Here is a 115,343-nt window from a genome sequence, read left to right as displayed (position 1 = left end):
GCACGATGGAGCAGATGTACACCTCGCTGTCGAAATTGGCTGCGCTACCACAGGAAACTGAGGTCTTTTGCGCCCATGAATACACAGCAAGTAACGTCGCCTTTGCATTGGCGGTGGAGCCGGATAATGCGCAACTACACAAATATCGCGATGAGGTGAATCGGCTACGAGCACAAAACCAGCCCACCCTCCCCACCACAATTGGTCGTGAAAAGTGGATCAACCCTTTTTTACGCACCGATCAGCCTAGCGTAATGCGCTCGGTCGCAAATCGGACTTCACAAACCGACCCACTCGCCATTTTTACTGCATTACGTGAGTGGAAGAACGAATTTTAACGATTTGCTGCTTGTCACCTCGTTATTGTGACAAGTATTATCACCAGCCAAAAACAAAAAGGGCTGTGAAATGCGAGTACAACACAGCTGGGTATTAGCACTTCTGTTAGCAGGTTGTCAGCTTACCCAGCCGACAGAGACTGGAGAAGCCGTTACTCCAGACACCAATCAACCAACATCAACACATCCAATCAAGCCTCAGACTGAAGTGGTGAAGCCTGTGGCTAAACCGCATCCTAAAGTGACGCCACAAACTCAGCAGGATGTGTGGCAGCGGATTGCTATGCAATTAGAGTTGCCCATTCCAGAGCACAAAAGTGTCGATTACTACCGAACTTGGTATTTAAAGCACCCCAATCATCTAAAAACCGTATCGAAACGCGCCGAACCGTTTCTCTATCTGATCACTGAAAAAATCGAGCAGCGTGGATTGCCGCTCGAACTGGCACTACTGCCTGTGGTCGAGAGCTCTTTCGATGCCTTTGCCTATTCTCACGGTAGTGCTGCGGGCTTGTGGCAGTTTGTGCCAGGCACCGGCGAGATGTACGGTTTGAAGCAGAATTTCTGGTACGACGGCCGACGTGATGTTGCCGCAGCAACCGATGCTGCGCTCGATTATCTCACCTATCTGAACAAGCGTTTTGACGGTAATTGGAACCACGCAATTGCCGCGTATAACAGTGGTGGTGGTCGCGTCTCTAGCGCTATCCGCAAAAACAAAAAACTGGGTAAGCCAACCGACTTCTTCTCACTGGATTTGCCAAGAGAGACCAGTGGCTACGTGCCAAAACTGCTCGCGCTGGCTGACATCGTCGCCAATCAGCAGCACTACGGCATCGAGATTCCAGCCATCGCCAACCGCCAAGTGGTCGAGCTGGTTGATCCAAAAGAGCAGCTTGATCTGGCCATTGCCGCCAACTACGCTGGCATCTCAGTAAAACAATTGCAAAGCTTAAACCCAGCGTACAATCAATGGGCAACAGCGCCAGACGGACCGCATCAACTGTTATTACCTGTCGACAGCGTAACTAAGTTCAATCAAGCCGCAGATGCGAACCGTGGTAAAGGCATGAAAGTGGTGCGCTACAAGGTCAAATCAGGGGATACGTTAAGCGTACTGGCCAGCAAGTACAACACCACCAGCAAAGTGATTCGTCGCGCCAACAATCTCAAGAGCAATACCATCCGAGTGGGTCAGCATTTGATGATTCCGACCTCGACCAAGGATGATCAAGCGTACACACTGAGCGCGACTAATCGCCTAGCGAAAACGCAAGCCACAGCGCGCGGTAAATATAAATTGACTCATACTGTTGCCTCTGGGGACAGTTTGTGGTCCATCGCGCGCGCCAACAAAGTCTCGCATCAATCGCTAGCTAAATGGAACGGTATGGGTCCAAGAGATACCTTACGAGTCGGCCAAAAACTGGTGATTTGGAAGAACAGTTCCGATGGCGCCATTATCCGCACCGTGTTTTACAACGTGCGCAGCGGTGACACCATCAGCGGTATTGCCAATAAATTTAAAGTTAAATCCAAAGACATAGTGAAATGGAATGACCTAAGCAAACAGAAGTATCTCAAGCCTGGTCAAAAGTTAAAGCTGTATGTCGATGTCACTAAGGTAAGTGTATGACCCCTTCCAGTAACCCCCTCGTTATGCTCGTCGATATTTTTCGTTCGCCGAGCGCTTGTTTCTTAGCGCTTTATCAACGCGGCGCTTGGGGTTGGCAGCCCTACATCTTTTTAATTTTGTCCCCCTTTTTGTTTTGGGGTGCCTACTTTGACATGGTCAACTTTGACTGGCTCAAACAAACGCTCGAAGGCCAACTGGCGGTCACCAACCCAGCCCAACTAGAGCTGCTCGATGCCGATACGCTGATGGCAAGTGAAATCATCAGTGACATTGCGGGACGCACCTTAACTATCTTGATGCTGGCGTTTTGGTTCAACCTGGCCACCAAACCAAGTCAGCATCAGCACGGCTTTTGGAAGTGGTTTGCCGCCAGTGCGGTGATTACCTTCCCGGCAATTGTTGGCGATCTGGCGAGTTATGTCAGTGTGCTGCTCAAGCATGGTCAAGTGTTGGTTTATGCAGCGGATCTTAATAGCCTCAATGGTTTGCTCAAGTTGCCACTGACTAACCCTTGGTCTCAGTTTGCCAGCTCATTCCCACTGTTGCTGCCATGGTACATTGTTCTCGGCTACGCGGCTGTCGGTACTTGGACTGAGTTCGAGCGCGGCCAAGCCTTGGTGATATCTGCGCTACCTTGGGTGGCCTATTACCTTATTTGGGCTGTGTATATCGTTATTGCGTAGCGAGACGAAAAGAGACCAACAATGGATTATGATCAGAGGCGTCGGTGTTCGGCGCCTCTGCTGTTTTTAGGGTCAAACCGCGATAAAAGACATGATCGAGCGCTAAGCCAGTGATAAATTGGGTGCGTAAATCCGGCTGATAGGCCACTTCATTGAGTTCAAGCTGCGCGAGCACCTGTTGCATCACAGCCAAACGTTCTTCGCTCCAACTATTAAAATCGCCAGCGACAATAATCGGACCTTGATGTTGTTGCAGTTCATTCACCAGCACGCCCAACTGACGACGATACTCTGTCGTTCCATAGGTAAAGTTGACCGCATGTATGTTGACCACCGCCAGTTGCTGTCCATTAGAAAGCGGATACAAAGCATACAGTGCTGATTTAGGCAGCCTCAGCCACGGCTCAAGCTCGGTATAGGCGCACGCTTTACTCGGTGAGTCATAAGAGAGATTGAGAACCCCTGCTGAGGTTTGGAAGGCTTTAAACGCATCCACTTGGCTAGCAAACCATTGCCGCTCAGCGATCCAATCGATGAGCTCTGGTGTCATACTGGCTTCTTGCAATAACACCAACTGTTTTCCCTCAGTCAGGCTGTCTAAGCTCGATTGCCAGTTTGATTTGTTCTGCTTATAGATGTTCCACACCAGCACACTCAGCAAACCGTTGTCATCGAGTACCTTGGCGTTGCTGTTTTCGAAACAGTGCAACGACAAATTAATGCCTTGCGATGAAATAGAGTGAATTTGCGACTGATTCGGTAAGGTGAACACCGTTTGATAGCCGACCCAAGTCGCTAAGCTCAACACGAAAACAGAAGCAATAAGTCGCAATTTTTTCATAAGCGGATAAAAGTAAAAAAGAGCCATAGGGCTCTTTTTCGGATGTTTGAATTAGATGGCGTCTTCGTCTTCTTCGCCAGTACGAATACGAACGATACGCTCAACATCAGTGATAAAGATTTTGCCATCACCAATCTTACCTGTTTGCGCCGTTTCGATAATAGTATCGACACATTGATCGGCTACGTCATCGGTGACCACAATTTCCAATTTCACTTTTGGCAAGAAATCGACCATGTACTCCGCACCACGATACAGCTCTGTGTGCCCTTTTTGGCGACCAAATCCCTTGACTTCAGACACTGTCATACCGGTAATGCCGACCTCGGCCAAAGCTTCACGAACGTCATCTAACTTGAACGGTTTAATAATGGCTTCGATCTTTTTCATGTTCTTCCCTTAAACTATGGTTATTGTTGCTATTATTCCACGAACATCCGGCAATAAAAAGCCCGAGCATCACGGCTCGGGCTGATTTCTAATCGGGGCTTATTTCAAGCTAGCGTAGTAAGCTGCTAGATTGGCAATGTCAGCATCACTGAGCATTGCTGCTTGAGCTTGCATGACCGCAGCCAAACCACCGTTGCGCTGTTTCGCTTTATAAGCATTGAGTGAAGAGACCAAGTACTGCTCGTTTTGGCCTTTGAGGTGTGGGTAACCAGGGATAACCGCCATCCCATCAGCGCCATGACAGGCAGCACAGACCGCGGCTTTGGCTTTACCCGCTTCGATGTCACCCGCTGCGAATGCTTGACCACTGATTAAACCTAAACCGATTACCATTCCAATAGCGATTTTCTTCATTGCTCTTCCTTATAATTCCATGATAGTTGTACGTTTTTATCTATATAGTTTTACACAATCTGTTGCAGCTTGTCCCAGACAAGTTCACAATCTTGACCGGTAAACTGGCGATCGATAAACAAATCACCCACGGCAACCACCTGCTCTCCGCACAGGATTATAGGCGTTCTACGTCTAAGCCAGCTTGGAATACCATATTCTTGGAATAATTTTTTTAGTTTGCGACTATGAACACGCTCAGCCGGATGGGCCGACAGCCCTTGCGGCTCAAACGTCACCCTCAACTCAGCTTGGCTTAGCGCTGCTAGTGACAACTGACCACTCGCCATTGGCCGAAGATGGATCGTGCCTAGCCCATCAGGCAGCAATAAAGGAGAATCAAGCGTCAAGCTCTGTTGCCATGTTTGTAGCGATTGCCATTGGCGCACTAAGTACAGTCGCCCTTGGAAACGGCGAACCTGAGCCTGCTCAAGTTGCAGTTGTGGATTGGCATCAGCCTGTGCCAGCGCAACCTGTTGCCAAATCAGCTTGAGCTGCTCACGCGAAGGCATGCGCACAGATAGATGCTCCAGCCACATTCTGAGCAGCCTCATCCTCACTTTTTCGCTGACTTTAATTAACGTCTCTATATCCAAACTCAGATCACTGCTCAATGCCTGTGCAAACGGCTCTGCCAACAACTCATCAAGTAGTGATTCCTGCTCGTAACAGAGTTGCGCCGTTCTTAACGAAGCTTGTTGGATATGCGGCCAACGCTTGGCAAGTTGTGGCACGATATGATGGCGAAGAAAATTACGATCAAAACGTGGATCTTGATTACTCTCATCTTCGTTCCACTCAAGGTTTTGCTGCTGCGCGTATTGTTCAATATCGTCTCGCGTCACTGACAACAGCGGCCGAACCAGTTGTCCGTGGCCAAACGGCATCGCTAACGCCATCGACGACAACCCTTTAGGCCCACTGCCGCGCTTTAACGCCAGTAGTAATGTCTCTAACTGATCATCCGCATGATGCCCAGTCAGCAACAAATCATTGTTGTGAATATAGGGGCGCAATATCGCATAACGCAGTTGCCGAGCACGCTCTTCTAAACTCTGTCCATCTTGCTCCACTTGCACGTGTTCAATCATCAAGGGCACATTGAGTGATTGACACCAGTCTCTACAACGTTGCGCCCACAGGTCAGCGTTAGCACTTAAGCCATGATGAACATGCACAGCAATACAATCTACCTCTCGACTTCGCGCGAAGTTGACCATCAACTCCAACAATACCCGTGAGTCCATACCACCACTGAGCCCGAGAACCAGTCGTCCTTCAGTGGTTAAGTGCTGTTCGATAACGGTGTTAAAAGTGACTTGTAAACTCATAGTGCTTTTTGCTCTGGAACATTGAGCCTAGTGTATCATCGGCAATAAAAAAGGCTGAACTTAAGTTCAGCCTTTACCTAATTCATTGATCACTTATCAGCAGTATCCGTAGTTCATCAAACGTTGATAACGGCGATCCAATAACGTGTCATTATCAAACGCTTCCAGCTCTTCAAGCTGACGAACTAAGGTCGCTTTCATGTTGGCCGCCATTTGGCGATGATCGCGATGCGCACCACCTAGTGGCTCTTCGATGATTTCGTCAATCAGTTCTAGCTCTTTAAGGCGTGGGGCAATCAAACCCATCGCTTCCGCCGCTTGCGGTGCTTTGTCTGAATCGCGCCATAGAATAGAAGCACAGCCTTCTGGTGAGATCACCGAGTAAGTAGAGTACTGCAACATATTCACATAATCGCCAACACCGATAGCTAGAGCACCACCTGAGCCGCCTTCACCAACCACGTTACAAATTACAGGAACCGTCAGACCAGCCATCACTTTTAAGTTAGTCGCGATAGCCTCTGACTGACCGCGCTCTTCCGCACCAACACCTGGGTAAGCGCCAGCCGTATCAATAAAAGTAATGATTGGCATGTTGAAGCGCTCCGCCATTTGCATCAGACGCAAGGCTTTACGGTAACCTTCTGGTTTTGGCATCCCAAAGTTACGTTTCACTTTTTCTTTGGTTTCACGGCCTTTTTGATGACCAATCACCATAACTGGACGGCCATCAAGACGCGCCATACCGCCAACAATCGCTTTGTCATCCGCGTAGTGACGATCACCCGCCAGCTCATCAAACTCAGTGAAAACATGTTCGATGTAATCTAATGTGTAAGGACGTAATGGATGACGAGCAAGTTGGGCCGTTTCCCAAGCACCAAGATCGCTGAAGGTTTTCTTTTTAAGCTCTAAACTTTTCTTCTCTAACTGTTCGATCTCTTTCTCAAGATCAACACCTGAGTCACCACCATGACGAGAGACATCACGTAGTGCTTCAATTTTTGCTTCCAGCTCAGCGATTGGTTTTTCAAATTCTAAAAAATTCAGGCTCATCTATAGATCCTTTATTATTTGGCAGCGAACCACCAAACTTAGTTAAATTCGAGTTCTACTTGGCCTTTCCCAAGCAGTTGTTTTAAATCATCTAATAAAGCGTCACTCGGCGTCACACGCCATTCTGTACCTAACGTTAATCTCGCTCGGGCATCTGAGCGTTGGTAGTATACATGGACAGGGACGCTCCCCGCCCGATGAGGCTCTAGGATTTGACTAAAGCGCTCAAAAAATCGGTCATTGATTTGCGATTGTTCGATGGAAACGGATAAACCACGCGCGTACTTTTCACGCGCACTACCGAGATCCATAACCTCGCGCGCCGACATTTTAAGACCACCATTGAAATCATCAAAGCTGACCTGTCCTGAAACCACTAAAATTTTGTCTTTTTCTAGCAATTCAGCGTATCTATCCAGCGCATCGGAGAATAACATCACTTCCATACGACCACTACGGTCGTCTAAAGTCATGATACCAATTCGAGTGCCGCGCTTGGTCGTCATCACTCGAGCAGCGATAACTAACCCCGCTACCGTCACACTTTGATCGCGGCGAGTCGGTGTGGCGTCTTTTAGTCGACAACTGGTGTACTTACCAAGTTCCTTCAGGTAGGCATTTATTGGGTGACCGGTTAAATAAAGGCCAAGTGTGTCACGTTCTCCCTCTAGCCACACTTTCTCTGGCCATGGTTCCACCTTAGTGTACTTGTGTTCGACTTCTTCAGGAGCTTCAGTTAACACGCCAAACAGATCGGTTTGACCAAACGCTTCTGCTTGATGGTGTTGACTGGCAGCCTTAACCGCATCATTCAGCGAAGCCATCATTGCCGCGCGGTGAGGCCCAAGGCGATCCAGCGCTCCAGCCAGAATCAATTTTTCAATGACCCGTTTGTTGACCTTTTTCAAGTCTAAACGCGCACAGAAATCGAACAAATCTTTAAAGTGGCCGCCCTTATTGCGCGCTTCGAGTATCGCTTCAATGGGCCCTTCACCCACCCCTTTAATCGCGCCAATACCGTAGACAATTGCCCCTTCTTCATTGACGTTAAAACGATACAGACCCGCGTTAATGTCTGGCGGCAGCACTTTGAGCTTCATGCGTAGGCACTCGTCCACCAGCCCAACCACCTTTTCGGTGTTATCCATATCAGCGGTCATAACCGCAGCCATAAACTCAGCAGGATAGTGCGTTTTCAGCCACAACGTCTGGTAGGAAACCAGCGCATAGGCAGCGGAGTGCGATTTGTTAAAGCCATAGCCTGCGAACTTCTCCACCAAGTCGAAGATCTTCATCGCCAGCTCGCCATCGACGCCATTGTTTTCTGCGCCCTCTTTGAACACAGCGCGCTGTTTGGCCATCTCTTCTGGCTTTTTCTTACCCATAGCACGGCGCAGCATGTCAGCGCCGCCCAAGGTATAACCGGCCAAAATCTGGGCGATCTGCATCACCTGCTCTTGGTACAAGATGATGCCATAAGTCGGTTCAAGCGTTTCTTTAAGCGACTCATGCTGCCAGGTTTCATCAGGATATGAAATCGCTTCTCTGCCGTGCTTACGGTCGATGAAGTTATCTACCATGCCCGATTGCAATGGTCCCGGGCGGAATAGCGCCACCAAAGCGATAATGTCTTCAAAACAGTCTGGTTGTAGGCGCTTAATCAGCTCTTTCATCCCGCGTGATTCAAGCTGGAATACCGCGGTCGTTTCTGAGTTTTGTAGTAGATTGAAAGAAGCTTGATCTTCGAGTGGAATCGACTCAATTCGAACCGGCTCTTTGCCTTCTTTTTCAAGCCTCGGGTTAATTAATCCCAACGCCCAATCTATGATGGTTAAGGTTCGAAGTCCTAAGAAGTCAAACTTCACCAACCCAGCGGTTTCTACATCGTTCTTATCAAACTGAGTGACCGGAAAGTGCCCTTCTGCATCGGCATAGATAGGCGCAAAATCGGTAATGGTGGTTGGCGAGATCACCACCCCTCCCGCGTGCTTACCCGCATTACGTGTACACCCTTCAAGGATGCGACACATATCAATCAGCTCTTTGATCTCTTCGTCGTTTTCATACAGCTCGACCAAAGCGGGTTCGGCTTTAAACGCTTTTTCCAGCGTCATTCCAGGATCCGGTGGGACCAGCTTGGAAATACGGTCGACAAAGCCGAAACCATGTCCTAGTACACGCCCTACATCGCGAATAACCGCCTTAGCCGCCATCGTACCGAAGGTGATGATTTGCGAAACCGCATCGCGGCCATACATTTCTGCCACGTGATCGATCACCTGGTCACGTTTATCCATACAGAAATCGACATCGAAGTCGGGCATGGAAACACGTTCCGGGTTGAGGAATCGTTCGAAAAGCAAATCGTATTCAAGCGGATCGAGGTCTGTGATTTTCAGTGCGTACGCCACCAGCGAACCGGCACCAGAACCACGTCCTGGACCCACCGGAATGCCGTTATCTTTTGACCACTGGATAAACTCCATAACGATCAAGAAATAACCTGGGAATCCCATGTTATTGATCACTTCTAGCTCGACCTCTAGTCGCTCATCGTACTCTGGTCGGCGCTCTGCGCGCACCTTAGGATCAGGGAAAAGAAACTCTAGGCGCTCTTCTAACCCTTCCTTGGATTTCATAACCAAATACTCGGTCTCTTCCATCCCTTCGGTAGGGAAAGCAGGCAGGAAATATTCGCCCAAGCGTACCGTGACGTTACAACGCTTAGCAATTTCCACACTGTTTTGTAGCGCTTCCGGAATGTCGGCGAACAGCTCGCACATCTCTTCTTCACTGCGTAGATATTGCTGAGGACTGTAGTTTTTAGGTCGGCGAGGATCTTCTAGTGTATAGCCATCATGAATCGCGACTCGAATTTCGTGAGCATCAAACAGCGACTCTTCTAAGATCACCACCTCATTGGTGGCGACCACAGGTAAATCAGCTTGCTCAGCCAGTTCCAAGGCAAAATGGAGATAGGTTTCTTCATCCGCACGACCGGTGCGGGTAAGCTCGAGATAAAAACGGTCTTGAAAATGAGTGCGATAAAACGCCACACACTCATCGACAATCTTCTGGTTTCCTTTGAGCAGTGCCCGGCCAATTTCACCATTCTTGCCGCCGGAAAGAATAATCACACCTTCAGACAGCTCAACTAACCACTCTTTGTCGATCACTGGCTGGTGCTGTATATGCCCCCGAAGGTAGGCTTTGGAAATCAACAAAGTCAGATTCTTATAGCCAACATTGTTAGCGGCAAGCACGGTTAGCTTGGTCAACTCATCACCAAACTCGGCCGATTGCATCACAAAGTCAGCGCCGATGATGGGCTTAACACCGCAGCTATGTGCCGTTCCGTAAAATTTCACCAAACCACATAAGTTGGTAAAGTCAGTCAATGCAACGGCGGGCATGCCCAATTCAGCCACTTTCTTAACCAAAGGCGGCACTTTGGAAAGGCCGTCAACCATGGAGAAGTCACTATGAACTCGAAGGTGGATAAACTTAGGATCTGACATGAAAAGTTCCGTAAATCGTGCTTAATCGGAAAGAAAGTGAAAGTATTTTACGTGATATGGCTATGGAGATATACCCTAATTAGTTGGCATCTCCCCATCCCCTTTTTCCAAGCCTAACGCGCGTTTTACCGGCTTAAAACTCTTGCGATGCTCAGCGATCACCCCATGCTGTTCAATCGCTGCGAAGTGCGCTTTAGTCGGATAGCCCTTGTGCTGAGCAAAACCAAATTCAGGATGCAGCTTGTCGAGCGCTTCCATCTCTTGATCGCGCACAACCTTGGCGATGATCGAGGCGGCACTAATTTCGGCAACACGCAGGTCGCCTTTCACCACCGCTTGAGCATCCATAGCTAACTCGGGGCAACGGTTGCCATCAATCAAAGCCAAATCAGGCTGAATGGCTAATCCAGCGATGGCTCTTTGCATCGCGACCATAGTCGCTTGCAAGATATTCAGCTCGTCGATTTCCTGTGGCGTACAGCGGCCCACCGACCATGCTAACGCCTTTTGTTTGATCTCAGGCAGCAGCGCTAGGCGTTTTTTCTCTGACAGCTTCTTAGAGTCGTTAAGCCCTTCGATTGGGTTATTCGGGTCGAGAATAACAGCAGCCGTCACGACATCACCAACCAAAGGTCCGCGACCGACCTCATCCACACCGGCAATACATTGATAGCCAACAGGGTACTCAAAAGGCGCTAATTCTTGCTTAGTCATTGTGATTCTCTTTACCAATTAACTTCAGGACCGCTTGCGCAGATTGCACATCCGCATCTTTACGAATCAACTGATGCATTGCGGTAAAACGCTCAATCAAAGCGTGATTGTCTTGGGTTAACATCTCTTCGACAGCGGGAACCAAGAACTCTGGTTCACACTCATCAAGCAACAGCTCTTTCACTAACAGTTCGTCGGCCAAGATATTGGGCAGAGAAACGTACTTAGTGATCGCCAGCTTTTGCACTAGCCAGCCGGTCAGTCGGTTCACTTTGTAGCCCACCACCATAGGACGCTTGAGTAACATGCACTCTAACGCGACCGTACCTGACGCGAGCAACACGGCATCCGAGGCAGTAATGACATTGCGCGCCGTATCTTGGACAATGACAAAATCGAGCTCTGGCGCTTCAGCTTGCCAAATCTCCTCGAATTGCTGGCGGCGTTTTTCATTCACTGCTGCAACAACAAAACCGATATCTGGGTATTTTTGTCTGATTTGACGACAAGTTTGGATAAAGGGTTTGGCAATTAGCCCCACTTCTCCACCACGACTTCCAGGTAAAACCGCGAGCCATTTTTTATCTGGCGCTAAGTTGAGCTCTGCTCTTGCTGGTGCTTGTTCGGGTTTCAGTGGAATCGCATCCGCCAAGGTATGGCCGACAAACTCACACGCGACGTTATATTTGTCGTAGAACGCTTTCTCAAACGGTAGAAAAGCCAAAACCAGATCGGTTGCCGCATCAATTTTGAAGATACGTTTGGGACGCCATGCCCATACTGATGGGCTCACGTAGTGAACCGTTTTTATTCCAGACTGTTTTAGGTCAAGCTCGAGGCGTAGGTTAAAATCTGGCGCATCAATACCGACAAACACATCCGGTGGGTTGTCTTTGAAATAGCGCACCAATTCAGCTTTCACTTTTAACAGCCGCGGTAAACGACCAAGCACCTCGACCAGGCCCATCACCGCCAACTCTTCCATATCGAACAGCGATTCACACCCTAGAGCCTGCATTTTGGGCCCTCCGATACCAACAAATTCAGCATCAGGGTACTGTGCTTTGATTGCGCGGATAAAACCTTCACCGAGCGTATCACCTGACAATTCGCCAGCCACAATTCCAATTCTTAGCGGTTTTGCCATTGTTCGATTACCTATTGATGGATTGCTATAAAACGCAAAAAAGACCGCAGCCAAATAGCGACGATCTTTTGTTATTTACGTGAGCGTGCAATTAGCGAATAACGCCACGCTCTGAGGTTTCCACAAACTCAATAAAGTGTTTGATTGACGGCCAGTCTTTCGCCATCTCTTCCAGCGCGAGTTTCGCTTCTGCCTGAGTTTTGCCTGCACGGTAAAACTCTTTGTACGCATTACGTAGTGCGCGAAGTTCTGCTTTTTCAAAACCATTACGCTGCAAACCGACCAGGTTCAAACCAAATGGTGTTGCGTGGTTACCTTGCGCCAATACGTAGGGAGGAACATCTTTGACCACCGCAGAGCAGCCACCAATGTAACTGTACGCACCCACTTTACAAAATGGATGAATGGCAGACAGCGCCATGACGCCCGCGTAATCTTCAACCGTTACATGGCCACCTAAAATGGCATTGTTGCCGACATGCGTGTGGTTACCCACGATGACGTCATGGGCGATATGTGCATTGACACACAACAGGTTGTCATTACCAATCACAGTCGTGGCTTTGTCTTGTGTTGTGCCACGGTGAATTTGAACCGCTTCGCGAATCACATTGCGATCACCAATCACCACGGTGGTTGCTTCGCCACCGTACTTCTTGTCTTGGTTCTCTTCACCAATCACCGCATGAGGAAATATGCGGTTCTCTTTACCAATGGTGGTGTGGCCCTTGATAACAACGTGAGACATGACCTCGGTGCCCTCACCAATCTCAATCGTGCCTGAGATATAAGTGAAAGGACCAACAGTCACATTCGCTGCTATGGTTACGTCTCCTTCAATGACAGCTGAAGGATGGATCTGAGCTGTTTCATGAATCATATTAAAACTCTCGGCGAGCACACTTAAGCTCGGCTGAACATACAACTTCACCGTCTACTTTTGCTGTGCCTTTGAATGCAGCAATGCCACGGCGCTCTTTGATAAATTCTACTTCAATCACCAGTTGGTCACCAGGCACAACCGGCTTGCGGAATTTTGCCCCATCCACACTAGCAAAATAGTAAAGCTCGTTCTCTGACGGAGCACCAAACGATTTGAACGCCAGCAGACCCGTCGCCTGAGCCATGGCTTCAAGGATAAGTACGCCTGGGAAAACAGGAAGTTGAGGGAAATGACCGGTAAACTGAGGCTCATTGACTGAAACGTTTTTAATCGCTGTTAGATATTTTTCTTCTTGAAAATCGATGACACGATCAATCAGCAAAAACGGGTAGCGATGAGGCAGCAGTTCCTGAATTTCAGTGATGTTCATCGTTTTATTTTCAGTAGTCAAAGTCATATTCCTATGTTGGATGCTAATTTCTATCTGACGGGCATTATAGATGAAAAAGACCCGCAATACGCGAGCCTTTTTTTACTTCCATTAGAACTAGGCGTCTTCTCGGTGCTCTAGCTGCTTTTCTACAGCTTTCAAACGCTTGTTCATCTCATCAATGCGATGAACGCGAGCCGCTGTCTTACGCCACTCTTTATTGGGTTGCAGAGGAATACCTGAAGAGTACATCCCTTTTTCATCAATACCGCGCATCACCATTCCCATTCCGGTAATGGTGACACCATCGGCAATTTCGATGTGACCGTTAATCACACTGCCACCGCCAATGATACAGTACTTACCAATGGTAGTACTGCCGGCGACAATGGTACCACCAGCCATAGCGGTACCATATCCGATGTGTACGTTGTGCGCGATTTGGATCTGATTATCGAGAATCACATTATCCTCGATAACTGTATCGTCAAGCGCACCTCGGTCGATGGTAGTACAAGCACCGATTTCGACTCGGTTACCAATACGAACCGAGCCAAGCTGAGGAATTTTCACCCACTCGCCCTTTTCGTTCGCGTAACCAAAACCATCAGAACCAATAACGGTATTCGCTTGTACCAAACAATCTGAACCCAGTTGTACTTCGTGGTAGATACTAACGTTTGACCATAATTTGGTGTTAGTACCCAGCTTGGCATTTTTACCGACAAAACAGCCAGCGCCAATCACCACGCTATCAGCCAGCTCCGCCCCTGATTCAATCACAGCATTTGCACCAATCGAAACATTACTACCCAGTTTCGCATCTTGCGCAACCACCGCGGAAGGCGCAATGTCGCTGGAAGGCGCAGGAGTGGTATCTAAAGCTTGCGCGACTTTGGCAAACGCGACATATGGGTCATCGACAACAAGAACGTTGCCACTCGCTTGGTCGCGTTGCGCTTGTTTGACCATAACCACGGTCGCTTGGCACTGTGCCAAATGCTTGGCATATTTGGGATTAGACAAAAAGGTGACATGACCTGATTGTGCTTTATCCATCGGTGCAACCATGGTGACTGTCGCTGACTCGTCCCCATGTAGCACACCTCCGGTAATGGTCGCCAGTTCGGCTAACGAAAGTGTAGTCATAAAGATTTAGTTCAGTTCGTCAATAACTTGCTCAGAAATGTTGAATTCTGGCTTACCGTATTGCATGGTTTGGATGTCGACAATGATGTCATAACCTTCTTTCTCGGCCACTTTTTTCACTGCCTCTTGAATCGCTTTAAACAGCTTTTGTTTCTCTTCTGCTTCACGACGTTTCTGCGCAGTATCAAAAGACTTGGCTTTGATTTCGAACTCATTCTTAAGCTGACCAATCTCAATACGTAGTTTTTCTACTTCTTCAGATGTCATCAACTCGCCATCACGCTGAAGTTTTTCAAACTTGGTTTTGGCTTTGGCATCTATCGCCTTCAACTCATCCGCTTTATCTTTAAAGTCTTCTTGCATTTTTTGTTGAATGACTTCACGTTGAGGAAGCTCTTGAAACACTTGCGCCGTGTTAATGTAACCAATTTTCTGAGCCGCCTCTGCTGCATTCACAAACAAAGAAGAGGTCATAAGTGCAAGACTCAGGCTGGCCGCTTTAAATGTTTTATTCACAATAATTTCCTCTAGTTAGAAGGTGTTTCCGATAGTGAAAGTGAAGAATTCTTCATCATCACCCTCGTAAGATTTGATTGGTTTAGCGATCGAGAATACCAGTGGTCCCATCGGAGACATCCATTGCAATGCTGCACCGAAAGAGGAACGGTAGTTCATCGGATCCGAGTAGTCCATATAGTATCGCTGGCCTTTGTATTTCGGATCATACACAAACTCGGTATCCCAAACGCTCGCCGCATCAACAAACACGCTGGTACGAATTTGGTTTCTTGCCTCATCAGAAGCAAACGGTGTTGGGACAATAAGTTCTAAACTCGCCAACGCCACCGCATTACCGCCAACAGAGTCATCTGTTGCCGAAACACAACGTGAGGTATTACAAGTATCTGGGTTACCATTGGTGGTATAAACCGCTTTCGGGCCGACCCTATTTGAACCAAATCCTCGCAGTGTGGTAAAACCACCAGCGTAGTAGTTTTCATAGAATGGGAACAAGTTGTCGTTGCCATCCGTTTTACCATAGCCATTACCGTAACCTAAGCGACCACGCATGAGTAGGGTAAATTCATGTTTCTTAGTCAGTGGCACGTACTGCCTAGCATCGTACTGTATCTTGAAGTACTGGGCATCTGAGCCAGGTACCGTCGCTTTGGCGAACGCATTTTGATAGTTACCTGCGGTAGGGAAATAACCTCGATTGAGGTTGTTTCGCGTCCATGAAACGTTAACATCAAAATCGTTGGTTAAAATGTCCCCTTCTGGCTGACCAATACTCTGGGCAAAACGTTGAGCTTGATCGTAAGAAGGCACATTACCGATCTTGTTGTGTGTATAGCCAAAACCAAAATCAAAACGGTTTAACTCATCAAACGGGAAACCCCAGGTTAAGCTCGCACCGTAACTTTGGTTGGTATAGTCAACAATACCCGCTTCAGACGCTTCAAACTCGTTGTAGTAGATCTTACCACCGAGACTGACTCCATCGAGGTTCCAGTATGGGTCACGGTAATCTAGGCTCACGTTTTTCTGGTATTTATTCGTCATCGCACTAATACCAACGCGATTGCCACTTCCGGCAAAGTTATCTTGTTGCAGACCGACCTGGAAGCTCACCCCAGACTCAGTACCGTAGCCTACACCAAAGTTAACACTGCCCGAGTTAGCTTCTTTGACGTTATAGACTAAATCGACTTGGTCGTCACTGCCTGGTACACGCACCGTTTGTACATCGACGGTTTCAAAGAAGCCAAGACGGTTCAGACGATCTTTACCCGTTTCGATCGATCTAGAGTTTAACCAACTGCCTTCCATCTGACGCATTTCACGGCGCAACACTTCGTCTTTAGTCGAGTTGTTACCGACAAAGCGAATATCACGGACATAGATGCGATTGCCCGCTTCTACGTTCACGACCAGTGATACCGATTGGTTTTCATCGTCGAATTCAGGAATGGTACGAACTTGAGGATAAGCATAGCCTGCTTCACCAAGCAAGCTCTTAACCTGTTCTTCTAAACTGGTCACGGCTGAGCCGTTATAAGTTTCACCTGGGATAAAAGTAACCAGATCTTGAAAGTCTCTTTCTCTACCCAGGAGCTCACCGCGGAATTTCACGTCTTCTACAGTGTAAGGTAACCCTTCGTCCAGACCGAGCGTAATGTAAACGCCTTTCTTATCCGGCGAAATAGCGACTTGGGTAGAGTCGATACGGAATTTGAGGTAACCACGGTCAAGATAGTAAGACTTGAGCGCCTCGATATCACCGGCTAGTACCTGTTTTTGATACTTATCGTCAGACAGGAAGTTCCACCACGCCACATCAACGTTGAGGTCAAAACGACTAAGCAGCTCTTCATCGGAGTATTGTTTGTTTCCAATGAAGTTAATTTGTTTGATTTTAGCCGACACACCTTCTGTAAAGACAAACTTCAAGTCACTTCGGTTACGCGGCAAGGGTGTCACAACCGCTTTTACCGTCGCATTGTACTTACCTACGCTGTAGTAGAAGTCTTCAAGCCCCTTTTCAATGGTCGATAAGGTGGTTCTGTCGAGCGCATCACCGACACGAATCCCTGAGGCATCAAGGTTTTGTTGCAATTGTTCTTCTTTGATCGCCTTATTGCCTGAAAAAGAGATGCTAGCAATGGTTGGACGCTCTTTGACCTGCACCATCAATACATTGTTGTCGCGTAACACTTTAATGTCTTCGAAGTTACCCGTCGCGTAAAGCGCACGAATAATCTCAGCCACATCTTGGCCGTCAACAGTATCACCGATACGAACGGGCATTTTCAGCAAAGCTGCACCCAATGCTACGCGCTGTAAACCTTCTACTTGAATGTCTTGAACTACAAAGTTCTCGGCACCGTTTGCACTGACACTGGTCGCCAACAAAGATGCAAACAGAATATTTTTCATCGCCATATGTGTTTTAGTTATTCCTTACTTCAACCTATGCCCTGTTACAAGCGAGCAAAGTCATTGAAAATTGCCACAATCATTAATGAGAAGATAATTGCTCCGCCCAGACGGTAGCCCACTTCCTGAAACTTCTCTGGTACAGGACGCTTGATGATGGCTTCGATGGCAAAAAACAACAGATGCCCACCGTCTAACATTGGCAAAGGGACTAGGTTAATAATCCCTAAATTAACGCTAATCAGGGCGAGAAAACCTAAGAAGTACACCAAGCCATAATCGGCTGTTGTTCCCGCGCCCTTTGCGATCGATATCGGTCCGCTGAGGTTATTTAAACCTACATCGCCAACAATCAATTTCTTGAGCATGCTGATGGTGAGGTTGATCACCTGACCAGTTTTTTCAATTGCCTTACCGACTGATTCAATTACACCATATTGCAAATCGAAGCGATAATTTTCTGGCCATTCTGCGACTTCGGGAGCGATTCCTGCAAAACCAACCACGCGATCGCCGGATAAGGTTCGACTCTCCGGTATCAAGGTGAGCTCTACCTTGGCACCGTCTCGCTCTACGTTAAGTGCAAGTGGTTGGTTAGGACTTTGCTGAATCTTATCCACCACCTGCTGCCAGTTTGTTATCTCAACCCCATCGATATCCAGTAATAGATCGCCGACTTGCAAGCCAGCCTTATCTCCGGCCCCTTGCTGCGAGACGCTAGTAATACGTGCGATGATATCAGGTGTGTAAGGCATGAACCCGAGCGCTGCCATAGCAGACTCTTTCTCTGGGTCAAAGTTCCAATTGGTTAAATCCAGTCGCTTGGTTTCTTCAACGCCAACCTCACCTGCTGGAGCGACGGTTAAAGTCAACTGACTGTCGCCAATATGAGAAATCAGCCCCATGTTCACCGACTCCCAATCCGCAGTTTTGACGCCAGAAACCGCCTTTAGTTCCATGCCGGACTCTAGACCGGCTTCTGCTGCGATAGAATAAGGGGTCACTTGACCCACCACCGGCTTAACCGCAGGCACACCAATCAGGAATACCAGCCAATAGGCGAAGATGGCAAATAGGAAGTTAAATATAGGACCTGCGGCAACAATGGCAGTGCGCTTCCATAGCGGCTTAGTATCAAAAGCAAAGCGGCGATCTTGTTCTGCGACCTCGTCGACGCGAGAGTCGAGCATTTTGACATAACCGCCAAGTGGGATGATCGACAGGCTGTATTCGGTACCATCTTTTGCGACTCGGCTCCAAATCGATTTACCAAATCCAATCGAAAATTTCTCGACTTTGACGCCGCAGCGACGTGCAACCCAGAAGTGACCAAACTCGTGCACAGCAACCAAAATGCCCAGCGCAACGATGAATGAGACAAAGTTCCAAATAATACCGCTCATAACTGACGCTCACTTACTCTATCGACCGCTAACTCTCTCGCCATTCTATCGAGCTCGAGTATGCTTTCCAAGTCATGACAGGAAGACGAGCTATGACTAGCACAAAGCTGTTCGGTCACGATTTGATTGACCACGGCGATGTCGGTAAAACGGAGCCGACGCTTGAGAAATGCTTCCACTGCCACTTCGTTGGCTGCATTGAGCGCTGTAGTCGCATGTTGACCTTCATAGCACGCGTCAATCGCGAGCTTCAAGCACGGATAACGTTGGTAATCTGGTTGCAAGAAGCTGAGCTCGCCCACTTGAGTAAAATCAAGCGGCGCTACACCCGCAGAGACGCGCTGTGGGTATGATAGGGTGAGCGCAATCGGCGTCGCCATGTCAGGTTCTCCCATTTGGGCCAGTACAGAACCATCTTTATACTGAACCATAGAGTGAATAACCGATTGTGGATGGATTAACACTTTCAACTGCTCACGACGGGTATTGAACAGCCATTTCGCTTCTATATATTCCAATCCTTTGTTCATCATGGTTGCCGAGTCAACCGAGATCTTTGGCCCCATAGACCAGTTTGGATGTGCAATGGCCTGCTCTGGCGTGACGCTACTGAGCGTTTCAATATCGCTATAACGGAAAGGACCGCCTGAGCCTGTAAGCAGCAGGTGCGAAATGCCGTGACTTGCCAAATCGCATCGACCCAGTTGGGTCTGTACATCACTAGGCAGGCATTGAAAAATTGCATTGTGCTCGCTATCCACCGGCAATAGCTCAGCGCCATAGCGTTCAACAGCATCAATAAACAGTTGCCCAGACATAACCAAGGCTTCTTTATTGGCAAGCAGTACCCGTTTACCGGCTTTGACAGCCGCCATCGTGGGCAACAAACCTGCCGCACCGACGATCGCCGCCATAACCGTATCGACTTCATCCATCGAGGAGACGTCGCACATTGCGTCGACGCCAAAACGTACTTGAGTTGCCAGCTCCAATTCTGAGAGCTGCAACTGCAATTGCTTAGCGGCACCTTCATCCGCCATCACGGCAAACTTAGGCTGCCATTTCAGACACAGCTCGCGCATTTTCGCGACATTACGCCCAGCAGCCAAGGCAACCACTGAAAACTGCTCAGGATTTTGTTCAAGTACCTTAAACGTGCTCGCTCCAATTGAGCCTGTTGCACCGAGAATCGTTAACTTACGCATAGCAAGAAACCAAAGTATGGTAAGGGCAAGCTTAAGCTTGCCTTAAAATATGAAGTATAGGAAGGCAAAAACAGGGAAAGCCGCGGTTAGGCTGTCGATGCGGTCTAGCACACCACCATGGCCGGGAATAATGTTACTGCTATCTTTGATGCCAGCCACTCGCTTAAACATGCTTTCAACTAAATCACCCAACACAGAAATCACTACGGTTGCGAGGGTTATCACCACCATGGCCCAGTAACTACTAAACTGAATATCAAACCACTGAGCAGTCACCCAGCCGATGACTAGCGCTGTGATCATACCGCCGACCAAACCTTCGATGGTTTTGTTTGGGCTAACATGAGGCGCCATTTTATGCTTGCCTAGGCTCTTACCTGCAAAGTACGCACCGCTGTCAGCTGCCCATACGATCAGGCAGACATAAAGCACCAGTCTCGCTCCGTGATAAGCATCGTTGTCGATACCTTCTGCTCGTAGCAAGATGACACTCCAGAAGAATGGCAGTAGCGTTAGAATGCCAAAACCATGACGCAGCCATTGCGACGATTGCCATAGTGAGGACGATTTAGGATAAGTGATCGCTAGGCCACTGGCCGCAAGCCACCATAGACATCCGATCGCTAAAACAATCAAGTGTGGCTGCTGAACCTGATTCAAACTAAATGCATCGAAAGGGACCAACCAAAGGCTTGCGGCACCTACAGCTACAGTAGGAATCAGCGCTAGGAGACGTGATGAGGCACTAACAAATTGAGTCCATTCCCAGAAACCAATCATAGTTACCGCCGCAATCGCCACAATAAATAGCGGCAGCGATAACTTGAAGATGCCTACAATCACCAAAGGGGCAAGGATAAGCGCGGTTATAATTCGTTGTTTCAAACTTAGATCCTTTATTCGCTTTCCATCAATGCCTTGATTTGTTCACCGGTGCAACCGAAACGTCGCTCTCGATTAACAAACCAAGTCACTGCTTCGATTAAGCTGTTTTCATCGAACTCTGGCCAATAGACCGGTGTAAAATACAGCTCGGCGTAAGCCATTTGCCACAGCATAAAGTTACTGATGCGGCATTCGCCGCTGGTTCGAATCATCAAATCAACTTCAGGTAAATCTGCCATTGTTAGGTGCTGAGTGATCAGATCTTCAGTGATCTCATCCGGTTGCAGTTCACCTGCGGCAACCTTAGCTGAAATTGCTTTTGTCGCCTGCATGATATCCCACTTACCACCATAGTTGGCGGCAATATTAATGACCATGCCGTCATTGGCTGCGGTTAACGCTTCTGCTTGCGCGATCTTGCTCTGTAAGCGCTCATTGAATCGAGAAGTGTCACCAATAACTCTTAGGCGTAAGTTGTTCTTATGCAGCTTTTTCACTTCGGTTGACAGTACTGAAATAAACAGCTCCATCAGTACCCCAACCTCCTCTTCTGGTCGGCGCCAGTTCTCGCTACTAAAGGCAAACAGTGTAATAGCTTTAACACCTAACTTGGCCGAGGTTGAGATAGCTTTGCGCACCGCAGCAACACCGTTTCTGTGACCAAAAACGCGAGGTTTTCCTTGGGCTTTAGCCCAACGGCCGTTGCCATCCATAATGATTGCAATGTGTTGCGGGAGTAGTTCAGGAGAGAGTTGTGAATTTTGCATAAGACGTTGATTGATAATCAGCAGGGGACAGAGAGTAGCATAAAAAAGCGCTGTACTGCGAGCACAGCGCTTTTAAAGCGATACGTTTATGGATAAATCAGACTTCCATCAACTCTTTTTCTTTCGCTGCCAATGCTTCGTCCACTTTCTTAACGGCTGCATCGGTTAGCTTTTGAATCTCGTCTTGTGCTTTACGATCTTCGTCTTCAGAAATTTCTTTGTCTTTCAACAGTGCTTTCAGTTCACCGTTAGCATCACGACGAATGTTACGGATCGCAACACGACCACCTTCTGCTTCACCACGAACGATTTTAACCAGGTCTTTACGACGCTCTTCCGTTAGCGGAGGAAGTGGAACGCGAATAATGGTGCCCGCTGACATTGGGTTTAGACCCAGATCAGACATCATGATCGCTTTTTCAACTTTTTGCGTCAGTTCTTTATCAAATACAGTGATCGCTAGAGTACGAGCATCTTCTGCTACCACGTTAGCCACCTGGTTTAGGGGGGTTGGCGCGCCGTAGTATTCTACATTGATACCAGAAAGTAGGCTTGGGTGCGCACGACCAGTACGTACTTTAGAAAGGTTGTTCTTTAGCGCTTCAACGCTTTTGTCCATGCGCTCTTGAGCGTCTTTTTTGATTTCGTTAATCACAATATCACCTTAATGTGTAAATCTTTCTTGAAGAAAGCCTAACCTGGAGTCTTCAAAAGGCAATACCGCAACATAAATCAACTATGCTGCGGCGATTGGAATTACTCTGCGTCGCTGATTAGCGTGCCTTCTGCTTCACCCATTACCACGCGACGAAGTGCGCCTGGTTTATTCATGTTGAATACGCGGATTGGCATTTTGTGGTCACGAGCCAAGGTAAATGCTGCCAAATCCATCACTTTCAGCTCTTTTTCAAGAACCGCGTTGAATGTGAGCTTATCATACAGCTCTGCGTCTGGGTTTGCTACCGGGTCAGCCGTAAATACACCATCTACTTTGGTCGCTTTTAGAACCACATCCGCTTCGATTTCAATTCCGCGCAAACACGCAGCAGAATCAGTAGTAAAGAATGGGTTACCAGTACCAGCGGAGAAAATAACCACACGACCTTGACGAAGTTCACGAATAGCATCGGCCCAATTGTAGTCGTCACACACACCTTTCAACGGAATCGCAGACATCACGCGAGCGTTAACATAAGCACGGTGCAGTGCATCACGCATCGCTAGGCCGTTCATTACTGTTGCTAGCATACCCATATGGTCGCCGACTACGCGGTTCATGCCCGCTTCCGCAAGACCTGCACCACGGAATAAGTTACCACCACCGATAACCACACCCACTTGAACGCCGAGTTCAACCAACTCTTTTACTTCTTGGGCCATACGATCAAGAACCGCAGGATCAATGCCGAAACCATCTTCGCCTTGAAGAGCTTCACCACTCAGTTTTAACAGGATACGTTGATACGCTGGTTTAGGGTTCGTAGTCATGGAGTTTACCTTCCAAAAGAGAGTTGTTGATTAACAGTCATGGATAGAGGGGAAAGAATTAAGTTTCTAGTTTCTAGTTGCTAGAGAAGAAATCCCCTCTAGGTACTAGGCACTAGGCACTAACATCTAGTCACTTTCACCCCTATTCATCACGGCTAAACGATTACTCGTTAGTCGTAAAAAGACCGCAGCCTTGGCTACGGTCTAAATAGTATGCGAGTCGCTAAGGATTAACCTTTTTGAGCAGCAGCAACTTCTTCAGCGAAGCTCATTTCTTCTGCTTTCTCGATACCTTCACCTACTTCTAGGCGAACGAAAGTAGCAACTGAAGCGCCTTTTTCTTTCAGCATTTCGCCTACAGTTTTCTTAGGCTCCATGATGAATGCTTGACCTGTTAGAGAGATTTCGCCAGTGAATTTCTTCATACGGCCAACAACCATCTTCTCTGCGATCTCAGCAGGCTTGCCTTCGTTCATAGCGATTTCTACTTGAACTTCTTTCTCTTTAGCAACTACGTCAGCTGGTACGTCTTCTGGGTTAACGTACTCTGGCTTAGAAGCAGCAACGTGCATTGCAACGTGCTTAAGAGTTTCTGCATCGCCTTCACCAGCAACAACAACACCGATTTTCTCACCGTGACGGTAAGAAGCTAGAGCTGCGCCTTCAACGTATTGAACGCGACGGATGTTGATGTTTTCGCCGATTTTCGCTACTAGAGCTACACGAGTTTCTTCGAACTTAGCTTGTAGTTCTTCAACAGAAGCTTTAGAAGCTAGAGCGTCAGCTGCAACTTCTTCAGCAAATGCAGTGAAGTTACCATCTTTAGCAACGAAGTCAGTTTGGCAGTTAACTTCAAGAAGAACAGCTACACCGTTTTCTTCTTTAATGATGATCGCGCCTTCAGCCGCTACGTTACCTGCTTTCTTAGCAGCTTTTGCAGCACCTGATTTACGCATGTTTTCGATTGCTAGTTCGATGTCAGCGTTTGCTTCAACAAGCGCTTTCTTACATTCCATCATGCCTGCGCCAGTACGTTCGCGCAGTTCTTTAACTAGAGCAGCAGTAACAGCCATTCTCTATTCCTCAGTTGATTCTGGATTTGGTAAAAAACAGGGGCCTATATGTTCGGCCCCTATTGCTAACTATAACTCAGTTTATGTGACAACCTGTGGCACATCTAACTAAGTGTGACTTGGAGCCGCTATTATTCAGCTTCTACGAAACCGTCTTTTTCAGCAACTGCCGCTACGTCTTTGTTACGACCTTCAGTTACTGCAGATGCAGCAGCGTTTAGGTACAGTTGAACAGCACGGATAGCGTCGTCGTTACCTGGGATGATGTAGTCTACGCCGTCTGGGTTAGAGTTAGTATCTACCACAGCGTATACTGGAATACCTAGGTTGTTAGCTTCTTTAATCGCAATGTGTTCGTGATCAGCGTCGATTACGAATAGAGCGTCTGGTAGGCCGCCCATATCTTTGATACCACCAAGAGACTTCTCTAGCTTCTCCATTTCACGAGTACGCATTAGAGCTTCTTTCTTAGTTAGTTTGTCAAAAGTACCGTCTTGAGCTTGAGCTTCAAGATCTTTTAGACGCTTGATTGACTGACGAACAGTTTTGTAGTTTGTAAGCATACCGCCTAACCAGCGGTTGTTTACGTAGTACTGGTTGCTTGCGATAGCAGCTTCTTTAACAGCTTCAGATGCAGCGCGCTTAGTACCTACGAATAGAACTTTACCTTTTTTCTCGCCAACTTTAGCTAGGTCAGCTAGCGCTTCGTTGAACATAGGTACAGTTTTTTCTAGGTTGATGATGTGAACGCGGTTACGAGCACCAAAGATGAATGGCTTCATTTTTGGGTTCCAGTAACGAGTTTGGTGACCGAAGTGAACACCAGCTTTCAGCATATCGCGCATTGATACAGTTGCCATTTTAAAATCCTCTATGGGGTTAGGCCTCCACATTCCCCATAACTCCGACTAGGCTTCTGCCCAGCACCCCGGAATATGTGTCGGAATGTGTGTGATTTAAAGATAAAAGTTAGTCGGTCGTAGTCAGCTTCGCCAGTCCAGATTACACTCAACTAGAGAGAACAGACCACAATTCCGGCGCGCTTTATACCATATTTTGACCGAGTATGGCTAGTAAAAAAACCATCAGCCGTTGGGTTTTGCACCTAAATCGTTGACTCGCGTATAAACCAACGAGAGGAAGAATAATTCTCATTATGTGCTGTTCCTGTTAGAATGCGCCCAATCGTGCCTAGGGGCACAATAGAGTTAAGTAGAGAAAGCCGATGTCAATCAAGATAAAAACTGCTGAAGAAATTGAACGTATGCGTCTTGCGGGGGCGCTCGCCGCTGAAATCCTAGAAATGATCGAACCTCATATCAAAGAGGGCGTGACCACCGATGAGCTCAATCAGATTTGTCATGATTATGGGATTGAAAAAGGTGCCTACTCAGCGCCGCTCGATTACCATGGTTTTCCTAAATCAATCTGTACTTCGATCAACCATATCGTCTGTCACGGCATTCCTGCTTCCCAAGATGAAGTGGGTAGCAATGGTCAAGTGAAGCCAGCGGTACTTAAAAACGGTGACATTATCAACGTCGATATCACAGTGATTATCCCAAATGAAGAAGGGGCCGATCTCAGCGTTCGACCAGAGGGCTACCACGGTGATACCTCGAAAATGTTCTTGGTCGGTGATGTTTCTCCAGCAGACAAACGCTTGTGTATGGTGACTCAAGAAGCGCTATACGTGGGCATGCGTCAAGTGAAACCGGGTGCCACTGTCGGCGACATCGGTACTGCGATCGAGAAGTACATCAAAACCAATAACAAGAACAATCCACGAAATAAGTTCTCTATCGTAAAAGACTTCTGTGGTCACGGCATTGGCAATGAGTTCCATGAAGAGCCGCAAATCGTCCACTACAAAAACAATGACCGCCGAGTGTTGAAAGAAGGCATGTGTTTCACCATCGAACCTATGATTAACGAAGGTAAGTTTGGCGTTACCGTTGACGCTGAAGACGACTGGACGGTCTACACCGGTGATGGCAAAAAGTCAGCGCAGTATGAGCACACCGTGTTGGTGACCAAAACGGGTTGCGAGGTGTTAACCCTTCGCAGTGATGACACCATTCCACGCCACATGAACAACGCCTAACTATTTTTCCTATCCTCGCTCCGGCGGGGATATTTTTTATCTGCCCTATCGAGCCTAAGCAAAATTCGCGCAAAACCTGTTTAACGGTTTAGCTTACTCAATCTCTTTGGTAGATTAGTCCGAACTAGGACTATTTTGCATGGATTCGCTGTATGCCCTTTCAATCACCGCTAACCTTCTCAGAACAACAGATCGACATCAACGAGCTCAAAAGCCAACTCGAGACCTTCGCTGACTATCAAAAGCGAGAGTTTTTATCTCATCACCCAGTCACCGACCTGGTCCTCGGTAGAGCTGAGTATATTGATCTGTTGCTCAATCGCCTATGGCAACATTTTGGCTTCGCTGCCCTACCGAATATCAGCTTAGTGGCTGTTGGTGGTTATGGCCGTGGCGAACTTCACCCTTTGTCTGATATCGACATTTTGGTGGTGTCGCGTAAATCTCTGCCAGATTCACTCAAAGGCAAAGTGAGTGAGTTCATCACCTTACTTTGGGATTTGCGCCTAGAAGTAGGCCACGCGGTACGCAGTGTTGAAGAGTGCGCAGCGATAGGTAAGGACGACCTCACCGTAGCGACTAACCTGCAAGAAGCTCGCCTACTGTGTGGTTGTGAAGATACCTTCCACCAACTGAAAATGGTGATTCATTCAGAATCGTTCTGGCCTAGTGAAGTGTTTTACAAAGCCAAGGTTCAAGAGCAGCGCAGTCGCCATGCTCGCTATCACGACACCACCTATAACCTAGAGCCCGACATCAAGTCGACCCCAGGCGGACTGCGAGATATCCATACTTTAAGCTGGGTTGCTCGCCGTCATTTCGGCGCCACCTCGCTACTTGAAATGAGCCATTACGGTTTTTTAACCGATGCGGAGTATCGAGAGCTGGTAGAGTGTCAGGACTTTTTGTGGCGAGTTCGGTTTGCTCTGCATATCGAGCTAAAACGTTACGACAACCGTCTAACTTTTGCCCATCAAGCTCAAGTAGCCGAGAACTTAGGTTACAGCGGTGAAGGCAACCGTGGCGTTGAAATGATGATGAAAGAGTTTTACCGCACTCTACGCCGAGTCGCCGAGCTGAACAAAATGCTGCTCAAGCTGTTTGACCAAGCCATTTTAGACAACGGCATTGAGGCGGAACCGGAAATCTTGAGCGATGATTTCTTACGTCGAGGTCATCTGATTGAAGCGCGAAAACCCGCGCTGTTTCAAGCTCGCCCAGAAACAATTTTGGATATGTTTCTGCATATTGCCAACGACTCCAGCATTGAGGGGGTCGCACCTCCTACGATGCGCCAACTGCGCACCGCCAGACGTCGACTCAATAAATTTTTGCACACCATTCCTGCTGCGCGAGAGAAGTTTCTCGATCTGTGCCGCCACCCAAATGCCTTGCATAAAGCATTTAGTCTGATGCACAAACTGGGCGTTCTGGCCGCTTACTTGCCTCAATGGAGTCAGATTGTCGGCCAGATGCAGTTCGATCTGTTCCACGTTTACACGGTCGACGAACACAGCGTGCGACTGCTCAAACACATCAACACCTTTAGTTACGCCAAAAATCACGAAAAGCATCCTATCTGCTGTGAAGTCTACCCTCGCCTACAGAAGAAAGAGCTACTGATCATTGCGGCAATTTTCCATGATATCGGTAAAGGTCGTGGTGGAGATCACTCAGTGATTGGCGAAGGTGAAGCGTACGATTTTTGTATCGAGCACGGTCTTTCAAAGCCAGAAGCCAAACTGGTCGCGTGGCTAGTTCGCCATCACTTATTAATGTCGGTAACCGCCCAACGACGCGATATCTATGATCCAGAAGTGATTACCGAATTTGCCAAGCAGGTTCGTGATGAAGAGTACCTTGAGTACCTAGTTTGCCTGACCGTTGCAGATATCTGTGCGACCAACCCTGAACTGTGGAACAGTTGGAAGCGAACGCTATTGGCCGAGCTGTACTACTCTACCCAGCGCGCGCTGCGTCGTGGACTCGAGAACCCGGTCGATGTCCGTGACCGTATTCGCCACAATCAGCAGTTGGCCTCTGCACAGCTGCGTAAGGAAGGCTTTAATGCTCGTGAAATTGAAGTCTTGTGGCAAAGGTTTAAGGCCGATTACTTCTTGCGCCACACCCATAAACAGATTGCGTGGCACTGCAGCAATTTACTGCGCCATCAAGATCACTCTCAGCCCTTAGTGCTGATTTCCAAAAAAGCCACTCGTGGCGGCACCGAAGTTTTTGTCTACAGCAAAGATCAACATGCTCTGTTTGCAACAGTGGTGGCCGAGCTTGATAGGCGCAACCTAAACGTCCACGACGCCCAAGTCATGACCAGCAAAGACGGCTATGTGTTAGATACCTTTATGGTTCTTGACCAAAATGGCGAAGTTATCGACGAGAGTCGCCACAAAGCGGTAATTAAGCACCTGGTTCACGTACTTGAAGATGGTCGTCCAACAAAAATCAAAACACGACGCATCCCACGCAACTTGCAGCACTTCAAAGTAAAAACTCAAGTCGACTTCCTGCCGACTAAGAGTAAAAAGCGCACTCTAGTTGAATTTGTTGCACTTGATACACCGGGATTGCTGGCAACCGTTGGTGCCACCTTTGCCGACCTCAACCTTCACCTTCACGCAGCGAAAATCACCACCATTGGTGAAAGGGCGGAAGACTTGTTTATTGTCACCAGTCACAATGGCGGTAAATTGAGTGATGAAGAGCAGGTAGAACTGCGCGATAAGATCATAAAAAACGTTGCAGAACTAGCACCTTAAGCGATCAAGAGCACAAGTTATAAACTTGGCCGAAAAAGCGCTGTCTACCACGATCATAGGCTGCTACATTATAGGTGATTGGTCATTCTCAGAGCAGACTTTCTGAGAGTATTACAACAACACAATAGAGGTAGCCTATGTATCCACACCTCACAGGTTTAGGTATTCATGATCCTAAACAAATTGAGCGCTATTCACTCCGCCAAGAAGCGCACAAGGATGTGTTAAAGATCTATTTTCACAAACAAAAAGGGGAATTGTTTGCGAAAAGCGTGAAGTTTAAATACCCACGACAAACAAAAAACGTTCTGGTCGACAGTGGCAGTCACCAGTACAAAGAAGTCACAGAAATCAACCGCAACCTGACTCTGGTCATCGACGAACTCAACCAACTGACCAAACCGCATCAACCATCAGAAACGGATATCAAACAGAAAGTTCTGTCCGATTTACGTCATCTAGAAAAAGTCGTTTCGAGTAAAATTGCTGAGATTGAAGCAGATTTAGAGAAGCTGAAATAGAAGCGAGAAGCGAGAAGCGAGAAGCGAGAAGCGAGAAGCGAGAAGCGAGAAGCGAGAAGCGAGAAGCGAGAAGCGAGAAGCGAGAAGCGAGAAGCGAGAAGCGAGAAGCGAGAAGCGAGAAGCGAGAAGCGAGAAGCGAGAAGCGAGAAAATCTTGTTAGGCTTGACGGTATACGTCAAGCCTTTTCTTTTTAATTCAAATAATTAAACTTAAACACAAGCCAGTACTGCTGGCAACTTTCGACGCACTCATCACAAGCATCTCTCGAAGGACGAAGTCCGTTCTCGGAGCGAAGCATGCTAGATTCTCGCAGGGCGAAGCCCGGTCTCGAAGCAAAGCGCTCTAGGAACTAGCAACTTTATTTAAACAAGCCAACCTGCGTACTTACCCACTAAATAAAGCGCAACGCCTGCCATCACACCGGCAACGATGTCATCGACCATAATGCCTAAACCACCATGGACACGCTTATCCAGCCAGCCTATTGGCCAAGGTTTTACCATGTCGAAGAAACGAAACAAGACAAACCCAGTGAGTAGCCATTTCCAGTCAAATGCAGATAAGTTGAATAGCGGCACCACTAACATGGTAATCCAAAAGCCAGCGAACTCATCCCAGACAATAGAGCCATGATCATGAACACCCATATCGTCTGAGGTGACCTGACAAATCTTGATGCCAACCACACAAGAGAGAACCACGGCGACAATATAGAGTGGTAGCGGCAGTTGCACCAGCAGCAGATAAAAGGGTATCGCCGCTAAGGTACCCATAGTGCCAGGAATCACCGGCGATAAACCGCTGCCAAAGCCTGTCGCCAATAAGTGCCAAGGATTTTTTAAACAGAGAAGTGAAAGAGGATTTGTCATAGCTGGTTGTGTCTTATTTGAAATGATCGTAGCCGCTTAGATGCCAGTCGACGGGTTGGCCGCTATTATGCAACTCAAAAGTACCTTGAGGGCGAATTTGCCCGATACATGTGATCTTAGCGCCACAATGCGCGAGTGCACTCTCAATCGAGCCTTTATTTTGCTCCGGTACCGTAAAGAAAAGCTCATACTCTTCACCACTGGTAAGTGCATACTGCTGCGCAGCCACTGTACTGCCGACAAACTGAATAAGTTCATTAGAAACAGGAAGCTGGGCAACGTCAAGGCTGGCTCCCACCTTAGAGCGCTGCAAAATATGCTGAATGTCCGAAATCAGACCGTCAGAGATATCGATGGCCGAGCTGGCCAGATTCAGCAACGCTTGGCCAACCAGTACTCGTGGTGTAGCTAGGTAGTGACGCTGCTCCAGCAGCTCAGCAAAGGGCTTAGTGCGCAAGTCGTTATCGAGTATAACGTCCAGACCAGCCTTACTGTCACCCAGCTCTCCGCTGACATAGACCCAATCTCCAATGTTAGCCCCGTCTCGGCGCAGCGCTTTATCTGCATCAACCAATCCCTGAACGGTTAAGGTAATACAGAGCGGTCCTTTGGTGGTATCGCCACCAATCAATTGGACGCCATAGTAATCCGCCAGTTCAAAAAATGCGCGGCAGAATGGGGCGAGCCAGGCTTCATCCGGCTCTGGCATCGTCAATGCAAGGGAGACCCAGCTCGGAGTCGCCCCCATCGCTGCAAGGTCACTAATGTTAGAGGCCAACGCTTTGTGCGCAACCCAAGCAGGGTTTGCATCGGCAAGAAAGTGAGTCCCTGCCACTAAGGTATCGGTGCTGATCGCCACAGAAAGGTTTTCTGGCACCTTAACCAAGGCACAATCATCACCCGCAGCGAGAATCACGTCTTTTCGCTGCTTCTGACGGTTTACAAAATACTTTTCAATCAGATTAAATTCACCCGACATACGATGACCATTAAACTTTTGAATGTTTGGACATAAAAAAGGTCAGCATATGCTGACCTTTTTGTAATCAAAATCGATTATTTCTTACGTACATGCGGTGCTGCTTTATCTAGCACACCGTTGACGAACTTATGACTATCTTCTGCAGCGAACACTTTTGCAAGCTCAATCGCTTCGTTGATAACCACTTTGTAAGGGACATCTTCACGACGCGTCATTTCATACATAGCAAGACGAAGCAGTGCCAGCTCCATCATGTCCAAATCTTGCATTGGACGTGCGGTGTATGGACGAATCTTACTGTCTAGTTCTGTGTGACTTAGCACAACACCTGTTAGTAGGTCACGGAAGTATGCAACATCTGTGTCTGGCGCAGAAAGTGCTGGCTCTTGAGCATGATGCTCTTCTTCATCATACTTGCCACCTGATAAAAATTGCTCTTCAATCGTAGCAACATTTTCTTTAGTAATTTGCCAAGAGTAGATCGCTTGCAAAGCGAATCGACGTGCATTACGACGTGCGGCTGGTTTCACACTGGCCCCCATTAGGAATCGATTTCTGAAAGAACGTTAATCATTTCAAGTGCGCTCAGTGCAGCCTCTGCACCTTTATTACCAGCCTTGGTTCCTGCGCGCTCAATAGCTTGATCAATAGTATCAACGGTCAATACACCGAATGCGACTGGAAGGCTAAACTCCAGAGACACTTGTGCCAGACCTTTATTACATTCACTACAAACATAGTCAAAATGCGGTGTACCGCCGCGGATGACTGTACCAAGCGATACGATGGCATCGAATTTTCCAGTTTTTGCAACACGTTGCGCCACTAGAGGTAATTCTACTGCACCTGGGCAGCGAACCACTGTGATGTTATCTTCGCTTACTTGGCCATGGCGTTTTAAAGTATCGATTGCACCAGACAATAGACTTTCGTTAATAAAACTGTTGAAACGAGAAATAACGATAGCAATTTTTGCGTTTGGCGCTGGGAAGCCACCCTCGATCACTTTCATAAGCCTTCCTTTAACTATGTTCATCAAGTGAGAATCGCCGGATTCTAGCACAAATCTGTGAGCAATATCTAATGGAAATTTAGCATTGCCCCGCGGTTCCGGGCAGATTGAAAACAAAGAGAGCAAATGATCAAACATTTGCCCTCTTAAACCTAAGCCACCTGTTAGTGATTACTCACACACGTATTCCACCACGTTGAGACCAAAGCCTCCTAATGCATGATATTTCTTACTTGCCGAAGAGAGTAGACGCATATCATGGACACCAAGGTCGGCGAGAATCTGCGATCCGACACCAACACGACGAGATGTGCCTTGCTTTTTCGCCAATGTTGGCGCGTCGCCTTTATCCTGAGCCTCAAACATCTTGACACGATGAATCAATAAGTCTGTCGACTCTTCATTACCTAGGATAACCAACACGCCACCATCACGACCAATACGCTGCATCGCTTTGTCTAAAGTCCAGCTACGCTCAGCATTACGGTCACTGTGCAATAAGTCGGTAAAGGTGTCTTGCAGGTGAACACGAACCAGTGGCGCTTGATCGGTGAGATCGCCTTTGCATAGCGCATAATGAATTTGATTATCGATCACGTCACGATAGGTGACTAAATCGAACTCGCCAAATTCCGTAGGCAGTTTGCACTGCGCCACTCGCTCAATCGTGGTTTCGGTGTTATTGCGATATTCGATAAGGTCGGCGATTGTGCCTAATTTAACGCCATGTTTTTCGGCGAAAATTTCCAAATCTGGACGACGAGCCATAGTGCCATCGTCGTTAAGAATTTCGACTATCACACCCGCTGGCTCACAGCCAGCAAGACGTGCCAAGTCGCAGCCCGCTTCAGTATGACCTGCTCGAGTCAACACTCCACCCTCTTGAGCCGCCAAAGGAAAAATGTGCCCAGGCTGAACCAAGTCAGCCGCTTTGGCATCTTTGGCGACAGCAGCTTGAACCGTGCGAGCGCGATCGGCCGCTGAGATCCCTGTCGTGACACCTTCTGCTGCCTCAATCGACACCGTAAAGTTGGTGGTGTACTGGGCATTATTGTCTTGCACCATTGGCGGCAAACCCAAACGCTCACAACGTTCTTTAGTCATGGTTAAGCAAATCAACCCGCGGCCATGAGTCGCCATAAAGTTAATGGCTTCGGGCGTCACATGCTCAGCCGCCATAATTAAGTCACCCTCGTTTTCACGGTCTTCATCATCCATCAGGATAACCATTTTTCCCAGGCGAATATCTTCAATAATCTCTTGTGGCGTACTAATTGGCATCTTGTTATTCCTTCATTGGCTTCTAGCGGCGAATAAATTTGTCGGAGCGGAAATTGGCTTAAGCAAATCCGTTTTGTTGTAAAAATTCCATCGTAATACGAGATTCCGCAGGCTGCTGCTGACTATTAAGTAACTGTTCCATGTAGCGCGCCATAACGTCAACTTCAAGATTCACTTTACGTCCAACGTTAAAATCCGCGATGGTGGTTTCTTCGCCCGTATGTGGAACTATGGTGAGTTTAAATGCATTTTTGCGTAGAGCATTGACGGTAAGGCTAATCCCATCAACCGTAATCGAGCCTTTTTCTGCCACGTATTTGCTGATCTCAGCAGGCATCGCGACCCAAAATTCAATCGCACGTCCAACCATGTTGCGCTCAACAATTTCACCCACACCGTCAACGTGACCAGACACAATGTGCCCACCAAATCGGGTAGTAGGTAACATCGCTTTCTCTAGGTTCAGTTTGTCGCCAGCTTGATAATGAGCAAAGCCGGTTTTGTTTAATGTTTCGAGTGAGAGATCGGCGCTGTAACTGGTTTGAGTGAAGTCAACCACGGTCAAACAGACGCCGTTGGTGGCAATACTGTCGCCCAATTTTACGTCAGACATATCGAGCTTGCCCACCTCAACGGTAACGCTAATATCCTCTCCTTTCGGAGTAATCGCAGTGAGCGTGCCCACTGCTTCTATAATACCTGTAAACATGGTTATTTATCTTTATAGCTAACGCTGGCAGTGATACGAATATCGCTGCCAACTTGTCTAACATCTTTGATATCAAGGTCGATGATATCCGTCATCGATTCAAGGCCCAATGCACCAAATAGCCCTCGACCGTCGCTGCCCATAATTTTAGGGGCTAAATAGAGCACGATCTCATCGACCAATCGCTCTTTGATTAAACTTGACGCCAAGGTGGCCCCAGCTTCCACCCATAGGTGGTTGATATTGTGCTCACGAGTTAACTCAGAGAAAGTGGCGGTTAAATCGATCGTTTTTTGCCCATCGTGCAGTTGAACGTCACCACCAGCAGCAACGACGAGACGCTCTCCGGCAGTTTGAAATAGCTTGAGCTCAGGGGTTAGCAAGCCTTGTCTGTCGAGGATAACTCGAATCGGTTGACGAAGTTGCGACTCTGGGTAGTGAGCTTGTACAGATTCAGGCAGCTCTTGCCAACGGACATTGAGCGAAGCATTGTCGTCGATCACCGTTTTACTGGTGGAGAGTATGGCACCACTTTGCGCGCGGAACTTTTGCACATCTTGGCGAGCTTGAGGACCGGTAATCCATTGGCTTTGACCATTCGCGAGCGCCGTTTGTCCATCCAGACTGGCTGCCATTTTTAGTTGCACAAACGGCATTCCCGTTTGCATGCGCTTGATAAAGGCCGGGTTGAGATTGACGGCGTCTTGCTCCAACAATCCGACTTCAACGTCAATTCCGGCATCACGCAGCATTTGAATGCCACGCCCTGCCACTTGCGGATTTGGGTCTTGCATGGCGCAAATCACTTTTGCCACTTTGGCTTTGATCAGGCCTTCGGCGCAAGGCGGCGTGCGTCCATAATGCGAACACGGCTCTAGGGTGACATAGGCCGTTGCGCCAACGGATTTTTCTCCCGCCATCCGTAGCGCATGCACTTCAGCATGAGGCTCGCCAGCTCGGTAATGAAAACCTTCGCCAACAATCTCCCCTGCTTTAACGATCACGCAGCCGACATTTGGGTTAGGAGGCGTGGTATAAACGCCGCGCTTAGCCAGGCTAATTGCACGCGACATAATCTGATAATCTGTAGCGGTAAAAGCAGTCATGGTCGGGTCCAACTAATCTTCGAGCCTTGCGATCTCTTCGCCAAACTCACGGATGTCTTCGAAGCTCCGATACACAGAGGCAAAACGAATGTAGGCGACTTTATCTAGCTCCTTGAGCTGATCCATCACTAAGTTACCGATCATTTCACTCGGTACTTCTCGTTCTCCGGTGGCACGCAGTTGTGACTTAATCATACTGATGGCGACATCCACAGCATCCGCACTGACGGGACGTTTTTCCAGCGCTCTCTGTAGACCGCCAACCATTTTATCTTCATTGAACGGCTCACGGTTGCCGTTGGATTTTATGACTCGCGGCATCACCAGCTCAGCGGTTTCAAATGTCGTGAAGCGCTCACTACACGCAAGACATTGACGTCGACGACGCACTTGATGACCATCGGCAACCAAGCGCGAATCAATGACTTTAGTGTCGTTCTCAGAACAAAAAGGACAATGCATATCACCTCCAAAACTATGCTCACAGTGTACCGGAATATGCAAAGCTAAGAAAAGCAAAAGGGGCCAGTTAGCCCCTTTTTCAATCGATGTGTGGTGAGATTTGTTAACTACGCGGCAAGTAGTTGGCTTTGCCGACCCACTTGTAGCTGGTCAATTCCTCTAACCCCATAGGCCCTCGAGCGTGAAGCTTTTGGGTTGAGACCGCCACCTCTGCCCCCAGACCAAACTGAGCGCCATCGGTAAAACGAGTGGATGCGTTCACGTAGACTGCCGCCGAACCCACCGAGTTGATGAAACGCTCTGAGTTTTCCAAGCTATTGGTCATGATCGCATCTGAGTGGCTTGCGTTATGTACCCGCATATGGTCAATCGCTTCATTGATGTCTGCGACCACTTTGACCCCAAGCGTATAGCTAAGCCACTCCGTGTCGAAGTCTCCTTCCGCTGCGTCGCGCAACTGTTTCGCCTCGCCAAGCAGTGCTTTCGCTTTTGGCTCGGCAACCAATGCCACTATGTCACTCAGACGAGTGGCGAGCATAGGCAAGAACTCAGCGGCGACGTTTTGATGAACTAACAAGGTATCCAGCGAGTTACACGCTGATGGGCGCTGTACTTTAGCGTTTTCAACCACCTCAAGAGACTTCTTCAGGTCTGCGCTCTCATCGACAAAGATATGGCTGATACCAAAACCACCAATGATGACGGGAATGGTACTGTTTTCTTTACACATCTTGTGTAGACCCGCACCGCCACGAGGAATAATCATATCCACGTAATCGTCCAGTTTTAACAACTGAGAAACCAGCTCACGATCTGGCTTTTCAATGTACTGCACCGATGCTGCAGGAAGCTTAGCTTTGGCCAATGCCGATTGGATAACCTTGACTAACTCCATGTTAGAGAAAAAGGTTTCTTTACCGCCGCGTAAAATGCTGGCATTGCCCGTTTTTAAACATAGCGCAGCAATGTCGATGGTGACATTCGGACGAGCTTCATAGATCACCCCGACCACACCGAGCGGCACGCGGCGACGAGAGAGCGACATGCCGTTTTCTAGCACTTTGCTGTCGATTTCACTCCCAACAGGATCGTTAAGACCAATCACGTTGCGCACGTCGTTGGCGATAGCGGTCAAGCGCTCTTCATTCAACAGCAAACGATCGAGTAACGCTTCACTCAAGCCAGCCTCTCGGCCAAGCGCAATATCTTTACTATTCGCCTGTAAAATGGTGGCAGCATTGGCTTGTAGTTCATCGGCAATGATGGCCAAAGCTTGATTCTTTTGAGCCGTTGAAGCTGTCGCGAGTTGGAAAGCCGCCTCTTTGGCCGCTTTTCCCATAGAAATGAGTTCCATACCTGTTGTCCTTTATTCCTGAATTACGACCATGTCATCACGGTGAAGAACTTCATTACCGTAGTCATAACCTAATATACCGATGATATCTTTGCTGTGTTTACCGACAATTTTCGCCATATCCTGACTGGAGTAACTGGCGATGCCACGGGCGACCAGCTTGCCTTTCTTGTCGGTCACGCGTACCACATCACCACGGGCAAACTCGCCACCAACATGGATTAAGCCTTTGGCGAGCAAGCTACTGCCTGTGCCGACAACCGCATTCACCGCACCATCATCAATCATGATATCGCCCGAGGCACTTGGTCCGGCTAAAATCCAACGTTTGCGGTTTTCCAATGCTTCTTCACATGGCAAAAAACGCGTACCTTGTGGATTGTCACCCAAGGAGTCAAACACCACATTCGGCGCACTGCCGGCGGCGATAATGACTTCAATCCCCGCGCGGCGAGCGATGTCAGCCGCCTGAAGCTTGGTGGCCATTCCACCGGTGCCCAAGGTCGTGCCACTCCCGCCTGCAATTTTGCGTAGAGTGTCGTCGATGGTTTTTACTTCTTTGATCAACTCAGCATTAGGATCTTTGCGTGGGTCTGCGGTGAACAGCCCTTTTTGATCGGTCAGTAGCAGTAATTTGTCTGCGCCACATAAAATCCCAACCAAAGCAGAGAGATTGTCGTTATCCCCGACTTTTATTTCACTGGTCGCCACCGCGTCATTTTCATTGACCACAGGGATAATGTCGTTTTCAACCAGAGCATTGATGGTGTCACGTGCATTAAGGAAGCGTTCGCGATCTTCAAGATCGGCGCGCGTGAGTAGCATCTGGCCAATTTTTAATCCATAGATGGCAAACAGCGACTCCCAGGTTTGGATCAATTGACTTTGTCCGACGGCGGCCAACAGTTGTTTACTCGCCATAGAATTGGGCAATGCGGGATAGCCTAGGTGCTCACGCCCAGCGGCAATAGCGCCAGACGAAACCATCACCACAGAGTGGCCTTGCTTTTTCAGTTCTGCACACTGACGAACCAACTCAACCATATGAGCTCGGTCTAACGCCAAGGTGCCACCAGTCAGAACACTGGTACCTAGTTTTACGACCACGGTCTGAGACTGTGGTGCTTTTCCGCTTTCTTGATTCATTGCCTTTCTACTATGAAAAATAAAACCATCGCCCTAATCACTGGTAACGCCCATCAAGGCGCAAGATTGATTAGACCTGATGTTTTAGCAATCAACTGTCGATTTAACAAGTAGAAAAGGCGCTAAAAAGCGCCTTTTTGGGGAATCACTGCGATAAGTAAGGAAAATCAGACGAATTCAACCGATTCTTTATGCATAACTACGGCGATCTCAAACTCATTTTGCAAAGTGTCGACGAGTTTTTGATGAAACGCTTCTTGAGTTCGGGTGACATCGGCTACAGACTTTTTCGGTAACGCCTTGCCTTGCCACTCACCAGTAATATCGTACAGCCCTGAGCGATAGCGCGCTTCGAATCCCGCTTCGTTTGCCACTAACTCCAGCCACCAGCCCCAAAATTCGCGTTGTTCTGGTGATTTTTTATCGTTGACGCACACCGACAAGCAATCGAACAGGTAGTAGCCGTCTTTGCTTTGCGACTCCCTTAAATAAGGGCCTATCGCTCTAAGGGTAGACAGCAAGCGGTAATGAGTTGGACTCTTGATCTGCTCAGACATAATGAATCTCCATATTCATTGACTTATTTTTATCTATACGTACCTAGGACTAGATAGTTTGGGTAACACTAAAAATAAGTGTTATCTAAATTAGCAGAAATGTCATCTAATTAGCTCGTCCTCCAACCACTTTATCGCTAAATCGAGGGATTGCTCATACCCTTGTGTAATTGTTTTAGCACTGATTTTCTTCGCTTTGCCGTAGTCGCTGTAGGTCGCGACCAGTTGATTGTCGCTGAGAGGAGAAACCGGATCGTTTTCAAGGCTCATGGCTAAAATAGGCACACGGGTTTTGCGCCCTGATAAAATCCCTTGCACCTTTAAAGACCAAGCCATTAACTGACCTGCCAGACTGTTGATATCCACCGCGGTTTTCCCCAAGCGCGACGCCAGAACATCAAGGTACATCTTAGGCATCTGTTTGAGCTTATCGGGAGAGGAAAGCACATCATGAATAGGCGCCCCCAAAGAGACACAAGCTTTGATTTTTTCTTGCGCCATAAATGAGAGTCGCACCATCGCATTGCCGCCAAAGCGAAAACCGATCAGGCCAACCTTGTGATGGTCAACCCAAGGGATGTGATACAGTTCATCCAACACCACCTGGTGCAGCACCGAGGTATCTTCGGTCAAATTCCAGTGAGTATTGTGACCTATCGACGGCATATCCACGGTTAGCATGGCGATGTCTCGCTTGGCTAAGTGATCGCGAAACAGGCTCCATAGGTCGGTTTGCAAACTATCCAACCCTGCCGTGACCATCACCACAGGTTGTGGTTTGTCGGTTTTGGTTAGGTGCAAATGAGCCACGATTTGCTTGTTTTGATATGGAATTTCCAGTCGCTTTATCGTATAGCGGGTCTTCTTAGCCGCCTCGGAGTAAGCGGTACTGGCCAACACCTGAGCTTGAATAGCCAGATTGTCGTTTTTTAAGTGCGGGTATCCAGCAATACTGAAACAGAGTGAAGCATTAAACAGCTCATCGGCGGCCTGCTCACCTTTAAATTCCGCACTGCGCTTTTGATGCAGCATTCCCAGCTTGGTCCACTCATAAGTCCAATTACCGCTGTGATACCCCATCACTGTATCTAACCATTCATCGTGGGTACGAGAGTGCTTGGAAGCGGCGATTTTTGCTAATACAGATTCAATCTCGATAGGATCAAGCCCTTGCCACGCCCATTGTAGCCTGCGTAAGTTGCGATACCACTTATAGCCGTCTTGTTGCTGTTTTTGCTCCAAAAAAGTCTGGCTAGATGGCATGTATTGCGTTAATGCTGAGGTCTCTTTCGCTTGTTTGTGCTTAGCAAATAGAGTTTCAGAGAGATTTTTACTGACTTCCTCGGACATGAATTCGACCTAGTTAGTGGTTTTGATAAATAGTAATAAAAAAAATGACCCAATAAAGGGTCATTTATCAAGAAATTGTCGCGATTGGCGAATTTCATTACTTTTGCTTACGGTTGATAGGCTCTACATACTGAATAGACATATCCCATGGCTGCTCAATCCAAGTCTCTTGAGCGATGTCGACCACGTAATCATCAAGTAATTCTGCACCTGATGGCTTGGCACATACCGCGATAAGTTTCGCTTTCGGGTACAGCTCGCGAAGTTTACGTGCTGTATCACCACTGTCGACCAAATCTTCTACGATCAAGTACCCTTCACCATCACCTTCTGGCGCTTTTAGCACGCTCATATCACGTTGATGGTCGTGGTCGTAGCTAGAAATACAGATGGTATCAACGTAACGAATGCCTAACTCACGCGCTAGGATCGCACCCGGTACCAGACCGCCACGGCTCACTGCCCAAATCCCTTTCCATTGCTCAGCTGGCATCTGCTTTTCAGCCAGTTCACGGCAGTATGAATGCATTTGGTCCCAAGTGATGATGAATTTTTTACTCATTGTAATAACCTAATAATTTTAAAAGTCTGCATCCCCAAAAACGCTGGTACACCACCAGCGACTGCCTTGCGCCAATGAGGGGAAAAGCTACGCAAACGATTATTTTAACGCAGCTACCGCGCAATACCAATGCTCAATATTGCTGTTAGAAAAAAATCGCCATTGCCGTCACACGACAATGGCGATAATACTGGATTGTATTTGTAATCAACTTGGTAATTAAGCGACTAAGTATTTGATAATAAATACAGCCGAAAGCACCCAAACACTGATAGACACATCGCGACCTTTACCACTCAGCAATTTGATCGCAGCGTAAGAAATAAAGCCAAGCGCGATGCCTTCCGCGATAGAGTACGTCAATGGCATCAGCAGACACGTCACTACAACTGGTGCCGCTTCGGTTAGATCGCGCCAATCGATGCTCACTAAGCCAGACATCATTAGAATCGCAACATAGAACAATGCGCCTGCTGTTGCGTAAGCTGGAATCATGCCTGCCAGCGGAGAGAAGAACAGCGCCAATAGGAACATGACACCAACAACGACGGCTGTCAGACCCGTGCGGCCACCAGCAGCAACACCCGCTGTTGATTCAACGTATGATGTGGTGCTTGATGTACCTAGTGCAGCACCAATAGAAGTTGCTGTGGAGTCGGCTAGTAGTGCTTTGCTCAAACGCGGCAACTTGCCATCTTCTTTGATCAAACCTGCTTTAGTACCTACACCGACCAAAGTGCCTGCAGTGTCAAATAGGTCGACAAATAGGAAAGCGAATACAACCGAAATCATACCGACTTCAAACACCGCTGCAATATCCATTTCCATCAGGGTTGGCGCTATGCTTGGTGGTGTCGACATAATACCGCCCCACTGCACATCGCCCACTATCAGACCCAAAGCAGTAATGATCAAGATAGCGATCATCACCGCACCGCGAACGCCACGATACACTAGACCAACGGTCAGGAAGAAACCCAGTGCTGCAAGTGCCGGCTTAAGGCTGGTGATATCGCCCAAACCCACTAGAGTCGCTGGGTTATCAACAACAATACCTGAGTTTTGTAGACCGATGAATGCGAGGAATAGACCGATACCTGCAGAGATACCCGTGCGCAAAGCCATTGGAATAGAGTTGATGATCCATTCACGTACTTTGAACACACTCAAGGCCATGAAGATGATACCTGAGACAAACACTGCCCCTAGCGCCACCTGCCATGAGTGCCCCATGCCCAACACCACACCATAGGTGAAGAAGGCGTTGAGTCCCATACCCGGAGCGAGTGCAATCGGATAGTTGGCAACAAAGCCCATGATAAAACAGCCAATTGCCGCTGCCAGACAGGTAGCAACGAACACTGCACCTTTATCCATACCTGCATCAGCGAGCATCGCTGGGTTGACAAAGATGATGTAAGCCATCGTCAGGAAGGTTGTCAGTCCTGCGATGATCTCAGTCCTTACGGTCGTGCCGTTTTCGCTGAGTTTGAACAGTTTTTCGAACATAATCGAATCCTAAAGGGTAAAAAGTAAACGGTTGCGTAATCGATTGGCCCGAATTATAAAGTCATCAAATTGTAAATTCCAGATAGAATTATGACTCTAATCAATATTTCTGTTTATAACTGAACAATTCAAACAAGATTCAATGTGATCGAAATCTTTTTTTCGCTTATTTTTCATTGAGTAATGAGCTATCTCGCTCTGTCATTCAAAAGCGTGTTTTTTATGCTATGTCGTAAACTTTCAAGCCAGAGCTGGCTAAGTGAGCTGAGTTCGATAAGGAGATATGTGCATATTATTCATGCATCTGAGCTAAAGCGTCGAAAAGCCGTAGAAGAAATAAGGATTTGCTTGCGAGATAAAAAAACGCCACTCAATTTGAGTGGCGGTTGAATCATGTCAGCAATAACTGCTGTAAAAAAATTCCAATAATAGGGGGTGAACAAACTGTTCGAGAGTCAAGCTTGTGGTTAGTAACCGAAGCTTGTTGGGTAAGTAAAGCTACCGGTATAAACAGAGCTGTTTAGCCAGAACGCTGCACTTGGTAAACCTTTCATAACTATCACCTTCTAAATCAATTAAACACATTAAGACTATTGATTTCTCAGTTCCATGGAGGCGACAAATCGGACTCATCCTTTGAGCATTTTCTCTTCGCTTTCGAAGTTGGTACTAATATACCTCAAAGAAATTTAATTACAACAATTAAAGTGATTAAAGTCACATAATTTTTATTAAATGATCTAGATCATGCTCTTGCTGTAATTAAATTACATAAATATCAATTCAGATTTTGGCAAAATTACATTGATTCGCCCTAAACGCAGCTAATCGTAATCAGATTTGATTGTTTGTTATGTGACAATGGCGATACAAATACTCAAGCTAGCTACTACACCCAGCCTGTCGGTAGTGCTATTCTTTGGCTCTCTACTCAATAGTCCATTTCTAGTTTTTTGTGCTAGATTTACACACATCTATCGCAATATGATCTGGCATTATTTCTTTTAAGGAGTCATCCGTGTCTGAATTCCATTCTGAAATCAGTAGCTTATCACCAGCTCCCCTTTGGCAATTTTTTGATAAGATCTGCTCTATTCCACACCCTTCGAAGCATGAAGAAACATTAGCTCAATACATCGTCAACTGGGCTTCAGAACAAGGGCTTGATGTACGCCGCGATCCGACTGGCAACGTATTCATTAAAAAACCAGCCACACCAGGAATGGAAAATAAGAAAGGGGTAGTTCTTCAGGCGCACATCGACATGGTGCCGCAAAAAAATGAAGACACCGAGCATGACTTCACGACAGATCCTATCCAACCCTATATTGATGGTGAGTGGGTAACCGCGAAAGGCACCACTTTAGGCGCTGACAACGGTATTGGTATGGCTTCTTGCCTGGCTGTACTGGCTTCAAATGAGATCAAACATGGCCCGCTAGAAGTTCTCCTCACCATTGATGAAGAAGCGGGGATGACGGGCGCATTTGGCCTGGAGCAGGGCTGGCTTGAAGGCGATATCCTGCTTAATACCGATTCAGAGCAAGAAGGCGAAGTTTACATGGGCTGCGCCGGAGGTATTGATGGTGAAATGACATTTGACATCAAACGTGAGGCGGTCCCAACAGGCTACATCACCCGTCAATTAATCCTGAAAGGTTTAAAAGGTGGCCACTCAGGTTGTGATATTCACACCGGGCGCGGTAACGCCAACAAGTTACTGGCACGCTTCCTCGCTGGCCACGCGCAAGAGTTAGATCTTCGCTTGGTTGAGTTCCGCGGTGGTAGCCTACGTAATGCCATTCCACGCGAAGCGTTCGTCACAGTCGCAGTGCCGAGTGAAAACCAAGAGAAGCTCGCTGAGCTATTTGAGTTCTACACTCAGTTATTAAAAGCAGAGCTAGGTAAAGTAGAAACAGATATCGTCTCTTTTAATCAGCCAATTGAAAGCGAGACTCATGCGCTGTCTGTTGCGGACCAACAGCGCTTTATCGCGGCGCTTAACGCTTGTCCAAATGGTGTGATTCGTATGAGCGATGAGATTGAGGGGGTGGTTGAAACTTCTCTCAACGTAGGTGTGGTCACAACCGAAGAGAGCCGAATCAACGTCCTATGCCTGGTTCGATCGCTGATCGACTCTGGTCGCCAACAAGTTGAAGGTATGTTGACCTCAGTGGCAGAACTAGCAGGTGCACAAATCGAGTTTTCAGGTGCTTACCCAGGTTGGAAACCAGACGCGGATTCGGAAATCATGGCAATCTTCCGTGATATGTATCAAGGCATCTATGGTCATAAACCAAACATTATGGTGATTCATGCAGGCCTTGAGTGTGGTCTATTTAAAGAACCTTACCCGAACATGGATATGGTGTCTTTCGGACCGACGATTAAATTCCCGCACTCACCAGACGAAAAAGTTAAAATCGATACTGTCGCTCTGTTCTGGGAGCAAATGGTGGCATTGCTGGAAGCCATTCCAGAAAAGACGGAATAATTGTTCGTTTTTGACTTAGAAAATCTTATCAATAAGGCCAGCGAACCGTCGCTGGCTTTTCTTTTCTCACCCCTTTTGGTGATAAATTATATTTGTCGTTACGGTGATTTCTTTTCGTTAGTCAGCCCACCCCATCGCTGCTACATTCGCCGACCTTGAAGCGTCTCAGGGTAAACCACATTACCCTCTTCAAGACAAATTTGCGGTGTATTCCAATCGCTTACTGTAAAGAGTGCTATAGTCTTTTAGTACTTTAAATAACTTCCCTAACTGATGTTGTTACTGTGATGAAAGAAAAACTCATTGTTGGCTGGCGTGAAACCGTAAGCCTACCTGAACTTGGCATTCAGAAAATTAATGCAAAAATTGATACTGGTGCGAGAACCTCGTGTCTACACGCGTTTAAAGTAGAGACTTTCGATAAGGACGGTGCGCTATGGGTCCGCTTCTGGCTTCATCCGATTCAAAACAACACAGAAGCAGAAGTTGTATGTGAAGCTCCAGTTATCGATGAGCGTATTGTGCGTGACTCAGGCGGTCATGAAGAGTCTCGCTACGTTATTAAGTCTGTATTCTCTCTGGCTGGTGAAAGCTGGCCGATTGAAATTACGTTGACCAATCGCGAAAACATGGCGTTTCGCATGTTATTGGGTCGCACAGCGATGCACAATCGCATCATCGTCGATCCTGTTGAATCTTTTTTAATCCCGTTCGAGGAAAACAAATAATGAAAATTGGTATTCTGTCTCGTAACGCTAAGCTCTACTCAACTCGACGTCTTATCGAAGCGGCCAAAGAGCGCGGACATGAAGTCAAAGTGATCGATGCGCTACGTTGTTACATGAACATCAACTCTGATCAGCCGCAAATCCACTTTAAAGGTGAGGAGCTGTCTGGCTTTGACGCTATTGTTCCTCGAATCGGTGCTTCTGTGACTTTTTATGGCACTGCGGTACTGCGTCAATTCGAAATGATGGGCGTTTATCCGGTCAATGAATCGGTCGCAATCACTCGCTCTCGCGACAAATTACGTTCAATGCAGCTGCTTTCTCGCAAGGGCATCGGCATGCCTGTTACTGGCTTTGCTAGCAAGCCAGACGATGTCAAAGACCTGCTAGATATGGTGGGTGGCGCACCAGTCGTGATCAAGCTTCTTGAGGGTACTCAAGGTATCGGCGTAGTCTTGGCCGAAACCCGTAAAGCCGCCGAGAGTGTGGTTGAGGCATTCATGGGCCTCAAAGCCAATATCATGGTGCAAGAGTACATCAAGGAAGCTGGCGGTGCCGACATTCGCTGTTTTGTGATTGGTGATAAAGTGATCGCAGCCATGAAGCGTCAAGGTGCTGAAGGTGAATTCCGTTCTAACTTGCACCGTGGCGGCAGTGCTTCACTGGTCAAAATCACTCCGCAAGAACGTCGCACCGCAGTTGAAGCAGCTAAAATCATGGGGCTAAACGTGGCAGGCGTGGATCTACTCCGCTCTTCACGTGGGCCTTTGGTCATGGAAGTAAACTCATCTCCAGGTCTTGAGGGTATTGAGGCCGCAACCGGTAAAGATATTGCTGGGATGATTGTCGAATTTATTGAGAAAAATGCGGCAAGCAAAAGGACAAAAACGCGTGGCAAAGGTTAAACAAAATAGCGCATTTGAATTTCTCGGCGAGTCTATCTCGCCGGGAGAAAGAAAAGTTGTCGAATTAGAAGCGGCGAAGCTCTACACCCACTCTCCGCTTTCTATTCCGGTTGAGATCATCAATGGTAAGCAAGCAGGGCCAGTATTGATGGTCAATGCCGCCATTCATGGCGATGAACTCAATGGCGTAGAAGTGGTACGCCAGTTGATCGATACCATTGATGCCAACAAGCTGAAAGGTACATTAATTGCTGTGCCGATCGTCAATGTGTTTGGTTTTATTCACAAGTCTCGTTACCTCCCTGACCGCCGCGATCTGAACCGCTGCTTCCCAGGCAGTGACAAAGGCTCGCTGGCTTCGCGGATGGCACACACTTTCTTTTCGCAGGTTGCTGAGCGTTGTGATTACATTATTGACTTGCATACTGGCGCAATTCATCGCACCAACTTGCCACAGATCCGCGCAGATCTAAGCAACCCCGAGACCCTGCGTATTGCACAGGCGTTTGCCACTCCAGTGGTGATCGATTCACCGCTACGTGAAGGCTCACTGCGCAGTGAAGCGGAGCGACTCAACATTCCCGTGCTCACCTATGAAGCAGGCGAAGCGTTACGTTTTGAGCCGATCTGTATTAATGCGGGCTACTTAGGGGTCAAGCGAGTAATGCAAGCGATCGGTATGTTACGTAAAAGCCGTAAACGTCTGCCGACATCGATCATTGCTAAGTCTACCAGTTGGCTGCGCGCCGAAAGTGATGGTATTTTGCGCACCGTCGTCACCTTAGGAGAAAAAGTGACTCGCGGACAAGTACTGGCCTACATTAGCGCACCTCTGGGACATAGCGAGATTGAACTGAAAGCTCGCAAAGGCGGGATTGTCATTGGTCAGCAGACACTGCCCCTAGTGAATGAAGGCGATGCAATTTTCCATCTTGCTTACTTTGAAGAAGACGACCAAGAGGTTGAGCAGGTGGTTGGAGAGTTTATAGATGAAGTCGCTGACGCTGATCTTGAGCCACTGACCACCGGGCAAATCAGCCCTCCATCACAGATCAACACACCATCATAACGTCAAGCCCGCACTATGCGGGCTTGTTTGTTATAGCGTATATGTTATCAGCCAAAAGAAGCCCAAATGACCGTCCCCACCAGCAGTGGACACACAAACTTCACATACAGTGGCCACAGCTTACCAAACCAACCTTGCGTGAACTCTGGGTAGCCCTGCTCAAGCTCCTTGATTTTTGAGTGACGACTCCACACCCAACCTCCAAACAAACAGAACAACAGTGCGGCTATTGGCTGTAGATATTGGGTCGCGACTGTCGCCACCAAACCAAATAGCGCAGCAAAGTTGTAAACAATCACCACACTAAACAGAGCAATTAAGCCACCAAGAACCCAACTTGTTGATGTGCGTTTGCTATTGAAACGTTCACTCACCAAGGCGACCGGACACTCTAGCATCGAAATCGATGAGGTTAACGCAGCAATCGTCAGCAGCAAGAAGAACACAATAGCAAACAGTTGACCCAACAGCCCCAAACTGTCAAACATCAACGGTAAAACGGTGAAGACCAAGGTATCTGAGCTGAGTAGTGAGCCATCCTCGGCATAGATCTGCACGCCTTTTTGCATGGCGACAAACATCGCAGGCATCACGACCAGTCCGGCAATAAACGCCACCGCGGTATCAACTAAGGTGACATTCATCGCCATCTTAGGTAGGTTCTCTTGCTTGCTCAAGTAAGACCCATAAATCAACATTGAGCAACCACCAATGGTAAGCGAGAAGAAGCCTTGCCCCATCGCCGCCAGAATCAACTGACGATCCATCACTTTCTCGAAATCGGGAATGAGGTAATGTTTGAGTCCCTCAACGGCGCCATGCTGAGTCATGATGTAGATAAACAAAGCAGCAAACAGAACGAACAGTGCCGGCATGAGGCGTGTCGACCACTTTTCAATACCTTGCTTCACCCCACCTTGAACAATCAGGATCGTCAGAACGTAGAAAGCCAGCGTGCCAAACAGATTACGCTCAACACTGAAACCTTTGAACCATGCAGTTAAGGAATCAAGTCCGATGATTTCGGTGATCGCCCCTAGCAAGAAGCAGATTAGCCAACCACCGACAATACTGTAAAACGCCAGTACCGCACTCGGCACGCTAAGACCAATCCAACCAACCGCGGCCCCTAAACGTTTTCCGCTCGGGTGTTTGGTCAATGCGCGCATACTGTCGACTGGGTTCGCTTGTCCGTGACGGCCAATCGCCATCTCGACCACCAGCATAGGGAAAGCGACGATCAGTATCATCACCAGATAGACCAAAAGAAATGCCCCGCCCCCATTGCTCGCAGCTTGAGTCGGGAACCCCCAAATATTACCTAAACCAACGGCAGCGCCTGCCGCTGCCAAAATAAAACCTAACCGTGACCCAAAATTTTCACGATTTTGCCCATTTGTACCTTGTGCCATACTTCTAAAACCGCACCATTAAACTAGTTGGCTAGTACATTAATACAAAAACACCACCAATAACAATAACGACAGCACCTTTACTTATCCAAACAACCAAAAAGCAGCTAAATCAACCTGTAAAAAATAGACTACACTATCAAAAATGCTACTCAAACATAACAAACTAGCTTAGCTCGCCAAAACCATTAAGCTCGGTTGGATGTTAGTGATGTTGACCGCCACGCATAAGCTTATGTTGGCTAGGTATGTCTGCGATTGGAGAAACGAAAAGAGCGCCAATCGCGCTCTTTGTCAGTCATCGCTCAGCTTTGATAACCAATACTCTTAGATGGTAAAAATCTGATAATCTTGCAGCTCGGGGATTTTTTGGTGCAGCTGCTGTTCTTGCTCTGCCATTTGATCAAGAGAATCACAAAATTCTGCACTCTGTTTCTCGACCTGCTGTGAATGCTCGGCTAAGCGCTTCGCGATACGCTCTTTAAGCTCACTCATCGCATTGGCCATTTCGGTTAAGTTAATCCCACCCTCTACTTTCATTTTTTCCGACATGGCATCAAACGCACTGGTGATGAATTCTTCATTAAACAACGCTTTGGCTTTGTCGAAATCTTCCGACCACGTTTCACTTAACGAACCGAAGCTATCCGCTGGTAAAATGAGATCGCCATCTTTGTAGTAGCGAGCCTCAATCTCATCATAAAACGTCTGCATCGCTTGCTTAACACTGGCAAAAGCCTCCGGTGCATCGAAACTTTGCGCCACATCGTCAACAATCTCATTAGCTAAGGCAAGACCTTCACGTGCCATCTGTTTTGCTCGCGGTAAGTAATCATTGAGGCTCTGACGATAGTCGGCAATGGCTTGCTGCTGATCGGCACTTAGCTCAATGCTTTCCCCATGAATGGTCAGATTGTTATTCTGATCAACAATCGCGGTCTCACCGCTTACTTGATGGATTTCGAGTCGCTCATCGTTCAAGCGAATGTCATTTTTAAGATCAATATGACACTGAGCGGCAAACGCCTGACTCGACAATAATAGTGGTAACGCAACTAAACTCTTTTTCATTATCCTGCCCTTTGTATCCCGTTCACCATAACAAAACCATTGGCGCTGATTGTCAGCAAATGGTTTCGATTTGGTAACAATGATTCCGCTCACCAATACGATAGATCACTTCGTCGCCCAACTGTTTACCTTTTAAGGCCGCGCCCAATGGAGAATCAAAAGTGACCAACATCACCGTGGATTCAGCGAAGGGGACTTTTAATCCTCCACAACATGGAACGGTAAGAAACCAGTGGGGATTGTCCTCATCATCCAGCAGCAAGACTGCGCAGCCCAAGCGCACCTGTTGAGCAGCTTCTGGTAGTGGCAGTTGCTTGATTTGATCAATGTCGTTTTCGCATTCTTGCACACGCATTGCTTGGCCATGAGCTAAGTAAGAGGCTTCGAGTGCTAGCGTATCGTACTTATGCTCAGGCACCGTTTCGTCATCCGTCGCTGATTCCATGGCTCGTTGAGCCGAACGCTGAGCAACCGCGAGCTTTTGCTGCAAACAAGCCAAGATAGTTTGACGCAGTTCCGACTTATCCATACTAAAAACATATTCCCAGACCGATATTGTCTTTAGAATACCTTCAACGGCAAAGAAAAACAGCACAAAGGTAGATGATGAATGACGCCCCCTCTATTGAACAAATCGACGCTACTCTGCAAACCTACTTTGGTTTTGAGGATTTGCGTACCGGGCAGCGGCCCGTCATCGAAACGGTATTAACCGGACGCTCATGCGCAGCGATTTTCCCGACTGGCTCAGGAAAATCCTTATGCTATCAACTACCTGCGCTGATGCTTCCTCACCTAACGCTGGTCATTTCTCCTCTACTTGCCTTAATGAAAGATCAACTGGCTTTTCTACAACAACGTAATATCTGCGCCGCCTCAATTGACTCCAGCCAAAGTCGAGAAGAGACGCAAGCTGTTATAGAGCAAGCACGCAGTGGTGAGTTGAAAGTATTGATGATTTCAGTCGAGCGACTGAAAAACGAGCGCTTTCGTCATTTTATAAAACAGATTCCTATCTCATTACTTGTGGTAGACGAAGCACACTGTATCTCAGAGTGGGGGCACAACTTTCGCCCCGACTACCTTAAATTGCCCAGCTACCAAAAAGAGTTTGCTATTCCGCAATGTCTTCTGCTCACTGCGACTGCCACTGAGGCGGTGATTAAGGATATGCAAAGCAAGTTTGCCATAAATAAACAGGATGTGGTGACCACTGGGTTCTATCGCAGTAACTTAGATTTAACCGTGATCCCTTGTAATGATGAGCAGAAAAATGAGCAACTGCTCGCCGCTCTCGCTAAGCAGCCTAACCATCCTACAATCGTTTACGTGACCTTGCAAAGTACCTCAGAGTCTGTTGCCCAATTGCTACGCGAGTCAGGGCTCAATTGTCACGCCTACCACGCGGGTCTGGATAATGAAGTTAGGCAACGCATACAGCAGCAGTTCATGTCTGGCGAGATCACCATTATCGTCGCGACCATCGCATTCGGCATGGGCGTGGATAAAGCCGACATTCGACGTGTCGTTCACTACGACATGCCAAAATCTATTGAGAACTACGCGCAAGAGATTGGCCGCGCTGGACGCGATGGAAAGCACTCTGACTGCATTTTACTCGGGAATAAAAGTGGTATCTGTACCTTGGAGAACTTTGTCTATGGGGACACGCCAGAACAGCAAGAAATCAGAGCATTACTCGAGCATGCTTTTAGCCAAGGCCAACAGTGGGAAGTCGTCATTTCTCGCTTATCCAGTGACAGTAACATCCGCCAACTGCCACTGAAAACCTTACTGGTGTACATGGAGATGTTTGGTCTAATCTCAGCACAATATAGTTACTTCGCCGATTACCGCTTTAAATTCTTAAAAGACAAAGCAGAAATCATCAATCAGTTTGATCCACAACGACAAACATTTGTCCGCGCGCTGTTTGACTGCTCAAGTCAAGCCAAAGTCTGGAATCAAGTCGATTTCGACGCTCTATGGCAACACTTTGGTGAAGAGCGCCAACGAGCCATCGCTGCACTTGATTATTTCAATCAAAAAGGGTGGATTGAGCTTGAAAGTAAACTGATGACCGAAGTGTATCGTGTTGATGCTCAACCTGATTCAGTGAGCGAGCTGGCCGACAAATTATGGCAGTTGTTTGCCGATAAAGAGCGAAGTGACATTGAACGTATTCACAATCTATTGAACTTGTTTGAGTCTCAATCTTGCTTAAGTCATACACTCGCCAACTACTTTGGCGATAATCAAGCCCCGCACCAATGTGGTCATTGCAGTGTCTGTCGAGGACAAGTCGCCAAATTCGCCGAGAGCGGGAGTTCAAGCATTGATGATAAACAAATCGCCATATGGGTAGAACAATTGAGTCAACGTGCTGAGCAGCCCTTATCCAACACGCTGAAAACCAAGTTTCTGTGCGGTATTTCTACTCCGAGACTCACCAAACTAAAAGCGCGCATCCTTGCCGGTTTTGGCCAATTGGAAAATGTTCCTTTTGCCCAAGTGCTCAAGCACGTCGGCGGCGAGGTCTAGTGACTAAAAAAAGCTTAGCTGTTTAGTCAGTTCTTCTGGCTTAAGCATCACGCTTAAGCCAAGGAGACGGATTTCTCGACCTTGCTGACGTTTGAGTACATCGCGGAGTAGCTGTTTAAAATCCTCTAACTCAAGAAATGGATGAATGTGTTCAATTGTGGTCAACTGAAAATCGGCAAACTTAACTTTTATCCCTTGTTTGATGATGGATTTATCTTCTGACGCCTTAGCTAATCGGCGCTCGAGTTCAGGATAAAGTTTTTGCTCTATCACCTGCCAACACTGCTCATAAGTCATGATATTTTGCGAAAAAGTTCGCTCAACACCGACCGACTTTCGCTCCCTCTCCACCACAACCTGGCGGTTATCGATACCATGACTCTTTTTCCATAGCGATGCGCCAAGGCGCCCAAACTCAAGTAGTAGAGAGCGATAGTCACTATTTTTAATGTCCGAACAGACATAATACCCTGCTTGATGAAGCTTCTCTAAGCTCACCTTACCAACACCGGGGATCCGCTCCAGAGGCAACCTATCTACCTCTTGCTGAACACGTTGAGGCGGAATGACATACTGTCCATTGGGCTTGTTCATATCTGACGCGACTTTGGCAAGAAACTTTACGGGGGCAACCCCTGCCGACGCCGTGAGCTTTAACTCATTAAATATATCGCGCCGAATCGCTTCTGCGATTAGCGTTGCCGAACCTTGACACTGAATTGAGTCAGTCACATCAAGGTAGGCTTCGTCCAGCGACAGCGGTTCAATCAGTTGGGTATAGCGAGCAAAAATCTCCCGTATTTGCGCCGAGACCCGTTTGTACACATCCATTCTGCCGGGTACGACCAACAGATGCGGGCACAATTGCATCGCCTTTGCCGTGGGCATGGCACTGCGAATACCAAACTTCCTCGCTTCATAGTTACAGGTGCTCAGCACTCCACGCTGCTTCTCATGCCCCCCAACTGCCAGTGGCCGACCGCAATAACTCGGGTTATCGCGCATTTCGACTGCGGCAAAGAAGCAGTCCATATCAACATGAATAATTTTACGAACTTTGTCAGTCATGATGAAGCGAAACCAAACTAAACTGTATAAAAAAACAGTATAACCAAACTCTGTTTATTCGCCTACATCTGCGATGGAATTTCATGTTCAGATGAACTTTTGGACTATGATTATTATCAGTATCGGATGAAATAGAGCGCAAAGGTTGAATAACAAAGTATTGGTCGTTGAAGACAGTCGCACCTATCAAAACTATCTAAGACAGCAACTGAGCGACGCTGGCTACCAAGTTTATATTGCAGGTTCTATTGCTGAAGGAAAACAATTACTGAAGCAACATCCACAGTTTCGCTTCGCCGTGTTAGATTACTGCCTACCCGATGGACAAGATGGTGAGGTGATTGATCTTTTTCTTAGCCAAGGGCACAAAGTCGTGGTGCTCACCGCTACGTTTTCCGAGCAAGCAAGGCAGCGATTTATTGATAAGGGCGTGGTTGATTACCTGCTCAAAGATAGCTTAGCATCTGTCTCCTACCTGATCCCTTTAGCTAAACGTCTGCTAAATAACAGTCAACATCATGCGTTGGTTGTCGACGACTCCGCAACGGTTAGACACTATGTGGCCCAACTGCTTGAACATCAGTATATAAAAACCACCCTCGCCCAGGATGGTAAAGAGGCGCTGGAACTGCTTGAACGACACCCCGATATCAGCTTTATCATCACAGATCACGATATGCCTGTGATGGATGGCATTACGATGATTCGTGCTATACGACAGTTTCGTGACCGCAATAGTCTCGCGATCCTCGGCTTATCAGGCAGTGACAATAACAACCTGACGGCAAAATTTCTCAAATCGGGCGCCAATGACTTTCTGACTAAGCCTTTCAATCAGGAAGAGTTCTACTGCAGAGTGCATCAGATGCTCGATATGAAAGAAGCCACTGATGAGCTGTACAAACTGGCCAATCAAGATGCACTCACTGGATTATGGAATCGGCGCTTCCTGTTCTCACTACCGCTCGACAGTAATCAGCAACGCCAGATTGCGATGATCGATATCGATCATTTCAAACAGGTGAATGATGTTTATGGGCATGAAGCCGGTGATTTAGCGATCAAAACCATTGCCGAGATTCTCAAGCTCTGCTTTCCAGGCGAAGTGGTGGTGCGATTTGGCGGTGAGGAGTTTTGTGTTAAGTCGATTGCGCCCAGCGATGACTTTTTCCAGAGGTTAGAGAACATGCGTCAACGCATAGCACAAACTCCGATCAACTATCAGCAAAGTATCATCAACATCACCGTTAGTATCGGTTTGTGCAATGTAGAAGAGAATCTCGAGCAGCAAATCAGAATCGCAGATGATCGTCTCTATTTAGCCAAGTCGGCAGGGCGCAATCAGACCATAGCTTCATAAACTAAACCAACTGATACAAAAACACCGGCCGAAGCCGGTGTTTATCTATTTAACCCAAATTAGGCAATACGATCTTTTTCCCAAGCCGCCAGCTTCTCGGCGCGGGCCGCTTCGCGCGCTTCGCGTTTCTTTCGGGCGTCGCATGGCTCAGGACAGTTGCACACTTTCTCAATGCCAACCGCGCCCAAACCACCACAGCTACCTTTCACGACCTTCTTTTGAAAAATATAGCCGACGGCCATAGCAGCAATAACGGCCATGAATACGGCGAAGGTAATAATAAATGTACTCATAATGACATACTCAGCAGTTGGTTATTGTTTGATATAGGTGTTATACGCGTCAGACGCAAGCTCGACAAAGCCAGTATCGGTTTTAACGATCATCAAAACTGGGATATCATGCTGATTCGCCACTTGCATTCCCTTCTCTTCTCCTAAAACCATCAAGCCAGTGGCTAAACCGTCTGCGGTCATTGAAGAGGGGTCTAACACAGTGACTGACACCACTTTGTGGGTGATAGGTCGACCTGTTTCTGGGTTGATAATGTGCGAATAGCGAACACCATCATGTTCAAAATAGTTACGATAATCACCAGAGGTCGCTATTGCCATATCACCTGGCTCAATAATTTCTTGAATGCTACGCTCATCAACCGAAGGCTTCTCGATGGCTATTCTCCAGCGCACACCTTCACGGTTGGTACCCTTCAAGCGAATTTCACCGCCGACTTCCACCATATAGTTGTGAATGCCTAGCGACTCAATGTAATCGGCCAAAACATCGACACCCCAGCCCTTAGCAATGGTTGAAAGATCGACATAAAGGTTGGGGATACTTTTTTGTAGGCTGCTCCCTTGAACGGATAAATGCTCAATACCTACATTCGCTTTACGCGCACTTAACTCTTCCTCGCTCGGCACTACCTCAGGGCGACCTTCAGGTCCAAAGCCCCATAAATTCACCAGCGGACCAACCGTCACATCCAGCGCGCCTAGAGTAAGACCGTTGAGGCGAATCGCTTCTTTCACTACTTTGGCCGTTTGTGGTGAGACCGCGAAAGGCGCCAAAGATTGACTCTGATTGAAACGGCTGAGCTCTGAGTCTTTACGATAGGTCGACATCTGATCGTTGACCTCTTCAAGCAGACGATCAACCTCTGCTTGAACCTTATCCGGTGCAGGAATACCTTCCGCTACTATGTACTTAACATTGTAACTGGTTCCCATGGTTGGGCCACTCAGGTGGACTTGTTCAACAGGTTTCTCACAACCCGCTAAAAAGAATAAAGAAGCAAATACAACAAGCCAAATTTTCACTTGTTAACTCCTATTGTTGTTATCAAATAAATAAAGCAGATAGCTGTGAGCTACACAACGATTGACTTTATCGATTCAACAACCGAAAAAGAAATGGCTGACTCAAAAGAGCCAGCCATAGATTCAATCACTTAGGTAGATTAACCACCGAAGTCATCCAGTAGGATGTTCTCATCTTCAACACCAAGATCTTTCAGCATACCGATAACGGCTGCGTTCATCATCGGTGGACCACACATGTAGTACTCACAATCTTCAGGCGCTTCATGGTCCTTCAGGTAGTTTTCGTACAGGACATTGTGGATGAAGCCTGTGTAACCATCCCAGTTATCTTCTGGCATAGGATCTGACAGGGCACAGTGCCACACGAAGTTTTCGTTTTCTTCTTGTAGGCCGTCGAAATCTTCTACGTAGAACATTTCACGCTTAGAACGCGCACCGTACCAGAAAGACATCTTACGCTTAGACTTCAGACGCTTAAGTTGGTCGAAGATGTGTGAACGCATTGGCGCCATACCTGCACCACCACCAACAAACACCATCTCATTATCAGTGTCTTTAGCGAAGAACTCACCAAATGGACCAGAGATAGTACACTTATCGCCCTCTTTCAGAGACCAAATGTACGAAGACATAATACCCGGTGGAACGTCTGGGTTATTAGGTGGCGGCGTAGCGATACGCACGTTCAGCATAATAATCCCTTCTTCTTCTGGGTAGTTCGCCATTGAGTACGCACGAATTGTCTCTTCGTTAACTTTTGACTCATAGCGGAACAGGTTAAACTTGTCCCAGTCTTCGCGGTACTCTTCAGGTACATCGAAGTCAGCGTATTTCACGTGGTGAGCAGGTGCTTCAATCTGGATGTAACCACCAGCACGGAAAGGTACTGATTCGCCATCTGGAATTTGTAGCTTAAGCTCTTTGATGAATGTCGCTTTGTTATCGTTAGAGATAACAGTACATTCCCACTTCTTAACGCCGAAGATTTCTTCTGGAAGCTCGATATCCATGTCAGTTTTCATTGCAACTTGACAAGCTAGACGCTCACCTTCACGTGCTTCACCTTTAGTAATATGGTCAAGCTCGGTAGGAAGAATATCACCACCACCAGATTTAACTTTTACGCGACACTGGCCACAAGAGCCACCGCCACCACAAGCAGAAGATACAAATACACCAGCACCCGCTAGTGCACTCAGCAGCTTACCGCCCGGCTGTGTAACGATCGCCAAATTCGGGTCATCGTTTACAGAAATTGTAATGTCACCTGTTGGTACAAGCTTAGACTTAGCGAAAAGAATCACTAGTACTAGCGCGAGTACGATCAGAGTAAACATCACTACACCAAGAATAATGTCCATTGACTATTCCTTAATTGTTGCGGTTTACCCGACTTACAGTTGAACACCAGAGAAAGACATAAAGCCTAACGCCATAAGACCTACAGTAATAAACGTGATACCAAGACCACGTAGACCCGGAGGCACGTCAGAGTACTTCATCTTCTCACGGATACCTGCAAGAGCAACGATTGCTAGCATCCAGCCCACACCAGAGCCGAAGCCGTAAACAACGGATTCAGCAAAGTTGTAGTCACGTTGTACCATGAAAGATACACCACCGAAGATCGCACAGTTTACTGTGATCAGCGGTAGGAAGATGCCTAACGCGTTGTACAGAGGTGGGAAGAAACGGTCTAGAACCATCTCTAGGATCTGTACAAGTGCAGCGATTACACCGATAAAGGTGATGAAGTTTAGGAAGCTAAGATCGACACCTTCAACTAAAGCGTTCTCTTTAAGTACTAGGTTGTAAACTAGGTTGTTTACTGGCACAGCAATGGTCAATACAACCACAACCGCAACACCCAGGCCGAAAGAGGTCTTAACTTTCTTAGATACCGCAAGGAAAGTACACATACCTAAGAAGAAAGACAGAGCCATGTTCTCGATGAAAATCGATTTAACTAACAGACTAATATAATGTTCCATGACGTCCTTACTCCTTCGCTTCTACTTGTTCTGGTTTCAGAATACGGATTGCCCAGATTAGGAAGCCGATTAGGAAGAATGCAGACGGTGCAAGCAACATTAAGCCGTTTGGCTGGTACCAACCACCGTTGCTCACTAGAGGTAGTACTTCTAGGCCAAATAGTTTGCCCGAGCCGAACAGCTCACGGAAGAAACCAACAGTGATAAGAACGAAACCGTAACCAAGACCGTTACCAATACCGTCGATTAGAGATGGTAGTGGTGCAGACTTCATTGCGAACGCTTCAGCACGACCCATAACAATACAGTTGGTAATGATCAAACCAACAAATACCGATAGCTGCTTAGAGATATCGTATAGGTATGCTTTAAGCACTTGGTCAACCACGATTACCAATGATGCAATGATCGCCATTTGAACGATAATACGCACACTGTTTGGGATATGGTTACGAATCAGAGAAACTGAGAAGTTTGACAACGCCGTAACGAAAATAACCGCGAGTGTCATTACAAATGCAGTTTCTAGTTTAGTTGTTACTGCAAGAGCAGAACAAACACCAAGCACCTGTAGCGCGATTGGGTTGTTATCCAATACTGGCGCTAGAATGCTCTTTTTAACGTTTTGTGCGCTAGACATTAGTTCAGACCTCCGTCACGAACTTTTGCTAGGAATGGACCAAAGCCCATGTCGCCTAACCAGAAATCAAATGTGCCTTGAACACCATTACCAGTTAGTGTTGCACCAGATAGGCCATCGATACCGTGCTCGGAACCTTGTGGAGCGCCACCTTTTACAATCTTAATTGCAGGCTTATGGTTTTCGTCGAACAATTTCTTGCCAACCCACTGGGCACGCCAACTTGGGTTCTCTACTTCACCACCCAATCCAGGAGTCTCCCCCTGCTCATAGTAAGTGATACCAGATACCGTATTACCGTCAGTTTCAACCGCAACAAAGGCATACATCATTGACCAAAGTCCTTTACCATGTACAGGTAAAATCACTTTCTGAACGTCCCCTTGCTGTTTCACTAGGTAAACAACGGCAGTGTTTGCACGGCGACGAATGTTAGCATCATCTTCATCTGCAGGCAGTGCCACAGAAAGCTCACTATTCTTAGCCGCATCACGTTGATCAAATTCAGCCGCAGTTGCACCATTGGCAGCCGTTTCTACAAAGCTACCTGTTTCAAGGTCGACTAGGCGAGGCTCAATGTACTGAGAAAAAAGTTCAGCGACTTTTTTGCCCTCAGACTCAATGCCAGCGACTTCAACGATCTTAGTTTGTTTGTCTAGTACAGCGTTGGCTTGCTGCTTATCACGTAGACCCACAGCTGCTGTTGATACGATGATTGAACAAACAAGGCTCAACCCGACAACAACACCCAGCGTCTTTTTAATGCTGTCGTTATTACTTGCCATAGCGTGCTTGTCTCCGCTTGATGTTCTTCTCGATAACTACATGGTCGAACAGAGGTGCAAACAAGTTCGCAAATAGGATCGCCAGCATCATACCTTCTGGGTACGCTGGGTTCACAACACGAATCATGATACACATCACGCCGATAAGCGCGCCGTACCACCACTTACCTTTGTTGGTAAACGAAGCTGATACAGGGTCTGTTGCCATAAAGAACATACCGAATGCAAAACCACCTAATACTAGGTGCCAATGCCATGGCATGTTGAACATTGGGTTAGTATCTGAACCGATAACATTGAACAGCGTCGCTGTCGCAATCATACCGATCATCACACCTGCAATGATGCGCCAAGAAGCAATTCGCATGTAAACGATCATCGCTGCGCCAATCATAAGTGCGAGAGTTGAAACTTCACCAATTGAGCCTGGAATGTTACCGATGAATGCGTCCATCCAAGTGATAGGAGCGCCAGTTACTGTATTCACGAGTGCGCCGTTACCACCTTGTGCCCATTGGCTAAGAGCCGTTGCACCAGAGAAGCCGTCAGCTGCAGTCCAAACTACGTCACCCGAGATTTGCGCTGGGTAAGCGAAGAATAGGAAAGCACGGCCAGCAAGTGCTGGGTTAAGGAAGTTACGACCTGTACCACCGAAGATCTCTTTAGCAACAACAACACCGAATGTAATACCTAGCGCTGCTTGCCATAGAGGTAGCGTTGGTGGAACGATAAGTGCAAACAGGATAGAAGTAACAAAGAAACCTTCGTTAACTTCGTGCTTACGCACCATACAGAACAGTACTTCCCAGAAACCACCAACGATAAATACCGTCGCGTAGATAGGTAGGAAGTAAGTCGCACCTAAGATCATCTTGCTGCCGACACCCGCATCAGGGGCAATGGTGCCGCCTAACATTTCTGTCAGCCAGTAGTGCCAGTTACCTGCAACTACTGCGGCGAGTTGATCACCCGCGTACATGTGGTTAAGTGCAGCGATAGCTTGGCCACCCGCGTTGTACATACCCCAAAACATTGCTGGGAATACCGCGAACCAAACCATGATCATGATGCGTTTTAAATCAACGCTATCACGAACGTGCGAGCTCTTCTTTGTAATTAGACCAGGCGTGTAGAAAACTGTTGCGACAGCTTCGTACAGAGCAAACCATTTCTCATGTTTACCGCCGGGCTCAAAGTGATGCTCGATGTCTTCAAGAAACTTTTTAAGAGCCATGAAAATTACCCTTCCTTCTCGATCTTATCTAGGCATTCACGAAGTAGCTCACCGTACTCGTACTTACCAGGACAAACAAAGGTACACAATGCTAAATCTTCTTCATCCAGCTCAAGTGCACCGAGCGCTTGAGCGCTGTCGGTATCACCGGCACACAGATCACGAAGTAGCAGTGTCGGTTCCATATCTAACGGCAATACACGTTCGTAATTGCCAATTGGAACCATCGAACGGTCACTACCATTAGTGGTCGTTGTCATGTTGAACAACTGACCTTTAAAGATATGACCAAGGAATGAGCGAGTGACAGAGAACTTGTTCTTGCCAGGCATTGCCCAACCGAATAGCTCTTTCTCACGGCCTTCACGTAATACAGAAACCTGAACGTGGTAACGACCTAGGTATGCATGAGGACCAGTTGCGTGAGTACCTGTGAGTACTGAACCGGAAATCACACGAACTTCACCTGGCATCAACTCGCTGTCTGTTACGTCGTCAAGGCTAGCACCAAGAGTCGTACGAACGAGACGCGGGTTGTTTACCACAGGACCGGCCAAAGAAATAACGCGGTCAGTGTAAAGTTCACCAGTTAGGAACAACTTACCAAACGCGATAACGTCTTGGTAGTTGATGCTCCACGCCACATTTTCTGCATTCACTGGGTATAGGAAATGCATGTGGGTGCCAGCAAGACCTGCTGGGTGAGGGCCATCAAAAACGTGCTCTTCAACATTAGGTTGAGAGGAACGAGGAAGACTTGTACCAGATTTACAGACGTAAACCTTGCCATCAGTCAAAGTTGAAAGTAGGTCCAAACCGGCAACGAACGCTTCTTGTTGTTCATTGATGATCAACTCAGGCTGTGCTGCTAGCGGATTAGTATCCATAGCAGTTACGAAGATAGCCTTTGTAGAAGATTCAATTGCAGGAACCTTGCTGAACGGACGAGTACGTAAAGCAGTCCAAAGACCTGAATCCACCAGCTGAGTCTTCACCGTTTCACGGTCAAGGCCTGCTAGTTTATCAGCTTCAAACTTATCGAACGTCACCTGCTCTTCACCTGCCACTTCAATCACTACCGATTGAAGGACACGTTTAGCGCCACGGTTAACCTCGATCACTTTACCAGCTGCTGGTGAAGTAAATTTGACACCTGGGTTCTTCTTGTCTTCAAAAAGAACTTGAGCTTTCTTTACTTCATCGCCTACGCGGACATGCATAGTAGGACGCATGCCGACGTACTCTTCGCCAAGCAAGGCGACTTTTTTGATGGTCTTACCATCATTAATCACCTGGGTAGGAGTTCCTGCGATAGGAAGGTCCAGACCCTTCTTTATTGTAATCATACGCACTTGCACTACTTTTATCGGGAAAAAGATTCTTTAATTGCGTAACTTTTAGACACGACACTAGTGTCCGGTTTTGGTGCCGTTTAAAACACCAAAATCGCAACATCCTATTAAAAATCTCGCTACAGGAAGACGGCGAGATTTATCAGGTGCGATAGTCTATCATCTTTTTTGATTTGGATGCCATGATGAATGACAGGATAAACCGTGATATTTCGAAGGAATTGCGCTCAAAAGGCTAAAGAATAGTCATAACTTTGAGCCACCGCACAAACAGAGATATTAGCGCGATTTCGTATTAAAACATCCATTCACACCCTGACATATTCCGTTTTAAAAACAATCATTGTGTCAATTTGTTTCTAGCTTGTTAATGCCCACTTTGTGTAGGGATAAACAAAAGGGCAGTAACACTGCCCTAACGATTGATGGTTATTTGGCGCCACCTAAGCACATAGGGCTATCTGGAGCGATGCCTTTTTGCTGCTGCCACTCTTGAGGCGTGTAAGTGTGGATAGACAGAGCGTGAATGTGATTCGCCAGCTCGTCGGCAAGGGTTTGGTTCACTTGGCGATGACGGGCAATCAAACGTTTATCAGCAAACGCTTCACTGACGATAATCACTTTGAAATGGCTCTCAGATCCCGAGGGCACGTTGTGCATATAGCTCTCGTTTACCACCTCTAAGTGAGCAGGGTTAAAAGTTTGCTGGAGTTTATTTTCTATTTCTTGCTGCACCATTGTGCTTCACCATAAGAGTCAACAACCTTAACCTCAATCATAATCTTGATGGCGCTAAAGCTAAAGGTTTTAGTTTTCACGGCCGCAAGCATTTGCGACAATCACGCCATTATCGAACACACAGTGCCACCACTATGAAAACTGAGTTAGCGCTGCGCGAGCGCACCTTGTCCCTATACCGATACCCCCAGCGCCACAATGAGACACTTCAAGCATGGGATGCAGGCGATGAGTACCTCATCAATCACGTCGAGGAAATGCAACTGGCACCTGGCAAGCACATTGTTATCCTCAACGACAATTTTGGCGCTTTGAGCTGTTGGTTTAGTCACCAATACAAAATTACCATGATGAGCGACTCCTTTATTGCTCAGCAAGCTACCCGACACAACCTGCAGCGCAATCAGTGCCCTGATATCACGTTCGCAACCACCATGGATCCCATTCCTGCGGATGCAGATTTGGTTTTAATCCAACTACCCAAAAGTAATCGCCATTTGGTTTGGCAACTGAGTCAACTGCGCAGCACACTGAGCGAAGAGATCTCCGTTATTGCGGTCAACAAAGCCAAAGAGATCCACAGTTCAACGCTTAAGCTGTTCGAAAAACATCTAGGTCAAACTCATACCTCTTTAGCGTGGAAAAAGCACCGCTTAGTGTTTAGTCAGGCCAACTGTGATGTGAAACCTCTAGTCAGCTCTAATACACGTTGGTTAGTTGATGGTGAAAACATTGAGCTCAATAACTTACCCAATGTCTATTCGGGCGAAAGTCTCGACCTTGGTGCCCGTTTTATGTTGCAACACCTTCCGCAAGATGAGCATATCAAACATGCACTCGACCTCGGCTGTGGAAACGGTGTGTTGTCGGTTAAGCTGGGGCAGCTGAATCCACAGCTCGAGCTCACCTGTGTTGACGAAAGCTTTATGGCGGTCGAATCTGCCCGTCAAAACCTCCAAACTAACTTGGGTGCAGCACGAGAGTTTCGTTGTATCGCCAACAATTGTCTGGACGATATCAACGATCTTGATGTGGATCTTGTGGTTTGTAACCCCCCATTTCACCAGCAGCAAGCCATCACAGATCATATCGCGTGGCAGATGTTCTGTGATGCAAAGCAAATTCTTACCTCTGGTGGACAATTATTAGTTATCGGCAATCGCCACCTCGGCTACGATGGAAAGTTAGCGCGACTGTTTGGCAAGGCGAAAGTGAAGGTCGTTGCCTCGAACAAGAAATTTGTTATTTTACAAGCGACTAAATAGTCCACTATTATCTTTCTGAACATTAAAGCTCTCAGAAGTACCAAAAAAGGAAATTGCAATGAGAAAACTGGTTCTAGCCGCTTCAGTGGCACTACTCGCTGCCTGTTCAGCACCTCAGCAAGAGCAAATCAACTTTATGCCGAAAGCTGTACTGAGCAATAGCGACTTAGTTCAAGATGCCACCTTTACCCTAACCAGTAAGGATGTTCGCTCGGCGCAGTATGTCGCACTGGTTGATAGCGGACGCTCAAACATCGAACCGATTCATTCTAAGCAAAATGTTCGTATCTCAATCGAGAACGCACTACTTGAACAATTTCAATCACAGGGCTTCCGTAGCACAGTAAACAGCCAAAACTCACTTCAAGTAGAAGTGCAACAAGCCCTCGTCTCCGTTGAGCACACTGTGATGGAAAACGAGATGGACGGTAAAGTCGTGATTGAAATCACTGCAGAAACACCTCAAGGCAAACTGGTTAAAACCTACACCGGAACCGCTAAACGTACCGGCGCTTTAAGTGCTTCAAATGATGAAATCGAAACCGTTCTCAACGACGTTATTAATCTAGTGATGCAAGAGATCGCTGATGACCGTGAACTACAAAATTACATGCGGGAGCGTTTCTAATGTGGAAAACTGCTATTGCCTCATTGGCCCTGTTTAACAGCATGGTGTTGGCCGGGCCAAAAGTCGAGTTCGAAACCAACCTTGGCCAATTTACCGTGGAACTGAACCAAGAGAAAGCACCGGTGACTGTCGCTAACTTTATTAAATATGTTGAAGATGGCAGCTATGTCGGATCGCAGTTCCATCGCGTGATCCCAGGATTTATGGCGCAAGGCGGCGGGTTTGACCAAAATATGCAATCGCTGCCAACCTACCCACCGATTAAAAATGAAGCATCAAACGGGCTAAAAAACAGCAGTGCGACGATTGCGATGGCCAGAACCAGCAATCCAAACTCCGCGACTCGTCAGTTCTTCATTAACTTTGTCGATAATAACTTCCTAGACTACGACCAGCGTCCACCAGGCTACGCGGTGTTTGGCAAGGTTACTAAAGGCTTCGACGTCATTCAGAAAATGGGACAACAACCCACTCACTCTGTTGGTCGTTACCGCGATGTCCCTGTCGAACCTATTATCATCACCAGCGCAACACTTCTTAAATAGCAACAAAGGCTCAGCACAGTGCTCGAGCCTTAATTTTTCTTGCTGACCTCAAACTGAACAAGGATAGATGTATGTCTTCTGACTCCGCTTCGATGACTTGGCTAGAAACCATTCGCAGTTATATGGATAAGCGCCTAATGTGGGTGTTTATGCTCGGTTGCTCAAGTGGTTTTCCATGGGTACTGATCGGTTCTAACATGTCAGGCTGGCTGAAAGACGCGGGCCTCACGCGCGCGGCAATTGGCTATTTTGGTAGCGTGTTCGCCGTGTATGCCATCAACTTTTTATGGGCGCCGCTTGTTGACCGAGTCAAACTCCCTGTGTTGCACTCTCTGTTGGGTCAGCGCCGCAGTTGGATACTTCTCTGCCAGTCCTTGGTCCTGATCTGTACTCTGTTTATCGCTGGTGTCGATCCCGCTACCAACCTAATGTTTACCTCGATGTTAGCCTTAGGTATCGCGATCGCCTCGGCAACACAAGATATTGCCATCGATGCTTATCGTATCGATACCTTCCCTAAATCAGAATCATCTAAGCTGCCACAAGCCTCAGCGATGGCGGTTATCGGCTGGTGGACAGGTTACTCTGTGCCTGGTTATCTGGCGTTTATCAACGCCGATGCCATTGGCTGGAACGGCGTCTATTACGGTATGGCGGCCATCGTTGGCGTGTTAATACTGTTTACTCTGTTGGTCGGCGAGCCAAACACTCAGCGCGATGCACTGCAAGATGCCGCCGAGCAGCGACACAGTAAAGTCGTCGGCAATCGGGCTCTTGCCTGGCTAACCGTTACCGTGGTTGAGCCTTTCTTGGACTTTTTCAAACGCAACGGATTTCGCGTCGCGCTTACGCTATTGCTATTTGTGTTTCTGTTCAAAATTGGTGAGGCCTTTCTTGGTCGTATGTCGATCACCTTCTATAAGGAAATCGGCTTCTCTAACGAACAAATTGGTTACTATTCGAAGTTAATTGGTTGGGGACTAACAATACTGTTTACCCTGGTCGGCAGTATGGTCAACGTCAAGTTTGGTATCGTCAGAGGCTTAATGATTGGCGGTATCGCGATGGCTTCCAGTAACCTAATGTTTGCATGGATCGCCAAAGTAGGCCCGAATGAGCAGCTGTTCCTAGCGACACTCGTGGTTGATAACTTCACCTCGGCATTCTCAACCGTGGCATTTGTCTCATTCTTAACCGTAGTGACTGGGCAAGCTTTCTCTGCCACCCAGTATGCACTACTGGCATCACTGGGTAACTTCGGACGCACCACACTGGCGTCATTCTCTGGCGAACTGGTCGACTACCTCAATGATTGGTCAACCTTCTTTGTTCTTACCGCAGTCATGGTTATTCCGAGTTTGATAATGCTCTACTCTCTACGCCATTACTTTGCTGATATGCTCGATAGAGCGCGGCATCGTGACGTCGAACAAGAGCGGCAAATCACCTCTAATCAATAGAAACAAAAAAAGGCTTGGTCACACCAAGCCTTTTCACTAAATAAAACAAGGATTAAGGATACATACCTTTACCAAAAAGATTGAATACTCTGGCTACGCCTTGAGTAAAGATCATAGGCTCAGTCAGTACAGTTAAACACAAACAATCTTCGCCTTGCTTAGTCATCGGGCTGTGTTTCACTGAGGCGTCTTTCAGTAAGAAGTCACCCGCTTCGTAATGACCATCTTCGTCACTAAATCCGCCATGTAACACCAAGGTCGACTCCAACCCTTTATGAGTATGCTGTGGTATTGACACATTTTCGGCGATGTACATTAAACTTACGCGCGAGTCATGTGAGATATCAATTGAAGCGCTAAACACCTTGCCGCCGTAGCTTTTCCATTCACCCACTCTATCGCGGAAACGCGACAATGATAAAGGTAATCGGAACGACTTGCCGTTCACTTCAATGTAAGAGGGCTGACGCTGAGGGCGAATTGGCTCATCGTTTTGCTCTAGCGAGACAATTTGATCAAACATGGCTTGCATCGTGTCATGGCTCTCCACCTCAGCTGTACATAGTGCATCGCCGCACTGGGCCTCCAACAATGCAACGGCTCGCTGACATTTAGGGCAACCCTCGATGTGGGTCGCAACCGTAAAGGCACTCACATCATCCAGCGTACCCTGAGCGTATGCTTGGAGAAGTTGATCTTGTGGATGGTAGCTCATAATTTATCTGCCTCTATGGTGTTGCGTAGTTTCTCAACGGCCAGTCGTAAGCGCGACTTTACCGTTCCGAGCGGAATATCAAACATTTCCGCGACTTGTTGATGTGGAAGCTCCTCGAGGTATACGGCTTTCACAACCTTTCGCTGAGCATCAGGTAATATGTCTAAATACTTGACGATCTGCTGTTTTAACATCTCTGTTTCGGGAGAGTAGTGCTCTACCATGTCTGGCGGACAGTAATCATTCGGCCAAATGTCTTCAGAATGAATGTGTGCATCTCTGCCCTTCTGCTTGCGAAGGGTGTCGAAACAGAGGTTTCGTGCAATCGTGTAGATCCAAGTCGAAAGGGAACTTTTTTCACCATCGAACAGTGCGCTTTTTTGCCACACTGTCGCCAAAGCGTCCTGGACAATTTCTAACGCCACTTGCTCATTACCCATGTGACGGTATGCGAACTGCTTCAAACGCGGAGAAAAATGAGTGAACACCAAAGCGAACGCCTGCTTATCTTTCTGCTTCACTCGTTCCATACACGACGCCCAGTCGGCTTTTTTAAAAGCTTGGGTATCTATCTCGGCCATTTCGATATCCTTAATGAGAGCTCTCTATCCATTGTATACGATCAAACTGATTCAGCGATCACTGCACGTAGCTACTATCTAAGGTTCTTTTTAAAAACTCGACCGCCTGATAACAATCAGGCTGCTGGGCTAAGGTGTCGAACTGTTGATTGGTGATCGGCAATATTTCCAGCCAACGCTGACTGACCCAGCTCGCGTCGTCAAAAAAGCGCTGTTGATAAAGGTTCCCCAAATCAGGGAATTGGTGGTAGATATCGCCTAAATGCTTACTGATTGATTCCGACTGGTGGTCAAAGTTGGTCACGTCCCAGTTGGGCAACCACTCCACCCTTGCCAAGCGCAAACCGTCGTATTCGACGCGAACCCGTTTAATGCGAAACTTCTTCAAACCGGTTACGGATATCCCCAGCAATCCATCTTCAAGTGACTCAAAGTCGGTTATTTTGGCTAGGGTGCCAATCGCAGATAACTCCTGCCCCGCTGAGGCGAGAGACGCATCGAACAAGCAAATACCAAATGTTCCATCTCCCTTGAGCGCTTGAGAAATGAGCCTTTTGTACCTAGGTTCAAAGATTCTCAAGCGCATTTTGCCTTCGGGTAACACCACGGAACTAAGTGGAAACAACATAATCTCAGGCATAAATAGTGACTCCTAAACTTCCTGATAACAGTTACGTTACCTGCCTATATTGAGATCATTCACTAAAACTGTTGGTTATAAGATGGACCGCAAATCTAAAGAAATCGCTTGCGTAATCGATACCTGAATCACTTTTTGTGCAATAAAATGAAAGTTCCGTTACACGTGAAACTTTTGCCCGTTAGTGAGATGTAGATCACCTGTTTTATGTTTTTTTACACGTGTTGCACATGGCTTTTGAGATTTTTATCGATATTATGCGCATCAGCAAAGCCCAGCACAGACTGAGCAACCAAACAAATATCTGATGAATATTTAAGCTAACAAACATAGAGAGTTTCCATTATGCGTAAATCACTTTTAGCTCTTGGCGTTATTGCAGCGGCTGCTGCTATCCCAGCACAAGCAGAGTATCTATATGGCTTCGGCGGCATGTACCTTGACTACCAAAACTGGGATCACGGTACAGGCAAGTCACAAGACAACTTCGGCGGCGATCTTAAGAGTCGCAACAAAGCGGTACTAGGCATTGAGGGTGGCGCAGGCTTTGACTGGGGCCAAATTTACGGTTTCTACGATTATGAAGGTGTTGATAGTGCTTCAGACAAGCGTGGTGCTTCGGCGAAAGGTACGATTCACTACAACCTAATGGACACCAAAGTTAGCCTTTACGCTCAAGTTTACAATACAAACGGCGTTAATTTTAACGAACAGAACCGCGTACTTGGTCTAGGCTATACAGGTCTACAAGGCGACGGTTGGGCATTCACACCATTCATCGGTGTTCACGAAATTAGCCAAGGTTCAATTAACGGTGCCAACGGTGGTATGGCTGGTTGGGTTGGTTTTTACAACACCGAACTGGCAGGCCAAAGCTTCACATTCTCCACTTGGGGTGAGTACGAGTTTGGTCGCAACGAAGAGTACACTGCAGCTCAAGGTGGCAAGACAGGCTGGAACGGCAGCGTAAACGCAATGTGGAACGTAACTAAAGACTGGTCTACTGGCGTACTGTACCGCTTTACTGAAAACAAATTAGGTATCAAAGGCTACGGCGATATCCTAATCTACCGCGTGAACTACAAGTTCTAATAGAACTTGCAAACAAAGAAACCCCAAATGGCACCTTACTACTAAGGTGCCATTTTTATTTGCTTTCTATTTTTATCGTCTTATCCTCTTTGCCAAACCCACTGACTTACGAACAGATGAATATTGTCGTTCTTGGCCCCGGCGCTATTGGCTCTCTTTGGGCCTCTCATTTATACAGTTCCGGACATTCTGTCTCAGTCTGGTCGCGACACAGCAGCCCAACCATGTCGCTCCAACTGGAAGAGAACCCACCCGTTTACTTTAACAATAACTCCCTCGACGCTTTATCTCGAGCAGATCTGCTATTGGTGACATTAAAGGCTCCTCAAGTCGTCTCAAGCTTACAAAGCCTAGTGGGAAAACTTGCTAGCGAAACGATTATTGTACTGATGCACAACGGCATGGGCACGGCTGAACAGATAGCGCAACGCTTTGCTAATAACCCACTGATCGTGGCGACCACCACCCACGGCGCGCTAAGAGAGTCGCAGGGTAAAGTGCGTCACACAGGGCACGGTAACACTGAGCTTGGCGGCTATAATCAGGCGGGCAAACGCTGCTCGTTTGTCGCCGAGGTGTTTCAGCACAGCTTGCCGCAAGCAAAATGGAATCCTGATATTCTTAGCGCCTTGTGGAATAAACTCGCGATTAACTGTGCTATTAACCCGCTTAGCGCCATTCATCAAGTTCCCAATGGTTCGCTAGCTGAGCCCCAACACGCGGCTACCTTGCAAGCTGTCATTCGAGAAGTCACCTTAGTTATGCAGGCAGAAGGCCTGAGCACCAATGAAGAACAGCTCACTCACTCTGTCGCTAAGGTCATACAAGCAACAGCAAAAAACCTGTCGTCAATGAATCAGGATATTGTTCATCAACGCCAAAGCGAGATAGACTTTATCACCGGGTATCTCATCGAAACAGCCCAGAAACACGGCATCGCAACGCCTGTCAATCTCGAGCTCTACCAAGCAGTCAAAAACATCGAACAAGGTTGGAAGCAATCATGACAAAGAAAGTCCTCGTCCCTATCGCACCTGGCACCGAAGAGATGGAAGCGGTCACTATCATCGACATGATGGTCAGAGCTGGCTATGAAACGGTTGTCGCCAGTGCCGACTTTAATGGTCAACTGACAATGAAAGCCTCTCGAGGGGTAACGTTAACTGCGGACTGCAAGTTAGTGGATATTGCCGATGATGAGTTTGATGCGGTGATCCTTCCTGGCGGTGTGCAAGGCGCTGAAACTTTCCGAGACAGTACCGTGCTGGTGGAGATTGTTCGCCAACAAATGTACGAAGGCAAACTGGTTGCCGCCATCTGTGCCGCGCCAGCGCTGGTGCTTGCTCACCATGGCCTTTACTCAGACGCGCTAATGACTTGTCATCCCAGTTTTGAAAGCCACATCCCGGCCAAAAACTGGCGGGTAAAACGTGTGACCTATGACGTCAACCACAACCTGTTAACCAGCCAAGGGCCCGGAACCGCTTTAGAATTTGCGATGGAAGTGATTATCAACCTTTCCGGCAAAGCGCATGCCTGGACCGTTGCAGAGCCCATGGTGACTATTCCAACCTTGCAATACCACAAACTCGGTGATGAATAATGTTTGATGCCAAACACATCGCAGCTCAGTTCCCTGCGCTTCAACAGCAAGTCAATGGCCAAAGACTGGTCTACCTTGACAGCGCGGCCACGACACAGAAACCGCAATGCGTTATCGATGCCCTCTCTCATTACTATCAGCAGCAAAATGCCAACGTGCATCGCGGCAGCCACAGTCTCACGGCTCATGCCACCAGCGAGTTTGAACGCGCGCGAGAAACGGTAACTGAGTTTATCGGTGCTCAATCAAGCAAAGAGATTATCTGGACGCGCGGCGCAACCGAAGCGCTGAATCTTATCGCCCAAACCTATGCACGCAATCTGTTGCGACCCGGCGATGAGATCCTAGTGGGTGAAATGGAGCACCACGCGAATGTCGTTCCTTGGCAAATTGTCGCAGAGCAAACTGGGGCGAAGGTAGTAAAGATCCCAATGACTCAAGAGTGCCAATTTGACCTTGCCAGCTTTAATCGCTTACTCACTGATAAATGTAAGATCGTTGCTTTGGCCCATATCACCAATGTCACCGGCACTCGCCAACCGGTTGAAGAGGTGATTGCCAGCGCACATAAGCTCGGAGCCGTTGTTGTGGTCGATGGCGCGCAAGGTATCGTGCATGAGCCCGTTGATGTTACCCAGCTCAATGCCGATTTCTACGTATTCTCTGGCCACAAGCTCTACGCGCCGGCAGGAGTTGGCGTGCTGTATGGCAAACAAGCGCTGCTAGAAGCCATGCCTCCATGGCACGGTGGTGGCAAAATGGTCGAGAAAGTCTCTTTTGCTGGCACGACGTTTGGCGAACTACCAGGCAAGTTCGAAGCGGGCACACCAAACGTTGCCGGCGCTATCGCCCTAATGAAAGCGATTCAATGGTATCAAGGGTTGGATCAACACGCGCTAGCAACGCATATTCATCAACTGGTAGAAAAAACTAAAACAGCGCTTGAGCAGTTGGATGACGTTCGCATTCTCGGCTATCAACCCAACGCTTCGGTGATCTCATTTGTTATCGACGGCGTCCATCATCAAGATGTTGCCACTCTGCTTGATCAGCAAGGTATCGCCGTCAGAGCAGGAAACCACTGTGCTCACCCACTGATGGATGCGCTAGGCGTAACAGGCACCATTCGCGCCTCATTCGCCGCTTACAATACAATCGAAGATGTAGAAAGTTTGGTAGCTGCGGTCGAGAAAGCCGTGGATATGTTGTAGCGAGTGGCGAGTGGCGAGTGGCGAGTGGCGAGTGGCGAGTGGCGAGTGGCGAGTGGCGAGAAAACCTTGGAAGGGTTGACAATACATTTCAACCCTTTTCTTTGAAATTCAGAAAATTAAGCCTAAATATCATCCAGCTTTGCCTGCAACTTTCGACTCGCTCATCAAAAGCCCCTATCTAAGGACGAAGTCCGATCTCGGAGCGAAGCGTTCTAGATTCTCGCAGGGCGAAGCCCGCTCTCTAACTTCTATTAAAGCTCATCAAACGCCTCAATCGCCTCACTTAGCTTCTTAACGCCATGTATCTGCATGCCAGCAATACCACCTTTGGGCATATTGGCGGCAGGGACAATTGCCTTTTTAAAGCCGTGTTTAAACGCCTCATTTAGGCGCTCTTGGCCACTGGGTACCGGGCGAATTTCTCCCGCAAGGCCCACTTCACCAAACACCACCACATCTTTAGGCAATGGCCTATCGCGAAAACTCGACAAAAGGGCCATCACTAAGGCTAAATCTGCGCTGGTCTCCGTTACCTTAACGCCACCCACCACATTGACGAACACATCCTGGTCTGCCATCTGCAAACCACCGTGTTTGTGTAACACTGCCAATAGTAACGACAATCGGTTTTGCTCCAAACCCACCGCAACCCGGCGTGGGTTAGCCAGTTGTGAATAATCGACCAAAGCTTGAATCTCTACCAGCAATGGCCTTGTTCCCTCCCATACCACCATCACCGAGCTGCCAGAGGTTTCTTCTTCGCCGCGTGATAAGAAAATCGCTGAAGGGTTGCTCACTTCTTTGAGTCCCTGCCCAGTCATGGCAAACACACCTAACTCGTTTACGGCGCCAAAGCGGTTCTTATGACTGCGCAAGGTTCTAAATCGGCTGTCGGTTCCACCGTCGAGCAGCACCGAACAGTCAATGATGTGCTCTAACACTTTCGGTCCTGCAAGCGTGCCATCTTTGGTCACATGGCCAACGATAAACACCGCTACATTATTCTGCTTTGCATAGCGAGTTAGCGCGGTGGCCGACTCACGCACTTGCGCGACACTGCCAGGGGAAGACTGAACATCAGCCACGTGCATAACCTGAATCGAGTCAATCACCATAATACGGGGCTGCTCTTTCTCAGCAATTTGGCAAATGCGGTCGACATTGGTCTCCGAGAGCATCTTGAGATTATCTTTCGGCAGTCCGAGCCTTGAAGCGCGCATCGCCACCTGTTGCAGAGACTCTTCACCAGTGACATAAAGGGTCGGCATTTGCGAAGCCAAGTAACACATAGTCTGCAGCAGCAATGTCGATTTACCCGCACCAGGGTTACCGCCGATTAGAATGGCTGCGCCCGGCACCACCCCGCCACCGAGCACGCGGTCTAACTCTTTAAAACCACTGGTAAAGCGCGGCACCTCTTGCAGGTCTATCTCAGACAGTACTTGCACCTGCGCTTCATTGCTCGCCCCCGCATACCCAGAGAGTCGCTCATTACGCGCCACTGTCGGCGACGCAGCGAGACGAACTTCACTGATGGTATTCCACGCCCCACAGGCGTTGCACTGCCCTTGCCAACGGGGAAAATCTGCGCCGCAGTCATTACACACGTACGCTCGTTTCGCTTTTGCCATGTCACCTCAGACTAATAAATTGTTTAATTGTGAGCCAAACTACACCTTGATGTGTTTGTGCCACTGTAGAGACTTGATTCGCTGTAACATATCATTAAAGATCTTTATATCAAGGTCGATATGTTGAGTAATGGACACTCTAACAAAAAATATGCAGCAAGCAGAAATACTCTCACTGGCGGAGCGGCTAATTCCCGCTTACCACGCGCAAGATTTTGATTATCTCCTCGGTCAAATGACAGAGGGCGAGCCACCATCGGTCAAAATACTGGTCAAGATGGAGCTCAACCGCATTATGGCGCCATGTACTAAGCCGATTGACTTACGGGGCCGCGTTAAAGGAGAGTGTCGCGAATATGAGCTCGACGGCATCAAACATTGGTTAGATGACGTCGCCTTCAATGCCTACCATAAGAACACCCGTAAGTTCGGCGGCTATACCGAAGGGGTATGGGAAGCCCTGTGTAACACCCACAATAACTTTCGTGTCATGCAAAAGCGTGGCAAACCATTAGGCTCCGAAGTCAACCCCAACAGCACCGGTGGACTCGATGTCGAACCGATTAATCTCGGCTACGACCTCAAAAGGCGAGAAAACCGCCTTAAACTCAGCTCGCAAATAGAACTGCAACTCGCTAATGGCCAAGTTATCCATGGCGTAACGGTTGATCTTTCACCAAGCGGCGCTAAGTTCAAAGTCCCCTCTTCGTTTAATTACAAGCTCGGTGAAGTGATTGAGGTCAAACTGGTTGAGCTCAGTAAAACGGTCGAGCTTGAAGGCATTCACGAAGCGATTCCTTACCGTATTGTCGGCATCGATGAGTCGTATGAAAACGATGCGGTTAAGTTTCTGCGCTTGTTAAAGCTCGACTCAAGCAATCTCATTGAGTTGGTGATCGCGCATGTATTGAGCAGCGATAATCAAAAAGCACGACACGACAATCAGGATAAGATCATTCGTGCTCGCTCACGAGGGTTTGAGCATACCTATCTCAAACACACCTGTAATCTGCCGGTGTTTTTTAGTGGTGATGAGCTCAAGCTCGCCCTGATGACAGAAAACAACTTGCCGATTTGGCAATATTGGCACGATGAGCGTAATCAACAAGCGCTGAGTAGCCTATTTCACGCACAACGCATGGCGCAGCTTACCGCTCCGGGTATGCGTGGCAGTAACAACGTGATCTACTCGTTTACCCACGAGCACAAAGATAAAACGCTGTTTTTCTCAATGATGATGCCAGAAGCGACTCGCGAGCAGCGTCAACTGTTCTGGCATATCGGTGCAAAAAAAGAGAGTTGGAAAGCGTTTCGTCTATCGGTATTTGAGCTCTCGGCCGAAGAGCGCCAGGCATTAGCTGAGCATGCTAATGAGCTCAACCTCGAAACCGATAGCCTTACCCATTGCGGCATATTGCAAGAAATTGCCGATCTATCCAGTCGCCAAGACTACCTATTGACTGATAAGCCGCGTCTGGCGAGTAGCGAACTCAATCGCTTCCGACATGCTCGAAACCCAGAGAGTAACCCTGCCTGTATCTATTTCGATGCTCAATCTCGACGCAAAGAGCCACGTTATCAATTCAAGTCTCCGGTGGTTCTGTCGCAGAGTAACGGCGCTGTATTTGAAGGATTTAGTTTAGATATCTCAAAGCACGGCATCAGCCTCGCGCTGTCAAACCCGTGCTCGTTAAAAGCCGGCGATCACTGCAGCCTAAATTTCAAAGAGTTGCAGCTTTATGATAAAAAACTGCCGCTGAATGAAGTGCCTTATACTGTAGTGCGGATTAGTCCTAGTGGTAAGCAGCTACAATTAGCGATTGTCGAAGAGAGCCAAAATATGCGCACTATCGCTTTCTTCGGTAAGCTTATCGACCACAATCAGGACAAACTGATCGCCAAAAAAGAGCTGTTACCGAGCAACGAACTGTTGGAAGGATTGCATGACATCTTGCTGGATAAAATGGTCAGTTCGCCACTCTACGTCGAGAAAAAAGCCGGCGGTCTGAGGCCGAAAGCGATTGGGGTCAACTATCCGCTCAAGCCGTACTTGGCAATTTTGGCCAAATTGGGCGATGAGAAAAATTTCTCGTTAGCACCTATTTATAAAGGGCGAACCAATACGCTGTTAGCCCAGCCAATGAAGCGCATTCAGGGGGCAATGCCCCAATACCATGAACTATATTTAACAGCGATCAAGTTTGGCACCCGTATTCAATCGGTTGAAACCAAACTCAGTACCGATTTTGAAAGCCTGAAAGAGCGGCTGCTGTTTGTTAAGAAAGCGCAAGCGATGGGCGAGTTTTATGCCATTCGCATCTGTAGTGCGCCGGTTTTTGACCCCATCACCGCACTAGTGCGAAAAGACCTCAATGAGTTGACACAAATCAGTATGCATCAGGCACGAAGCTTAGAGAAAGAGATGATGAGCATTGTCGGCTACGGGGAGTTGACCGACATTACAGAAGAGGTGCTTATCCGCTTAGAACTGACCCGTTAACCGAAAAAAGAAGCGAGGCCTTGGCCTCGCTTTTGCTATCATGCTAAGGGTTTGAGACTGACTCGCTTCTGCTTGACCAGTAGCGCAGAGAGAACACAGATGATCCCGCCCAGCCCGGCGTATCGGACCGCACTTTGCGCCGCTTGCTCGACTTTCGGTTTCGCATGATACGCTATCCCAAGACCGGCTGCTTTCATCATCACTAAGTCATTGGCGCCATCACCCACGGCAATAGTGTTGTGAGGCTCAATGTCAAATTGCTCTGCCAGTTGGACCAAAATATCCGCTTTGGTCTGCGCGCACACCACATCACCCAATACTTTTCCGGTCAATTTACCCTCAACGATTTCTAACTGATTTGACTGAGCATGGTCCAAGCCGAGTAACTGTTGCAGATGATCAGAAAAATAAGTAAAGCCGCCTGAGGCGATTGCGGTTTTCCAACCAAATCGCTGCAGCGTTGCAATTAACTCCGGCAAGTCGGGCATCAGAGGTAGCACATTACGTACTTGCTGCAAAATCGACTCATCCGCACCGGCTAACTTACCCACGCGTTGACGCAAGCTTTGTTCGAAGTCGAGCTCACCTTGCATCGCCCGTTCGGTGACTTCCGCCACCTCCTCGCCGACGCCTGCCAGTTTTGCAATCTCATCAATACATTCAATTTGAATAGCCGTGGAGTCCATATCGAGCACAATTAAACCTGGCTTTGAAAGCTCAGGCACATCATTAAGAGAGGAATAATCGAGCTCAAGCGCTTGCAAAATCTCTTCATGTTGCTCGGTAAGCTCGCCAGCCATCAGTGCCACTTCATAATCACCGACTTTCCATACATCAACGATGGCGTTGTACTCACCCACATAGAAGTCGATATCTTCAAATTGACTTGGGCAGAGGTAGTGACCGTAAACCACCCATCCAGCCGCTGCCTTGTCGAACTGAGTGGCTAAGCGCGTTTCTGGTAAACGGTTAGTAAGGGGAATGTGTTTGCGTATTGAAAGGGTCTTTAACGTATCCATGTTGGGCAATTCCTAAAAAATCTCTCAACACGTTAACCTATTGCAATTTATCAACGCAAGTCTCAATATGCACTTAGGTATAATTAAACTCTCTATTAGGTGGGAAAATGGACTCATCGCTGTTTTCGTTTCGTATCGCCATCAAGGTATTGGGTACACTGTGCTTAATTGCTATGGTGGCCACGATTGCCATCAATAGTGTCAAGATCACTAAGGGTAACGAACAGATTCAAGCCAACCAGTTAGAGACCCTCACCGATATTCTGATCTCACAAGCTTCGCTCTCTGCCAGTGACCTTATCGTTGCTCAAGATCAGGAGCAGTTGTTAAAGCTCACGAATCAGTTAGCACAAGATAACCTCGTGGTTGATGCTACTATCTATGACGCCGAAGGCGTTAAGCTCGCCGCCAGTGACAACGGAAAAACGGTACGTGAGATGCTTGGCTTAGATACACCACTGCAAACCGCTCGTATCGGAAAACAGCAGCTCGTTGAGCCCGTCATTCGAGACAATACCGTGATTGGTTTTGTACGCATTACCTTTGAAACCGGCAAGTTGACGGCATTTTCAGACCACTACTACCGCAAAAGTGACCGCTACATGTACACCATGGTCGGGCTAAGCTTTGTGGCCGGCGTATTGATTGCCTTGATTTTTAGACGCAAACCCACCAAACGCAAAGGCGAAAACCTTTTGCTTAAGGATGTCTAGAAGCGAGAAGCGAGAAGCGAGAAGCGAGAAGCGAGAAGCGAGAAGCGAGAAGCGAGAAGCGAGAAGCGAGAAGCGAGAAGCGAGAAGCGAGAAGCGAGAAGCGAGAAGCGAGAAGCGAGAAGCGAGAAGCGAGAAGCGAGAAGCGAGAAGCGAGAAAATCTTGTAAGGCTTGACCGTATACGTCAAGCCTTTTCTTTTAAATTCAAACAATTAAACTTAAACATTCGCCAGTACTGCCGGCAACTTTCGACTCGCTCATCAAAAGCCCCTCTCGAAGGGCGCAGCCCGGTCTAATTTCTCGCAGGACGAAGCCCGTTCTCAACTACTCAGCATCACCGAGAAGAACAGAGTCAAGCGCGATCACCATCATATCGTTAAAGGTGGTTTGACGCTCATCAGACGTCGTTTGCTCACCCGTCTTAATGTGGTCAGATACGGTACAGATAGTCAGTGCTTTAGCACCGTACTCGGCACACACACCGTAGATACCCGCCGCTTCCATCTCAACACCAACAATGCCGTATTTGTCCATTACATCAAACATCTCTGGATCAGGCGTGTAGAACAGCTCGGCTGAGAATAGGTTACCTACTTTGACTTCAATGCCGCGCGCTTTTGCTGCATCTTCAGCTGCACGTACCATTTTGTAGTCAGCGATAGCAGCAAAGTCATGACCTTTAAAACGGATACGGTTCACTTTTGAGTCTGTACATGCACCCATACCGATGACCACATCGCGAACTTTGATGTCTTCGCTTACCGCACCACAGCTACCGACACGAATGATCTTTTTCACACCAAAGTCTTTAATAAGCTCGGTGGCGTAAATCGAACAAGATGGAATACCCATACCATGTCCCATCACTGATACTTTGCGACCTTTATAGGTGCCAGTGAAACCGCACATATTACGTACGTCACATACTTGAACCACATCTTCCAAAAACGTTTCTGCAATGTATTTTGCACGTAGTGGGTCACCAGGCATTAATACGACGTCTGCAAATGCGCCCATTTCTGCGTTGATATGTGGAGTTGCCATGATTCTATGTCCTTAGTTAGTAATAACAAAAGAATAGAGGGACAAGCCCTCTATTGGAATAAGTGGTGATTACAAAAAGTTCTTACCGTAATCCATTGGTGAAGTACCAAAGTAGCTTGCCAGAGTCTGGCCAATGTCAGCAAAGCTGTCTCGCAAGCCAAGTGAGCCTGCTGGTACTTTTTTACCGTATACAATGACTGGGATATGTTCGCGAGTATGATCAGTACCAGGCCAAGTAGGGTCACAACCATGGTCTGCGGTCAGGATCAGCAAGTCGTCGTCTTGCATCATCTCCATCACCTCATGAATACGACCATCAAAGTACTCTAACGCGGCAGCGTAACCCGCAACGTCGCGGCGGTGGCCGTAAGCTGAGTCGAAATCAACAAAGTTGGTGAATACGATCGTATTGTCACCGGCTTCTTTGATGGCATCTTTTGTGGCCTCAAATAGGGCAGGAATGCCTGTTGCTTTGGTTTTCTTGGTGATACCACAGCCAGCGTAAATATCAGAGATCTTACCAATTGAATGGACTTCACCGTCCTTCTCATCAACTAGCTTCTGCAGAATCGTTGCTGATGGTGGCTCAACAGATAAGTCACGACGGTTACCAGTACGTTCAAACTGGCCTTTACCTGGGCCAATGAATGGACGAGCGATAACACGGCCAATGTTGTAATCTTCAAGCTCTTCACGAGCGATTTGGCATAGCTCTAATAAGCGGTCTAAACCGAATGTCTCTTCATGACACGCAATTTGGAATACTGAGTCAGCCGAGGTGTAGAAGATTGGCAGGCCTGTCTTCATGTGTTCTTCACCCAGGTTGTCTAGGATCTCGGTACCAGAAGAGTGGCAGTTACCTAGGAAGCCATCTAGACCTGCACGCTCAAGAATGCGATCGGTGAGCGCTTTCGGGAAGCTATTCTCTTTGTCGGTAAAGTAGCCCCAATCAAACAGAACCGGAACACCCGCGATTTCCCAGTGACCAGAAGGGGTGTCTTTACCAGAAGATAGCTCTGCTGCGTGACCGTATGCGCCAATGATTTCTGCATCCGCATCCAGACCCGGTGCAAAGTTACCTGTTGACTCTTTGTGAGCCATTGCAAGACCAAGCTTAGATAGATTTGGTAAGCGAAGTGGACCGCTGCGCTCAGCGTTATCCGCCAACCCTTTCTCACACTGCTCGGCAATATGACCTAAGGTGTCAGAACCCACATCACCAAACTTATCAGCATCGGCAGTCGCACCAATACCGAATGAGTCTAAGACTAAAATAAATGCTCTTTTCATTGCTCTCTTCCTCTGATTGGTCGAGAGCAAACACTCAAATCGACCAATCTAATTTTAATAATTCAACTCAAAATAGTTGGACTTGCAGCACGGCAACAAGCAAGCGAACCCCCTAAGCATAGCTCGTCTATGTGACTGGGACGGCCGGCGTTCCGGTGAGCGAGTGCAGTTAACGCCGCTGCAAGTTCAAATATGAAAAGTTTAGATGTCTTCAGCGCGAATCTGACGATACACCTCTGGCGTTGGTGTGTACTCACCACCGATGACGATCGCTTTTTTCAATGCTTCTGCCGCTTCCTGCCACTGCGCTTCACTGCGAGCGTGAATCACTGCAAGAGGCTTATCATTTGAAGCTTCTTCACCTAGGCGGATAAACTGGTCAAAACCCACGGCGTAGTCGATGGTGTCTGTCGCGACACGGCGACCACCACCCATAGCAACCACTGCCATACCAATCGCACGTGTATCCATCGCGGACACCACGCCAGATTCGTCAGCAAATACTGGCTTCACAACCTCCGCTTTCTCTAGGTAGTTATCGTAGTTTTCAACGAAATCCGCAGGGCCACCAAGGCCTGCCACCATCTTACCAAAGCACTCAGCAGCCTTGCCGTTATCCAGCACTTGCATCAACTTGGCACGCGCATCTTCAGTATTGTCAGCTAGCTTGCCTAGTACCAACATTTCTGCACATGACGCCATGGTCACTTCGAGAAGACGAGGGTTACGGTATTCACCGGTCAAGAACTGAACCGCTTCACGCACCTCCAGTGCGTTACCCGCAGATGATGCAAGTACTTGGTTCATATCGGTAAGAATGGCCGTTGTTTTGGTACCTGCACCATTGGCAACCGCGACAATCGACTTAGCGAGCTCTTCTGACGCTTCGTAAGTTGGCATAAACGCGCCTGAACCTACTTTTACGTCCATGACTAGAGACTCAAGGCCTGCAGCCAGTTTTTTCGACAGGATTGATGCTGTGATAAGCGAGATATTATCGACTGTCGCCGTGATGTCACGGGTGGCGTACACCCGCTTATCTGCTGGAGCAAGGTCGCCAGTTTGACCGATAATGGCGACGCCTGCGTCTTTAGTCACATCACCAAACACTTCGTTGGTTGGTGTGATGTTGTAGCCAGGGATTGACTCTAGCTTGTCGAGCGTACCACCAGTATGGCCAAGACCACGACCTGAGATCATTGGAACAAAACCACCACATGCTGCGACCATAGGGCCAAGCATCAATGACGTTACGTCACCCACACCACCGGTTGAGTGTTTATCCACGATAGGGCCACCAAACTGTTTGTGGCTCCAGTCAATCACCATACCTGAATCACGCATTGCACAAGTGAGTGCGATGCGCTCTGGCATAGTCATTTCATTAAAGAAAATCGCCATGGCAAAGGCCGCAATCTGGCCTTCAGAAACGCTGTTATCCGCCACGCCTTGAATGAAGAAGTTGATTTCTTCAGCGGTCAACACTTCGCCATCACGTTTTTTACGAATGATTTCTTGAGGTAAATACATTAGGTCCTCCCACGCTGTAGCAAGCGATGGTTATAAGGTAAAGAGGTAATGTGGAGTGCCTTGTGGACACTCCACCAAACAGACTTTGTTTTTGTCTACTCTCAAACTATTTGGCATTGCAGCTAGGCGACTAGGAAGTTCAGTCCTATGAGCATAGAGGCTCTATGTGATTAGGATGAACTTACGCAGTCAACAACGCTGCGGCGTCAAATAGGAAGAGAAAATTAGTAAGCTGCTGGATCGGCAGTCTCGTCCGTTACTTCTAATGTATTCAGTAGGTTAGTCAAAAGGCTTGATGCGCCAAAACGGTAGTGACGAGCATCTACCCAGTTGTCACCTAGAATGTCATCTGCCATTGCTAGGTAAGCGGCTGCATCTTCAGCGGTACGTACGCCACCAGCGGGTTTGAAACCAACAGTTTCTGCTACGCCCATGTCACGAATCACTTCTAACATCATACGAGCGTATTCTGGTGTTGCGTTTACCGGCACTTTACCCGTTGAGGTTTTGATGAAATCAGCCCCTGCTTTGATGCAGATCTCTGAGGCTTTCTTAATGAGTGCTTCTTCTTTCAGCTCACCGGTTTCGATGATAACTTTAAGCAGAATATCACCACATGCTTGTTTACATTGCTTAACAAGCTCAAAGCCCACCTCTTCATTACCAGCCATCAGAGCGCGGTATGGGAACACCACGTCGACTTCATCTGCGCCATAATTGACGGCTGCTTTGGTCTCAGCAACAGCGATTTCGATGTCGTCGTTACCGTGTGGGAAGTTAGTTACAGTCGCAATGCGAATGTCTGGTGTACCTTGCTCACGAAGTGTCTTCTTAGCAATAGGAATAAAGCGAGGGTAAATACAGATCGCAGCTGTGTTACCTACTGCTGATTTTGCGTCATGACATAGTGAAATAACTTTCGCGTCAGTGTCGTCATCATTCAGCGTAGTTAGGTCCATAAGTTTTAGTGCACGTAGTGCTGCTGCTTTTAAATCGCTCATTTCTATCTCCGATCAATATTCAAAAAAGTTACGGTTCTGAGCTCATGCCCAGAACGGCAGTCATTAATGAACGGACTTGGTTCCCTGAAGACTCGGCATATACAGCGAAAATATGCCAATTGCTATCCTTGTCACCGCACAGTACCAGTTTGGTCTATGGCACAACAATCTGCGATTGCGGTGTCTAACGTATACTAGCAACGCCCATAATTTGAAGCGTTGCCACTCTCGATAACGTTACTCCATGTATTCGTTATCGCTAGCTAAAAAACTTTTCAATAATCCATTGATAAGTTATGCCACCTAAGTAAACACCAACTATGCCCATAATCCCAGACAACACGGGAGGGGCTGGTATGGGTAACTTGATAGCGGAAAACAGGACTCCAACGACAAAACCCGCTAAGGTTGCGAGGATAACTTCATTCATGAGTTTTACCCTACTTTCTATAGTTATATACAGTATAGATATTTATCGCGGAACTGTAGTAGCTCATAGAGCGCAAACGGTTTGTATCTCAAAAAAGATTCTGCTTAACGTTTGCCCAGCTTACTCAACTGTTCAATCCGTTATGAATCTTGTTGTCCGAACTCTGTCCAGACCCATCAAACAAAGCGATGTGCATAGCAGGCTATGTTTGACTCTTTCTTAGTCATTTGTTCGCTAACAAGGCAACGAGAATATGAGTCCCCATGAATTTAGTGTTGCTAAATGATTGGGGCGAGTATTCGCAGTTAACCCAGTTAGCGGGCAAAACACGACGAAAAAGCCCCGTAGCACACAAAGTGTGACTACGGGGCTTTATAAAACGGCGTCTATATAATCTTTCGCTTAGTCAATTAGAAAGATAGGAAGAAGCCAGCGATTGTCGCCGCCATTAGGTTAGATAGCGTACCTGCTGCTACCGCCTTGATACCCATACGAGCGATATCGTGACGACGGTTTGGCGCAAGACCACCTAGACCACCTAGTAGAATCGCGATAGAAGAAAGGTTTGCGAAACCACATAGAGCGAACGAGATAATTGCTGCTGTCTTAGTAGACATAACTTCACCTGTTGCTGGTACAACTTGTGCTGCATCACCAACGTAAGGTACGAAGTTTAGGTAAGCTACGAATTCGTTAACAACCAGTTTCTGACCGATGAACGAGCCAGCTAGCGTTGCTTCTTCCCATGGCACACCAATTAGGAATGCTAGAGGAGCAAATACGTAACCAAGAATGATTTCTAGAGTAAGTTCTGGCATACCGAACCAACCGCCAACGCCACCTAGGATACCGTTGATAAGAGCGATTAGACCGATGAATGCAAGTAGCATTGCACCAACGTTTAGTGCTAGTTGTAGACCAACTGATGCACCGCCTGCTGCTGCGTCGATAACGTTAGCTGGCTTGTCGTCGCCGCCGTCGATATCCGCACCTAGATCTTCTTCTGGAGTATCTGTTTCAGGCTTGATGATTTTAGCGAACAGTAGACCACCTGGTGCTGCCATGAATGATGCAGCTACAAGGTACTCTAGAGGTACACCCATAGAAGCGTAACCGGCTAGTACACCACCAGCAACAGACGCTAGACCACCACACATTACTGCAAATAGCTCAGATTGAGTCATTTTAGGAACAAACGGACGAACCACTAGAGGTGCTTCTGTTTGACCTACGAAGATGTTAGCTGCTGCAGACATTGACTCGGCACGTGAAGTACCTAGTGCTTTTTGTAGACCGCCACCAAGAATCTTGATAACCCACTGCATCACACCGATGTAGTAAAGTACAGAAATTAGCGCAGAGAAGAAGATTAGCGTTGGTAGTACTTGGAAAGCAAAGATGAAACCGATACCGTCAACTGAGAAGTTAACTAGGCTGCCGAATAGGAAACCAGTACCGTCTTTACCGTAGTCGATAACGTTTTGTACACCAGCTGAGAAACCAGCTAGAAGGTCACGACCCCATGGTACGTACAGAACGAAACCACCGATGATGAATTGGATAGCAAATGCGCCACCCACAGTTCTTAGATTGATAGCTTTGCGGTTATCAGACAGTAGTAATGCAATTCCTAGCAATACTGCCATACCGACTAGGCTCATAAACAGGCTCATAGTTTATGACTTCCTTATATGTTATTTGTTGGCGTGTTACAAAATGGAGCTCAAAAGCAGGCGCAATTATACTCATCCGTCCATTGATAAAGTAATGCCGTCCTCACAGTTTCTAATAAGATTCATCATGTGTTCACCCATTTACGTGAACAAGATCACCATTCCAGCCACCTATAATCATCAGATGAACAATTTATTTCGAAATTATTCACAAATGCTGAAGACAAAATTGCTATTTTTCCAAACGATTTCAGCAATCGTTTGCTCTGGTAATCCTTTCAAGCTTGCGAGGCAAGCCAAGATTTGACCTATCATCTTGGGATGATTCGCCTTGCCCTGATGACCATTTAATGGCATGTCTGGAGCGTCCGTCTCCAGCACGAGATGTTCGACAGGCAACTGCGCAATAGCCTGACGGGTTTTATTGGCTCTTGGGTAGGTGATCACACCTCCAACACCAATATAAAAACCGCACTCGATAAACTGCATGGCTTGCTGATAACTTCCAGAAAAACCATGCAATATGCCACCATATTTGAACTGCTTTTGCTTAAGAAGTTGGAGCAAGCGATTATGGGTTTTACGACTGTGTAAGATGAGTGGCAGCTTAAACTCGGTGGCGATGTCGACTTGTTGCACGAATATTCGCTCTTGCAGATCCATGTCCACCTCTATCACCGCGTCCAAGCCACACTCCCCTACTGCAACACACAAACCGTCTTGCCGTTCTAATAGTAGACGCAATTCGGTAAAATGGCGCTCACTTGCGTTATTTAAAAACAGCGGGTGCATGCCGAGGCCGTAGTAAAGTCCAGAATGCTGCTGAGCAAGAGTGGTAATTTTGGTCCAATTTGACGGACCGATAGCCGGCAATACAATCCGCTCTACGGCCTGTTGCCGCGCAGTATAAAGATGCTGTTCGAACTCGGTAGAGAAACAGTCGAAATCGAGGTGGCAGTGGGTATCAAAAAGGCGCATTACTTTTGCGCCTTTTTTTCACTAGAGGGAGTATGATCTGAGCGATAGGGAACACAACTGCGCTTGTGCTCTGGCGTCAATCCCAATGACAAACACCAAGCGTCATAGCGAGCAATAAGCAGTCTCAACCACTTCATCATTATCTCCTCAATCAGAGCCTTATTGCTCTTCTCGTTTGAACACCAACTCTGTAGGCGTCGATTCTTGCTCAACAAAGTAGTAACCGGCGATATCAAACTTGGTTAAGTCTGCCACGCTTTCAATCCGGTTTTCGATAATGTAACGCGCCATCATGCCTCGAGCTTTCTTGGCATAGAAGCTAATCACCTTGTATTGGCCATTCTTACAATCTTTGAATACCGGCGTGATCACTTGAGCATCGAGCGCTTTAGGTTTTACCGCTTTGAAATACTCATTCGATGCCAGATTAATCAGCACATTATCGCCTTGCGCTGCGATCGCTTCATTCAACTTATCAGTGATGACATTGCCCCAAAACTGGTACAAGTTTGATCCTTTGTCATTAGCTAACTTGGTCCCCATTTCCAGGCGATAAGGTTGCATCAGGTCGAGGGGTTTCAGCAGTCCGTATAGGCCAGAAAGCATGCGTAAATGGTCTTGGGCATAGTCGAAATCGGCGTCACTGAGTGACTGTGCATCAAGACCAGTATAGACATCGCCTTTGAACGCTAGGATCGCTTGGCGGGCATTTTCTGTGGTGAACTCTTCGCTCCACTCTTGAAAACGTCCGACATTAAGGTCGGCAATCTTATCACTCACTTTCATCAAGCTGGCCACGTCCGCTGGGGTCAGCTTACGACAGACATCGATCAACTGTTTCGAGTACTCTATCAGCTCAGGCTGAGTATGCTTCTCGGTCGCCAGTGGTGATTCATAATCTAAGGTTTTCGCTGGGGATACGACAACTAACATGACTTTACTCTATCTATTGGATTTATATTTATAGGTTACAAAAAAAGCCGTGCAATGTCTGCACGGCTTTTTGAATCATTGCGATAGCGAATAACAATCAGTTTTTGTCGCTTTGATCCCAGATGCCATCTTCTAGCTGTGATTTTAGCTCAGGGAAGTCATTGGCATCGAAGGTGGGTACCTTGCCTTGATCAAGCTGGTGGTTATAGTCTTTCGCCAGTTTAATCACAATACCAGACAACAGCAGAATCGCCACCAAGTTGACCAGTGCCATTAAACCCATTGAGACGTCAGCCAAAGCCCAGACAACCGGTAACGAGGCAACCGCGCCAAACATCACCATACCCAGTACGATAATACGGAACAAGCCAAGACCTGCCTTGTGATTGTGCTCAAGGAAGATAAGGTTGGTTTCAGCGTACGAGTAGTTAGCAATAATTGAGGTGAAAGCGAAGAAGAAGATCGCCACCGCGACAAAGATGCCACCCCAATCACCGACTTGAGAGCTCAACGCAGACTGAGTCAGTTCGATACCGGTAATTTCACCGTGAGGCACGTATTCACCCGACATCAGGATAATCGCCACCGTAGCCGAACAGATCACAATAGTATCCATAAACACACCAAGCATTTGCACATAACCTTGTGATGCTGGGTGTGGTGGATAAGGTGTTGCTGACGCCGCGGCATTAGGCGCAGAACCCATACCGGCTTCGTTCGAGAACAAACCACGCTTGATACCATTGATCATCGCTTGAGCAATAGCGTAGCCCAAACCACCCGCTGCCGCCTCTTGCAAACCGAAGGCGCTCTTGAAGATCAGAGTCAATATCGCTGGCAGTTTCTCAAGGTTTGAGAACATGACAAAGAAAGCGAGCAGTAAGTATGCAAGCGCCATGATTGGAACAATAAGTTCAGCCACCTTCGCAATTCGCTTAATACCGCCGAAAATAACTACGGAAGAGAGCAGTACCACCGCAATGCCAACGTAGGTTGAATCCCAACCAAATGCATTGTTCATCGCGTTTGCAATTGAGTTTGCCTGTACCGCATTGAAAACCAGCCCGAATGCAATGATCAAGAATACTGAGAACAGTACCCCCATCCAACGCATACCAAGACCTTTTTCCATGTAATAAGCAGGACCACCGCGATAGTTACCATCATCATCTTTGGTCTTGTACAGCTGAGCCAGTGTACTTTCTGCGAACGATGTGGCCATACCCAACATCGCGATTAGCCACATCCAAAAGATAGCACCAGGGCCACCAGCAGTCAGAGCCACAGCCACACCAGCCATGTTACCTGTACCGACACGAGCAGCCAGGCTGGTACAAAGTGCTTGGAAAGAAGAGATACCGGCATTGTCTGATTTACGGCTGTTCTTTAATACGGAGAACATATGGCCAAAGTGACGGAATTGGATAAAGCCCAAACGGACTGTAAAGTAGATCCCAACACCGACTAGTAGATAAACAAGAATCGACCCCCAAAGTAGGTCATTCATTAAGTTAATTAAATCTGTCATAGCTTCCTCATAGTGAGTGTTCGCTGACCTTTGCTTCCCAGCCATCTATCTAACTGCCCAACAAGTGTCAATTATTGGTGTAATGTTGGTTTTGTCGTAATTGCAGTTTAGACCTGTAAAGTGCGCTTCGTGCTTCCATTTAACGTGTCAGCGTTTTTTGACGGGCGGATAATGCAGCTAAGAAGAACAAAAATCAATATGCACAACACTGCTTATTATTGTTATTTTTCACTGAATCATCACCTTAAATTAACACAAAACAGCACACAAAACCAACAAAAACAAAACAGACCAACAATATAACTGCAACATTTGACGTCAAACAAAACAGAATGTTTCAGGTTGTTATACTTTAGCCAGATACCTTAAAGCTAAAGGCAATTCACCGTACGGTAAATGTCGGCATGTTTCGTGGCGTGACGACATTCAAGATAGCATCGCAAAATGACTGACTGACCGCCTAGGCTCACAGCCTTTTAACAATTGCTGTTGACAGATTTCGTGATTCCCAGCGAATCAATCGAGCAAAAAACAACCTAACCAAGGGCGAAGTTTTGTGAACCTCTCGCACACTCTGAGTAAAAACTTCATTGAAACGTAACAAATGAGAAACGAATCAAGGTTACTTTTCTTCTATCTATGGTATTTAAAAAATGCCTTGTGAGAGGTATAAAAATCATAAAGAGGTCGCTTATGGAAGGCTTAAACTTTGAAGAAATTTTTGAACAGGACTTTCCTAAAGGAAGAGGAAGTCGCTCAAAACCCGTTAAACGAAAGTGGCGTGAAATAGAAGCAATAAAGGACCGGCAGCGTCTGCAAAAAGAGCTGATGGACATGGATATCGGCTTTAATGATTTAGACAAAGTAGAGTATTAAAAAAAGAGGCTTCATTGCCTCTTTTTTGTTGTCAGCACAAAGCTAACTGCATTCGTGTTCGGTTTGATGCACTCGATCTGCGAGTTGTTGGTACTGCTCAGCGATCGTCGCTCCGAATACAGGGTCATCTTCGCAGACACTCCATTGCTCTTCGACCGCTTGCCAATCTTTAACGGTGAATTTTTCGATCAAGTGTGGGAACACATTGCGCTCTTCTATTTCCAAATGTTTCTTCTGTGCATCCAGAAAAGCCTGCAGGTGTTCGATAAAAATATCTTGAGGAATCACCGCATCTTGCAGCACCATCTCAACCATATCTAGAAAAGCGTGGCTCTTTTCAGATAGTGTCTTGTGCTCTAATTCAAGATTGTCAATTTGCTGATTATGACCGTAATGCTCAAGGTAGTAGTGATAGAGAATATCTTCTTTAGGGTGGTGAACTTTTTCTGCATGGTTAGCTAAATAGTCAACCAGTTCACGCAAAACGCCGTAGTTGACTGGACGCTCGCTTTTTAACAGGTTGAGCTTATGTCGCAGCAGCGCGAGTAAACGCACCATATATCCATGCTCGCGGTGGATCCGTTCAATCATCATAGTGCTTCTCCTTAACACCCATTTTTTATCAGTGTATAAGAGAACGCCATGTTGCGCTTTGACCTTGTTCGAAAAACAGACAAATCGCGATTTATGCTGTTACAAAGTGACAGGCAGTTGCCACTCAATCGGGGTTTTCTGCTGTTCAACTAAATATCGATTAGTCTCAGAGAAGTGGCCACAGCCAAAGAAACCGCGGTGCGCCGAAAGTGGTGAAGGGTGAGGACCCGTTAATACGTGATGCTTGCTTCGGTCGATAAAGCGTCCCTTCTTCTGAGCGTGCGCGCCCCAGAGCAGAAACACTACTCCGTTCTGGTGCACATTAAGCGCTTCAATCACCTTATCAGTAAACGTTTCCCACCCCGCTTTTGCGTGAGAATGTGCTTTACCTTGCTCTACCGTCAATACCGTATTGAGCAGTAACACGCCCTGCTCGGCCCAGCTCTGCAAATAGCCATGCTGAGGGATTTCAAAACCGGCAATATCTTGTGCTAACTCTTTATAGATATTGACCAGTGACGGCGGCGTTTTGATACCGGGCAACACAGAGAAGCAGAGACCGTGTGCTTGGCCTTGGCCATGGTAAGGATCTTGGCCAAGAATCACCACTTTAACGTCGCTAAACTCGGTGGTTTTAAACGCATTGAACACGTCTTCGGCTGGCGGAAATACAACCTTACCTGAAGCACGCTCGCCTTCTACAAATGCCAGCGTTTGCTGAAAATAGTGCTGCTGTTTTTCAGCGCCAATGACGTCATGCCAAGTCAGTTGAGATCGCATCACCGATTCCTTCTACTTATCTATACGGCGCAATTGTCGCAAAATAAGCAGAAGGAACAAAGAGAAGATTAGTGCTTCTGTGGTGTACGGTGATGACCTTGACCGGTAATGTGGCGGTTTGGTGTTGGAAAACGCACCGGACGAGCGGCAGCATAAGAGAAAGAGTAAGGCATAATCACGCCCTCATAGCATTGAACACATCAATAGCTATGAAAGATTAATGCCAATTTCTCTTTCTATACCGTTTCTAAGCGGGCTTGATGGTGAAACGCTCTAAGCTGTTCGATTTCTTGCGACCAAATTTCCGGATCAATTGTCTCTAAAATCAGAGGGATATCGTCAAACCTTGCATCCTTTGCGATGTACTCAAAACAGGCCCAGCCGATCTCTCCTTGCCCCAACGAGTGATGCCTATCTACTTTGCCGCCTAAAGCAATTTTTGAATCATTTATGTGCATTGCCTTTAAATAGCGCATACCAACGACCTGCTCGAACTCGGCAAAGGTGGCTTCACAGGCCGCTGCACTGCGCAAGTCATAGCCAGCAGCAAAGGTATGGCAAGTGTCGAGGCAAACCCCAACTCTCGACTTGTCTTCGACCTGCTCAATGATTTCAGCAAGGTGTTCGAAGCGCCAGCCTAAATTAGTCCCTTGCCCTGCCGTGTTCTCTATGACTGCGATCACCTCAGGAACTGCCTGATGTGCGAGATTAATAGACTCAGCGATTCTGGCCAGACACGCTTTCTCAGAAATCTTCTTTAAATGACTCCCAGGATGAAAATTGAGTAGTGTTAAGCCGAGTTGGTGACACCGCTCCATTTCATCAATAAACGCTGCGCGCGATTTTTCGAGCTTCTCCTCTTCAGGCGCGCCTAAGTTAATTAGGTAGGAGTCATGGGGCAGAATCTGCTCTGGTGTGAAGCCCAGCATTTTGCAGTTAGCTTTAAAGGCGGAGATCGTTTTCTCTTCGAGCGGTTTAGCCACCCACTGACGTTGATTCTTGGTGAATAGCGCAAACGCGTTAGCGCCGATCTCGCGAGCTCTCAATGGCGCTTGATCAACGCCACCGGCAGCGGATACGTGAGCCCCAATTAACTTAGTTCCGAAGTTGCTTTTTATCATTGTCATTTAATCACTTTACACTTTCAGAATGGCGACCAATTTACAGGTACTTAGTAGACCAAGTTCAATTTTTCAGCTTATTTTGTAGTAAAATTACAACAAAGTAAGCATTTAAATATTTTTTATAGATTAAAATTTATTATAAGAGCATTGTTTTTAATGGTTTTATTGATTTAAAACAAGAAAATAACCACCACAAAAACAATGTTTTTAGTTGTTATTTGACATAAATCAATACTATCATAGAGGATATTCGCTATATAATACGTAGCTCAACAAAATTCGAAAGTTAACACCAATTAACCACTAAGTGGACTAGGAGATAGTAATGATCCAAGGTATCCAAATCACTAAAGCAGCAAACGACGATCTACTGAACTCAATCTGGCTACTAGACAGCGAGAAAAACGAAGCGCGCTGTGTTGCAGCAACGGCTGGTTTTGAAGCAGATCAAGTGGTCGCTATCGACGCACTAGGCGAATACGAAAGCCGCGAAGTCGCTATCGAAACAGCACCTCGCATCGAAGGTGGCCAACACCTAAACGTTAACGTTCTTAAGCGTGAAACTCTTGAAGATGCGGTTGCTAACCCTGAGAAATACCCTCAGCTCACTATCCGTGTTTCTGGCTACGCCGTTCGTTTTAACTCGCTAACGACTGAGCAGCAGCGCGACGTCATCGCTCGTACTTTCACTGAGTCGCTATAATTCTCAGTTGATTATTTGCAAAAGGCGCTCATTGAGCGCCTTTTTTGTATTTGGTCTAACCTATTTAACCGCGTGTAAGGTACATTAATCTCACGCAACCCTACACTGAGTCGATAACATGCTATTGGAAGGCATCGAAACCTTACTGGTTTTAAGTAAAGCAAAAACGATGAGCCGAACAGGCAGCCTACTTTACATAAGCCAGTCAGCTGTTAGCAAACGAATTGCTAATCTAGAGAGTAAACTTGGCAAAAAGTTAATCGTCCCAGATGGTCGAAATGTTCAGCTCACTCAGGATGCAATCAAACTTATTAACAGCATTGGTCCCGCTTTTAATGAACTTCAAGGATTAATTAACGATCAGCAAACCATGGCAGATCAAAGCCTATTGCGATTGGACTGCTCCGAAACCTTAGTTGCTGGTTATCTCTCTGCGATTATCGGCCGCCATTTCCAGCAAGATCCATACTTAACACTGACCACCAACCACACGCCAAGAATCGTGGAAAACGTTCAATCAGGTAAAGCGCACATTGGTGTTTGTGCCGGTCATATGCCAAAGCAGAGTCATCTGATGCAATTTCACTTACTGGATGAGCCATTTTCCATTGTGTTTCGCCATCAGCTTGAGGCGCTGCCAACAACGATCATCACTAATGATCTCAATAACCCCGCTAATAGCTACCAGCTTGAGATCTTAACCAGATTAAACATCACTCCCATTATGGAAATGGACTCCTATTCTGCGGCCGCACAGTTAGCCATTGAGGGAATCGCACCGGCATTGGTGCCAATATCCGTGATTAAGGCGATGAAGATCGAGCCAAAATACTGCTCGCACTTTGAACAGCTCACACCGCTATACCGCCCCATCCATATTTGCTGTCGAGGATCTTCGTATCAGAACCCGAGAATCAAATCAGTGATAACAGCCATTGCTGATGCTGTTCCCAAAGCAGCTTCAGTGCCATTAGCATAGACATGGTGATCACCAGAGGGCGAATCCATTTTTGTCCTTTCGTCACCACCACCTTTGCGCCTAATTGAGCACCAATAAATCCTCCTATCGCCATCACTAAGCCCAACTCCCAAACAGGTAAGCCCGCGATAACAAAGAACAGCAGCGCAGCAATATTAGAAGTGAAGTTAAGCACCTTGGTACGCGCGGTTGCATCCACCAGTGAGAAATGACCTAATGCGACAAAGCAAACCGTAAAGATGGAGCCTGTCCCCGGACCAAAAAAGCCGTCATAAAAACCGACACCACCACCAACACTGAACGCAAACATGGCTTCAGAGATCTTCGCTTCGCCAGAGTGCTGTTTGGTTCTAGGCATCAGCAGAAAGTAGAGCGAAATAGCAATCAGTAAAATCGGAATCAGGCTCGTCAGTACCCCCGCATCGATATACTGCACGGCCTCGGCACCAACCGCCGAACCAACAAAGGTACAGAGGATGGCAACACGCATCTCTTTAATACTGACGATGCCGTTACGCACGAAATACCAACTGGCTGAAAAGCTGCCAAATGAGCTTTGCAGCTTATTGGTCGCAAGAGCCTGGGTCGGCGGGACACCAGCAGCTAGAAGCGCTGGTAGCGTTAATAAGCCACCGCCACCAGCCATAGCGTCAATAAAGCCTGCAGCACTAGCAACAAAGAAAAGAATCGTCAGTATTTCTAGGGTAAGTTCCATTTTCTATCAATTAGTTATCTATATTTCTGTTTAAAAATATCACCAAGTGAATAATTCTTTTAGAGAAAGATTCGACTTTAACTCATTCCTAATTTTCAACAATGGAAAGATAAAAAAAGCCCGCTCAAAAGAGCGGGCAATGAGGTTGTCATATAGGCTCCGTTGCGAGCCTACTGATTGTTATTACGCTTCGTTCTCTGCTACTTTAGCATGCAGCTCTTGAACTGAAGTGACCGACGTTTTCGCGTCAGCAGTGTGAGCCATACATACCGCAAATGCAGCGTTCAAGGTTGTTGTGTAGTTCACTTTCTCAGCCAGCGCACCACGACGTAGTACTTTTGAATCCTCAATCGCTTGACGGCCAGCCGCCGTGTTGACGATGTAGGTGTACTCGTTGTTCTTGATACGGTCAAGAATGTGTGGACGGCCTTCATGTACCTTGTTCACTAGACGAGGGTTGATACCCGCTTCACCTAGGATGACTGCTGTACCGTGCGTTGCATCTAGTTGGTAACCAAGCTTAGTGAGCTTAGATGCCAAGTCTACAACGCGCTGCTTATCGCCTTCACGAACAGACAGTAGGGCACGACCACCTTCTGGGTAGACTGCGCCACAACCCAATTCCGCTTTCGCGTAAGCTTCTGCGAACGTGGCACCCACGCCCATTACCTCACCAGTAGAGCGCATTTCTGGGCCTAACAGTGGGTCAACACCCGGGAACTTGTTGAACGGTAGGACAACTTCTTTCACCGAGTAGTAAGGTGGAATGATTTCTTTGGTAAAGCCCTGGGACTCAAGCGATTGACCCGCCATCACACGTGCAGCGATTTTCGCTAATGGTGCACCCGTTGCTTTAGATACGAAAGGTACTGTACGAGCAGCACGCGGGTTTACTTCGATTAGGTAAACTTCGTTATCTTTGACAGCGAACTGAGTGTTCATCAGACCACGTACACCAAGTTCGAAAGCGAGTTTCTCAACTTGCTCACGCATCTTATCCTGGATTTCCTGACTTAGAGTGTAAGCCGGTAATGAACATGCTGAATCACCTGAGTGAACACCCGCTTGCTCGATGTGTTCCATGATACCGCCGATAACTACGCGCTCACCGTCACAGATCGCGTCGATATCGACTTCAGTTGCATCGTCAAGGAAGCGATCGAGAAGAACAGGTGACTCGTTCGATACGCTCACTGCTTCGTTAAAGTAGCGACGTAGGTCTTGCTCGTCGTAGACGATTTCCATTGCGCGACCACCCAGTACATAGGAAGGACGCACAACCAGTGGGAAGCCAATCTCTTTCGATTTTTCAACCGCTTGCTCAATGGTCGTTACTGTTGCGTTATCAGGCTGTAGAAGACCTAGACGCTCAACGGCAGCTTGGAAGCGCTCACGGTCTTCTGCACGGTCAATCGCATCAGGGCTGGTACCAATAATTGGCACACCTGCCGCTTCTAGAGCGCGAGCCAGTTTAAGTGGTGTCTGACCACCGTACTGAACGATCACGCCTTTTGGCTTCTCAACACGCACGATAGAAAGTACATCTTCAAGCGTTACAGGTTCGAAGTACAGACGGTCTGAAGTGTCGTAGTCAGTAGACACTGTCTCTGGGTTACAGTTAACCATGATAGTTTCGTAACCATCTTCACGCAGTGCCAGTGACGCGTGCACACAACAGTAGTCAAATTCGATACCTTGACCGATACGGTTTGGACCACCGCCGAGTACCATGATCTTGTCTTTATCTGTCGGCTGCGCTTCACACTCTTCATCGTAAGATGAGTACATGTAAGCGGTGTCAGAAGAGAACTCAGCCGCACAAGTATCAACACGTTTGTATACTGGGTGAATATCGTACTGGTCACGTAGGCGACGAATTTCGTTCTCAGATACACCAAGAATTGAAGAGAGACGAGCATCAGAGAAGCCTTTACGCTTCATCTTACGGAGCACATCTTCGCTCAAGCCAGCAAAACCGCCCGCTTTCACTTCATTTTCTAGGTTAACTAGCTCTTCAATTTGTACTAGGAACCAACGGTCGATTGCGGTTAGGTTGAATACACCTTCGACAGACATACCTGCGCGGAACGCGTCTGCGATGTACCAGATTCGCTCTGCACCCGCTTCTTTTAGTTCATGTCGAATGGTTGTGAGTGCGTCAGGCGCATCAAGATCAACCATTTCGTCAAAACCGTTGGCACCCACTTCAAGGCCGCGAAGTGCTTTCTGTAGAGATTCTTGTTGGTTACGACCAATCGCCATCACCTCGCCCACTGACTTCATCTGAGTCGTCAGACGGTCGTTAGCACCTGCAAATTTCTCGAAGTTAAAGCGAGGAATCTTAGTCACTACGTAGTCGATTGTTGGTTCGAATGACGCTGGAGTCGCACCACCTGTGATGTCGTTCTGTAGCTCATCAAGCGTAAAGCCAACTGCCAGTTTCGCTGCAATCTTAGCGATTGGGAAACCTGTTGCTTTAGACGCAAGCGCAGAAGAACGAGATACACGTGGGTTCATCTCGATGATAACCATACGGCCATCTTTCGGGTTGATACCAAACTGTACGTTTGAACCACCGGTCTCAACACCAATTTCACGCAGTACTGCTAGAGAGGCATTACGCATCAACTGGTACTCTTTGTCAGTCAGAGTCTGTGCTGGTGCGACAGTGATGGAGTCACCCGTGTGGATGCCCATTGGGTCGAAGTTCTCGATAGAACATACGATGATACAGTTGTCCGCTTTGTCGCGAACCACTTCCATCTCATACTCTTTCCAACCGATCAGTGACTCATCGATGAGAAGTTCGTTGGTTGGCGACAGGTCTAGGCCACGGCGACAAATCTCTTCGAACTCTTCTTTGTTATAAGCGATACCACCACCGGTACCACCCATAGTGAATGACGGACGGATGATACAAGGGAAGCCAACCATATCAAGAACGGCGTAGGCTTCTTCCATCGTTTTCGCAGTATCAGCGCGAGGACACTCAAGGCCGATTGACTTCATCGCTTTATCGAAGCGAGAACGGTCTTCTGCTTTGTCGATAGCATCAGCGGTTGCACCAATCATTTCTACGCCGAACTCTGCAAGTACGCCGTGTTTTTCAAGGTCTAGTGCACAGTTAAGCGCCGTCTGGCCACCCATAGTAGGGAGTACTGCATCCGGACGCTCTTTCTCGATGATCTTACGAACCACTTCCCATTGAATTGGCTCGATGTAAGTAGCATCCGCCATGTCTGGGTCAGTCATGATGGTCGCAGGGTTTGAGTTGACAAGAATAACTCGGTAACCCTCTTCACGCAGTGCTTTACATGCTTGTGCACCAGAGTAGTCAAACTCACATGCCTGACCGATAACAATCGGGCCTGCACCTAGAATTAGAATACTTTTTAAGTCAGTACGTTTTGGCATTCTCTACTACTCCGAATTAAGCGATGTTTTGCGTGTCTGAAATAGACTGTTTGATTAGTTCGATAAAGTGGTCAAATAGCGGTGCCGCGTCGTGTGGACCTGGGCTTGCTTCTGGGTGACCTTGGAAGCTAAATGCTGGCTTATCGGTACGATGGATACCTTGCAGAGAGCCATCAAATAGTGACACATGAGTTGCACGCAGGTTCTCAGGTAGAGTTGCTTCATCAGCAGCAAAACCGTGGTTCTGAGAGGTAATCATTACAACGTTGCGATCTAGGTCTTTCACTGGGTGGTTTGCGCCGTGGTGGCCGAACTTCATCTTCACTGTCTTAGCACCAGATGCCAGAGCGAGGATTTGGTGACCTAAACAGATACCGAAGATTGGCAGCCCTTTATCCAGGAACACTTTTGTTGCTTCAATGGCATAAGTACATGGCTCTGGGTCACCAGGGCCGTTTGATAGAAATACACCGTCTGGGTTTAATGCCAGTACTTCTTCTGCACTAGTCTGTGCAGGTACAACCGTTAAGCGGCAGCCGCGGTCAACCAGCATACGCAGAATGTTGCGTTTTGCGCCAAAGTCGTAGGCCACAACGTGATATGGCAACTCGCTGTCGTCTTGCGCTTCAGGAAGTCCACCCTCAAGCGTCCACGAACCTTGTTTCCATTGATACGCTTCTTTTGTCGTCACTTCTTTGGCCAGATCCATACCTTTTAGGCCTGGGAACTCTTTCGCTTTAGTCAGTGCTAGCGCTTCGTCTAAGTTGTTGCCTGCAACAATACAACCATTTTGAGCACCTTTCTCGCGCAAAATGCGCGTCAGTTTGCGCGTATCGATATCAGCGATGCCAACGATATTTTGCGATTTAAGGTAATCAGAGAGGGATTGTTCACTGCGGAAATTAGAAGCGATAAGAGGAAGATCGCGAATCACAAGGCCTTGTGCATGAATGGAAGAGGATTCTTCATCTTCGGTATTGGTACCGGTATTGCCTATGTGAGGATAAGTGAGAGTGACGATTTGCTGAGAATAGGAAGGATCAGTGAGGATTTCTTGGTACCCCGTCATCGAGGTATTAAAAACAACTTCACCAACGGACGAACCATCTGCTCCAATGGAAACACCGTGGAACACTGTCCCATCTTCTAGGACTAACAGTGCTGATTTACTCAAGACAACCTCCAGAATAAAAATGCAAAAATAATAAATTAAACTGCAAATCTGCCTTCCTTCACGCCATAAAAAAGCGTTATTAGGTTATTTAGACAAATTGGCGGTATTCTAATGATGCCTTTGACTTGTGTCAACACAGAGTGAAAAATTAATTTACTATTTATCGAGCTTAAGGGAAAAAACACATTTAAAGCGCTAAAAAAGCAACTTTACTTCACCCAAACCCTGCACAAAGTGTCAAATCATAAAATCCAGCCAAAATTAACAAAACCTGGATCACACTCTCTGACAACCCATTTGCGCAATCGTTGCACCAACCCACTTAATGCCAACTTTTAGCCAACTCAAATAAATTAACAGCCATAGCACAATAAAAAATAACTTATCTTTCATCAATAACCGCTATCAATACAGCGAAAAATATTGTGACTTTTACGATGGCTATAAAAAACGCCGGGCAAGCCCAGCGCATAATTATTTAAATATTCATTTTGCCACTACAAATCATTCAGACCGAGCACATCCGTCATTGTGTAGAAGCCTGCGCCTTGTGCGTTCAACCAGACCGCCGCTTTCACCGCACCGTTGGCAAACGTCATTCTATCCGTCGCTTTATGAGTGATCTCCACACGCTCTCCGATGTCGGCAAACATGGCAGTGTGTTCACCAATAATGTCACCAGCGCGAATGGTCGCAAAGCCGATTTCATCTTTACTACGCTCGCCAGTAATACCTTCACGAGCATAAACGGCGACGTCATTGAGTTTATTACCCATCGCACCGGCAATGGCTTCGCCCATACCGATGGCCGTCCCTGACGGCGCATCGACTTTAAATCTATGATGAGCCTCGACAATCTCGATATCGCAGTAATCGCCCATCACCTGAGCCGCTTTTTCCAGCAATTTGAAGACTAAGTTGACGCCCACCGAATAGTTTGGCGCCATAACAACTGGGATCTCTTGAGCGATGGCCTCTATGGTTTCCCGCTCTTGATCGGAAAAACCTGTGGTACCAATCACTATCGCTTTTCCATGCTGACGACATAACTCAAGATTAGTAAGCGTGCTTGCTGGTGCGGTAAAGTCAATAATGACGTCAAATTGCTCGATCTCTTTGGCAAGGTCATCGGTGACAACAACGTCAAATCTGCCTTCACCACACAATTCACCTAAATCAACGCCAACCAATGAAGATTCTGGGCGTTCAGAGCCTGCTGCCACTCGAGCGTGTTCATTATTATAAGTTGCTTTAACCAAGTTACGGCCCATTCGGCCTGCCGCACCCGCAACTGCAATTCTTACCATTGCCTCTTTCTCCGTTTCTGTCTCTGCACTATCGCAGCCATTCCAAGTTGTTCCTTTAAACTATCAACATTCACGAGGGGTTGCTAGACGTTAAGCAAACTCTTTTATTACTCGCTCAACAATCGGGACATTGGCTTCTGGAAATGGGTAATCGTTGAGCGTGCTTACCGCGACCCATTGGCCTTGCTGACCTTCCTTGCCATAGGGTTCTCCTTCAAACTGAGTCACAGTAATAAAATCAAACTTCAGCGCCTTATCCACATAGTCAAACTCTAAATGTTCAAAGGTCTGTTGCTCAGTCGTGACGATGCCAATCTCTTCTTCCAACTCGCGAATCATTGCCTGCTCGATAGTTTCTCCTTGCTCCACTTTACCGCCGGGAAATTCCCACAAGCCGCCTTTGTGCTTGTCATCCGGACGTTTGGTAATAAAAACTTGAGACTTATCTTGGTTAAAGATAATCCCCGCAACGATATGAATTCTTTTCATAAAAACTCCTTGGTTATCGATCTTAGTTCCTAGAACAACGTCCGCTCTGGATACTCGTAGCTAAGTTCTAGGAACTTCAGATAGCAAAAGAGCCGCCTAAGCGACTCTTAATTAGTTTCATAAGTTTGCATGAAGCTAAGCTGTAACGCTATGAATGCAAGGAGATGGCACGGAGCTTACGTCAGTAAGTGAGTACCATCAACGCAGCAGACATATGTTACCGCAACGATTCATCAAACCTTATGCGATTTTGCCGTGACACTGCTTGTACTTCTTACCACTGCCACAAGGACAAGGCTCATTTCGACCAACCTTACGCTCTTCACGTACCATAGGTTGCTGAGCTCCCTCAGATGCCTCTTCACCCTCAGCCAATGGATTTTCAGCACTCGCATGTTGAGCTTGAGCACGGCGCGCGGCTTCTTCGGCTTGCGCTCGACGCTGTGCTTCCATGCGTTCCACTTCTTCTTGCTGCTGAACTCGCACTTTAGACAAAATAGTAATCACATCGGACTTCAATGCTTCCAACAAACCTTCAAACAGTTCAAACGACTCGCGCTTGTACTCTTGTTTCGGGTTCTTCTGTGCGTAACCGCGTAGGTGGATACCTTGACGAAGGTGATCCATTGCAGCAAGGTGCTCTTTCCACAGGGTATCGAGTGTTTGCAGCATGACCGATTTCTCGAAATTACGTAGCACGTTAGGGCCGACAACTTCTTCTTTCTGTTTGTATACAGCTACAGCGGTGTCGATGATCTTCTCTCGAAGTGCTTCTTCGTAAAGTTTATCGTCCTCTTCAAGCCACTGTTTGACTGGCGCATCGATATCGAAGTCGTTTTTCAAGCGCTCTTGCAGCCCTTCAACATCCCACATATCTTCAAGCGATTGTGGCGGGATGTATTGGTCAATCACTGCGGTCAAAACATCTTGACGGTTGTGATCAATCATCTCACTAATGTCATCCACACTCATTAGCTCATCGCGAAGCTCGTAGACCACTTTACGTTGGTCATTGGCCACGTCATCGTACTCAAGTAGCTGTTTACGGATATCGAAGTTACGGCCTTCCACTTTACGCTGCGCTTTTTCAATGGAGCGAGAAAGCATTTTAGATTCAATCGCTTCACCTTCATCCATACCACTTTGGATAAGGCTCGCCATACGATCTGAAGTAAAGATACGCAGTAAGGAATCTTCCATCGATAAGTAAAAGCGTGAAGAGCCGGCATCACCTTGACGGCCAGAACGACCACGTAGCTGGTTGTCGATACGACGCGATTCATGACGCTCAGTACCGATAATGTGTAGACCGCCAGCTTCTAGCACTTGGTCATGCACCACTTTCCACTCAGCTTTGATCGCATCGATCTGCTCTTGAGTTGGGTTATCGAGCGCTTCAACTTGTGTCTGCCAGCTGCCACCCAATACGATATCGGTACCACGACCAGCCATGTTGGTCGCGATGGTTACCGCTCCAGGAGTACCGGCTTGAGCGACGATCTCTGCTTCACGTTCGTGGAACTTAGCGTTCAATACGTTGTGCTTAATTTTTGCTTTCTTCAGCGCGTTAGATAGCAGTTCCGATTTTTCGATCGACACAGTACCTACCAGCGTTGGTTGGCCTTTGGCAACACGCTCTTTGATATCTTCAATAATCGCGTTGAATTTTTCTGCTTCGGTACGGTACACCACATCTGGCATATCGTTACGGATCATCGGCTTGTTAGTTGGAATAACCACAGTCTCCAAACCATAGATCGACTGGAACTCAAACGCTTCAGTATCAGCAGTACCTGTCATACCTGATAGTTTTTGGTACAGACGGAAGTAGTTCTGGAAGGTGATCGAAGCTAGAGTCTGGTTCTCATTCTGAATCTTCACGCCTTCTTTGGCTTCCACCGCTTGGTGCAAACCTTCAGACCAACGGCGTCCAGGCATGGTACGGCCGGTATGTTCATCAACAATCACCACTTCGCCTTCATCGTTGACAATGTAATCAACGTTCTTCTCGAACAGGACATGAGCACGAAGGGCGGCATTAACATGGTGCAGCAAACTGATGTTGGTTGGCGAGTAGAGAGTATCACCCTCTTCCATTAGGCCATTTTTGATCATCAACTCTTCAACAAATTCCTGACCAGTTTCAGTCAAGTAAACTTGCTTAGACTTCTCGTCAACAGTGTAGTGGCCATCACCACGGTACTCTTCTGAGTCTTCTTTATCTTGCTGCTTGAGCTGAGGAATAAGGGTGTTGATTCGCGTGTAGAGATCCGAGCTGTCTTCGGCAGGGCCTGAAATGATAAGTGGAGTACGCGCTTCATCGATAAGAATCGAGTCCACCTCATCGACCACCGCGAAGAAGCGCTCACGCTGAACGCGATCCTCAGCGCGGAATGCCATGTTGTCACGCAGGTAATCGAAACCAAATTCGTTGTTGGTTCCGTACAAGATATCCGCTTGGTAAGCGGCTTTCTTTTCGTGTGGAGGCATGTTCGGCACGTTGATGCCCACAGTCATGCCCAAGAACTCAAACAATACACGGTTCGTTTCTGCATCGCGTTTAGCAAGGTAGTCGTTCACCGTCACAACGTGAACGGCGCCTTGCAGTGCATTGAGGTAAGCAGGCAAGGTAGCGGTCAGCGTTTTACCTTCACCGGTACGCATTTCTGCAATCTGACCAGCATTTAACACCATACCACCGATGAGCTGAACATCGAAGTGACGCATGCCGTACACACGCTTAGAGGCTTCACGTACTGTTGCGAAGGCTTCTGGTAGAAGTTTGTCTAGAGTTTCACCCTGTTCTAAACGCTGACGGAATTCGACCGTTTTTGCTTTTAGCTCTTCGTCGGAAAGCGCTTCAAACGTCGGTTCGTAATTATTGATCTCTTTTACAATTTTTCTCAGGCGGCGCAGTGTTCGGTCATTGCGACTGCCAATTACCTTTGTCAGTAGCTTAGTTATCATTTGCTATGAATCTCTCTTTATTCAGATCGGGCCCGATCTACTTTTAATGCCTTCAGTCTCTAACAGTTTTGAACTAAGAATACTGAGATAAATCACTTTATTCAGATATTGAGATGAGAACGCTAGATTTCAAGGCTTGCATTACTATAAGTGGCGCCTAGTTTATGAAATTTTTCACTCGACAACCAATAACATGACGATTTGTTTGAAGCACTCTTTATTTTTGACAGCTATATGCGGTAACTTTATTCAAGCTTTGCTCTATCTTCGCCGCAAACCATTGACTAAAATAGCAAGGTTAACGGACTAAAGGCCAATTATGAGAGATCACCGCCCCACGCTCGGCGATGAGATAATCGCCGATTCAAGATTGTCACAGCTCAAGCAACACGCACAAGAGATCTTAATGATCAACAAAGCGTTGCGCTCGATCCTGCCCAGGGGCACGGAACAACATTGCCGCGCGGCAAACCTTCGTGACAACCAACTGATCCTCGAAGTCGCCAGCGCTTCGATCAAAATGAAGATCGATTATGAGCGACTCAATATTCTCAATCAGCTGCGAGCACAAGGTTTCGCACGCCTGATTGCCGTTTCTGTCCAAATCAACCCAGAACTGTATCGAGCTGAGCAGCAGCGCCAACAAACCAACAAACCGCGCGATCCTATCTCTGCCACCGCGGCGCAATATCTAGAGATGATCGCCAGTGGTGCGTCTCCAAAAGTTAAAGCGCGTTTAGAAAGTTTGGCGAGATTGGCCAAACGCTAGGATCAAAAAAGCCAGACATCTGTCTGGCTTTTCAATAACTTACTCTAGGTTACGCAATAATCATACTCGGTTCAGCAAACGCGACTGGTGAGGTCTCTTCTTCTTCGAAGGTTACCCACTCCCACGCTTCTTGATCGGCAAGAACAGAACGTAGCAGCTGGTTATTCAAACCGTGACCAGATTTAAAGGCGCGGAACTCACCAATGATTGGATGGCCGCACATGTATAAGTCGCCAATCGCATCGAGCACTTTGTGAGTGACAAACTCATTGTCAAAACGAAGGCCTTCCTCGTTAAGGATGCGGTACTCATCAAGTACGATAGCGCAATCGAAGCTACCGCCTAGACACAAGTTCTGCGACTGTAAATACTCGATATCACGCATAAAACCGAAGGTACGTGCACGAGAGATCTCTTTGACAAAACCTTGAGACGAGAAGTCAAAACGCAAGTGCTGCTCATCCGATTCAATCGCCGGGTGGTTGAATTCGATTTCGAAATCCATACGGAAACCATCGAAAGGAACGAACTCGGCCCACTTATCTTCATCTTCAAAACGCACAGGCTTTTTAATGCGAATGAAACGTTTTGGTGCGTTTTGCTCTTCGATACCAGCTTGTTGCAATAGGAAAACAAATGGACTCGCGCTACCATCCATAATCGGAATTTCTGGCGCATCCACTTCAACCACGATGTTATCGATTCCCATCCCTGCTAATGCGGCATTTAAGTGCTCAACAGTAGAAATACGTACGCCTGCATCGTTGACCAGTGCGGTACACAACATAGTATCGCGAACAGACTCAGGATCCGCAGGAAAATCAACTGGCGGATTGACGTCGGTACGACGATAGATAATACCTGTGTTTGCAGCAGCTGGGCGAAGAGTAAGCGTGACTTTACGACCAGAGTGGAGACCCACACCAGTTGTTTTCACCATTTCTTTCAGAGTACGTTGTCTGATCATCTGCTTTGCCTCAGTAAAAGTGCTACATATCACGGTCAATAGGCGATATTGACCGTGCATGCTACCACAAAATTGAACAGTGTCAAATTGTAGCTATTAGTCAGCTTGACGACGCAAGAACGCAGGAATATCGAGATAACCGCTCTCTTTATCGGCTTTTGGTGCTGCACTTTGGCCGGCACCTGAGCTCGACGGTGTTGTCGTTGGCTGAGGAGTAACCTGAGGTTTCTCTTGCAAAGTTGATGCCGGTTTTTCTTCCACTTTATTGACGCTCTGCTGAGCAGCCGTTTGTGGTTGAGTTTGTGGCTGGGCAACTGGCGCAACTTTCGCTTTGCCACCCGCAACTAGCGTAATATCAGGTTTCTTCTCGTTACCAATTCCGGTAGCAACAACTGTTACACGGATTTCATCAGCCATATCTGGATCTAATGAGGTACCGATAACAACGGTCGCGTTGTCTGATGCAAAAGCTTTCACTGTGTTACCTACAGTTTCAAACTCGTCCAAACGCATGTCTAGACCTGCAGTGATGTTGACTAACACACCACGAGCACCAGCAAGATCAATATCTTCAAGAAGCGGGCTAGAAATCGCCATCTCTGCCGCTTCTTCAGCGCGATCTTCACCTTTAGCAACACCGCTACCCATCATGGCATGACCCATTTCCGACATCACAGTGCGTACATCCGCAAAGTCGACGTTAATCATGCCCGGACGAGTAATCAGTTCAGCAATACCTTGTACTGCATTCTTTAATACATCGTTCGCACTCGCAAAGGCTTCAAGTAGTGTAATACCACGGCCAAGTACTTTAAGTAGCTTCTCATTAGGAATCGTAATTAACGAGTCCACATGTTTTGAGAGCTCTTCAATACCCTGCTCAGCAAAAGCTAAACGCTTTTTACCTTCAAAGCTAAATGGTTTAGTTACTACAGCAACAGTCAAGATGTTCAGTTCTCTTGCTACTTCTGCAATCACTGGGGCTGCACCTGTACCAGTACCACCACCCATACCAGCTGCGATAAATACCATATCGGCACCACTCAGCTCTTCTTTAATGCGATCGCGATCTTCGAGAGCTGCGTCACGGCCAACTTGAGGGTTTGCACCTGCACCAAGTCCTTTAGTGATATCGCCACCAATCTGAATAACGCTATTCACGCTGGTTTTACGAAGTGCCTGCGCATCAGTATTAATACTAATGAACTCAACACCTTCGATGGATTCACGTACCATGTGTTCAACGGCGTTACCGCCACCGCCACCAACCCCAACGACTTTAATTACTGCATCGTCAGACATTTCCATCATCGGTTCAAACATGTGTTATCTCCGTTTTTCCTGCTGCTCAGGTTAAAACTCTTTTTGTATCCAATTACGCAAGCGACCAAATAAACTCGTTACAGAGCTACGAGCAGGCTCGTTATACTCAGTTTCATCATTTATTTTTGCATCTCTCGCATAATGAAGTAAACCAACTGCCGTAGAATGATACGGCTCTTTGACGTAATCTGTTAGACCGCTAACCTCAAGTGGCTTGCCGACTCTAACTTGGTTGCGGAATACTCGCTCCGCACACTCTACCAATCCTTCAATTTGTGCTGCTCCACCAGTAAGCACCACACCCGCGGCAAGATGGTGTTTAATCCCCTCTTCTCGCAGTTTTTCTTGTACGGTATCGATAGTTTGGTTAACCAGTCCCATGAGTTCAGTATAACGAGGCTCTATCACCTCCGACAGCGTTTGTCTTTGCAAACTGCGCGAAGGACGCCCACCAACACTCGGAACGTTAACCGTATCATCTTTACTGACTAACTCACTTAAGGCGCAGCCGTATTTCACTTTAATCTCTTCAGCATCACTCACCGGCGTGCCAAAAGCAAAAGCAATATCACTGGTCACCGCATTCCCCGCATAAGAGAACACTTCGGTATGACGCAGTGCGCCACCGGTCCAGATAGAAACGTCCATCGTACCAGCACCGATATCAACGACACAAACACCGAGTTCACGTTCGTCTTCAGTAATGACGGCGTTACTTGCCGCTAAACCGGAATAAACGAGGTGCTCTACTTTAAGCCCACAACGCTCCACCGCTTTGATGATATTTCTTGCCATATCATTGTGGCAAGAGATCAAGTGCACACTCACTTCCATGCGCACTCCTGATAAACCTAGCGGATTTTTAATCCCTTCCTGGTAATCAATTGTAAATTCTTGAGGGATAACATGTAGAATGCGCTGCTCATCACCAATCTTGATCGATTTGGCAGTATGAATCGCACGATCCATGTCTTCTTGAGAAACCTCTTCATCCGAAATGGTTCCCATCCCCTTTTCGATACGGCTAGCAATGTGCTTGCCCGAGAGCGAAATAAACACGTTGGTAATATCGCACTCAGCCATCAACTCGGCTTGATCAACCGCGCGCTGTACCGACTTTACAACGGATTCTAAATCATTCACGCCGCCCTTATCCATGCCTCGGGAAGGGCTACTGCCTGCACCAATGATGTTGATTTGACCATCAGGCAATACTTCACCTACGAGAGCCGATACGGTTGCAGTGCCTATATCAAGACCAACAATAATGCTGTCATCCGCGGTCTTAGTCATCTGTATTCTCTTGTTCTAACTCTTGTTCAGGGAACCAACCAATGGCGGCACCTGTATCATACCTGAGGTCGATGTAGCTCACTCGCTGAGTGTCACTACCCAAATTCTTATAGAGAGACACAAATCTTTCGATGCGCTCTTGCAACGACTCTTTACCTAACTCGAGACGAATACCATTATCGAGAATGATCTGCCAAGCTCGGCGGTCGTTTAATACCAAAGAGGTAATGGTTAAGTTCAACGTGGTAAACTTGGGACTAATGTCACGCCAAACGTTGAGTACCTCTTGATTGGTATCGGCAGGTCCATACAGTTTGACCCGCTCTTGATCCAGTTTGCCAATGTCACCATCAAAGATCTGACCTTGGTCGTTAAGTAGTGCGTTGCCATTCCAAATAGCTTGAGCTTGATGCTCAGTTAAAAACACTTTGACGGTGTCTGGCCACTGTTTACGAATCGATGCATGAGAAACCCACGGGATTGATTCCGCCACCTGCTGCAATGCGTCCACGTCTTGCGACATAAAAGTACCGACATGCCCCAATTGCGCGAACGCGCGTTGGACGTCGAGTGCGGACACATAATGTAACTCACCTTGCAGCACGATTTTAGAAAGAGGAAGACGTTGGTCATCCCACATCCAGGAGATGGTGGAATAGAGGAGAGAGCCTATTAACAATAAAACCACCAGCAAAAAGCCACCGCCAACGACGTGCTGTTTTACTCGTGGTGCAGAAGTAATACGACGGCTTTCATTAAAAGCACTTTTAATCAAAGTCCATAGTCCTTGCTGTTAGCTCGCTTATTTTCCCTATTCCGTCTCATAAAAACAGAGGCAAAAGCACTTACTTTAACCTTCGGATTATACTGGCGTCACTCAAAGTATCAAACACTGAAAGTGAGAAATCTGTACTTAAAGTGCAATAAGTGACGCAAGCTGCTAAAAATCCAAGTTTGAATTACGCCTTGGTCATCTTATCGATATTTAACTCAAAAGTGGCGAGCTGTTTAGCCACTTTACCGACATCGCCCGCGCCTTGAGTAAGCACCAAGTCACCATCTTGTAAAACATTGGCGAGTACAGCAGGTAAAGATTTGCTATCTGGGACAAAAATAGGGTCAAGCTTTCCACGACTGCGAATCGTGCGACACAAAGATCGACCGTCAGCACCAGCGATCGGCTTTTCTCCCGCCGCATACACATCAAGCATGATCAACACATCCACTTGTTCCAGTACGTTAGCGAAATCGTCATACAGATCGCGCGTTCGGCTATAACGATGAGGCTGGAAGATCATCACTAAACGCTTCTCTTGCCATCCGTTGCGCGCAGCTTGAATAGTGACATCGACCTCCGTTGGATGGTGGCCGTAATCATCCACGAGCATCGCTGTGCCGTTGCCAGTGTCAAACTCGCCTAGATGGTCAAAACGGCGCCCTGTGCCTTGGGTTCCTGCCATCGCACGCAAAATCGCATCGTCATCGATATCATCTTCAGTGGCCACTGCTATCGCCGCGGAAGCATTGAGCGCATTATGTCGACCTGGGATGTTTAACGTTATATCAAGATCCGCTTTGCCGTTACGGATCACGGTAAACTTGCCTTGTTGCCCCTCTTGGCGGTAATTATCGATTCGTACATCCGCGTCAGAGGAGAAACCGTAGGTGATCACTTGGCGACTGATATTGGGGATCAGTTCACGCACCACGGGATCATCGACACAAACAATCGCCTGACCGTAAAACGGCAAATTGTGTAGAAAGTCGATAAAGGTCTGCTTTAGCGTTTCAAAGTCGCCACCATAGGTGTCCATGTGATCCGCTTCGATGTTAGTGACTATGCTCACCATCGGCTGAAGGTGTAAGAATGAGGCATCACTTTCGTCCGCTTCCGCGATCAAAATTCGGCTCGAACCCAAACGTGCATTGGTTCCCGCGCTCTTAACCAGACCACCGTTGACAAAGGTAGGATCGAGACCCGCTTCAGAGTAAATCTGCGTCACCAACGCCGTGGTAGTAGTTTTACCATGAGTCCCCGCTACTGCAATACCATGACGAAAACGCATCAGCTCAGCCAACATTTCGGCTCGACGTACCACCGGAGTGCGAGCAGCCCGGGCAGCGATAACCTCTGGGTTCTCTTCGTTGATTGCGGTTGAGACCACTACAACGCTCGCTTGAGCGACGTTTTCTCGAGCATGGCCGATGTACACTTTGGCGCCTTTCTCTTTCAAACGCTGTGTGACTGGGTTTTCGGCAATGTCCGAACCCGAGATCTGGTAACCTTCGTTAAGCAGTACTTCGGCAATACCACTCATACCTGCACCACCAATTCCAATAAAGTGGATACATTTTACCCGACGCATTTCAGGTACTATGGCTCGAATCTGAGCTAAATCTTGTCTGTGTTGAACTGTCATAAATCTTCTCGTTACTGGGTCAGAGTAATAATCGCCTGAGCCACGACTTTGTCTGCGTCTAGTTTCGCCGCCGAGCGTGCTTTTTCTGCCATGCTGAGTAGAGTTGCGCGGTCTAGAGCTTGAATTTCATCTCTAAGCGCTTCTACCGTTAAATCCGCCTGCTCAATCATCTTGGCAGCGCCGCAAGCAACAAGATGATCAGCATTCAGCGCTTGCTGCCTATCTTTGTGCATGAACGGAATAAAGATCGCGCCTATACCTGCCGCTGAGACCTCAGAGACGGTAAGAGCGCCCGAACGGCAGACCAACAGATCCGCCCACTGATAGGCGTCTGCGACGTCATCAATAAACTCGACGGTTTCTGCGTTGCTAACTTGATACTGCCTATAGGCATCGGCCACCTGTTGCTGGTTGTTTTTCCCCGCTTGATGGCGAATTTGGTAGCCTTGGCCTAATTGAGCCATAACTTGAGGCAAGGTACGATTTAAAATCTGTGCCCCTTGGCTACCGCCCATGACCAAAATCCGAATATCTCCGCTACGCTGCGCCATCCGAGTGGCAGGCGGTTCAATCGCGACCACGTCTTCACGCACCGGGTTACCAACCACAGCTGCGGTTGGAAAAGCGCCAGGGAAGGCCTGAAAAACCTTACGTGCGATTTTTGATAACCACTGATTGGTTAATCCAGCGACCGCATTTTGCTCATGCAGCACAACTGGAATTCCTAGCGACCAAGCAGCGATTCCACCAGGGCCACTGACATAACCGCCCATGCCAAGTACGGCATCGGGCTGCCAACGTTTCATGTGAGCTCTTGCTTGATAAATTGCATTGATAATCTGCCATGGTGCTTTAATCAGTCGACCAATGCCTTGACCTCGTAGACCTTTTACCTTGATAAAGTCGATATCTATACCATGCTTGGGGACTAAATCCGCTTCCATTCGGTCGGCGGTGCCAAGCCAACGGATTTCCCACCCGTGTGATTGCAGTTGTTTGGCAACCGCAAGACCAGGGAATACATGACCGCCCGTCCCTCCGGCCATTACCATCAATCGTTTATTCTGTTTCATCTGTCTGTTTCTTCTCTGCCGCATTCGCGAGGCGGCATTCATGGTCGATGCGGAGCAATATAGATACCGCTACCGACATCACTATCAAACTTGAACCACCGTAGCTAATCAGGGGCAGTGTCAACCCTTTGGTCGGCACCATACCCGCCGCCGCGCCAACGTTCACTAACGACTGGAACGCAAACCAAATGCCGATACCAAATGCCAAGTAACCACCGAAAAGCTGTCCACCTTCAAACGCTTTGCGGCCAATAAAAATCGCTTTGAGTACCAGACTGAATATCAACATCAATACCAGTATGACCCCAACATAGCCGAGCTCTTCTGCCAGCACCGCAAACACAAAGTCGGTGTGCGCCTCTGGTAAGTATTCAAGTTTTTGAATCGAGTTGCCTAACCCTTGACCAAACCACTCGCCGCGACCAAATGCCATTAACGACTGAGTTAATTGATAACCGCTACCAAAAGGGTCTTCCCATGGGTCCATGAATGAAGTGACCCGCCGCATCCGGTATGGTTCGATGTAGATGAGGGTCGCCACTGCCATCAGCCCCACCACCATCAAGGCTAAAAACTGGGTTAATTTGGCGCCGGCAATAAACAGCATGCCGAACAAGGTCACCAACATCACGATAACCGTTCCAAGATCGGGCTGAAGCAGGAGTAAGCTTGCTAACGTCGCAAAGACAATGATCGGCTTAATAAAGCCACCGAAGAAGCTTGAGCGGACTTCTTCACTTTTCCGTACCAAGTAACCGGACATAAAGATGAACAGCGATAACTTGGCGACCTCGGCAGGCTGCAAATTAAACAGGCCCAAAGGTATCCAACGCGACGCCCCGTTGACGGATTTACCTGCGACTAACACCACAATCAACAGCAAGATCGACAGCAACAGCAACCAAGTACTGAACTGTAACCAGCGTTTGAGTGGAATTTGTAAGATCGCCACCGACACAGACATCGCCAGCACCAAAAAGATGGCATGACGAAACATAAAGTGGAAAGGTTGATCGGTTAAGCGGGAACTAATCGGAAACGACGCTGAAGTCACCATGACCAGTCCGGTAAGCATCAAGCCGAGCGAGATCCACACCAGTTGACGGTCATACAGAACCTCTGGTGACGCTGCGGTCACCCAGCGCTTGATACTGGCGAAAACGTTTCGAATCTGCATAGTTCCTTATGTCTTTCAGGCGTAAGCTTGGGCAAGCTCGGTAAAGGCATCACCGCGTGCCATAAAGTGATCAAATTGATCGAAACTCGCGCACGCAGGCGACAACAACACCATATCACCCGAATGCACTTGTGGAGCCAGCCACTGGATGATTTCGTGCATTGTGTCAAAGCGTTTCGCACTGGGATGCAGCGACATGAACTGATCCCCATCCTGACCAAAACAGCACAGCTGAACATCAAGAGGGGCGAGCACAGGACCTAATTGACTGAAATCAGCCCCTTTGCCCACTCCGCCAACTAGCAAATAGAGCTTACCGGCAAGCTCCAGCCCAGCGAGCGCTGCCATGGTACTGGCTACATTGGTCGCCTTTGAGTCGTTAACCCACTTAACGCCTTGATTATGCGCAACAACTTGACATCGATGTGTCAGTCCGTTGTAAGATTTTAATGCCGATAATCCCTTCTCGATATCAACACCCGCCTCACTCAGCAGTGCCAACACCACTAAAGCATTGGCGACATTATGTCGTCCCACCAGAGACAGCGCTTGCGTTGCGCAAATCGGCTGTTGCCCTTTGCACAAATATTCCACTCCGGAGTGGACGGCCAGATGGTATTGCGTTGGCTCGGTTAAGCTAAACTCAACCAGGTTTTTATCACCACTGGGGTAGGTCTGCTTGTCGTCTGCATTCACGATGCATGACTTTGCATGATCGAAAATGCGCAGCTTGGCTTGACGATAATCCTCCATCCCTTGGTAGCGATCCATGTGATCTTCAGAAAGATTCAAAAACGCCGCCGCCACGGGTGCCAAGGTTGAGGTTGTCTCCAGTTGAAAGCTCGACAGCTCTAACACATAGAGATCGGCCTCTTGCATCAATAAATCGAGCGCAGGAACGCCAATATTTCCGCCTACGGCCACCTTGATACCCGCCGCTTTCGCTACCTGACCCGTCCAATCGGTAACTGTGCTTTTTCCATTTGAGCCGGTAATGGCGATCACTGGTTTGTCGACCAGCCAGGCAAAAAGCTCGATATCACCCACGACTGGGATACCAGCCTGTAATACCTGCTGAATTTGCTCTGTTGCTAACGCAATACCTGGGTTGGTCACAACCAGGTCTGCCTCAAGCAACCAATCTATTCGCCAGCTACCACTGTGCAGTTCAACCCCATCCGGTAATTGATCGCGTCCAGGCGGCTCAGCGCGAGTGTCGATAACTTTAATCTGAATAGGATGAGGCAATTGAGCGATGTGCTTAACGACAGAGAGCCCGGTCATACCGAGCCCTACAACTACCACTTTATCTATTCCTTGCCAGCGTGCAGTGGCCATATAGACAAGTTCCTTAACGTACTTTTAGTGTTGCGAGACCGACAAGAACCAGCACAATCGAAATAATCCAAAAACGGACAATAACGCGTGGCTCAGGCCAACCTTTCAGTTCGTAGTGATGATGAATAGGTGCCATACGGAAAATACGTTGACCACGTAATTTGTACGAGCCGACTTGGAGGATAACCGACAGAGTTTCCATCACAAAGACACCGCCCATGATCACCAGAACAAACTCCTGACGGACCAAAACGGCAATGGTGCCCAGCGCCCCACCTAAAGCGAGAGAGCCTACATCACCCATAAACACTTGCGCTGGGTAGGTGTTGAACCATAAGAAGCCTAGTCCGGCACCGACAATAGCCGTACACACGACTACCAGTTCAGAGGCTTGAGGGATGTAAGGGATATGCAGATAATTCGCGAAGTTGACGTTACCTGTTGCCCAAGCAATGGCTGCAAAGCCTGCCGAAACCAAAACAGTCGGCATAATCGCTAGCCCATCCAGACCATCGGTG

General features: G+C 47.5%; 108 protein-coding genes (2 of these 108 only partly in view). 27 read left to right on the top strand and 81 right to left on the bottom strand.

The window, feature by feature from the left end:
* From gloB to MTO69_RS03220, 3 genes are all read left to right on the top strand, one after another.
* Nucleotides 1–338, top strand: partial view of a hydroxyacylglutathione hydrolase gene (gene gloB, locus MTO69_RS03230; RefSeq protein ID WP_248331083.1) — the 3' portion only. It extends 421 nt beyond the left edge of the window; only the last 338 of its 759 coding nucleotides appear in the window; its start codon lies off the left edge, out of view; the stop codon is at nt 336–338.
* A gap of 70 nt (nt 339–408) precedes the next feature.
* On the top strand, nt 409–1,974 hold the full coding sequence (locus MTO69_RS03225; protein ID WP_248331081.1) for a lytic transglycosylase: 1,566 nt from the start codon (nt 409–411) through the stop codon (nt 1,972–1,974).
* Nucleotides 1,971–2,657 carry a YIP1 family protein gene (locus MTO69_RS03220; protein ID WP_248331079.1) on the top strand — a complete coding sequence of 229 codons (687 nt, stop codon included), beginning with the start codon at nt 1,971–1,973 and terminating at the stop codon, nt 2,655–2,657. Before MTO69_RS03225 ends, MTO69_RS03220 begins: the two co-directional genes overlap by 4 nt.
* On the opposite strand, the gene MTO69_RS03215 is transcribed toward MTO69_RS03220, so the two are convergent.
* The 21 genes from MTO69_RS03215 to rpsB form a co-directional block, all read right to left on the bottom strand.
* Complete coding sequence (locus MTO69_RS03215; protein WP_248334316.1) at nt 2,647–3,498, bottom strand: endonuclease/exonuclease/phosphatase family protein; 852 nt, start codon at nt 3,496–3,498, stop codon at nt 2,647–2,649. The two genes, MTO69_RS03220 and MTO69_RS03215, sit on opposite strands and share 11 nt — an antisense overlap.
* Nucleotides 3,499–3,549: 51 nt before the next feature.
* Complete coding sequence (gene glnB / locus MTO69_RS03210; RefSeq protein ID WP_004744805.1) at nt 3,550–3,888, bottom strand: nitrogen regulatory protein P-II; 339 nt, start codon at nt 3,886–3,888, stop codon at nt 3,550–3,552.
* 99 nt (nt 3,889–3,987) lie between these two features.
* A complete protein-coding gene (locus MTO69_RS03205) occupies nt 3,988–4,302 on the bottom strand; it encodes a c-type cytochrome (protein ID WP_248331077.1) in 315 nt (104 codons plus the stop codon).
* A gap of 50 nt (nt 4,303–4,352) precedes the next feature.
* On the bottom strand, nt 4,353–5,672 hold the full coding sequence (gene tilS / locus MTO69_RS03200; protein ID WP_248331075.1) for a tRNA lysidine(34) synthetase TilS: 1,320 nt from the start codon (nt 5,670–5,672) through the stop codon (nt 4,353–4,355).
* A 96-nt stretch (nt 5,673–5,768) separates the two neighbouring features.
* Entirely contained in the window at nt 5,769–6,728 is a 960-nt protein-coding gene (gene accA / locus MTO69_RS03195; protein ID WP_248331073.1) for an acetyl-CoA carboxylase carboxyl transferase subunit alpha, read from the bottom strand.
* Nucleotides 6,729–6,766: 38 nt separating this feature from the next.
* Nucleotides 6,767–10,246: a DNA polymerase III subunit alpha gene (gene dnaE / locus MTO69_RS03190; RefSeq protein ID WP_248331071.1), complete on the bottom strand. Its 3,480-nt coding sequence runs from the start codon at nt 10,244–10,246 to the stop codon at nt 6,767–6,769.
* A gap of 75 nt (nt 10,247–10,321) precedes the next feature.
* Nucleotides 10,322–10,960, bottom strand: a complete 639-nt coding sequence (rnhB, locus tag MTO69_RS03185; RefSeq protein WP_248331069.1) for a ribonuclease HII — start codon at nt 10,958–10,960, stop codon at nt 10,322–10,324.
* Nucleotides 10,953–12,107, bottom strand: a complete 1,155-nt coding sequence (lpxB, locus tag MTO69_RS03180; protein WP_248331067.1) for a lipid-A-disaccharide synthase — start codon at nt 12,105–12,107, stop codon at nt 10,953–10,955. The genes rnhB and lpxB overlap by 8 nt, the downstream gene beginning before the upstream one ends.
* Before the next feature lie 91 nt (nt 12,108–12,198).
* Nucleotides 12,199–12,987, bottom strand: coding sequence for an acyl-ACP--UDP-N-acetylglucosamine O-acyltransferase (lpxA, locus tag MTO69_RS03175; RefSeq protein ID WP_248331065.1), 789 nt, complete (start codon nt 12,985–12,987; stop codon nt 12,199–12,201).
* Between the two features lies 1 nt (nt 12,988).
* A complete protein-coding gene (gene fabZ / locus MTO69_RS03170) occupies nt 12,989–13,441 on the bottom strand; it encodes a 3-hydroxyacyl-ACP dehydratase FabZ (protein WP_006881546.1) in 453 nt (150 codons plus the stop codon).
* A gap of 96 nt (nt 13,442–13,537) precedes the next feature.
* Nucleotides 13,538–14,569 carry a UDP-3-O-(3-hydroxymyristoyl)glucosamine N-acyltransferase gene (gene lpxD, locus MTO69_RS03165; protein ID WP_248331063.1) on the bottom strand — a complete coding sequence of 344 codons (1,032 nt, stop codon included), beginning with the start codon at nt 14,567–14,569 and terminating at the stop codon, nt 13,538–13,540.
* A gap of 6 nt (nt 14,570–14,575) precedes the next feature.
* Complete coding sequence (locus tag MTO69_RS03160; RefSeq protein WP_432715643.1) at nt 14,576–15,085, bottom strand: OmpH family outer membrane protein; 510 nt, start codon at nt 15,083–15,085, stop codon at nt 14,576–14,578.
* A gap of 15 nt (nt 15,086–15,100) precedes the next feature.
* Nucleotides 15,101–17,512, bottom strand: coding sequence for an outer membrane protein assembly factor BamA (bamA, locus tag MTO69_RS03155; protein ID WP_248331061.1), 2,412 nt, complete (start codon nt 17,510–17,512; stop codon nt 15,101–15,103).
* A gap of 38 nt (nt 17,513–17,550) precedes the next feature.
* Complete coding sequence (gene rseP, locus MTO69_RS03150; RefSeq protein ID WP_248331059.1) at nt 17,551–18,909, bottom strand: sigma E protease regulator RseP; 1,359 nt, start codon at nt 18,907–18,909, stop codon at nt 17,551–17,553.
* Entirely contained in the window at nt 18,906–20,114 is a 1,209-nt protein-coding gene (gene ispC / locus MTO69_RS03145) for a 1-deoxy-D-xylulose-5-phosphate reductoisomerase (RefSeq protein ID WP_248331057.1), read from the bottom strand. Before ispC ends, rseP begins: the two co-directional genes overlap by 4 nt.
* 42 nt (nt 20,115–20,156) lie before the next feature.
* Nucleotides 20,157–20,999 carry a phosphatidate cytidylyltransferase gene (locus MTO69_RS03140; protein WP_248331055.1) on the bottom strand — a complete coding sequence of 281 codons (843 nt, stop codon included), beginning with the start codon at nt 20,997–20,999 and terminating at the stop codon, nt 20,157–20,159.
* 11 nt (nt 21,000–21,010) lie between these two features.
* On the bottom strand, nt 21,011–21,766 hold the full coding sequence (locus MTO69_RS03135) for an isoprenyl transferase (RefSeq protein ID WP_248331053.1): 756 nt from the start codon (nt 21,764–21,766) through the stop codon (nt 21,011–21,013).
* A gap of 97 nt (nt 21,767–21,863) precedes the next feature.
* Entirely contained in the window at nt 21,864–22,421 is a 558-nt protein-coding gene (frr, locus tag MTO69_RS03130; RefSeq protein ID WP_176288488.1) for a ribosome recycling factor, read from the bottom strand.
* Nucleotides 22,422–22,522: 101 nt separating this feature from the next.
* Nucleotides 22,523–23,254 (bottom strand): UMP kinase, encoded by a 732-nt coding sequence (gene pyrH, locus MTO69_RS03125; RefSeq protein WP_248331051.1) that lies wholly within the window; start codon nt 23,252–23,254, stop codon nt 22,523–22,525.
* Between the two features lie 230 nt (nt 23,255–23,484).
* The gene (tsf, locus tag MTO69_RS03120) at nt 23,485–24,327 is read right to left on the bottom strand and encodes a translation elongation factor Ts (protein ID WP_248331049.1); all 843 of its coding nucleotides are present in this window, start codon (nt 24,325–24,327) and stop codon (nt 23,485–23,487) included.
* Nucleotides 24,328–24,458: 131 nt separating this feature from the next.
* On the bottom strand, nt 24,459–25,187 hold the full coding sequence (gene rpsB, locus MTO69_RS03115) for a 30S ribosomal protein S2 (protein ID WP_248331047.1): 729 nt from the start codon (nt 25,185–25,187) through the stop codon (nt 24,459–24,461).
* A 365-nt stretch (nt 25,188–25,552) separates the two neighbouring features.
* On the opposite strand from rpsB, the gene map reads away from it, so the two are divergent.
* The 3 genes from map to MTO69_RS03100 all read left to right on the top strand — a co-directional run bounded on the left by map (nt 25,553) and on the right by MTO69_RS03100 (nt 29,726).
* Entirely contained in the window at nt 25,553–26,431 is an 879-nt protein-coding gene (map, locus tag MTO69_RS03110; protein WP_248331045.1) for a type I methionyl aminopeptidase, read from the top strand.
* 152 nt (nt 26,432–26,583) lie between these two features.
* The gene (gene glnD, locus MTO69_RS03105; RefSeq protein ID WP_248331043.1) at nt 26,584–29,205 is read left to right on the top strand and encodes a bifunctional uridylyltransferase/uridylyl-removing protein GlnD; all 2,622 of its coding nucleotides are present in this window, start codon (nt 26,584–26,586) and stop codon (nt 29,203–29,205) included.
* Nucleotides 29,206–29,342: 137 nt separating this feature from the next.
* Complete coding sequence (locus MTO69_RS03100; RefSeq protein WP_248331041.1) at nt 29,343–29,726, top strand: DUF3461 family protein; 384 nt, start codon at nt 29,343–29,345, stop codon at nt 29,724–29,726.
* 362 nt (nt 29,727–30,088) lie between these two features.
* On the opposite strand, the gene pgpA is transcribed toward MTO69_RS03100, so the two are convergent.
* From pgpA to MTO69_RS03030, 14 genes are all read right to left on the bottom strand, one after another.
* Nucleotides 30,089–30,595, bottom strand: coding sequence for a phosphatidylglycerophosphatase A (gene pgpA / locus MTO69_RS03095; protein ID WP_248331039.1), 507 nt, complete (start codon nt 30,593–30,595; stop codon nt 30,089–30,091).
* 13 nt (nt 30,596–30,608) lie between these two features.
* Nucleotides 30,609–31,574: a thiamine-phosphate kinase gene (gene thiL / locus MTO69_RS03090; RefSeq protein WP_248331037.1), complete on the bottom strand. Its 966-nt coding sequence runs from the start codon at nt 31,572–31,574 to the stop codon at nt 30,609–30,611.
* Nucleotides 31,575–31,651: 77 nt separating this feature from the next.
* A complete protein-coding gene (nusB, locus tag MTO69_RS03085) occupies nt 31,652–32,119 on the bottom strand; it encodes a transcription antitermination factor NusB (RefSeq protein ID WP_248331035.1) in 468 nt (155 codons plus the stop codon).
* Nucleotides 32,119–32,589 (bottom strand): 6,7-dimethyl-8-ribityllumazine synthase, encoded by a 471-nt coding sequence (gene ribH / locus MTO69_RS03080; RefSeq protein ID WP_248334297.1) that lies wholly within the window; start codon nt 32,587–32,589, stop codon nt 32,119–32,121. Before ribH ends, nusB begins: the two co-directional genes overlap by 1 nt.
* Before the next feature lie 171 nt (nt 32,590–32,760).
* On the bottom strand, nt 32,761–33,870 hold the full coding sequence (ribBA, locus tag MTO69_RS03075; RefSeq protein WP_248331033.1) for a bifunctional 3,4-dihydroxy-2-butanone-4-phosphate synthase/GTP cyclohydrolase II: 1,110 nt from the start codon (nt 33,868–33,870) through the stop codon (nt 32,761–32,763).
* 58 nt (nt 33,871–33,928) lie between these two features.
* Nucleotides 33,929–34,579: a riboflavin synthase gene (locus tag MTO69_RS03070; RefSeq protein WP_248331031.1), complete on the bottom strand. Its 651-nt coding sequence runs from the start codon at nt 34,577–34,579 to the stop codon at nt 33,929–33,931.
* A 2-nt stretch (nt 34,580–34,581) separates the two neighbouring features.
* The gene (gene ribD, locus MTO69_RS03065) at nt 34,582–35,685 is read right to left on the bottom strand and encodes a bifunctional diaminohydroxyphosphoribosylaminopyrimidine deaminase/5-amino-6-(5-phosphoribosylamino)uracil reductase RibD (protein ID WP_248331029.1); all 1,104 of its coding nucleotides are present in this window, start codon (nt 35,683–35,685) and stop codon (nt 34,582–34,584) included.
* A gap of 12 nt (nt 35,686–35,697) precedes the next feature.
* Nucleotides 35,698–36,147: a transcriptional regulator NrdR gene (gene nrdR / locus MTO69_RS03060; RefSeq protein ID WP_006878018.1), complete on the bottom strand. Its 450-nt coding sequence runs from the start codon at nt 36,145–36,147 to the stop codon at nt 35,698–35,700.
* A gap of 103 nt (nt 36,148–36,250) precedes the next feature.
* Nucleotides 36,251–37,501, bottom strand: a complete 1,251-nt coding sequence (locus MTO69_RS03055; RefSeq protein WP_248331027.1) for a glutamate-5-semialdehyde dehydrogenase — start codon at nt 37,499–37,501, stop codon at nt 36,251–36,253.
* Nucleotides 37,502–37,513: 12 nt separating this feature from the next.
* The gene (gene proB, locus MTO69_RS03050) at nt 37,514–38,647 is read right to left on the bottom strand and encodes a glutamate 5-kinase (protein WP_248331025.1); all 1,134 of its coding nucleotides are present in this window, start codon (nt 38,645–38,647) and stop codon (nt 37,514–37,516) included.
* A gap of 167 nt (nt 38,648–38,814) precedes the next feature.
* Nucleotides 38,815–39,204 carry a sigma factor-binding protein Crl gene (crl, locus tag MTO69_RS03045; protein ID WP_248331023.1) on the bottom strand — a complete coding sequence of 130 codons (390 nt, stop codon included), beginning with the start codon at nt 39,202–39,204 and terminating at the stop codon, nt 38,815–38,817.
* A 102-nt stretch (nt 39,205–39,306) separates the two neighbouring features.
* Nucleotides 39,307–40,554: an esterase FrsA gene (gene frsA, locus MTO69_RS03040; RefSeq protein ID WP_248331022.1), complete on the bottom strand. Its 1,248-nt coding sequence runs from the start codon at nt 40,552–40,554 to the stop codon at nt 39,307–39,309.
* Between the two features lie 97 nt (nt 40,555–40,651).
* Nucleotides 40,652–41,116: an oxytetracycline resistance phosphoribosyltransferase domain-containing protein Tet(34) gene (gene tet(34) / locus MTO69_RS03035; RefSeq protein ID WP_248331020.1), complete on the bottom strand. Its 465-nt coding sequence runs from the start codon at nt 41,114–41,116 to the stop codon at nt 40,652–40,654.
* 219 nt (nt 41,117–41,335) lie between these two features.
* Nucleotides 41,336–42,625, bottom strand: a complete 1,290-nt coding sequence (locus MTO69_RS03030) for an NCS2 family permease (protein WP_248331018.1) — start codon at nt 42,623–42,625, stop codon at nt 41,336–41,338.
* A gap of 1,018 nt (nt 42,626–43,643) precedes the next feature.
* On the opposite strand from MTO69_RS03030, the gene MTO69_RS03025 reads away from it, so the two are divergent.
* From MTO69_RS03025 to MTO69_RS03010, 4 genes are all read left to right on the top strand, one after another.
* Nucleotides 43,644–45,119, top strand: coding sequence for an aminoacyl-histidine dipeptidase (locus MTO69_RS03025; RefSeq protein ID WP_248331016.1), 1,476 nt, complete (start codon nt 43,644–43,646; stop codon nt 45,117–45,119).
* A 287-nt stretch (nt 45,120–45,406) separates the two neighbouring features.
* Complete coding sequence (locus MTO69_RS03020) at nt 45,407–45,847, top strand: ATP-dependent zinc protease family protein (RefSeq protein ID WP_248331014.1); 441 nt, start codon at nt 45,407–45,409, stop codon at nt 45,845–45,847.
* Nucleotides 45,847–46,752 carry a 30S ribosomal protein S6--L-glutamate ligase gene (gene rimK / locus MTO69_RS03015; RefSeq protein WP_248331012.1) on the top strand — a complete coding sequence of 302 codons (906 nt, stop codon included), beginning with the start codon at nt 45,847–45,849 and terminating at the stop codon, nt 46,750–46,752. Before MTO69_RS03020 ends, rimK begins: the two co-directional genes overlap by 1 nt.
* Nucleotides 46,712–47,821 (top strand): succinylglutamate desuccinylase/aspartoacylase family protein, encoded by a 1,110-nt coding sequence (locus MTO69_RS03010; RefSeq protein ID WP_248331010.1) that lies wholly within the window; start codon nt 46,712–46,714, stop codon nt 47,819–47,821. Before rimK ends, MTO69_RS03010 begins: the two co-directional genes overlap by 41 nt.
* A 47-nt stretch (nt 47,822–47,868) precedes the next feature.
* On the opposite strand, the gene MTO69_RS03005 is transcribed toward MTO69_RS03010, so the two are convergent.
* From MTO69_RS03005 to MTO69_RS02995, 3 genes are all read right to left on the bottom strand, one after another.
* On the bottom strand, nt 47,869–49,233 hold the full coding sequence (locus tag MTO69_RS03005; RefSeq protein WP_248331008.1) for a sodium-dependent transporter: 1,365 nt from the start codon (nt 49,231–49,233) through the stop codon (nt 47,869–47,871).
* Between the two features lie 327 nt (nt 49,234–49,560).
* Nucleotides 49,561–50,304, bottom strand: coding sequence for a YggN family protein (locus MTO69_RS03000; protein ID WP_248331006.1), 744 nt, complete (start codon nt 50,302–50,304; stop codon nt 49,561–49,563).
* 52 nt (nt 50,305–50,356) lie between these two features.
* Entirely contained in the window at nt 50,357–50,833 is a 477-nt protein-coding gene (locus MTO69_RS02995) for a GreA/GreB family elongation factor (RefSeq protein ID WP_248331004.1), read from the bottom strand.
* 77 nt (nt 50,834–50,910) lie between these two features.
* On the opposite strand from MTO69_RS02995, the gene MTO69_RS02990 reads away from it, so the two are divergent.
* The gene (locus MTO69_RS02990) at nt 50,911–52,845 is read left to right on the top strand and encodes a RecQ family ATP-dependent DNA helicase (RefSeq protein WP_432715642.1); all 1,935 of its coding nucleotides are present in this window, start codon (nt 50,911–50,913) and stop codon (nt 52,843–52,845) included.
* A 3-nt stretch (nt 52,846–52,848) separates the two neighbouring features.
* On the opposite strand, the gene dinB is transcribed toward MTO69_RS02990, so the two are convergent.
* Nucleotides 52,849–53,913 carry a DNA polymerase IV gene (gene dinB, locus MTO69_RS02985; protein ID WP_248331000.1) on the bottom strand — a complete coding sequence of 355 codons (1,065 nt, stop codon included), beginning with the start codon at nt 53,911–53,913 and terminating at the stop codon, nt 52,849–52,851.
* Nucleotides 53,914–54,058: 145 nt separating this feature from the next.
* Between dinB and MTO69_RS02980 the strand changes: the two genes are divergently transcribed.
* On the top strand, nt 54,059–55,273 hold the full coding sequence (locus MTO69_RS02980) for a GGDEF domain-containing response regulator (RefSeq protein ID WP_248330998.1): 1,215 nt from the start codon (nt 54,059–54,061) through the stop codon (nt 55,271–55,273).
* 59 nt (nt 55,274–55,332) lie between these two features.
* Here MTO69_RS02980 and nqrM read toward each other — a convergent pair whose 3' ends face one another.
* The 9 genes from nqrM to bolA all read right to left on the bottom strand — a co-directional run bounded on the left by nqrM (nt 55,333) and on the right by bolA (nt 63,335).
* Nucleotides 55,333–55,566, bottom strand: coding sequence for a (Na+)-NQR maturation NqrM (gene nqrM / locus MTO69_RS02975; protein ID WP_176288519.1), 234 nt, complete (start codon nt 55,564–55,566; stop codon nt 55,333–55,335).
* Nucleotides 55,567–55,587: 21 nt separating this feature from the next.
* Nucleotides 55,588–56,592 (bottom strand): FAD:protein FMN transferase, encoded by a 1,005-nt coding sequence (locus MTO69_RS02970; RefSeq protein ID WP_248330996.1) that lies wholly within the window; start codon nt 56,590–56,592, stop codon nt 55,588–55,590.
* A 140-nt stretch (nt 56,593–56,732) separates the two neighbouring features.
* Nucleotides 56,733–57,956 (bottom strand): NADH:ubiquinone reductase (Na(+)-transporting) subunit F, encoded by a 1,224-nt coding sequence (gene nqrF, locus MTO69_RS02965; protein ID WP_248330994.1) that lies wholly within the window; start codon nt 57,954–57,956, stop codon nt 56,733–56,735.
* A gap of 33 nt (nt 57,957–57,989) precedes the next feature.
* Nucleotides 57,990–58,586: an NADH:ubiquinone reductase (Na(+)-transporting) subunit E gene (gene nqrE, locus MTO69_RS02960; RefSeq protein WP_005436652.1), complete on the bottom strand. Its 597-nt coding sequence runs from the start codon at nt 58,584–58,586 to the stop codon at nt 57,990–57,992.
* 7 nt (nt 58,587–58,593) lie between these two features.
* Entirely contained in the window at nt 58,594–59,226 is a 633-nt protein-coding gene (locus MTO69_RS02955) for an NADH:ubiquinone reductase (Na(+)-transporting) subunit D (protein ID WP_248330992.1), read from the bottom strand.
* The gene (locus tag MTO69_RS02950; protein ID WP_248330990.1) at nt 59,226–60,011 is read right to left on the bottom strand and encodes a Na(+)-translocating NADH-quinone reductase subunit C; all 786 of its coding nucleotides are present in this window, start codon (nt 60,009–60,011) and stop codon (nt 59,226–59,228) included. Before MTO69_RS02950 ends, MTO69_RS02955 begins: the two co-directional genes overlap by 1 nt.
* Nucleotides 60,001–61,245 (bottom strand): NADH:ubiquinone reductase (Na(+)-transporting) subunit B, encoded by a 1,245-nt coding sequence (locus tag MTO69_RS02945; protein WP_248330988.1) that lies wholly within the window; start codon nt 61,243–61,245, stop codon nt 60,001–60,003. The genes MTO69_RS02950 and MTO69_RS02945 overlap by 11 nt, the downstream gene beginning before the upstream one ends.
* Nucleotides 61,246–61,250: 5 nt before the next feature.
* Nucleotides 61,251–62,591 carry a Na(+)-translocating NADH-quinone reductase subunit A gene (locus MTO69_RS02940; RefSeq protein ID WP_248330986.1) on the bottom strand — a complete coding sequence of 447 codons (1,341 nt, stop codon included), beginning with the start codon at nt 62,589–62,591 and terminating at the stop codon, nt 61,251–61,253.
* 435 nt (nt 62,592–63,026) lie between these two features.
* Nucleotides 63,027–63,335, bottom strand: a complete 309-nt coding sequence (gene bolA, locus MTO69_RS02935; protein WP_248330985.1) for a transcriptional regulator BolA — start codon at nt 63,333–63,335, stop codon at nt 63,027–63,029.
* Nucleotides 63,336–63,469: 134 nt separating this feature from the next.
* Between bolA and MTO69_RS02930 the strand changes: the two genes are divergently transcribed.
* The 4 genes from MTO69_RS02930 to MTO69_RS02915 all read left to right on the top strand — a co-directional run bounded on the left by MTO69_RS02930 (nt 63,470) and on the right by MTO69_RS02915 (nt 67,233).
* On the top strand, nt 63,470–64,600 hold the full coding sequence (locus MTO69_RS02930; RefSeq protein ID WP_248330983.1) for a methyltransferase: 1,131 nt from the start codon (nt 63,470–63,472) through the stop codon (nt 64,598–64,600).
* Between the two features lie 58 nt (nt 64,601–64,658).
* Nucleotides 64,659–65,228, top strand: coding sequence for a YajG family lipoprotein (locus MTO69_RS02925; protein WP_248330981.1), 570 nt, complete (start codon nt 64,659–64,661; stop codon nt 65,226–65,228).
* A complete protein-coding gene (locus tag MTO69_RS02920; protein WP_248330979.1) occupies nt 65,228–65,773 on the top strand; it encodes a peptidylprolyl isomerase in 546 nt (181 codons plus the stop codon). Before MTO69_RS02925 ends, MTO69_RS02920 begins: the two co-directional genes overlap by 1 nt.
* A gap of 71 nt (nt 65,774–65,844) precedes the next feature.
* A complete protein-coding gene (locus MTO69_RS02915) occupies nt 65,845–67,233 on the top strand; it encodes an AmpG family muropeptide MFS transporter (protein WP_248330977.1) in 1,389 nt (462 codons plus the stop codon).
* Between the two features lie 52 nt (nt 67,234–67,285).
* Here the strand turns inward: MTO69_RS02915 and MTO69_RS02910 are convergent, their stop codons facing one another.
* Genes MTO69_RS02910 through MTO69_RS02900 form a run of 3 tightly spaced genes read right to left on the bottom strand, consistent with a single transcriptional unit; the run spans nt 67,286 to nt 69,169 of the window.
* The gene (locus MTO69_RS02910) at nt 67,286–67,948 is read right to left on the bottom strand and encodes a ChrR family anti-sigma-E factor (protein WP_248330975.1); all 663 of its coding nucleotides are present in this window, start codon (nt 67,946–67,948) and stop codon (nt 67,286–67,288) included.
* Entirely contained in the window at nt 67,945–68,529 is a 585-nt protein-coding gene (locus tag MTO69_RS02905; RefSeq protein ID WP_248330973.1) for a sigma-70 family RNA polymerase sigma factor, read from the bottom strand. Before MTO69_RS02905 ends, MTO69_RS02910 begins: the two co-directional genes overlap by 4 nt.
* A gap of 58 nt (nt 68,530–68,587) precedes the next feature.
* Nucleotides 68,588–69,169 carry an LON peptidase substrate-binding domain-containing protein gene (locus tag MTO69_RS02900; protein ID WP_248330971.1) on the bottom strand — a complete coding sequence of 194 codons (582 nt, stop codon included), beginning with the start codon at nt 69,167–69,169 and terminating at the stop codon, nt 68,588–68,590.
* A 345-nt stretch (nt 69,170–69,514) separates the two neighbouring features.
* Here MTO69_RS02900 and MTO69_RS02895 point away from each other — a divergent pair, with 345 nt between their 5' ends.
* From MTO69_RS02895 to csdA, 4 genes are all read left to right on the top strand, one after another.
* Nucleotides 69,515–70,261, top strand: a complete 747-nt coding sequence (locus MTO69_RS02895; protein WP_248330969.1) for an outer membrane protein OmpK — start codon at nt 69,515–69,517, stop codon at nt 70,259–70,261.
* 116 nt (nt 70,262–70,377) lie between these two features.
* Entirely contained in the window at nt 70,378–71,268 is an 891-nt protein-coding gene (gene panE, locus MTO69_RS02890) for a 2-dehydropantoate 2-reductase (RefSeq protein WP_248334286.1), read from the top strand.
* Nucleotides 71,265–71,864 (top strand): DJ-1 family glyoxalase III, encoded by a 600-nt coding sequence (locus MTO69_RS02885; protein ID WP_248330967.1) that lies wholly within the window; start codon nt 71,265–71,267, stop codon nt 71,862–71,864. Before panE ends, MTO69_RS02885 begins: the two co-directional genes overlap by 4 nt.
* Complete coding sequence (csdA, locus tag MTO69_RS02880) at nt 71,864–73,075, top strand: cysteine desulfurase CsdA (protein ID WP_248330965.1); 1,212 nt, start codon at nt 71,864–71,866, stop codon at nt 73,073–73,075. The genes MTO69_RS02885 and csdA overlap by 1 nt, the downstream gene beginning before the upstream one ends.
* Nucleotides 73,076–73,326: 251 nt before the next feature.
* On the opposite strand, the gene radA is transcribed toward csdA, so the two are convergent.
* Nucleotides 73,327–74,706: a DNA repair protein RadA gene (gene radA / locus MTO69_RS02875; RefSeq protein ID WP_248330963.1), complete on the bottom strand. Its 1,380-nt coding sequence runs from the start codon at nt 74,704–74,706 to the stop codon at nt 73,327–73,329.
* 151 nt (nt 74,707–74,857) lie between these two features.
* Here radA and MTO69_RS02870 point away from each other — a divergent pair, with 151 nt between their 5' ends.
* Nucleotides 74,858–77,206, top strand: coding sequence for a PilZ domain-containing protein (locus MTO69_RS02870; RefSeq protein WP_248334272.1), 2,349 nt, complete (start codon nt 74,858–74,860; stop codon nt 77,204–77,206).
* Nucleotides 77,207–77,244: 38 nt separating this feature from the next.
* Here the strand turns inward: MTO69_RS02870 and serB are convergent, their stop codons facing one another.
* Nucleotides 77,245–78,225 carry a phosphoserine phosphatase gene (serB, locus tag MTO69_RS02865; RefSeq protein ID WP_248330961.1) on the bottom strand — a complete coding sequence of 327 codons (981 nt, stop codon included), beginning with the start codon at nt 78,223–78,225 and terminating at the stop codon, nt 77,245–77,247.
* A gap of 107 nt (nt 78,226–78,332) precedes the next feature.
* Here serB and MTO69_RS02860 point away from each other — a divergent pair, with 107 nt between their 5' ends.
* Nucleotides 78,333–78,938 (top strand): YtjB family periplasmic protein, encoded by a 606-nt coding sequence (locus tag MTO69_RS02860; protein ID WP_248330959.1) that lies wholly within the window; start codon nt 78,333–78,335, stop codon nt 78,936–78,938.
* Complete coding sequence (locus tag MTO69_RS02855; RefSeq protein WP_248330958.1) at nt 78,931–79,104, top strand: hypothetical protein; 174 nt, start codon at nt 78,931–78,933, stop codon at nt 79,102–79,104. The genes MTO69_RS02860 and MTO69_RS02855 overlap by 8 nt, the downstream gene beginning before the upstream one ends.
* A gap of 156 nt (nt 79,105–79,260) precedes the next feature.
* Here MTO69_RS02855 and deoD read toward each other — a convergent pair whose 3' ends face one another.
* The 10 genes from deoD to MTO69_RS02805 all read right to left on the bottom strand — a co-directional run bounded on the left by deoD (nt 79,261) and on the right by MTO69_RS02805 (nt 89,343).
* Entirely contained in the window at nt 79,261–79,980 is a 720-nt protein-coding gene (deoD, locus tag MTO69_RS02850) for a purine-nucleoside phosphorylase (RefSeq protein WP_248330956.1), read from the bottom strand.
* A 69-nt stretch (nt 79,981–80,049) separates the two neighbouring features.
* Nucleotides 80,050–81,270, bottom strand: a complete 1,221-nt coding sequence (locus tag MTO69_RS02845; RefSeq protein WP_248330954.1) for a phosphopentomutase — start codon at nt 81,268–81,270, stop codon at nt 80,050–80,052.
* Between the two features lie 201 nt (nt 81,271–81,471).
* Entirely contained in the window at nt 81,472–82,800 is a 1,329-nt protein-coding gene (deoA, locus tag MTO69_RS02840) for a thymidine phosphorylase (protein WP_248330952.1), read from the bottom strand.
* A gap of 224 nt (nt 82,801–83,024) precedes the next feature.
* Entirely contained in the window at nt 83,025–83,801 is a 777-nt protein-coding gene (gene deoC, locus MTO69_RS02835) for a deoxyribose-phosphate aldolase (protein WP_248330950.1), read from the bottom strand.
* Nucleotides 83,802–84,060: 259 nt separating this feature from the next.
* Complete coding sequence (locus MTO69_RS02830; RefSeq protein WP_176288543.1) at nt 84,061–84,231, bottom strand: XapX domain-containing protein; 171 nt, start codon at nt 84,229–84,231, stop codon at nt 84,061–84,063.
* 410 nt (nt 84,232–84,641) lie between these two features.
* Nucleotides 84,642–85,904 (bottom strand): NupC/NupG family nucleoside CNT transporter, encoded by a 1,263-nt coding sequence (locus tag MTO69_RS02825; protein WP_248330948.1) that lies wholly within the window; start codon nt 85,902–85,904, stop codon nt 84,642–84,644.
* Between the two features lie 204 nt (nt 85,905–86,108).
* A complete protein-coding gene (locus MTO69_RS02820) occupies nt 86,109–86,882 on the bottom strand; it encodes a TatD family hydrolase (protein ID WP_248330946.1) in 774 nt (257 codons plus the stop codon).
* Nucleotides 86,882–87,022, bottom strand: a complete 141-nt coding sequence (locus MTO69_RS02815) for a hypothetical protein (RefSeq protein ID WP_248330944.1) — start codon at nt 87,020–87,022, stop codon at nt 86,882–86,884. The genes MTO69_RS02820 and MTO69_RS02815 overlap by 1 nt, the downstream gene beginning before the upstream one ends.
* A gap of 19 nt (nt 87,023–87,041) precedes the next feature.
* On the bottom strand, nt 87,042–87,815 hold the full coding sequence (yaaA, locus tag MTO69_RS02810; RefSeq protein ID WP_248330942.1) for a peroxide stress protein YaaA: 774 nt from the start codon (nt 87,813–87,815) through the stop codon (nt 87,042–87,044).
* Between the two features lie 97 nt (nt 87,816–87,912).
* Complete coding sequence (locus tag MTO69_RS02805; RefSeq protein WP_248330940.1) at nt 87,913–89,343, bottom strand: alanine/glycine:cation symporter family protein; 1,431 nt, start codon at nt 89,341–89,343, stop codon at nt 87,913–87,915.
* A 693-nt stretch (nt 89,344–90,036) separates the two neighbouring features.
* On the opposite strand from MTO69_RS02805, the gene MTO69_RS02800 reads away from it, so the two are divergent.
* On the top strand, nt 90,037–90,219 hold the full coding sequence (locus MTO69_RS02800; RefSeq protein WP_248330938.1) for a DUF3545 family protein: 183 nt from the start codon (nt 90,037–90,039) through the stop codon (nt 90,217–90,219).
* 42 nt (nt 90,220–90,261) lie between these two features.
* Here the strand turns inward: MTO69_RS02800 and MTO69_RS02795 are convergent, their stop codons facing one another.
* The 3 genes from MTO69_RS02795 to nfo form a co-directional block, all read right to left on the bottom strand.
* On the bottom strand, nt 90,262–90,813 hold the full coding sequence (locus MTO69_RS02795) for a hemerythrin domain-containing protein (protein ID WP_248330936.1): 552 nt from the start codon (nt 90,811–90,813) through the stop codon (nt 90,262–90,264).
* Nucleotides 90,814–90,912: 99 nt separating this feature from the next.
* On the bottom strand, nt 90,913–91,593 hold the full coding sequence (gene ung / locus MTO69_RS02790) for a uracil-DNA glycosylase (protein WP_248330934.1): 681 nt from the start codon (nt 91,591–91,593) through the stop codon (nt 90,913–90,915).
* A gap of 236 nt (nt 91,594–91,829) precedes the next feature.
* The gene (nfo, locus tag MTO69_RS02785) at nt 91,830–92,720 is read right to left on the bottom strand and encodes a deoxyribonuclease IV (protein WP_248330931.1); all 891 of its coding nucleotides are present in this window, start codon (nt 92,718–92,720) and stop codon (nt 91,830–91,832) included.
* A gap of 322 nt (nt 92,721–93,042) precedes the next feature.
* On the opposite strand from nfo, the gene grcA reads away from it, so the two are divergent.
* Together grcA and MTO69_RS02775 are read left to right on the top strand one after the other, a co-directional pair.
* On the top strand, nt 93,043–93,420 hold the full coding sequence (gene grcA / locus MTO69_RS02780) for an autonomous glycyl radical cofactor GrcA (RefSeq protein WP_248330929.1): 378 nt from the start codon (nt 93,043–93,045) through the stop codon (nt 93,418–93,420).
* A 118-nt stretch (nt 93,421–93,538) separates the two neighbouring features.
* Complete coding sequence (locus MTO69_RS02775) at nt 93,539–94,399, top strand: LysR family transcriptional regulator (RefSeq protein ID WP_248330927.1); 861 nt, start codon at nt 93,539–93,541, stop codon at nt 94,397–94,399.
* Here MTO69_RS02775 and MTO69_RS02770 read toward each other — a convergent pair.
* From MTO69_RS02770 to secA, 6 genes are all read right to left on the bottom strand, one after another.
* The gene (locus tag MTO69_RS02770; protein ID WP_248330925.1) at nt 94,335–95,114 is read right to left on the bottom strand and encodes a TSUP family transporter; all 780 of its coding nucleotides are present in this window, start codon (nt 95,112–95,114) and stop codon (nt 94,335–94,337) included. The two genes, MTO69_RS02775 and MTO69_RS02770, sit on opposite strands and share 65 nt — an antisense overlap.
* Nucleotides 95,115–95,297: 183 nt before the next feature.
* Nucleotides 95,298–98,528 carry a carbamoyl-phosphate synthase large subunit gene (gene carB, locus MTO69_RS02765; RefSeq protein WP_248330923.1) on the bottom strand — a complete coding sequence of 1,077 codons (3,231 nt, stop codon included), beginning with the start codon at nt 98,526–98,528 and terminating at the stop codon, nt 95,298–95,300.
* A gap of 16 nt (nt 98,529–98,544) precedes the next feature.
* Entirely contained in the window at nt 98,545–99,702 is a 1,158-nt protein-coding gene (gene carA, locus MTO69_RS02760; protein WP_248330921.1) for a glutamine-hydrolyzing carbamoyl-phosphate synthase small subunit, read from the bottom strand.
* 497 nt (nt 99,703–100,199) lie between these two features.
* Nucleotides 100,200–101,009, bottom strand: coding sequence for a 4-hydroxy-tetrahydrodipicolinate reductase (gene dapB / locus MTO69_RS02755; protein ID WP_248330919.1), 810 nt, complete (start codon nt 101,007–101,009; stop codon nt 100,200–100,202).
* A gap of 90 nt (nt 101,010–101,099) precedes the next feature.
* A complete protein-coding gene (gene mutT, locus MTO69_RS02750; RefSeq protein ID WP_248330917.1) occupies nt 101,100–101,498 on the bottom strand; it encodes an 8-oxo-dGTP diphosphatase MutT in 399 nt (132 codons plus the stop codon).
* Between the two features lie 240 nt (nt 101,499–101,738).
* A complete protein-coding gene (secA, locus tag MTO69_RS02745; protein WP_248330915.1) occupies nt 101,739–104,465 on the bottom strand; it encodes a preprotein translocase subunit SecA in 2,727 nt (908 codons plus the stop codon).
* A gap of 319 nt (nt 104,466–104,784) precedes the next feature.
* Here secA and MTO69_RS02740 point away from each other — a divergent pair, with 319 nt between their 5' ends.
* Complete coding sequence (locus MTO69_RS02740) at nt 104,785–105,234, top strand: DUF721 domain-containing protein (RefSeq protein WP_248330913.1); 450 nt, start codon at nt 104,785–104,787, stop codon at nt 105,232–105,234.
* A 49-nt stretch (nt 105,235–105,283) separates the two neighbouring features.
* Here MTO69_RS02740 and lpxC read toward each other — a convergent pair whose 3' ends face one another.
* The 9 genes from lpxC to mraY form a co-directional block, all read right to left on the bottom strand.
* A complete protein-coding gene (lpxC, locus tag MTO69_RS02735) occupies nt 105,284–106,201 on the bottom strand; it encodes a UDP-3-O-acyl-N-acetylglucosamine deacetylase (RefSeq protein WP_248330911.1) in 918 nt (305 codons plus the stop codon).
* A 96-nt stretch (nt 106,202–106,297) separates the two neighbouring features.
* On the bottom strand, nt 106,298–107,524 hold the full coding sequence (ftsZ, locus tag MTO69_RS02730; RefSeq protein ID WP_248330909.1) for a cell division protein FtsZ: 1,227 nt from the start codon (nt 107,522–107,524) through the stop codon (nt 106,298–106,300).
* A gap of 30 nt (nt 107,525–107,554) precedes the next feature.
* The gene (ftsA, locus tag MTO69_RS02725; protein WP_248330907.1) at nt 107,555–108,817 is read right to left on the bottom strand and encodes a cell division protein FtsA; all 1,263 of its coding nucleotides are present in this window, start codon (nt 108,815–108,817) and stop codon (nt 107,555–107,557) included.
* Nucleotides 108,810–109,592 carry a cell division protein FtsQ/DivIB gene (locus MTO69_RS02720; RefSeq protein ID WP_248330905.1) on the bottom strand — a complete coding sequence of 261 codons (783 nt, stop codon included), beginning with the start codon at nt 109,590–109,592 and terminating at the stop codon, nt 108,810–108,812. The genes ftsA and MTO69_RS02720 overlap by 8 nt, the downstream gene beginning before the upstream one ends.
* 184 nt (nt 109,593–109,776) lie before the next feature.
* Nucleotides 109,777–111,237, bottom strand: coding sequence for a UDP-N-acetylmuramate--L-alanine ligase (gene murC / locus MTO69_RS02715; RefSeq protein WP_248330903.1), 1,461 nt, complete (start codon nt 111,235–111,237; stop codon nt 109,777–109,779).
* A gap of 11 nt (nt 111,238–111,248) precedes the next feature.
* Nucleotides 111,249–112,310 (bottom strand): undecaprenyldiphospho-muramoylpentapeptide beta-N-acetylglucosaminyltransferase, encoded by a 1,062-nt coding sequence (gene murG / locus MTO69_RS02710; RefSeq protein WP_248330901.1) that lies wholly within the window; start codon nt 112,308–112,310, stop codon nt 111,249–111,251.
* Nucleotides 112,297–113,487 carry a cell division protein FtsW gene (ftsW, locus tag MTO69_RS02705; RefSeq protein WP_248330899.1) on the bottom strand — a complete coding sequence of 397 codons (1,191 nt, stop codon included), beginning with the start codon at nt 113,485–113,487 and terminating at the stop codon, nt 112,297–112,299. Before ftsW ends, murG begins: the two co-directional genes overlap by 14 nt.
* A gap of 15 nt (nt 113,488–113,502) precedes the next feature.
* Entirely contained in the window at nt 113,503–114,825 is a 1,323-nt protein-coding gene (gene murD, locus MTO69_RS02700; RefSeq protein WP_248330897.1) for a UDP-N-acetylmuramoyl-L-alanine--D-glutamate ligase, read from the bottom strand.
* Nucleotides 114,826–114,838: 13 nt separating this feature from the next.
* Nucleotides 114,839–115,343, bottom strand: partial view of a phospho-N-acetylmuramoyl-pentapeptide-transferase gene (gene mraY / locus MTO69_RS02695; RefSeq protein WP_248330895.1) — the 3' end only. Its footprint extends 578 nt past the window's final position; the window shows 505 of its 1,083 coding nt (coding positions 579–1,083); its start codon lies off the right edge, out of view; its stop codon occupies nt 114,839–114,841.

Source organism: Vibrio sinaloensis (assembly GCF_023195835.1).
Taxonomy (GTDB): Bacteria; Pseudomonadota; Gammaproteobacteria; order Enterobacterales; family Vibrionaceae; genus Vibrio; species Vibrio sinaloensis_C.
The sequence above is the reverse complement of the archived record's forward strand: the minus strand, read 5'-3'. Positions and strand labels throughout refer to the sequence as shown.

Excerpts from the sequence above, each read along its gene's own strand:
- MTO69_RS03225 (WP_248331081.1), top strand. The coding sequence starts at position 409 with ATGCGAGTACAACACAGCTGGGTATTAGCACTTCTGTTAGCAGGTTGT.
- MTO69_RS03220 (WP_248331079.1), top strand. The coding sequence starts at position 1,971 with ATGACCCCTTCCAGTAACCCCCTCGTTATGCTCGTCGATATTTTTCGT.
- MTO69_RS03215 (WP_248334316.1), bottom strand. The coding sequence starts at position 3,498 with ATGAAAAAATTGCGACTTATTGCTTCTGTTTTCGTGTTGAGCTTAGCG.
- glnB (WP_004744805.1), bottom strand. The coding sequence starts at position 3,888 with ATGAAAAAGATCGAAGCCATTATTAAACCGTTCAAGTTAGATGACGTT.
- MTO69_RS03205 (WP_248331077.1), bottom strand. The coding sequence starts at position 4,302 with ATGAAGAAAATCGCTATTGGAATGGTAATCGGTTTAGGTTTAATCAGT.
- tilS (WP_248331075.1), bottom strand. The coding sequence starts at position 5,672 with ATGAGTTTACAAGTCACTTTTAACACCGTTATCGAACAGCACTTAACC.
- accA (WP_248331073.1), bottom strand. The coding sequence starts at position 6,728 with ATGAGCCTGAATTTTTTAGAATTTGAAAAACCAATCGCTGAGCTGGAA.
- dnaE (WP_248331071.1), bottom strand. The coding sequence starts at position 10,246 with ATGTCAGATCCTAAGTTTATCCACCTTCGAGTTCATAGTGACTTCTCC.
- rnhB (WP_248331069.1), bottom strand. The coding sequence starts at position 10,960 with ATGACTAAGCAAGAATTAGCGCCTTTTGAGTACCCTGTTGGCTATCAA.
- lpxB (WP_248331067.1), bottom strand. The coding sequence starts at position 12,107 with ATGGCAAAACCGCTAAGAATTGGAATTGTGGCTGGCGAATTGTCAGGT.
- lpxA (WP_248331065.1), bottom strand. The coding sequence starts at position 12,987 with ATGATTCATGAAACAGCTCAGATCCATCCTTCAGCTGTCATTGAAGGA.
- lpxD (WP_248331063.1), bottom strand. The coding sequence starts at position 14,569 with ATGACTACACTTTCGTTAGCCGAACTGGCGACCATTACCGGAGGTGTG.
- bamA (WP_248331061.1), bottom strand. The coding sequence starts at position 17,512 with ATGGCGATGAAAAATATTCTGTTTGCATCTTTGTTGGCGACCAGTGTC.
- rseP (WP_248331059.1), bottom strand. The coding sequence starts at position 18,909 with ATGAGCGGTATTATTTGGAACTTTGTCTCATTCATCGTTGCGCTGGGC.
- ispC (WP_248331057.1), bottom strand. The coding sequence starts at position 20,114 with ATGCGTAAGTTAACGATTCTCGGTGCAACAGGCTCAATTGGAGCGAGC.
- MTO69_RS03135 (WP_248331053.1), bottom strand. The coding sequence starts at position 21,766 with ATGCAAAATTCACAACTCTCTCCTGAACTACTCCCGCAACACATTGCA.
- pyrH (WP_248331051.1), bottom strand. The coding sequence starts at position 23,254 with ATGACTACGAACCCTAAACCAGCGTATCAACGTATCCTGTTAAAACTG.
- tsf (WP_248331049.1), bottom strand. The coding sequence starts at position 24,327 with ATGGCTGTTACTGCTGCTCTAGTTAAAGAACTGCGCGAACGTACTGGC.
- rpsB (WP_248331047.1), bottom strand. The coding sequence starts at position 25,187 with ATGGCAACTGTATCAATGCGCGATATGCTGAAAGCTGGTGTTCACTTC.
- map (WP_248331045.1), top strand. The coding sequence starts at position 25,553 with ATGTCAATCAAGATAAAAACTGCTGAAGAAATTGAACGTATGCGTCTT.
- glnD (WP_248331043.1), top strand. The coding sequence starts at position 26,584 with ATGCCCTTTCAATCACCGCTAACCTTCTCAGAACAACAGATCGACATC.
- MTO69_RS03100 (WP_248331041.1), top strand. The coding sequence starts at position 29,343 with ATGTATCCACACCTCACAGGTTTAGGTATTCATGATCCTAAACAAATT.
- pgpA (WP_248331039.1), bottom strand. The coding sequence starts at position 30,595 with ATGACAAATCCTCTTTCACTTCTCTGTTTAAAAAATCCTTGGCACTTA.
- thiL (WP_248331037.1), bottom strand. The coding sequence starts at position 31,574 with ATGTCGGGTGAATTTAATCTGATTGAAAAGTATTTTGTAAACCGTCAG.
- nusB (WP_248331035.1), bottom strand. The coding sequence starts at position 32,119 with ATGGGGGCCAGTGTGAAACCAGCCGCACGTCGTAATGCACGTCGATTC.
- ribH (WP_248334297.1), bottom strand. The coding sequence starts at position 32,589 with ATGAAAGTGATCGAGGGTGGCTTCCCAGCGCCAAACGCAAAAATTGCT.
- ribBA (WP_248331033.1), bottom strand. The coding sequence starts at position 33,870 with ATGCCAATTAGTACGCCACAAGAGATTATTGAAGATATTCGCCTGGGA.
- MTO69_RS03070 (WP_248331031.1), bottom strand. The coding sequence starts at position 34,579 with ATGTTTACAGGTATTATAGAAGCAGTGGGCACGCTCACTGCGATTACT.
- ribD (WP_248331029.1), bottom strand. The coding sequence starts at position 35,685 with ATGACTGCTTTTACCGCTACAGATTATCAGATTATGTCGCGTGCAATT.
- nrdR (WP_006878018.1), bottom strand. The coding sequence starts at position 36,147 with ATGCATTGTCCTTTTTGTTCTGAGAACGACACTAAAGTCATTGATTCG.
- MTO69_RS03055 (WP_248331027.1), bottom strand. The coding sequence starts at position 37,501 with ATGGAACTCATTTCTATGGGAAAAGCGGCCAAAGAGGCGGCTTTCCAA.
- proB (WP_248331025.1), bottom strand. The coding sequence starts at position 38,647 with ATGAATCAAGAAAGCGGAAAAGCACCACAGTCTCAGACCGTGGTCGTA.
- crl (WP_248331023.1), bottom strand. The coding sequence starts at position 39,204 with ATGTCTGAGCAGATCAAGAGTCCAACTCATTACCGCTTGCTGTCTACC.
- frsA (WP_248331022.1), bottom strand. The coding sequence starts at position 40,554 with ATGTCCGAGGAAGTCAGTAAAAATCTCTCTGAAACTCTATTTGCTAAG.
- MTO69_RS03030 (WP_248331018.1), bottom strand. The coding sequence starts at position 42,625 with ATGTTCGAAAAACTGTTCAAACTCAGCGAAAACGGCACGACCGTAAGG.
- MTO69_RS03020 (WP_248331014.1), top strand. The coding sequence starts at position 45,407 with ATGAAAGAAAAACTCATTGTTGGCTGGCGTGAAACCGTAAGCCTACCT.
- rimK (WP_248331012.1), top strand. The coding sequence starts at position 45,847 with ATGAAAATTGGTATTCTGTCTCGTAACGCTAAGCTCTACTCAACTCGA.
- MTO69_RS03010 (WP_248331010.1), top strand. The coding sequence starts at position 46,712 with ATGCGGCAAGCAAAAGGACAAAAACGCGTGGCAAAGGTTAAACAAAAT.
- MTO69_RS03005 (WP_248331008.1), bottom strand. The coding sequence starts at position 49,233 with ATGGCACAAGGTACAAATGGGCAAAATCGTGAAAATTTTGGGTCACGG.
- MTO69_RS03000 (WP_248331006.1), bottom strand. The coding sequence starts at position 50,304 with ATGAAAAAGAGTTTAGTTGCGTTACCACTATTATTGTCGAGTCAGGCG.
- MTO69_RS02995 (WP_248331004.1), bottom strand. The coding sequence starts at position 50,833 with ATGGATAAGTCGGAACTGCGTCAAACTATCTTGGCTTGTTTGCAGCAA.
- MTO69_RS02990 (WP_432715642.1), top strand. The coding sequence starts at position 50,911 with ATGAATGACGCCCCCTCTATTGAACAAATCGACGCTACTCTGCAAACC.
- dinB (WP_248331000.1), bottom strand. The coding sequence starts at position 53,913 with ATGACTGACAAAGTTCGTAAAATTATTCATGTTGATATGGACTGCTTC.
- nqrM (WP_176288519.1), bottom strand. The coding sequence starts at position 55,566 with ATGAGTACATTTATTATTACCTTCGCCGTATTCATGGCCGTTATTGCT.
- nqrF (WP_248330994.1), bottom strand. The coding sequence starts at position 57,956 with ATGGACATTATTCTTGGTGTAGTGATGTTTACTCTGATCGTACTCGCG.
- nqrE (WP_005436652.1), bottom strand. The coding sequence starts at position 58,586 with ATGGAACATTATATTAGTCTGTTAGTTAAATCGATTTTCATCGAGAAC.
- MTO69_RS02955 (WP_248330992.1), bottom strand. The coding sequence starts at position 59,226 with ATGTCTAGCGCACAAAACGTTAAAAAGAGCATTCTAGCGCCAGTATTG.
- MTO69_RS02950 (WP_248330990.1), bottom strand. The coding sequence starts at position 60,011 with ATGGCAAGTAATAACGACAGCATTAAAAAGACGCTGGGTGTTGTTGTC.
- MTO69_RS02945 (WP_248330988.1), bottom strand. The coding sequence starts at position 61,245 with ATGGCTCTTAAAAAGTTTCTTGAAGACATCGAGCATCACTTTGAGCCC.
- MTO69_RS02940 (WP_248330986.1), bottom strand. The coding sequence starts at position 62,591 with ATGATTACAATAAAGAAGGGTCTGGACCTTCCTATCGCAGGAACTCCT.
- bolA (WP_248330985.1), bottom strand. The coding sequence starts at position 63,335 with ATGGTGCAGCAAGAAATAGAAAATAAACTCCAGCAAACTTTTAACCCT.
- MTO69_RS02930 (WP_248330983.1), top strand. The coding sequence starts at position 63,470 with ATGAAAACTGAGTTAGCGCTGCGCGAGCGCACCTTGTCCCTATACCGA.
- MTO69_RS02925 (WP_248330981.1), top strand. The coding sequence starts at position 64,659 with ATGAGAAAACTGGTTCTAGCCGCTTCAGTGGCACTACTCGCTGCCTGT.
- MTO69_RS02920 (WP_248330979.1), top strand. The coding sequence starts at position 65,228 with ATGTGGAAAACTGCTATTGCCTCATTGGCCCTGTTTAACAGCATGGTG.
- MTO69_RS02915 (WP_248330977.1), top strand. The coding sequence starts at position 65,845 with ATGTCTTCTGACTCCGCTTCGATGACTTGGCTAGAAACCATTCGCAGT.
- MTO69_RS02910 (WP_248330975.1), bottom strand. The coding sequence starts at position 67,948 with ATGAGCTACCATCCACAAGATCAACTTCTCCAAGCATACGCTCAGGGT.
- MTO69_RS02905 (WP_248330973.1), bottom strand. The coding sequence starts at position 68,529 with ATGGCCGAGATAGATACCCAAGCTTTTAAAAAAGCCGACTGGGCGTCG.
- MTO69_RS02900 (WP_248330971.1), bottom strand. The coding sequence starts at position 69,169 with ATGCCTGAGATTATGTTGTTTCCACTTAGTTCCGTGGTGTTACCCGAA.
- MTO69_RS02895 (WP_248330969.1), top strand. The coding sequence starts at position 69,515 with ATGCGTAAATCACTTTTAGCTCTTGGCGTTATTGCAGCGGCTGCTGCT.
- panE (WP_248334286.1), top strand. The coding sequence starts at position 70,378 with ATGAATATTGTCGTTCTTGGCCCCGGCGCTATTGGCTCTCTTTGGGCC.
- MTO69_RS02885 (WP_248330967.1), top strand. The coding sequence starts at position 71,265 with ATGACAAAGAAAGTCCTCGTCCCTATCGCACCTGGCACCGAAGAGATG.
- csdA (WP_248330965.1), top strand. The coding sequence starts at position 71,864 with ATGTTTGATGCCAAACACATCGCAGCTCAGTTCCCTGCGCTTCAACAG.
- radA (WP_248330963.1), bottom strand. The coding sequence starts at position 74,706 with ATGGCAAAAGCGAAACGAGCGTACGTGTGTAATGACTGCGGCGCAGAT.
- MTO69_RS02870 (WP_248334272.1), top strand. The coding sequence starts at position 74,858 with ATGCAGCAAGCAGAAATACTCTCACTGGCGGAGCGGCTAATTCCCGCT.
- serB (WP_248330961.1), bottom strand. The coding sequence starts at position 78,225 with ATGGATACGTTAAAGACCCTTTCAATACGCAAACACATTCCCCTTACT.
- MTO69_RS02860 (WP_248330959.1), top strand. The coding sequence starts at position 78,333 with ATGGACTCATCGCTGTTTTCGTTTCGTATCGCCATCAAGGTATTGGGT.
- MTO69_RS02855 (WP_248330958.1), top strand. The coding sequence starts at position 78,931 with ATGTCTAGAAGCGAGAAGCGAGAAGCGAGAAGCGAGAAGCGAGAAGCG.
- deoD (WP_248330956.1), bottom strand. The coding sequence starts at position 79,980 with ATGGCAACTCCACATATCAACGCAGAAATGGGCGCATTTGCAGACGTC.
- MTO69_RS02845 (WP_248330954.1), bottom strand. The coding sequence starts at position 81,270 with ATGAAAAGAGCATTTATTTTAGTCTTAGACTCATTCGGTATTGGTGCG.
- deoA (WP_248330952.1), bottom strand. The coding sequence starts at position 82,800 with ATGTATTTACCTCAAGAAATCATTCGTAAAAAACGTGATGGCGAAGTG.
- deoC (WP_248330950.1), bottom strand. The coding sequence starts at position 83,801 with ATGAGCGATTTAAAAGCAGCAGCACTACGTGCACTAAAACTTATGGAC.
- MTO69_RS02830 (WP_176288543.1), bottom strand. The coding sequence starts at position 84,231 with ATGAATGAAGTTATCCTCGCAACCTTAGCGGGTTTTGTCGTTGGAGTC.
- MTO69_RS02825 (WP_248330948.1), bottom strand. The coding sequence starts at position 85,904 with ATGAGCCTGTTTATGAGCCTAGTCGGTATGGCAGTATTGCTAGGAATT.
- MTO69_RS02820 (WP_248330946.1), bottom strand. The coding sequence starts at position 86,882 with ATGCGCCTTTTTGATACCCACTGCCACCTCGATTTCGACTGTTTCTCT.
- MTO69_RS02815 (WP_248330944.1), bottom strand. The coding sequence starts at position 87,022 with ATGATGAAGTGGTTGAGACTGCTTATTGCTCGCTATGACGCTTGGTGT.
- yaaA (WP_248330942.1), bottom strand. The coding sequence starts at position 87,815 with ATGTTAGTTGTCGTATCCCCAGCGAAAACCTTAGATTATGAATCACCA.
- MTO69_RS02805 (WP_248330940.1), bottom strand. The coding sequence starts at position 89,343 with ATGACAGATTTAATTAACTTAATGAATGACCTACTTTGGGGGTCGATT.
- MTO69_RS02800 (WP_248330938.1), top strand. The coding sequence starts at position 90,037 with ATGGAAGGCTTAAACTTTGAAGAAATTTTTGAACAGGACTTTCCTAAA.
- MTO69_RS02795 (WP_248330936.1), bottom strand. The coding sequence starts at position 90,813 with ATGATGATTGAACGGATCCACCGCGAGCATGGATATATGGTGCGTTTA.
- ung (WP_248330934.1), bottom strand. The coding sequence starts at position 91,593 with ATGCGATCTCAACTGACTTGGCATGACGTCATTGGCGCTGAAAAACAG.
- nfo (WP_248330931.1), bottom strand. The coding sequence starts at position 92,720 with ATGACAATGATAAAAAGCAACTTCGGAACTAAGTTAATTGGGGCTCAC.
- grcA (WP_248330929.1), top strand. The coding sequence starts at position 93,043 with ATGATCCAAGGTATCCAAATCACTAAAGCAGCAAACGACGATCTACTG.
- MTO69_RS02775 (WP_248330927.1), top strand. The coding sequence starts at position 93,539 with ATGCTATTGGAAGGCATCGAAACCTTACTGGTTTTAAGTAAAGCAAAA.
- MTO69_RS02770 (WP_248330925.1), bottom strand. The coding sequence starts at position 95,114 with ATGGAACTTACCCTAGAAATACTGACGATTCTTTTCTTTGTTGCTAGT.
- carB (WP_248330923.1), bottom strand. The coding sequence starts at position 98,528 with ATGCCAAAACGTACTGACTTAAAAAGTATTCTAATTCTAGGTGCAGGC.
- dapB (WP_248330919.1), bottom strand. The coding sequence starts at position 101,009 with ATGGTAAGAATTGCAGTTGCGGGTGCGGCAGGCCGAATGGGCCGTAAC.
- mutT (WP_248330917.1), bottom strand. The coding sequence starts at position 101,498 with ATGAAAAGAATTCATATCGTTGCGGGGATTATCTTTAACCAAGATAAG.
- secA (WP_248330915.1), bottom strand. The coding sequence starts at position 104,465 with ATGATAACTAAGCTACTGACAAAGGTAATTGGCAGTCGCAATGACCGA.
- MTO69_RS02740 (WP_248330913.1), top strand. The coding sequence starts at position 104,785 with ATGAGAGATCACCGCCCCACGCTCGGCGATGAGATAATCGCCGATTCA.
- lpxC (WP_248330911.1), bottom strand. The coding sequence starts at position 106,201 with ATGATCAGACAACGTACTCTGAAAGAAATGGTGAAAACAACTGGTGTG.
- ftsZ (WP_248330909.1), bottom strand. The coding sequence starts at position 107,524 with ATGTTTGAACCGATGATGGAAATGTCTGACGATGCAGTAATTAAAGTC.
- ftsA (WP_248330907.1), bottom strand. The coding sequence starts at position 108,817 with ATGACTAAGACCGCGGATGACAGCATTATTGTTGGTCTTGATATAGGC.
- murC (WP_248330903.1), bottom strand. The coding sequence starts at position 111,237 with ATGACAGTTCAACACAGACAAGATTTAGCTCAGATTCGAGCCATAGTA.
- murG (WP_248330901.1), bottom strand. The coding sequence starts at position 112,310 with ATGAAACAGAATAAACGATTGATGGTAATGGCCGGAGGGACGGGCGGT.
- ftsW (WP_248330899.1), bottom strand. The coding sequence starts at position 113,487 with ATGCAGATTCGAAACGTTTTCGCCAGTATCAAGCGCTGGGTGACCGCA.
- murD (WP_248330897.1), bottom strand. The coding sequence starts at position 114,825 with ATGGCCACTGCACGCTGGCAAGGAATAGATAAAGTGGTAGTTGTAGGG.